Origin of the sequence: uncultured Chitinophaga sp. (assembly GCF_937898475.1) — a bacterium.
Taxonomy (GTDB): domain Bacteria; phylum Bacteroidota; class Bacteroidia; order Chitinophagales; family Chitinophagaceae; genus Chitinophaga.
This window is the reverse complement of record NZ_CALEJS010000011.1, coordinates 288,358-403,700: the sequence shown is the minus strand read 5'-3', so window position 1 is coordinate 403,700 and position 115,343 is coordinate 288,358. Positions and strand designations below refer to the sequence as shown.

Annotated in this window: 94 protein-coding genes, 1 tRNA gene and 2 riboswitches (2 of these 97 only partly in view); of the genes, 61 read left to right on the top strand and 34 right to left on the bottom strand. The window is 50.0% G+C overall.

Going from position 1 to position 115,343, the window contains the following annotated elements; translation table 11 throughout:
- The 7 genes from nagB to Q0577_RS03265 all read right to left on the bottom strand — a co-directional run.
- Positions 1 to 1,342: the 5' portion of a glucosamine-6-phosphate deaminase gene (gene nagB / locus Q0577_RS03295; protein ID WP_298732770.1), read on the bottom strand. 584 nt of this gene lie to the left of the window's left edge; the window shows 1,342 of its 1,926 coding nt (coding positions 1-1,342); its start codon is at positions 1,340 to 1,342; its stop codon lies beyond the left edge, outside the window.
- A 136-nt stretch (positions 1,343 to 1,478) separates the two neighbouring features.
- Positions 1,479 to 3,800 carry a family 20 glycosylhydrolase gene (locus tag Q0577_RS03290; protein WP_298732768.1) on the bottom strand — a complete coding sequence of 774 codons (2,322 nt, stop codon included), beginning with the start codon at positions 3,798 to 3,800 and terminating at the stop codon, positions 1,479 to 1,481.
- Between the two features lie 74 nt (positions 3,801 to 3,874).
- The gene (locus Q0577_RS03285) at positions 3,875 to 4,630 is read right to left on the bottom strand and encodes an endonuclease/exonuclease/phosphatase family protein (protein ID WP_298732766.1); all 756 of its coding nucleotides are present in this window, start codon (positions 4,628 to 4,630) and stop codon (positions 3,875 to 3,877) included.
- 134 nt (positions 4,631 to 4,764) lie between these two features.
- The gene (locus Q0577_RS03280) at positions 4,765 to 5,526 is read right to left on the bottom strand and encodes a copper homeostasis protein CutC (protein WP_298732764.1); all 762 of its coding nucleotides are present in this window, start codon (positions 5,524 to 5,526) and stop codon (positions 4,765 to 4,767) included.
- A gap of 90 nt (positions 5,527 to 5,616) precedes the next feature.
- On the bottom strand, positions 5,617 to 6,666 hold the full coding sequence (locus Q0577_RS03275) for a N(4)-(beta-N-acetylglucosaminyl)-L-asparaginase (RefSeq protein ID WP_298732762.1): 1,050 nt from the start codon (positions 6,664 to 6,666) through the stop codon (positions 5,617 to 5,619).
- Between the two features lie 84 nt (positions 6,667 to 6,750).
- Positions 6,751 to 7,716 (bottom strand): ROK family protein, encoded by a 966-nt coding sequence (locus tag Q0577_RS03270; RefSeq protein WP_298732760.1) that lies wholly within the window; start codon positions 7,714 to 7,716, stop codon positions 6,751 to 6,753.
- Entirely contained in the window at positions 7,688 to 9,112 is a 1,425-nt protein-coding gene (locus Q0577_RS03265) for an MFS transporter (RefSeq protein ID WP_298732758.1), read from the bottom strand. The genes Q0577_RS03270 and Q0577_RS03265 overlap by 29 nt, the downstream gene beginning before the upstream one ends.
- Positions 9,113 to 9,382: 270 nt before the next feature.
- On the opposite strand from Q0577_RS03265, the gene Q0577_RS03260 reads away from it, so the two are divergent.
- A complete protein-coding gene (locus tag Q0577_RS03260; protein ID WP_298732756.1) occupies positions 9,383 to 10,711 on the top strand; it encodes a sugar MFS transporter in 1,329 nt (442 codons plus the stop codon).
- 422 nt (positions 10,712 to 11,133) lie between these two features.
- Positions 11,134 to 12,279, top strand: a complete 1,146-nt coding sequence (galK, locus tag Q0577_RS03255) for a galactokinase (protein WP_298732754.1) — start codon at positions 11,134 to 11,136, stop codon at positions 12,277 to 12,279.
- Positions 12,280 to 12,339: 60 nt separating this feature from the next.
- Here galK and Q0577_RS03250 read toward each other — a convergent pair whose 3' ends face one another.
- Positions 12,340 to 13,725: a Gfo/Idh/MocA family oxidoreductase gene (locus tag Q0577_RS03250; RefSeq protein ID WP_298732753.1), complete on the bottom strand. Its 1,386-nt coding sequence runs from the start codon at positions 13,723 to 13,725 to the stop codon at positions 12,340 to 12,342.
- Positions 13,726 to 13,878: 153 nt separating this feature from the next.
- On the opposite strand from Q0577_RS03250, the gene Q0577_RS03245 reads away from it, so the two are divergent.
- From Q0577_RS03245 to argH, 10 genes are all read left to right on the top strand, one after another.
- Positions 13,879 to 15,954, top strand: a complete 2,076-nt coding sequence (locus tag Q0577_RS03245; protein WP_298732751.1) for an alpha-L-fucosidase — start codon at positions 13,879 to 13,881, stop codon at positions 15,952 to 15,954.
- A 421-nt stretch (positions 15,955 to 16,375) separates the two neighbouring features.
- Positions 16,376 to 17,179 (top strand): GNAT family N-acetyltransferase, encoded by an 804-nt coding sequence (locus tag Q0577_RS03240; RefSeq protein ID WP_298732749.1) that lies wholly within the window; start codon positions 16,376 to 16,378, stop codon positions 17,177 to 17,179.
- A gap of 27 nt (positions 17,180 to 17,206) precedes the next feature.
- On the top strand, positions 17,207 to 18,409 hold the full coding sequence (locus Q0577_RS03235) for an argininosuccinate synthase domain-containing protein (RefSeq protein WP_298732747.1): 1,203 nt from the start codon (positions 17,207 to 17,209) through the stop codon (positions 18,407 to 18,409).
- A 25-nt stretch (positions 18,410 to 18,434) separates the two neighbouring features.
- Positions 18,435 to 19,412, top strand: coding sequence for an N-acetyl-gamma-glutamyl-phosphate reductase (gene argC / locus Q0577_RS03230; RefSeq protein ID WP_298732745.1), 978 nt, complete (start codon positions 18,435 to 18,437; stop codon positions 19,410 to 19,412).
- A gap of 22 nt (positions 19,413 to 19,434) precedes the next feature.
- On the top strand, positions 19,435 to 20,562 hold the full coding sequence (locus tag Q0577_RS03225) for an aminotransferase class III-fold pyridoxal phosphate-dependent enzyme (protein WP_298732743.1): 1,128 nt from the start codon (positions 19,435 to 19,437) through the stop codon (positions 20,560 to 20,562).
- 41 nt (positions 20,563 to 20,603) lie between these two features.
- Complete coding sequence (locus Q0577_RS03220) at positions 20,604 to 21,557, top strand: acetylornithine carbamoyltransferase (protein WP_298732741.1); 954 nt, start codon at positions 20,604 to 20,606, stop codon at positions 21,555 to 21,557.
- Positions 21,558 to 21,562: 5 nt separating this feature from the next.
- Positions 21,563 to 22,345, top strand: a complete 783-nt coding sequence (gene argB, locus Q0577_RS03215) for an acetylglutamate kinase (protein WP_298732739.1) — start codon at positions 21,563 to 21,565, stop codon at positions 22,343 to 22,345.
- A gap of 2 nt (positions 22,346 to 22,347) precedes the next feature.
- Entirely contained in the window at positions 22,348 to 23,412 is a 1,065-nt protein-coding gene (locus Q0577_RS03210; RefSeq protein WP_298732737.1) for a M20 family metallo-hydrolase, read from the top strand.
- 1 nt (position 23,413) lies between these two features.
- Positions 23,414 to 23,995, top strand: coding sequence for a GNAT family protein (locus Q0577_RS03205; RefSeq protein ID WP_298732735.1), 582 nt, complete (start codon positions 23,414 to 23,416; stop codon positions 23,993 to 23,995).
- A gap of 21 nt (positions 23,996 to 24,016) precedes the next feature.
- The gene (gene argH, locus Q0577_RS03200) at positions 24,017 to 25,348 is read left to right on the top strand and encodes an argininosuccinate lyase (RefSeq protein WP_298732733.1); all 1,332 of its coding nucleotides are present in this window, start codon (positions 24,017 to 24,019) and stop codon (positions 25,346 to 25,348) included.
- 102 nt (positions 25,349 to 25,450) lie between these two features.
- Here the strand turns inward: argH and Q0577_RS03195 are convergent, their stop codons facing one another.
- A complete protein-coding gene (locus Q0577_RS03195) occupies positions 25,451 to 27,829 on the bottom strand; it encodes a TonB-dependent receptor (protein ID WP_298732731.1) in 2,379 nt (792 codons plus the stop codon).
- Positions 27,825 to 27,919: riboswitch (TPP riboswitch) on the bottom strand. Its footprint overlaps the gene before it by 5 nt.
- 141 nt (positions 27,920 to 28,060) lie before the next feature.
- Between Q0577_RS03195 and Q0577_RS03190 the strand changes: the two genes are divergently transcribed.
- The 5 genes from Q0577_RS03190 (at position 28,061) to Q0577_RS03170 (ending at position 31,281) form a co-directional block, all read left to right on the top strand.
- Complete coding sequence (locus Q0577_RS03190; RefSeq protein ID WP_298732729.1) at positions 28,061 to 28,459, top strand: single-stranded DNA-binding protein; 399 nt, start codon at positions 28,061 to 28,063, stop codon at positions 28,457 to 28,459.
- 172 nt (positions 28,460 to 28,631) lie between these two features.
- Positions 28,632 to 28,703, top strand: a tRNA-Met gene (locus Q0577_RS03185).
- A 64-nt stretch (positions 28,704 to 28,767) separates the two neighbouring features.
- Positions 28,768 to 29,634 (top strand): GTPase Era, encoded by an 867-nt coding sequence (gene era, locus Q0577_RS03180; protein WP_298732727.1) that lies wholly within the window; start codon positions 28,768 to 28,770, stop codon positions 29,632 to 29,634.
- 21 nt (positions 29,635 to 29,655) lie between these two features.
- The gene (gene der, locus Q0577_RS03175) at positions 29,656 to 30,972 is read left to right on the top strand and encodes a ribosome biogenesis GTPase Der (RefSeq protein ID WP_298732725.1); all 1,317 of its coding nucleotides are present in this window, start codon (positions 29,656 to 29,658) and stop codon (positions 30,970 to 30,972) included.
- A gap of 111 nt (positions 30,973 to 31,083) precedes the next feature.
- The gene (locus Q0577_RS03170) at positions 31,084 to 31,281 is read left to right on the top strand and encodes a hypothetical protein (protein ID WP_298732723.1); all 198 of its coding nucleotides are present in this window, start codon (positions 31,084 to 31,086) and stop codon (positions 31,279 to 31,281) included.
- A gap of 167 nt (positions 31,282 to 31,448) precedes the next feature.
- Here Q0577_RS03170 and Q0577_RS03165 read toward each other — a convergent pair whose 3' ends face one another.
- The gene (locus Q0577_RS03165) at positions 31,449 to 33,047 is read right to left on the bottom strand and encodes a S41 family peptidase (RefSeq protein WP_298732721.1); all 1,599 of its coding nucleotides are present in this window, start codon (positions 33,045 to 33,047) and stop codon (positions 31,449 to 31,451) included.
- Between the two features lie 164 nt (positions 33,048 to 33,211).
- Here Q0577_RS03165 and Q0577_RS03160 point away from each other — a divergent pair, with 164 nt between their 5' ends.
- The 8 genes from Q0577_RS03160 to Q0577_RS03125 all read left to right on the top strand — a co-directional run bounded on the left by Q0577_RS03160 (position 33,212) and on the right by Q0577_RS03125 (position 42,915).
- On the top strand, positions 33,212 to 34,069 hold the full coding sequence (locus tag Q0577_RS03160; RefSeq protein WP_298732719.1) for an N-acetylglucosamine kinase: 858 nt from the start codon (positions 33,212 to 33,214) through the stop codon (positions 34,067 to 34,069).
- Positions 34,070 to 34,089: 20 nt separating this feature from the next.
- Positions 34,090 to 34,911 (top strand): N-acetylmuramic acid 6-phosphate etherase, encoded by an 822-nt coding sequence (gene murQ / locus Q0577_RS03155; protein ID WP_298732717.1) that lies wholly within the window; start codon positions 34,090 to 34,092, stop codon positions 34,909 to 34,911.
- 16 nt (positions 34,912 to 34,927) lie between these two features.
- Positions 34,928 to 35,491 carry a hypothetical protein gene (locus Q0577_RS03150; protein ID WP_298732715.1) on the top strand — a complete coding sequence of 188 codons (564 nt, stop codon included), beginning with the start codon at positions 34,928 to 34,930 and terminating at the stop codon, positions 35,489 to 35,491.
- Between the two features lie 121 nt (positions 35,492 to 35,612).
- Positions 35,613 to 36,299 (top strand): succinate dehydrogenase cytochrome b subunit, encoded by a 687-nt coding sequence (locus Q0577_RS03145; protein WP_298732713.1) that lies wholly within the window; start codon positions 35,613 to 35,615, stop codon positions 36,297 to 36,299.
- Between the two features lie 20 nt (positions 36,300 to 36,319).
- Positions 36,320 to 38,293: a fumarate reductase/succinate dehydrogenase flavoprotein subunit gene (locus Q0577_RS03140; RefSeq protein ID WP_298732711.1), complete on the top strand. Its 1,974-nt coding sequence runs from the start codon at positions 36,320 to 36,322 to the stop codon at positions 38,291 to 38,293.
- A 96-nt stretch (positions 38,294 to 38,389) separates the two neighbouring features.
- Complete coding sequence (locus Q0577_RS03135) at positions 38,390 to 39,154, top strand: succinate dehydrogenase/fumarate reductase iron-sulfur subunit (RefSeq protein WP_298732708.1); 765 nt, start codon at positions 38,390 to 38,392, stop codon at positions 39,152 to 39,154.
- Between the two features lie 194 nt (positions 39,155 to 39,348).
- Entirely contained in the window at positions 39,349 to 40,728 is a 1,380-nt protein-coding gene (locus Q0577_RS03130; RefSeq protein WP_298732706.1) for a Gfo/Idh/MocA family oxidoreductase, read from the top strand.
- 129 nt (positions 40,729 to 40,857) lie between these two features.
- The gene (locus tag Q0577_RS03125; protein WP_298732705.1) at positions 40,858 to 42,915 is read left to right on the top strand and encodes a S9 family peptidase; all 2,058 of its coding nucleotides are present in this window, start codon (positions 40,858 to 40,860) and stop codon (positions 42,913 to 42,915) included.
- Between the two features lie 95 nt (positions 42,916 to 43,010).
- On the opposite strand, the gene murI is transcribed toward Q0577_RS03125, so the two are convergent.
- The 3 genes from murI to Q0577_RS03110 are packed head-to-tail and all read right to left on the bottom strand — an operon-like array spanning position 43,011 to position 45,245.
- Positions 43,011 to 43,832: a glutamate racemase gene (gene murI / locus Q0577_RS03120; RefSeq protein WP_298732703.1), complete on the bottom strand. Its 822-nt coding sequence runs from the start codon at positions 43,830 to 43,832 to the stop codon at positions 43,011 to 43,013.
- A 9-nt stretch (positions 43,833 to 43,841) separates the two neighbouring features.
- Complete coding sequence (locus Q0577_RS03115; RefSeq protein ID WP_298732701.1) at positions 43,842 to 44,492, bottom strand: carbonic anhydrase; 651 nt, start codon at positions 44,490 to 44,492, stop codon at positions 43,842 to 43,844.
- A 33-nt stretch (positions 44,493 to 44,525) separates the two neighbouring features.
- The gene (locus Q0577_RS03110; protein WP_298732699.1) at positions 44,526 to 45,245 is read right to left on the bottom strand and encodes an EcsC family protein; all 720 of its coding nucleotides are present in this window, start codon (positions 45,243 to 45,245) and stop codon (positions 44,526 to 44,528) included.
- A gap of 90 nt (positions 45,246 to 45,335) precedes the next feature.
- On the opposite strand from Q0577_RS03110, the gene Q0577_RS03105 reads away from it, so the two are divergent.
- The gene (locus Q0577_RS03105; RefSeq protein WP_298732697.1) at positions 45,336 to 46,982 is read left to right on the top strand and encodes an ATP-binding cassette domain-containing protein; all 1,647 of its coding nucleotides are present in this window, start codon (positions 45,336 to 45,338) and stop codon (positions 46,980 to 46,982) included.
- Positions 46,983 to 47,047: 65 nt separating this feature from the next.
- On the opposite strand, the gene Q0577_RS03100 is transcribed toward Q0577_RS03105, so the two are convergent.
- Positions 47,048 to 47,449, bottom strand: a complete 402-nt coding sequence (locus Q0577_RS03100) for a response regulator (RefSeq protein ID WP_298732695.1) — start codon at positions 47,447 to 47,449, stop codon at positions 47,048 to 47,050.
- 293 nt (positions 47,450 to 47,742) lie between these two features.
- Positions 47,743 to 48,705 carry a hypothetical protein gene (locus tag Q0577_RS03095; RefSeq protein WP_298732693.1) on the bottom strand — a complete coding sequence of 321 codons (963 nt, stop codon included), beginning with the start codon at positions 48,703 to 48,705 and terminating at the stop codon, positions 47,743 to 47,745.
- Between the two features lie 103 nt (positions 48,706 to 48,808).
- On the opposite strand from Q0577_RS03095, the gene Q0577_RS03090 reads away from it, so the two are divergent.
- Together Q0577_RS03090 and holA are read left to right on the top strand one after the other, a co-directional pair.
- Positions 48,809 to 49,534, top strand: a complete 726-nt coding sequence (locus Q0577_RS03090; RefSeq protein ID WP_366883772.1) for a ribonuclease H-like domain-containing protein — start codon at positions 48,809 to 48,811, stop codon at positions 49,532 to 49,534.
- Positions 49,535 to 49,549: 15 nt separating this feature from the next.
- Complete coding sequence (holA, locus tag Q0577_RS03085) at positions 49,550 to 50,545, top strand: DNA polymerase III subunit delta (RefSeq protein WP_298732689.1); 996 nt, start codon at positions 49,550 to 49,552, stop codon at positions 50,543 to 50,545.
- Here holA and Q0577_RS03080 read toward each other — a convergent pair.
- Positions 50,542 to 51,462: a bifunctional riboflavin kinase/FAD synthetase gene (locus Q0577_RS03080; RefSeq protein WP_298732687.1), complete on the bottom strand. Its 921-nt coding sequence runs from the start codon at positions 51,460 to 51,462 to the stop codon at positions 50,542 to 50,544. The genes holA and Q0577_RS03080 overlap by 4 nt on opposite strands.
- A 102-nt stretch (positions 51,463 to 51,564) precedes the next feature.
- On the opposite strand from Q0577_RS03080, the gene Q0577_RS03075 reads away from it, so the two are divergent.
- Positions 51,565 to 52,743 (top strand): AIR synthase related protein, encoded by a 1,179-nt coding sequence (locus Q0577_RS03075; RefSeq protein ID WP_298732685.1) that lies wholly within the window; start codon positions 51,565 to 51,567, stop codon positions 52,741 to 52,743.
- 144 nt (positions 52,744 to 52,887) lie between these two features.
- Here the strand turns inward: Q0577_RS03075 and Q0577_RS03070 are convergent, their stop codons facing one another.
- Both Q0577_RS03070 and Q0577_RS03065 read right to left on the bottom strand, forming a co-directional pair.
- A complete protein-coding gene (locus Q0577_RS03070; RefSeq protein WP_298732683.1) occupies positions 52,888 to 54,336 on the bottom strand; it encodes a M56 family metallopeptidase in 1,449 nt (482 codons plus the stop codon).
- A 3-nt stretch (positions 54,337 to 54,339) separates the two neighbouring features.
- Entirely contained in the window at positions 54,340 to 54,720 is a 381-nt protein-coding gene (locus Q0577_RS03065) for a BlaI/MecI/CopY family transcriptional regulator (protein WP_298732681.1), read from the bottom strand.
- Between the two features lie 174 nt (positions 54,721 to 54,894).
- Here Q0577_RS03065 and Q0577_RS03060 point away from each other — a divergent pair, with 174 nt between their 5' ends.
- The 7 genes from Q0577_RS03060 (at position 54,895) to Q0577_RS03030 (ending at position 62,231) form a co-directional block, all read left to right on the top strand.
- Positions 54,895 to 55,587 carry an ATP-binding cassette domain-containing protein gene (locus Q0577_RS03060; protein ID WP_298732679.1) on the top strand — a complete coding sequence of 231 codons (693 nt, stop codon included), beginning with the start codon at positions 54,895 to 54,897 and terminating at the stop codon, positions 55,585 to 55,587.
- Positions 55,588 to 55,780: 193 nt separating this feature from the next.
- A complete protein-coding gene (gene rpsO / locus Q0577_RS03055; protein ID WP_298732677.1) occupies positions 55,781 to 56,053 on the top strand; it encodes a 30S ribosomal protein S15 in 273 nt (90 codons plus the stop codon).
- Between the two features lie 86 nt (positions 56,054 to 56,139).
- Entirely contained in the window at positions 56,140 to 58,428 is a 2,289-nt protein-coding gene (locus Q0577_RS03050) for a polyribonucleotide nucleotidyltransferase (RefSeq protein WP_298732675.1), read from the top strand.
- A gap of 215 nt (positions 58,429 to 58,643) precedes the next feature.
- Positions 58,644 to 59,456: an NIPSNAP family protein gene (locus Q0577_RS03045; protein WP_298732673.1), complete on the top strand. Its 813-nt coding sequence runs from the start codon at positions 58,644 to 58,646 to the stop codon at positions 59,454 to 59,456.
- 12 nt (positions 59,457 to 59,468) lie between these two features.
- Entirely contained in the window at positions 59,469 to 60,287 is an 819-nt protein-coding gene (gene prmA / locus Q0577_RS03040; RefSeq protein WP_298732671.1) for a 50S ribosomal protein L11 methyltransferase, read from the top strand.
- A gap of 125 nt (positions 60,288 to 60,412) precedes the next feature.
- Complete coding sequence (plsY, locus tag Q0577_RS03035) at positions 60,413 to 61,063, top strand: glycerol-3-phosphate 1-O-acyltransferase PlsY (protein ID WP_298732669.1); 651 nt, start codon at positions 60,413 to 60,415, stop codon at positions 61,061 to 61,063.
- Between the two features lie 367 nt (positions 61,064 to 61,430).
- Positions 61,431 to 62,231 carry a M48 family metallopeptidase gene (locus Q0577_RS03030; protein WP_298732667.1) on the top strand — a complete coding sequence of 267 codons (801 nt, stop codon included), beginning with the start codon at positions 61,431 to 61,433 and terminating at the stop codon, positions 62,229 to 62,231.
- Positions 62,232 to 62,363: 132 nt separating this feature from the next.
- On the opposite strand, the gene Q0577_RS03025 is transcribed toward Q0577_RS03030, so the two are convergent.
- Both Q0577_RS03025 and Q0577_RS03020 read right to left on the bottom strand, forming a co-directional pair.
- Positions 62,364 to 63,314, bottom strand: coding sequence for a hydrogen peroxide-inducible genes activator (locus Q0577_RS03025; RefSeq protein WP_298732666.1), 951 nt, complete (start codon positions 63,312 to 63,314; stop codon positions 62,364 to 62,366).
- Positions 63,315 to 63,435: 121 nt separating this feature from the next.
- Complete coding sequence (locus Q0577_RS03020) at positions 63,436 to 64,656, bottom strand: hypothetical protein (protein ID WP_298732664.1); 1,221 nt, start codon at positions 64,654 to 64,656, stop codon at positions 63,436 to 63,438.
- Positions 64,657 to 64,850: 194 nt separating this feature from the next.
- Here Q0577_RS03020 and Q0577_RS03015 point away from each other — a divergent pair, with 194 nt between their 5' ends.
- Genes Q0577_RS03015 through Q0577_RS03000 form a run of 4 tightly spaced genes read left to right on the top strand, consistent with a single transcriptional unit; the run spans position 64,851 to position 67,877 of the window.
- Complete coding sequence (locus Q0577_RS03015; protein ID WP_298732662.1) at positions 64,851 to 65,588, top strand: glycosyltransferase family 2 protein; 738 nt, start codon at positions 64,851 to 64,853, stop codon at positions 65,586 to 65,588.
- Between the two features lie 27 nt (positions 65,589 to 65,615).
- Positions 65,616 to 66,413, top strand: coding sequence for a class I SAM-dependent methyltransferase (locus Q0577_RS03010; protein ID WP_298732660.1), 798 nt, complete (start codon positions 65,616 to 65,618; stop codon positions 66,411 to 66,413).
- 48 nt (positions 66,414 to 66,461) lie between these two features.
- The gene (locus tag Q0577_RS03005) at positions 66,462 to 67,250 is read left to right on the top strand and encodes a prolyl oligopeptidase family serine peptidase (RefSeq protein ID WP_298732658.1); all 789 of its coding nucleotides are present in this window, start codon (positions 66,462 to 66,464) and stop codon (positions 67,248 to 67,250) included.
- A 57-nt stretch (positions 67,251 to 67,307) separates the two neighbouring features.
- A complete protein-coding gene (locus Q0577_RS03000; protein WP_298732656.1) occupies positions 67,308 to 67,877 on the top strand; it encodes a FecR domain-containing protein in 570 nt (189 codons plus the stop codon).
- Positions 67,878 to 67,956: 79 nt separating this feature from the next.
- Here the strand turns inward: Q0577_RS03000 and hemL are convergent, their stop codons facing one another.
- From hemL to hemA, 7 genes are read right to left on the bottom strand one after another with little or no spacing between them, the layout of a single operon-like run.
- Complete coding sequence (gene hemL / locus Q0577_RS02995; RefSeq protein ID WP_298732654.1) at positions 67,957 to 69,249, bottom strand: glutamate-1-semialdehyde 2,1-aminomutase; 1,293 nt, start codon at positions 69,247 to 69,249, stop codon at positions 67,957 to 67,959.
- 26 nt (positions 69,250 to 69,275) lie between these two features.
- Positions 69,276 to 70,244, bottom strand: a complete 969-nt coding sequence (hemB, locus tag Q0577_RS02990; RefSeq protein WP_298732652.1) for a porphobilinogen synthase — start codon at positions 70,242 to 70,244, stop codon at positions 69,276 to 69,278.
- A 40-nt stretch (positions 70,245 to 70,284) separates the two neighbouring features.
- Positions 70,285 to 71,196 carry an oxygen-dependent coproporphyrinogen oxidase gene (gene hemF, locus Q0577_RS02985; RefSeq protein WP_298732650.1) on the bottom strand — a complete coding sequence of 304 codons (912 nt, stop codon included), beginning with the start codon at positions 71,194 to 71,196 and terminating at the stop codon, positions 70,285 to 70,287.
- Positions 71,197 to 71,201: 5 nt separating this feature from the next.
- Positions 71,202 to 72,227: a uroporphyrinogen decarboxylase gene (hemE, locus tag Q0577_RS02980; protein ID WP_298732649.1), complete on the bottom strand. Its 1,026-nt coding sequence runs from the start codon at positions 72,225 to 72,227 to the stop codon at positions 71,202 to 71,204.
- A complete protein-coding gene (locus Q0577_RS02975) occupies positions 72,224 to 72,964 on the bottom strand; it encodes a uroporphyrinogen-III synthase (RefSeq protein ID WP_298732647.1) in 741 nt (246 codons plus the stop codon). The genes hemE and Q0577_RS02975 overlap by 4 nt, the downstream gene beginning before the upstream one ends.
- Complete coding sequence (gene hemC / locus Q0577_RS02970) at positions 72,954 to 73,868, bottom strand: hydroxymethylbilane synthase (protein WP_298732645.1); 915 nt, start codon at positions 73,866 to 73,868, stop codon at positions 72,954 to 72,956. Before hemC ends, Q0577_RS02975 begins: the two co-directional genes overlap by 11 nt.
- Positions 73,869 to 73,871: 3 nt before the next feature.
- Positions 73,872 to 75,125, bottom strand: coding sequence for a glutamyl-tRNA reductase (gene hemA, locus Q0577_RS02965; protein WP_298732643.1), 1,254 nt, complete (start codon positions 75,123 to 75,125; stop codon positions 73,872 to 73,874).
- Positions 75,126 to 75,349: 224 nt separating this feature from the next.
- Here hemA and hemH point away from each other — a divergent pair, with 224 nt between their 5' ends.
- From hemH to Q0577_RS02930, 7 genes are all read left to right on the top strand, one after another.
- A complete protein-coding gene (gene hemH, locus Q0577_RS02960) occupies positions 75,350 to 76,387 on the top strand; it encodes a ferrochelatase (RefSeq protein ID WP_298732641.1) in 1,038 nt (345 codons plus the stop codon).
- Positions 76,388 to 76,396: 9 nt separating this feature from the next.
- Complete coding sequence (hemG, locus tag Q0577_RS02955) at positions 76,397 to 77,743, top strand: protoporphyrinogen oxidase (RefSeq protein ID WP_298732639.1); 1,347 nt, start codon at positions 76,397 to 76,399, stop codon at positions 77,741 to 77,743.
- A 53-nt stretch (positions 77,744 to 77,796) separates the two neighbouring features.
- Positions 77,797 to 78,939, top strand: coding sequence for a Re/Si-specific NAD(P)(+) transhydrogenase subunit alpha (locus Q0577_RS02950; RefSeq protein ID WP_298732637.1), 1,143 nt, complete (start codon positions 77,797 to 77,799; stop codon positions 78,937 to 78,939).
- A 9-nt stretch (positions 78,940 to 78,948) separates the two neighbouring features.
- A complete protein-coding gene (locus tag Q0577_RS02945) occupies positions 78,949 to 79,290 on the top strand; it encodes an NAD(P) transhydrogenase subunit alpha (protein ID WP_298732634.1) in 342 nt (113 codons plus the stop codon).
- 82 nt (positions 79,291 to 79,372) lie between these two features.
- On the top strand, positions 79,373 to 80,872 hold the full coding sequence (locus tag Q0577_RS02940) for an NAD(P)(+) transhydrogenase (Re/Si-specific) subunit beta (RefSeq protein ID WP_298732633.1): 1,500 nt from the start codon (positions 79,373 to 79,375) through the stop codon (positions 80,870 to 80,872).
- A gap of 24 nt (positions 80,873 to 80,896) precedes the next feature.
- Positions 80,897 to 82,291 (top strand): RNA methyltransferase, encoded by a 1,395-nt coding sequence (locus Q0577_RS02935; protein ID WP_298732631.1) that lies wholly within the window; start codon positions 80,897 to 80,899, stop codon positions 82,289 to 82,291.
- A gap of 89 nt (positions 82,292 to 82,380) precedes the next feature.
- Positions 82,381 to 83,382: a LysM peptidoglycan-binding domain-containing protein gene (locus Q0577_RS02930; protein ID WP_298732629.1), complete on the top strand. Its 1,002-nt coding sequence runs from the start codon at positions 82,381 to 82,383 to the stop codon at positions 83,380 to 83,382.
- 91 nt (positions 83,383 to 83,473) lie between these two features.
- Here Q0577_RS02930 and Q0577_RS02925 read toward each other — a convergent pair whose 3' ends face one another.
- A complete protein-coding gene (locus Q0577_RS02925) occupies positions 83,474 to 84,544 on the bottom strand; it encodes a LacI family DNA-binding transcriptional regulator (RefSeq protein ID WP_298732627.1) in 1,071 nt (356 codons plus the stop codon).
- A 286-nt stretch (positions 84,545 to 84,830) separates the two neighbouring features.
- Between Q0577_RS02925 and Q0577_RS02920 the strand changes: the two genes are divergently transcribed.
- The 5 genes from Q0577_RS02920 to Q0577_RS02900 are packed head-to-tail and all read left to right on the top strand — an operon-like array spanning position 84,831 to position 98,002.
- Complete coding sequence (locus tag Q0577_RS02920; RefSeq protein ID WP_298732625.1) at positions 84,831 to 86,570, top strand: sodium:solute symporter family protein; 1,740 nt, start codon at positions 84,831 to 84,833, stop codon at positions 86,568 to 86,570.
- A gap of 51 nt (positions 86,571 to 86,621) precedes the next feature.
- Complete coding sequence (locus Q0577_RS02915; RefSeq protein ID WP_298732623.1) at positions 86,622 to 88,907, top strand: FAD-dependent oxidoreductase; 2,286 nt, start codon at positions 86,622 to 86,624, stop codon at positions 88,905 to 88,907.
- A 37-nt stretch (positions 88,908 to 88,944) separates the two neighbouring features.
- Positions 88,945 to 91,971, top strand: a complete 3,027-nt coding sequence (locus tag Q0577_RS02910; RefSeq protein ID WP_298732621.1) for a TonB-dependent receptor — start codon at positions 88,945 to 88,947, stop codon at positions 91,969 to 91,971.
- Positions 91,972 to 92,001: 30 nt separating this feature from the next.
- Entirely contained in the window at positions 92,002 to 93,495 is a 1,494-nt protein-coding gene (locus tag Q0577_RS02905; protein WP_298732619.1) for a RagB/SusD family nutrient uptake outer membrane protein, read from the top strand.
- 7 nt (positions 93,496 to 93,502) lie between these two features.
- A complete protein-coding gene (locus tag Q0577_RS02900) occupies positions 93,503 to 98,002 on the top strand; it encodes a beta-L-arabinofuranosidase domain-containing protein (protein WP_298732618.1) in 4,500 nt (1,499 codons plus the stop codon).
- Between the two features lie 69 nt (positions 98,003 to 98,071).
- Here Q0577_RS02900 and fmt read toward each other — a convergent pair whose 3' ends face one another.
- Both fmt and Q0577_RS02890 read right to left on the bottom strand, forming a co-directional pair.
- Positions 98,072 to 98,986: a methionyl-tRNA formyltransferase gene (fmt, locus tag Q0577_RS02895; RefSeq protein ID WP_298732617.1), complete on the bottom strand. Its 915-nt coding sequence runs from the start codon at positions 98,984 to 98,986 to the stop codon at positions 98,072 to 98,074.
- Between the two features lie 130 nt (positions 98,987 to 99,116).
- Positions 99,117 to 100,265, bottom strand: a complete 1,149-nt coding sequence (locus Q0577_RS02890) for a DUF1343 domain-containing protein (RefSeq protein WP_298732616.1) — start codon at positions 100,263 to 100,265, stop codon at positions 99,117 to 99,119.
- 122 nt (positions 100,266 to 100,387) lie between these two features.
- Between Q0577_RS02890 and Q0577_RS02885 the strand changes: the two genes are divergently transcribed.
- Complete coding sequence (locus tag Q0577_RS02885; RefSeq protein ID WP_298732614.1) at positions 100,388 to 100,816, top strand: peptidylprolyl isomerase; 429 nt, start codon at positions 100,388 to 100,390, stop codon at positions 100,814 to 100,816.
- 139 nt (positions 100,817 to 100,955) lie between these two features.
- Here Q0577_RS02885 and Q0577_RS02880 read toward each other — a convergent pair whose 3' ends face one another.
- The 3 genes from Q0577_RS02880 to metE form a co-directional block, all read right to left on the bottom strand.
- On the bottom strand, positions 100,956 to 101,381 hold the full coding sequence (locus Q0577_RS02880) for an acyl-CoA thioesterase (RefSeq protein ID WP_298732612.1): 426 nt from the start codon (positions 101,379 to 101,381) through the stop codon (positions 100,956 to 100,958).
- A gap of 5 nt (positions 101,382 to 101,386) precedes the next feature.
- On the bottom strand, positions 101,387 to 101,629 hold the full coding sequence (locus Q0577_RS02875) for a cysteine-rich CWC family protein (protein WP_298732610.1): 243 nt from the start codon (positions 101,627 to 101,629) through the stop codon (positions 101,387 to 101,389).
- A gap of 70 nt (positions 101,630 to 101,699) precedes the next feature.
- Positions 101,700 to 104,009 (bottom strand): 5-methyltetrahydropteroyltriglutamate--homocysteine S-methyltransferase, encoded by a 2,310-nt coding sequence (metE, locus tag Q0577_RS02870; protein WP_298732609.1) that lies wholly within the window; start codon positions 104,007 to 104,009, stop codon positions 101,700 to 101,702.
- Positions 104,010 to 104,092: 83 nt separating this feature from the next.
- Positions 104,093 to 104,310: riboswitch (cobalamin riboswitch) on the bottom strand.
- A 208-nt stretch (positions 104,311 to 104,518) separates the two neighbouring features.
- Here metE and pepT point away from each other — a divergent pair.
- The 3 genes from pepT (at position 104,519) to Q0577_RS02855 (ending at position 107,054) form a co-directional block, all read left to right on the top strand.
- Entirely contained in the window at positions 104,519 to 105,769 is a 1,251-nt protein-coding gene (gene pepT / locus Q0577_RS02865; protein WP_298732606.1) for a peptidase T, read from the top strand.
- 149 nt (positions 105,770 to 105,918) lie between these two features.
- A complete protein-coding gene (locus tag Q0577_RS02860) occupies positions 105,919 to 106,638 on the top strand; it encodes a MotA/TolQ/ExbB proton channel family protein (protein ID WP_298732605.1) in 720 nt (239 codons plus the stop codon).
- 8 nt (positions 106,639 to 106,646) lie between these two features.
- Positions 106,647 to 107,054 (top strand): biopolymer transporter ExbD, encoded by a 408-nt coding sequence (locus tag Q0577_RS02855; RefSeq protein WP_298732603.1) that lies wholly within the window; start codon positions 106,647 to 106,649, stop codon positions 107,052 to 107,054.
- Between the two features lie 20 nt (positions 107,055 to 107,074).
- Here Q0577_RS02855 and prmC read toward each other — a convergent pair whose 3' ends face one another.
- Positions 107,075 to 107,935, bottom strand: coding sequence for a peptide chain release factor N(5)-glutamine methyltransferase (gene prmC / locus Q0577_RS02850; RefSeq protein ID WP_298732602.1), 861 nt, complete (start codon positions 107,933 to 107,935; stop codon positions 107,075 to 107,077).
- A 49-nt stretch (positions 107,936 to 107,984) separates the two neighbouring features.
- Between prmC and ribD the strand changes: the two genes are divergently transcribed.
- The 5 genes from ribD to Q0577_RS02825 form a co-directional block, all read left to right on the top strand.
- Positions 107,985 to 109,034 (top strand): bifunctional diaminohydroxyphosphoribosylaminopyrimidine deaminase/5-amino-6-(5-phosphoribosylamino)uracil reductase RibD, encoded by a 1,050-nt coding sequence (ribD, locus tag Q0577_RS02845; RefSeq protein ID WP_298732600.1) that lies wholly within the window; start codon positions 107,985 to 107,987, stop codon positions 109,032 to 109,034.
- Positions 109,034 to 109,642 carry a YigZ family protein gene (locus Q0577_RS02840; RefSeq protein WP_298732598.1) on the top strand — a complete coding sequence of 203 codons (609 nt, stop codon included), beginning with the start codon at positions 109,034 to 109,036 and terminating at the stop codon, positions 109,640 to 109,642. The genes ribD and Q0577_RS02840 overlap by 1 nt, the downstream gene beginning before the upstream one ends.
- A gap of 383 nt (positions 109,643 to 110,025) precedes the next feature.
- Complete coding sequence (locus tag Q0577_RS02835) at positions 110,026 to 113,157, top strand: TonB-dependent receptor (protein ID WP_298732596.1); 3,132 nt, start codon at positions 110,026 to 110,028, stop codon at positions 113,155 to 113,157.
- A gap of 16 nt (positions 113,158 to 113,173) precedes the next feature.
- Positions 113,174 to 114,673 (top strand): RagB/SusD family nutrient uptake outer membrane protein, encoded by a 1,500-nt coding sequence (locus tag Q0577_RS02830; protein WP_298732594.1) that lies wholly within the window; start codon positions 113,174 to 113,176, stop codon positions 114,671 to 114,673.
- A 47-nt stretch (positions 114,674 to 114,720) separates the two neighbouring features.
- A protein-coding gene (locus Q0577_RS02825) for a glycoside hydrolase family 78 protein (RefSeq protein WP_298732592.1) crosses the window boundary here: on the top strand, positions 114,721 to 115,343 show its 5' end (the start). It continues 2,143 nt past the right edge of the window; only the first 623 of its 2,766 coding nucleotides appear in the window; it begins with the start codon at positions 114,721 to 114,723; its stop codon lies beyond the right edge, outside the window.

Here is a 115,343-nt window from a genome sequence, read left to right as displayed (position 1 = left end):
TATCTTTCTGGCTGGGCTTTTTGATCTTCAGGAAAGCCTTGGCTTCGTCGAGTATCTGTGAGCTCTTGCTTCTGTCTATATCGAACATGCCTTCAAAGCCTACAGCAAAGTCAATAAAGCGCAGTACGAATTCGTCTGTAACGGCGATGTTGCCGGAGGTCTGGTAGGCCACGTGTACATCATGTCCCTGCTCATGGAGGCGGATAAAGGTACCGCCCATGGAGATGATGTCATCATCCGGGTGAGGGGAGAAGATCAGTACCCGTTTGCTGGCGGGCTCAGAACGTTCCGGGTGTTTGGGCAGGGGAGCGCCGGGTTTGCCGCCGGGCCATCCTGTAATGGTGTCGCGTATGCCGTTGAACTCTTCGATGTTCAGTTCATAGGCAGAACCGTATTGAACGATCAGGTCGTTTAAGCCATTCTCATTGTAGTCTTTGTCTGTCAGCATCAGGATGGGCTTGTTCAGCTTCATGGCGAGGCTGGTAACCGCCTTGCGCCTGAGCTGCGGCGTCCATTCGCAATCGCCGGTGAGCCAGGGCTCTTTAAAGCGGGTAAGTTCTGCGGCTGCCTGCTCGTCTATCACGAACTTGGTGTTGGGATGCTGTTGCAGCAGGCTGGCGGGCACCTGGTCGGTGTTGTGGCCTTCTACTGCCCTGCGCACGATCTTGGCTTTGTGAGAGCCCCATGCCATCAGCACCACGCGCCGTGCCTTCATGATGGTGCCAATACCCGCTGTAATCGCCAGCCTGGGTACCTGGCTCATGTTCGGGAACTCATAGCCGTTGGCCAGGCGGGTACTGTTGTCCAGCGTGATCAGCCGGGTATGAGAGTTTACACTGGAGCCCGGCTCGTTAAAACCGATATGGCCGTTGTTGCCAATGCCGAGTATCTGCAGGTCGATACCGCCTGCCGCTTCTATTTTGCGTTCATATTCCTCACAATAGGCCTTGATCCTTTCTTTGGGGATCGTACCATCGGGCACAAAGTAATTGCCTTCCGGAATGTCTACGTGATTAAACAGCTGCTCTTTCATGAACCGGTTGTAGCTCTGTAAGGCATCCGGTTCAATGGGATAATACTCATCGAGGTTGAAGGTCACCACGTTTTTAAAGCTGAGACCTTCTTCGCGGTGCATGCGCACCAGCTCGGCATATAAGTATTTGGGGGTAGAGCCGGTCGCCAGTCCTAATACGCAGGTTTCTTTGGCGGCCTGTTTTGATTTGATGAGTGCTGCTATTTCCTGCGCAACCGCGCGGGATCCGTCCTTAGCCGTGGGATATATATCCACAGCTATCTGTTCAAAACTGTCAATCAGTTCGATCTCCTGATGATTAAGCGTCATGGTAAATGTTTTGGATTGAAGGCATTTAAGAGCGAGCCCGAAAATTAAACAAAAATGCGCTAATATGCTAATGTGCTGTTATGCCGATACTAAGAATTGTGATTTTTTTAGATAATCTTTATCTATATATGTCACATTAGTTAATAATTATTTCATCAACAAACAGCCAGGCCGGGCTTCCTGCGCCCTGGGCGCCTGCAGGGATCTTTCCTGCATTGATTGCCATCACCTTCACATACCTGCCTCTTACCTGTTGCAATGGCTTGCGCACCTGGTTAATGCCGTCTTTGTTAAAGGTGGTCTGTTTATACACTTCTTTAAAATGCTGGCCGTCGTCAGACACCAGGAAGCTTACCTGTTTGGGAGGGTAGATGCCCGGGCCCTTGAAATTCAGGGTGTTCAGCCCTACGCTGTGTATGTCCTGTACGCTGTCCAGGTCTACGGTAGCCTCCAGGTTGTTGCCGCTGTAACCAAACCACTGGTTGTCATTGTATTCCTTTACACCTGCAATGCCGTTCACCAGTGCAAAGGGACTGCCCGGGTTGTAGCTGGCATTGGGTGGCTGGGCCAGCGTTACTTTATGGCCGATAGCCTTATGATAGATAAACGGTTGCGTATACTCATTGCCGTAAGGTTTGCCATCCAGGAACAATCCTGCGCGGATGGTACCGGTGGCGGTAACCGGGATAGGTCCTGTGTAGGGAATGGATTGCGGGGTGGGAGCGCTGCTGTCGGTAGTGTAAAAGATTTTGCCGCCATTCAGCTTGCTGTCCAGTTTTACCGTTACACCGTCTTTGCCGTTGCTTTCTACCGTGCCGCGGATCTCCAGCACATGTTTGGCATAGTTCACTTTCTTTTGATCCAGGCGGTGGAAGTGTACTTTTAACCTTTCTACAAAATCATCGTAGTTCTTTTTGTTTGCCGGGCTCCATAACACTTCTGCCAGGGCGGTAGCGCGGGGATATACCATGTATTCGGCGTGAGAGGGGCTCAGTATATACTCTGTCCACAGGTTGCCCTGTGCCCCTTTAATATAGGTAGCTTCCTCTTTGCTCAGCTCTTCGGGTACCGGCTCATAGCTGTATACCTCGCTTACCGGAGTATAGCCGCCGATAGCTACCGGCTCGTTTTTACCCTGTGACTGGTAGTGGTCAAGATAGCAGTAATTGCCCGGCGTCATGATCACGTCATGCTTTTGTTTAGCTGCAGTGATACCGCCTTCCGTACCGCGCCAGCTCATCACAGTAGCATCGGGCGCCAGTCCGCCTTCCAGGATCTCGTCCCAGCCAATGATACGGCGGCCCTTGCTGTTGAGGTATTTTTCAATACGCTGTACGAAATAGCTTTGTAATGCATGTTCATCTTTCAGGCCTTCCTGTTTGATACGCCGCTGGCATTTCGGGCATTTTTCCCAGCGGGTTTTAGGTGATTCATCACCGCCTACGTGAATGTATTTGCTGGGGAAGAGCGGTAATACTTCGTCCAGCACATCCTGCAGGAAGAGAAAAACGCTGTCATTGCCTGCGCAGAAAATATCATCGAACACACCCCATTTGGTGCCTACTTCATAGGGTCCGCCGGTGCAGCCCAGCTGTGGATAAGCAGCAAGTGCGGCGAGTGCGTGGCCGGGCATTTCTATTTCAGGGATGACGGTCACGTGGCGTTCAGTAGCGTACTTAACCACGTCTTTTACTTCCTCCTGCGTATAATAGCCGCCATATGGTTTGCCATCAAATTTCTGGTCGTTATAATGGCCTACCATAGACTCTTTACGTTTGGAGGCTACTTCCTGCAGGCGGGGATATTTCCTGATCTCAATACGCCATCCCTGGTCATCTGTAAGATGCCAGTGAAAGGTATTGAGCTTGTGCATGGCCAGCAGGTCAATATATTTTTTGATGAAGTCAACAGGGAAGAAATGCCTGCATACGTCCAGGTGCAGTCCCCTGTAACTGAAACGGGGATAGTCTGTAATGGCTACGGCAGGGATGTAAAGGCTGCCGGCCTTTTCAACGGGCAGCAGCTGTATCAGTGTTTGTATGCCGTAGAAAGTACCTGCGGCATCGTTGCCTGCAATATCGATACGGTCTTTGCCAACGGTCAGCGTGTAGCCTTCTTTGGCGGCGCTGGCGGTGGTGTCTGTATTGGTGTGCAGGAGGATGGCGTTGTGTTCTCCTTTATCGGTAATGGTCAGTTCATAACCGGTGAGATCTTTCAGCCAGGCGTTGAACAAGCCTGCGGTCTGCTGTTCCTCCGGGGTGGTGGCCACCAGCACGGTTTGTTTGTCCAGCAGAAAAGAATCGGGTGCTTCCCGGATGCTTACCGGTATAGGAATGATACTTACTTTTCCTTTGGGAGCATGTTGTTGTTGAGCGCTGTTGCAGGCCGCCAGGCCTGCCATTGCAAATACCACCAGTGCCTGTAGTACGGCACGGGTACGGTTCATTGTACTGTTCATAATATTGTATATTTCAGCCAGTTGATGTAGTAGTTACAAAAGACGGCTTCTAAGATACAATATTCGGCAAAACGTTATTCTTTAATTTTGAGCTCGCATACCACCGGGCGGTGGTCTGATGCGATGGTTTCCTCTATTACCCGGGCAGAAATGCTTTCATGTTGCTGCCGCGGAAGGATCATAATATAATCCAGTTTTACAGCAGGTGTATCTGCGGGATAGGTGGGGCCCAGGGCCTGTGTAAGATCGGTGAACAGTTGTTTCAGTATACCGGTTTCCTTGGCTGAGGGAGGCGCGTTCAGGTCGCCGGCCAGTATTACGGTTTCTTTGACAGGCGTAAAATGCTGTACCAGTGCATTGGCCTGGCTGATGCGGTCTGCCGGATCAGCGTCCGCATCCAGGTGCGTGCTTACAAACCGCAGCAGGCTGTCGCCCGGCAGGCGGATAGTGGCAATACCTGCCACCCGCGGTTCCCTGCCTGCACTACCGGGTAAGCTTATACGTTCGCCGGATGCAATGGGCAGGCGTGATAATATGGCGGTGCCATAGGCGCCGCCATCGTAGTCCATGGCTTTGGCAAAATAGGTATACATACCTGTAAGGGACGCCAGCTCCTGCAGCTGATCTGCTTTTTGCGCACGCGCGGTTGCACTGTCTACTTCCTGTAAAGCTACAAGATCAGGATTGGTGGCGAGAATTACATTGGCAATACTCTGCAGGTTAATTTCCCCTCTTACATTCTCACCGTGGTGAATGTTGTAGGTCAGCACTTTAAGGTGTTGAGCAGACACGAATTGCGGCCCGCTGATACTTAAAAGTGCTGATAGCATAAGGACTCTTTTCATAGTATAAGATAGTTGCAGGGATCCTAATATACAAAAAAGTCGTTAGTTGTTACTGGTTATCCGTTAGTAATTAACGCGGAGATAATACATGGTTTTGCTTGAACCCTGAAAACGAAGGACTAACGACTGATCGCTTTCTCTGCTGCTTCCCTGATCTTTTTTACTTCTGCCGCCTGCGAAACTGAAATGCCATATTCCGGTACACCTGGTATGCCGCCCATACTTACATGCGGATTACGGAATTGCATACCGCTTTCTATATAGGCCCTGGCGGTGGTATGATATTCTGTGGCCCCTGTTTCCTGTACCAGGCTGGCGATATTATTGGATCTTACCCCTGACCCCACCATGATGGCAATACGCCCGGCTGCTTTTTCCACCAGTGTTTTCAGTAGCGGAATACCTTCTGCGGCAGTGTTACGCTGCCCGGATGTGAGTATGCGTTCGCAGCCGGTTGCAATAACATCCTCCAGCGCCTGCAGCGGATCTTCCGTCATGTCAAAGGCCCGGTGAAAGGTAACGCCCATGGGCCAGGCCAGTTCTACCAGTATTTTGCAGCGTTCCTTGTCTACTTTGCCATCCGGTGTAAGCATACCTATTACCACGCCATCGCAGCCCAGCTGTTTGCAGAGGGCGATGTCGCGTTTCATCACTTCAAATTCCAGTTCATCGTACAGGAAATCACCGCCGCGCGGCCGGATGATAGGGTAGAGGGCCAGCTGCACTTTCTCCCTTGCCAGGGCGATGGTGGCGTAGCTGGGGGTGGTGCCGCCTTCCAGCAGGTTATCACAGAGCTCTATCCGTTGCGCTCCTCCTTCCTGTGCGGCAAGGCAGGAGGCTACGGAGCCCGCACATATTTCTAAAGTGATCTTTCCACTCATGTCTGACGTTTTCAGTTACTGGCTTTTTGCTGTTGGCTGTCACCTTACATACCGTGTTAATGCTAACAGCCAAAAGCCAGCAGCTAACAGCTAAAAATAATGTTTCCCGTCATACAGCTTATTACTGCTGTCGCTTGTGCACACTGCATAGCTAAAGCCTTGCTGCAAACAGTACGCGCCGTATTCGCCTTTTTTGTTGAGCGCCAGGAATCCAACCTGGATCTCTTTCGCTTTCTGCGGGTTCTTTTTCACAATACGGGTAACCGCCTCTTTACAGGCGGCTTCGGGCGAATAGCCCTGACGCATCAGCTCTACTACCAGGTGACTGCCTACAATGCGGATCACTTCTTCACCAACACCGGTAGAGGTAGCGGCGCCTACCTCATTGTCTACATATAAGCCGGCGCCGATGATGGGAGAGTCGCCCACGCGGCCGCGCAGCTTGAAGGCCATACCGCTGGTGGTACAGGCGCCGGAGAGGTTACCCCGGGCGTCCAGCGCTACCATACCAATGGTATCATGGTTGTATACGTTACCGGGTAAACGCAGCGGGTTGAATGCGGTCGTAGTATCGTTACTGTTATAGGTCTTGTTCTCAATATTGATCTGCGGTTTGTACTCCGATTTCTTCAGCCATTCTTTCCAGGCTTTTTCAGATTCGGGCGTAAGCAGGTTTTCCTTTTTGAAACCATTGGCCAGTGCAAACTGTAGTGCGCCTTCGCCTACCAGCATGACGTGCGGGGTTTTTTCCATGACTGCCCGTGCAACGGAAATGGGGTGTACCACATGTTCCAGCGCAGCAACGGAGCCGCAGTTACCCAGTTCGTCCATTATGCAGGCGTCCAGCGTAACATGGCCGTCGCGGTCAGGGAAGCCGCCCAGTCCTACCGTTTGTATGGCCGGATCGCCTTCAGGGATCTTTACCCCTGCCTCTACGGCATCCAGCGCCCGTCCGCCCTTTTTGAGCACTTCCCAGGCAGCTTTGTTGGCTGGCAGGCCAAAGTCCCATGTAGAGATCACAACAGGTTTACCTTTTACGGCTTTTCCCGCCGTTTGAGCCGCTATCGGCTTCATCCCGTCTAAAGAGAAAGCAGCGGCGCCGAGGGCCGCTGCTTTTAAAAAATGTCTACGATCTTGCATAAGCAGTTATATGAACCGAAAGTGATGATTGTTGCCCGGGAGTGAAAATACAGTGAATTTTTATTCCCGGTATTCAACTTTCGTTTAATCTTTCATTTCCCAGGCCAGTGCGCTGGCGCCCAGGATGGCGGCATCGCTTTCTTTCAGTTCAGAGAATACCAGCTTCACTTTGTTCTGGAAGATGGGCAGGAGGTTCATTTCCATGTGCTCGCGTACCGGCTTCATGATAAGATCGCCTGCTTTGGTAAGGCCGCCGAAGAGGATAATGGCTTCGGGGCTGCTGAACATTACGAAGTTGGCAAGGGCTTCGCCCAGGATCTTACCGGTGAACTCGTATACTTCCCTGGCCAGCGGATCGCCTGCCATAGCTGCTTCGAATACCAGTTTAGAGTTGATTTCTTCTTTCGGATAATCGCGGAGGATGCTCTTGGTATCCGGGCGTTCAGCCAGGAATTCCAGGGCGGTGTTGGTAACGCCGGTAGCGGAAGCATAGGCTTCCAGTGAACCATGCGCACCGGTACCCGGGTGCAGCCTGCCGCCGGGGATCACGATACAGTGACCCAGTTCGCCTGCAAAGCCATCGTGACCATAGATCAGCTGACCGTTGGCAACAATACCGCTGCCTACACCGGTTCCCAGGGTGATCACGATAAAGTCTTTCATGCCTTTGGCTGCGCCGTAGATCAGTTCTCCCAGCGCTGCAGCATTGGCATCGTTGGTCAGCACAGTAGGCAGGCCGAATCTTTCGCCCAGCAGGTTAGCCAGCGGAATAACACCTTTCCAGCGAAGGTTTGGTGCATATTCTACGTTGCCTGTATAGAAGTTACCGTTGGGTGCACCTACGCCGATGCCCTTGATCTTATCTATACCGCCTGCCTGGTCTATCAGTTTGGAGAGGTGCCCGTGCAACTCTTCTATGAAGTCTTTTACTTCTGCATGTTGATTGCTCAGCATACGTCCATCGCATAAAATATTTCCCCTGCGATCTACGATGCCGAATTTTGTATTGGTACCGCCAATATCAATGCCCACTACTAATTGCTGACTCATAATCGATTCCCTGAGATTTTAATATGTTTTTAACTCGAAATGCAAAGAATGCCAGATAGGCGAAACAGAATACCGGTAACCAGTAAGACTGGTGAATACCGATGGAGGTGCTGGCGATTGTTCCCTGTAATAAAGGAAGCAGTGCGCCGCCCAGGATCATCATCACCAGGAAGGCAGAAGCCTGGCTGGTATATTTTCCGAGACCGGCGGTAGCCAGGGTGAAGATACAAGGCCACATCACAGAGCAGAATAAACCGCCGCTGATAAAGGAGAACAGGGCTACTTTACCGGTGGTGAACAGGCCGAGCAACATTGCCATCATACCGCATATAGCGAAGATGCCCAGCTGCCTGGCAGGTTGATCTTTACTCAGGAAGAAAGCGATGATCAATGCGATGATGCAGACACCATAAATATACAGGTCGGTTACATCGCTGCCTCTCAGGTAGTTGATCAGCAGGTATACGCCAAAGGCCAGGTAAGGCACGATAACGGTAAGGATGCGTTTCAGCTGCGCTGAGGGATTTAATGCACTGGTACCTGCTGTCCACCGTCCCATCATCATGCTGGCCCAGAAAAGGGATACATAGTGAGAGATCTGTGAAGAGTCCAGGTTCTCTGTTTGCTTCAGGTATTCGCCGATATTGCTGGCGATGGTCACTTCAACGCCTACATACACAAAGATGGCGAGCATGCCCAGCTGCACCTGCGGAAATTTCAGTGCGCCAAGGCCGCCTTCAATTTTCTCATCATTGGTAATGGCAGGCAGTTTGGAAAACTTGAAGAAGAGGGCCACCAGTATGAACAGCACACCTACTACCAGGTAAGGTACTTTCACAGAGTTGATGGTGGCATTGGCTGCTGCATCCGGCGAAACAGCGCCGAAGATGGCGAAGCTCACCAGTACCGGACCCAATGTAGTACCGAAGTTGTTAATACCACCTGCGAGGTTCAGGCGCTTGGCGCCGTCTGCAGGATCACCCAGTGCGATAGCAAAGGGGTTGGCGGCAATCTGCTGTAATGAAAAGCCGAGGCCTACTACAAACAAGCCGGTGAGCAGCAGGAAGTAGGAATGCAGTTCAGCCGCAGGATAAAAGATCAATGTGCCTATACCCGAAAATATAAGCCCGTAAATAATCCCGTTCTTATAGCCGATCTTATTCAACGGATCTGTTTTCAGCGCTTTGCCTACTATAAAATAAATAATGGACCCGACGAAGTAAGCGACATAGAAAGCAAATCCCACTAATTGTGATTGCCATTGCGCCAAGTGGAACTTTTCCTTAAAGAGAGGGATAAGGATGTCATTGGAGGCGGCTACGAATCCCCAGAAGAAGAAAACTGTGATTAACACAAAGAACTGTGGGTTGGTGCCGCGCTTTGTTTGTTCAGCCATAAACGTGTTGTTACTGTAGTTGTTTGCCCGATAAATGTATAAATAATTTTTTTAGATTTTCTAAAATAAAAATAAATTGTTGCAATTTTATATTATGCAAAAACGTTTTAGCTCGATGATTATAGAAAATTATCTAAAATTGATAGCGATTGCTTAATCTGGTAAAATAGACATTACCGGATTAGAAAATACAAGAATAGTTATTTAAGTTCGTGCTAATCTGAGACCAAGATCTATATATATTATTTTTTTAATCTTTAAGAAGTCGCTATGTCATCTAACACCGCTGCGGCGCTAACAGGGGGGAAAAAAGCAGCCAGTTATGCGCAGTCCATTACTATCATCGGTATTTTGTTTTTTGTATTTGGTTTCGTGACCTGGTTAAATGGCACACTGATCCCTTTCCTGCGTATTGCCTGTGAACTGAATGTTTCCCAGGCTCTGCTGGTGACCTTCGCCTTTTACATGGCCTATTTTTTCCTGTCTATCCCGTCTTCCTTTATCCTTAACAAAACAGGCTTCAAGAACGGGATGGCGCTGGGATTGCTGGTAATGGCGGCAGGATCGCTGATCTTTATACCGGCCGCCAACACGCGTAACTTTATCCTTTTCCTTACCGGATTATTTGTACAGGGAGCAGGACTTGCACTGCTGCAAACTGCATCTAACCCGTACATCAGTGTGATCGGTCCTATCGAGAGTGCGGCCAAGCGTATCAGCATCATGGGCATCTGTAACAAGGTAGCCGGCGCTATTAGTCCGCTGGTACTCAGCACCATCGTACTGAAGAATGCCGAGTCATTGGAAAAACAGATCGCTACCGCTACAGATCCTGCGCAGAAAGCATTATTGCTGGATAGCCTTGCATCCCGTGTGGTGGGTCCTTATATTGTAATTGCCATTGTGCTGGTGCTCCTGGCATTTATGATCAGGCGTTCCACCCTGCCGGAAATTGACACAGATGGTGCAGAAGTGAAAACAGAAGGGGTGGCCAGCCGCACCAGTGTGTTCCAGTATCCTTACCTGCTGCTGGGTGTATTGTGCATCTTCCTGTATGTAGGTGTGGAAGTAATGGCCGGTGACGTGATCGGTACCTATGGTACGGAGCTGGGTATGAGCCTGGACAAGACCAAATACTTTACTTCATTTACCTTAGCTGCCATGCTGGTGGGCTATGTAATTGGTATCCTTACCATACCGAAGATTATGTCGCAGGATATGGCCCTTCGCCTTTCCGCCATACTGGGCATCATCTTCACATTGGGCGCTTTCCTGACAGACGGAAACATGGCAGTAACCTTCATTGCCCTGCTGGGATTGGCCAATGCCCTGATGTGGCCTGCCATCTTCCCCCTGGCAATTGACAAGCTGGGTAAATTTACTAAAATAGGTTCCGCCTTACTGGTAATGGGTATTGCCGGTGGAGCGGTGGTGCCGCAGATCTATAGTGGCCTCTTTAACAAAGACGGTTTACTGGGTTTCCTGCACTCCGGCAGCATTGATTTCCGGGAAGCTTTCCTGTATTGTATGCTGCCCTGTTACCTGTACATACTGTACTTCGCTTTAGCGGGGCATAAAGTAGGTAAGGCAAAAGCATAGGCATCACACCGGACAAATAATAGCAAAGGCCGTCTGCCAGCTGGCAGGCGGCTTTTTGTTTGACCAGGTCATACTACCAGCTGTATGCCTGCCATATACCCTCCACCTACCCTCCATACCCCCACCGCGCAGCTCCGGGAGGCCTCCGGGACCGATACAATTTTACCCGGCATCAAGTCCACCTCAGGTCCATCTTACATCCAGCTCACCTTCAGTTCTACAAGGGGTTTACTGGCCGTTTACGCGCCGAACGACCCTAGGGTTAATTTAGTATCAGTTTAGTGAGTGCTTAGGGTGAGTTTAGTGAGTGCTTAGTCAGTGCTTAGTGGGTGCTTAGTCAGTGCCTGGAAAGTGCTTCCTTTCCTCCCCGGGTTTGATCTTTCACCTGCACGCTTTATTTTTAACCCCTTTAAATCGTCTACATGATAGCACAAGCAAAGGAGCAGTTCGTAAAATTGTTCGGAAAAACACCGCTGATAGTCAGCTCCCCCGGCAGGATCAACCTGATCGGTGAGCACACGGATTACAATAATGGCTTTGTACTACCCGCCGCTATCGACAAGCAGATCATATATGCCATCGCCCTGAACGGCAGCAATTATTGTAATGCGTACGCCGCTTTCAACGGCGAAAAGACGGGCTTCAGCCTGGATGCCGTACATCCCACCCCCGGATGGATCAATTACCTCATGGGCGTGGTACACCAGCTGCAGCAGCGCGGCTATGAAGTGCGCGGCTTTGACTGTGTTATTGCAGGCAACGTACCTGTTGGCGCAGGACTCTCTTCCTCCGCAGCTGTAGAAGGCGGACTGGTAGCTGCGCTGGATCACCTCATGGGGTATGGACTGTCCCGCATGGATATGGCCCTCATCGGCCAGAAGGCGGAACATACTTTTCCCGGTGTACAATGCGGCATCATGGACCAGTTTGCGAACCTGCACGGTAAAAAAGACCAGGTAATGCTGCTGGATTGCCGCGACCTTTCCTACACCTATTATCCTTTCAGTTTCCCCGACCAGAAAATAGTGCTGTGCAATTCTATGGTGCACCACTCCCTGGCCTCTTCAGCATATAATGAACGCCGCCGCCAGTGTGAAGAAGGCGTAAAAGTTTTGCAGGCAAGCTATCCGCAGGTACAATCCCTCCGCGATGCCGACATGCAGCTGCTCGACGCCGTTAAAGACCGCCTGGATGAGCTGGTATATAAACGCTGTGCCTATGTCATTGCCGAAATTGCCCGTGTACAGCAGGCCTGTATCTATCTGCAGCAAGGCAATTTGACAGCTTTTGGTCAGCTGATGTACGAAACGCATGATGGCCTGAGCCGCCTGTATGAAGTGAGCTGTCCCGAACTGGATTTCCTGGTGTCATTAGCCCGCCAGCGTCCTGAAGTAGCGGGTGCCCGAGTAATGGGCGGCGGTTTTGGCGGTTGTACCATTAACCTGGTTAAAGCAGATAAAGTAGCAGCATATACTGCGTTTATACAGGAACGTTATCAGCAGCAATTCGGGATAGTGCCGGAGGTGTATGTTACGACGATAGAGAACGGAGTGGAAGTAGGGGAGTAGGTGATGTTGCAGGCGGGGCTGAACCCCGCCTGCTTCTCAATGATTTAGTACGCAGCCCTCCTAATACTCCCCATTCAGCGCAAACACCGGTTGCCTGTTAATCCATTTCCCCCTCGTAAAATCAGGTATATACTGTACGTTCCCGCCTTCTGCAATAGACTGCTCACTCAGTGGCGTGATGGCATACCACGTAGCCAGGTCATACACATCCAGTGCATACGGCGTACCGCGCTTGATGCTTTCAACAAAAGAATTGATCACAAACCAGTCCATCCCTCCATGTCCTGCGCCGGATGCATCGTTGGCATAACGTTTCCACAGCGGGTGATCATAGCGGTTCATGTAACTATCCGCCTGATCCGGCTGACCCGCCTTCTCCCACTGATCATAGGGACTTTTGCCTTCCACGTAGATGGAATCCATATCATCCATCCACAACCCGTTCGTGCCCTGTACACGGAAGTTCAGCGAGTAGGGGCGGGGCGAATTCGTATCATGCGACAACATAATCGTCTCCCCGTTATTCGTTTTGATCAGCGTGGTCACAATATCTCCCAGCTTGAACTCCACTTTGGCGTTGGGATGATCCTTCCCGCCTTTGTCTGCAATATACTTATGCAGGCCCCTTGATTTGGTGGCCACAGAAGTCAGTGATATTAAGCGGTTGCCGCGGTTGATGTTGATCATGTTCGCCACGGGACCTAATCCATGTGTAGGGTAAAGATCGCCGTTGCGATGTACCGAATGATTGGTTCTCCACTTCGCTTCCGACATCGCTTTCTCTCCAAACTCCACACCGCCGCCATACAGCTGCTGGCCGTTGTTGAACTTCACGCCGCGCAGGTCGTGCTGGTAGCCGCCCTGCAGGTGTATCAGTTCGCCAAACAATCCCTGGCGTACCATATTGAGTACCGCCATCACATCGCGGCGGTAACATACATTCTCCATACCAAATACCGGTATGCCGGTTTCCTCGCTGGTGTTCACCAGCTCCCAGCATTCCTGGATGTCGCTGGCGCCGCATACTTCCACTGCCGGCGTTTTTCCTGCTCTCATGGCAGCTACAGCCTGTATGGTATGCCATTCCCAGGGAGTGGCAATGATCACGGCATCTATATCATCACGTTTGAGCATGTTGCGGAAATCCTCATCGCCATTGGTATATTCTGCTACTTTCTTTTTTCCGCCATAGGCTTTCGCGATCATATCTCTTGACTTGGGAACAGCCCATTTGGTATCCGGATCGCAGATAGCGATCACTTCTACGTCCCGGCGGCGCAAACAGAGATTGAGGTGCCCTTGTCCACGGGCGCCTACGCCTATCAGGCCTACCCTTACTTTTTCCTTTTTTTGTTGCGCAAATAACCTGGCTGGAATATTCAGCAGGGAAAGACCTGCTCCGGCTACAGCAGTGTGCTTAATGAATGTTCTGCGATGCGTTTTCATACAGAAAGTGGTTTGTTATCTTTTTGTGGAATTAGGTACGATTGCAAGTAACGGAACGCTAAATTTAGTCAATACTATTATCTTCTCAAATGTTGATTCGATTTTACCTGCAGGGTTACATTACCTTTATCCTGCCTTATTTTTAAGCTTAGTATGAGAAAGACAGCACTACTGATCACAGGTCTGATGGCTGGTTTGCTGACGGCTAAAGCACAACCCGGTATCAAACCCTATGGCGCACTGCCTTCAAAGGCCCAGCAAAACTGGCAGGAGATGGAGTATTATATGTTCATTCATTTTGGTCCCAATACTTTTACGGACCGTGAATGGGGGCATGGCGATGAAGATCCGCAGATATTCAATCCCACGCAGCTGGATGCCCGCCAATGGGCGCGTACCGCTAAACTGGCTGGTATGAAGGCTATTATCATCACTGCCAAACACCATGATGGTTTTTGTCTCTGGCCCAGTAAATACAGTACCCATACCGTGCGTGAAAGTAAATGGAAGGATGGCAAAGGCGACGTACTGAGAGAGCTTTCCGCCGCCTGTAAAGAGTATGGCCTGAAATTCGGTGTATATCTTTCTCCATGGGACCGTAACCATCCGGCCTACGGCACGCCTGAATACAACCAGGTATTCAGCAATACGCTCAACGAGGTATTATCCGGCTATGGTCCCGTGTTTGAACAATGGTTTGACGGCGCCAACGGCGAAGGCCCCAACGGCAGAAAGCAGGTGTACGACTGGCCACTGTTCCATAGCGTAGTGTACCGCAATCAACCCAATGCCATTATATTCAGCGATGTGGGGCCCGGCTGCCGCTGGGTAGGTAACGAAAACGGTTTTGCCGGCGCTACCAACTGGAGCACCCTGAACGTGAAAGGCTTTGAGCCCGGTAAAAATGCACCTGCTACCACTATACTGAACCGTGGCGATGAAGACGGAGAGCAATGGGTGCCCGCTGAAAGTGATGTGTCTATCCGCCCGGGATGGTTTTACAGCGCAGCAACAGATGATAAGGTGAAAAGCCTGGCGCAGCTGCTGGAGATCTATTACGCTTCTGTAGGCCGCAACAGTAACCTGCTGCTGAACGTACCGGTAGACCGCCGCGGCCTCATACACGCCAACGATTCCACCCGCCTGATGGAATTCCGCCGCCTGCTGAACGAAACCTTTAAAACCAACCTGGCCCGTAACGCCAAAGTAACTGTTACCAATATACGTAAGAATAATACTGCTGTCAGCGCAAAGCACCTGGCAGACGGTAATGCAAAAACATACTGGGCTACGCCCGATGATGTGCTGCAGGCGGGTATCACGCTCAGCTTTCCAAAGGCCGTTACCTTCAACCGCCTGGTACTGCAGGAATACATTCCGCTGGGCCAGCGCGTAAAAGCCTTTACGGTAGAAGTTTGGGAGAACGGCGCCTTCAGGGAAGTTGCCAGCGAAACCACGGTAGGGTACAAACGCATACTTCGCCTGCCCAACATCACCACTACCCGGGTACGGATCAATATCAAAGACGCCAAGGCTTGTCCGGTGATCAGCGAGGTACAACTGTACAAAGCTTCCGACCTGCTGGCTACCCCGGAGATCAGCCGTAACAGGGAAGGCCTGGTAAGCATCCGGTGCGCTTCCCCCGATCCTGAACTGCATTACACCCTGGATGGCAGTGAGCCCACCATCGCTTCTCCCAAATACACCGCGCCTTTTGCCTTGCCCAGGGGTGGCGTGATTAAGGTAAAGGCGTTCATTAACAAGGGTAAGACCGCCGGACCGGTGGTTACCTCCGATCTGGACATTGCCCCTGCCAAATGGAAAGTGATCTATGCAGATGATAAACAGGAGCAGGCAGACAGGGCAATAGACGAAAACCCGGGCAGCAGCTGGCTCAGCGGCGCGCAGTCCAAATACCCGCACGAACTGCAGGTAGACCTGGGTGAAAGCCTGCAGCTGCACGGCTTTACCTATACGCCCCGCCAGGCGGATCATGGTCCCGGCGGCGTATTCTCCAAGTATGCCTTTTATGTAAGTACAGACGGGAAAAACTGGGGAGAACCCGTTTCCTCCGGCAGCTTCGATAATATTAAGAACAACCCGGTAAAACAGACCATCCGTTTCCAGGCGCCGGTGAACGGCCGCTACATCCGGCTGGTGGCACTGGAGCCCGCAGATGAGTCAGACAGCAGCGCCGGGGTGGCAGAACTGGGCATACTGACGAAGTAAAATAGCTATCATATTAATAATAAACGGATTACATCAATTGTAAACAACGGATGTGATCCGTTTATTTTTTGTGTTAAAGAATTTATAACTGAAAAAAATTTGCCGATTTATATTGAATAAGTTATAATTTTGCGTTTGAATTTAAATAAAGACAGTTTTTTAACAATTTAATGCTGAACTGAAGTTGGAAAACTTTACGACCCATACCAACATCTCTGCATATCATCCTTCCCTGATGGAAGGCATGTACTCTATTGGGTTTAATGTCTTTAGATATCTCTCCCGACGACCTCGCATTTGATAGCGTCCGTCTTACATCCAGGCACGCTGTCGCAATGATTCCCCCATCATTGATTTTACCTATTCCTGCAACAGGAAGTTCATTTTAATATTATTGATTCACTTTTTTCAATTACGCAAGTTGGAAAATCAACATATCATCGTTAGGGTAGCCACTCCCGGCGATGCGCATTATGCCAAAACCATCACAGACGAGATGGAGTCCTCCGCCAAGGCACGTGGAACCGGTATAGCGAAACGGAGCCCGGAATACGTGCAGCTCAAAATGGAGGAAGGTAAGGCGGTGATCGCCACTACCGACAGTGGAGAGTGGGTGGGCTTTTGCTACATCGAAGCCTGGGGCCACGGAAAATTCGTAGCCAACTCCGGTTTGATCGTAAACCCTGCCTTCAGGGGACATGGCGTGGCCAAATCCATCAAACAGCGCATTTTTGAACTGTCCAGGGAGAAATACCCGGAGTCCAAGATCTTCGGCCTTACCACCGGCCTGGCCGTTATGAAGATCAACTCCGAGCTGGGCTATGAACCGGTTACCTATTCAGAACTTACTGACGATGAGGAGTTCTGGAAAGGCTGCCGCAGCTGCATAAACTTCGATATCCTTACTGCAAAGAACCGTAAGAACTGCCTTTGTACGGCCATGCTGTATGATCCGGAGCAGAAACAGAAAGATGAGGAAGAAAGGATTGCCAGGGAAAAAGCGGAGGCAGCGGCGACAGCAGACGGCCAGGAAGCCCTGAAGCCCCAGGTAATGGTAGCCGCCAATGGCAACATACAGCAGCAGAAAAGGCAAAGGGCTTTCAAAGACAATTTCAAGCTGTTTGAAAGATGGCTGCGGTATAAAAGGTATGTGCTCCTGAAAGGCGGCAACGCCGGCGCTGCAGGCAACAACCGTAAGAAATTCTTTTTATTCAACCTGTTCTAACATTTAAACGTTCCAAAAACCGTCATAATGAGCAAAAAAGTAGTACTGGGATTTAGCGGAGGACTCGATACTTCCTACTGTGTAAAATATCTTACTGAAGAGAAAGGCTATGAAGTACATTCTGTGATCGTAAACACCGGCGGTTTTACCGATGCGGAATTACAGGAGATAGAAAAACGTGCCTACAGCCTGGGAGTAAAGAGCCACAAAACAGTGAACGCTATCCGCTCTTATTATGACAAGGTGATCAAATACCTGGTATTCGGCAATGTGCTGAAGAATAATACCTACCCGCTGAGCGTATCCGCAGAGCGTATGAGCCAGGCGCTGGCTATCGCAGAATATGTGAAGGAAACAGGCGCTACCGCCGTTGCGCACGGCAGCACCGGCGCTGGAAATGACCAGGTGCGCTTTGATATGATCTTCCATATCATGATCCCCGGTGTGGAGATCATCACCCCCATACGGGATATGAAACTGAGCAGGGAAGAAGAGATCGCCTACCTCCAGTCTAAAGGCGTGTCAATGAACTTCGAGAAGGCCATGTACTCCATCAACAAGGGTATCTGGGGCACTTCTGTAGGCGGTAAGGAAACCCTGAGCTCCAATGGTATGCTGCCCGAATCTGCTTTCCCTACGCAGCTGACCAAACAGGATCCCGAGCAGGTTACACTGACATTCGAAAAAGGAGAGCTGGTGGGCGTGAATGATAAAACATTTGCACACCCCACAGAAGCCATTCAATATTTACAGACGATCGCAGGTCCTTTTGCCATTGGCCGCGATATTCACGTGGGAGACACCATCATCGGTATCAAGGGCCGTGTAGGTTTTGAAGCCGCCGCCCCCGTGGTGATCCTCAAAGCGCATCATGCCCTTGAAAAGCATGTGCTCACCAAATGGCAGCTGAGCTGGAAAGACCAGCTGGCGCAGTTCTATGGTAACTGGCTGCACGAAGGTCAGATCCTCGATCCCGTGATGCGCGACATCGAGGCCTACCTGCAAAGCTCCCAGCAGCAGGTAAGCGGCCAGGTATTTGTAACGCTGATGCCCTACCGTTTCCAGGTAACCGGCATTGAATCTCCTTACGACCTGATGAGCAGCAAGTTTGGCAAATACGGCGAAATGAACAGCGGCTGGAGCGGGGAAGACGTAAGGGGTTTCAGCAAAATATTCGGCAACCAGACTATGATCTGGCACCAGGTTAATAATGATAACGCTAAAAGCTAAACGCTTTCAGCATAAAACATAAGCTATGGCACAAAGTATTAAAGCAGGCATTATAGGCGGCGCCGGTTATACCGGCGGAGAGCTGATCAGGATATTACTCAATCATCCGAACGTAGAGATTGCATTCGTGCACAGCCGCAGTAATGCCGGGAATCCTTTGTATGCCGTACATGCCGATCTTCTGGGCGAAACGGAACTGACCTTCACCGGTGAACTGAGCAACGACATCGATGTGCTGATCCTCTGCCTCGGTCATGGCGAAGCAAAGAAGTTCCTCGAAGCCAATACCATTGCACCCGCTGTAAAGATCATTGATCTCAGCCAGGACTTCCGTCTCGGCGAAAGCCTGCCCGGCCGCGAGTTTGTGTACGGCCTGCCTGAAATGCAGCGGGATAAGATCAGAACGGCGCAGCATATCGCCAACCCCGGCTGTTTTGCCACCGGTATACAACTGGGTCTGCTGCCCCTGGCGCAAGCGGGACTGCTGCAGGAAGTACATACCACCGGCATTACCGGTTCTACCGGCGCGGGGCAAAGCCTGCAATCTACCACGCACTTTACCTGGCGTGCCAACAATATCTCCACTTACAAAGTGCTTACCCATCAGCATCTGAAAGAGATACGACGAAACTTACAGCTGTTGCAGCCTTCCTTTACGGGGAACGTGAATTTCGTTCCGGTCCGGGGCGATTATCCAAGGGGCATCTGGGTTACTTCCTACCTCGATAGCGACCTTACCCTGGAACAGGCCGTACAGCTGTATAAAACATACTATGCTGCCCATCCGTTTACGCAGGTAAGCCAGGAACAGATAGACCTGAAACAGGTGGTGAACACCAACAAATGCTTCGTGCAGCTGGAAAAGGTTGGCAACAAACTGGTGATACACTCCATCGAGGACAACCTGCTGAAAGGTGCATCCGGACAGGCAGTACAGAATTTGAACATCATGTTCGGACTGGATGAAACCGCCGGGCTGAAGCTGAAATCCATAGTGTTTTAGTACTTAAATCTCTTTCATTATCATGAAACTATTTGACGTATATCCCATCAACGATATTACGATAGAAAAAGCTGCAGGTTCCAATGTATGGGACGATAAAGGCACGCAATACCTGGATCTCTACGGCGGTCATGCCGTCATTTCCATCGGGCATACACACCCCCATTACGTACAACGTTTAACAGAACAACTACATAAAGTCGGTTTTTATTCCAATTCTATCAAGATCCCGTTACAGCAGCAGCTGGCGGAAAAGCTGGGTAAAGTATCAGGCAAGGGAGACTATCAGCTCTTCCTCTGCAACTCCGGCGCAGAAGCCAATGAGAATGCATTAAAGCTGGCTTCATTTCACAACGGCAAAAAGAAAGTGATCGCTTTCAGGAAATCCTTCCACGGCCGCACCTCCCTGGCAGTAGCTGCTACAGATAACCCGAAGATCGTAGCGCCGGTGAATGAAACAGACAACGTAGTGTTCCTCCCCTGGGAAGATCAGCAGGCACTGGAAGCAGCTTTCCGGCAGCACGCCGTTTCATCTGTGATCATAGAAGGCATCCAGGGCGTAGGCGGTATCAACGTAGCCAGCGAATCCTTCCTGCGCAGGATCAGGAGCCTTTGCGATACGCATAATGCCGTATTTATAGCCGATTCAGTACAGTGCGGCTACGGGCGCAGCGGCAAATTTTTTTCCCACGATCATGCAGGTGTAAATGCAGACATCTACACCATGGCAAAGGGCATGGGCAACGGTTTTCCCATAGGCGGCATTATCATTGCCCCGCATATACAGGCTTCTTATGGCCTGCTGGGAACTACCTTTGGCGGCAATCACCTGGCCTGTGCAGCGGCGCTGGCAGTGCTTGAAGTGATTGAGCAGGAACAGCTGATTCAGAATGCACAGCAGGTAGGCAATTACCTGATGACGCAACTGGCCACACTGCCCCACATCAAAGAGGTAAGAGGACGCGGTTTGATGATCGGCATCGAACTGCCCGAAGCACTGAACCACATCAGGAAGGAATTGTTATTCAAACATAAGATCTTCACCGGCGAAGCCAAACCGAACGTGATCCGTTTGCTGCCTTCGCTGGCCCTCACACAGTTGCAGGCAGATCAGTTCCTGGCTGCCTTCAGGGAAGAGCTGACAAAGTAATAACAAACAACCAATGTCTAACAATCACAATCAATAAACGGATGAAGCAGTTTATTTCCGTAGACGATGTTCCAGGTGTCCCGCGTTTGGTGGAGACCGCACTGGGCTACAAAAAAGACCCGTTCAAAGACAGGGTATTAGGGGCCGGTAAAACATTGGGAATGATCTTCCTGAATCCCAGCCTGCGAACACGGTTAAGTACACAGGTAGCCGCAAAGAACCTGGGTATGGAAGTAGTGGTATTTAACATCGACAAGGAAGGCTGGGCGCTCGAAATGACCGATGGCACGGTAATGAGTGGTAACACCACCGAGCACGTAAAGGAAGCCGCCGCCGTAATGGGTCAGTATTTTGACATCATGGCCATACGCACCTTTCCAGGCCTGAAGCATAAAGAGGAAGACTATACGGAAAAATATATCAAACAGTTCATTAAATACGCCGGTGTTCCCATTGTGAGCCTGGAGAGCGCTACGCTGCACCCGCTGCAAAGCCTCACCGATGTGATCACCATCCGTGAGCACTGGCAGGAGAAACGCAAACCGAAGGTGGTAATGACGTGGGCGCCGCACGTAAAAGCGCTGCCACAGGCCGTGCCCAACTCCTTTGCGCAGTGGATCAATGCCTGGGGCGAAGCAGACTTTGTGATCACACATCCCAAAGGTTACGAGCTGGATCACGCATTCAGCGGCAATGCACCCATTGAATATGACCAGGATAAAGCGCTGGAAGATGCGGACTTTGTGTATGTAAAGAACTGGTCTTCTTACAACGACTACGGTAAGATCACCTGTACAGACAGCAGCTGGATGATCAGCAATGAGAAACTGGCAAAGGCGCCCAACGCAAAGGTAATGCATTGCCTGCCCGTAAGAAGGAATGTGGTGATAGCAGATGAAGTGCTGGACGGGCCGCAGTCTATTGTGATACCACAGGCGGGTAACCGTGTATGGGCTGCACAGGCGGTGTTGAGTGAGATCTTAAAAAATAGCTGATCAATATGCTGTTCGTTATAAAAGTAGGCGGCAATGTGCTGGATAATCCTGCGCTGCTGCAATCATTCCTGTCAGACTTTGCACAGATCTCCGGTCCGAAGATCCTGATACACGGCGGCGGCAAGATCGCCACCCGTATAGGAGACCAGCTGGGCATCGAGTCGAAGTATGTGAACGGCCGCCGCATTACAGATGCTGCCACGATAGACGTTGTGACCATGGTATACGGCGGATTGGTGAACAAACAGCTGGTGGCCAGACTGCAGGCCCTGGGCTGTAACGCCATCGGTATGACCGGCGCTGATGCCAACGTGATACCCGCTGTAAAACGCCCTGTAAAGGAAATAGATTATGGCTTTGCAGGAGATATTGACACCGCGAAATTGAATGTGGGGCCGCTTAAAGCTATGCTGGACGCTGGCCTTACACCGGTGTTCGCACCGCTTACGCACGATACGCAGGGCAGCATGCTGAATACCAATGCAGATACCATTGCCTCTTCACTGGCCATTGCACTGTCTGCCCACTATGCCGTAAGGCTGATCTACTGCTTCGAAAAGAAAGGCGTGCTCCGCGATCCGAAGGATGATGATGCAGTGATCAACCTGATCAACCGGGAGATCCATGCGGAGCTGCTGCAACAGCAGGTACTCACAGAAGGTATCCTGCCCAAGCTCGAGAATGCATTTGCAGCCATTGAAAGCGGCGTGAAGGAAGTGTTGATAGGCCATGCAGCAGATGTGACGAGCAATACTACCGGTAATGTTGCCGGTACACTAATATGCTAACTATGTGGAACCAACAGTTATACCAGGATGCCCTTACACTATTACAGCAGCTGATCGCAACGCCTTCCCTCAGCAGGGAAGAACAAGGCACTGCCCGGCTGATAGGCAGCCTGCTGGCTGAAAAGGGAGTGCCTTACCAACAACACCTCAATAATGTCTGGGCACAGAACAAACATTTTGACCCGGCCAAACCCACCATCCTCCTGAACTCCCATCATGATACAGTAAAACCCAATCCGCAATATACCCGCGATCCGTTTAGTCCGGATATTGCAGATGATAAATTATACGGCCTTGGCAGCAATGACGCAGGTGGCTGCCTGGTAAGCCTGATCGCTGCCTTCCTGCATTTTTATGACCGTCCCGGTATGCCATTCAACCTCGTTATCGCGGCTACGGCAGAAGAAGAGATCAGCGGTGTGAATGGTATTGAGAGCATCCTGGACAAGCTGCCGCCTGTTGAATTAGCCATTGTGGGAGAGCCTACACAAACGCAGCTGGCCATTGCAGAGAAAGGATTGATGGTACTGGATTGCGTAAGCCATGGCAAAGCGGGCCATGCTGCCCGCAATGAGGGAGAGAACGCCATCTACAAAGCGCTGCAGGATATTGAGTGGTTCCGCAGCTACCAGTTCCCGGAGGTATCCGAAACACTGGGGCCTGTTAAGATGAGCGTAACGGTGATCAATACCTCCAACAAGGCGCACAATGTAGTACCGGCAGACTGTTCTTTTGTAGTGGATGTACGTGTAACGGATAAGTATACACTGGAAGAAGTGCTGAGCATCATTCAACAGCATGTTTCCTGCGATGTAAAACCGCGTTCCATGCGTATGCGCCCCTCCGGTATCCCGCTGGATCATCCTATCGTGCAGGCAGGTATCCGGATGGGTAAAACCTGGTATGGATCGCCTACCACATCAGACCAGGCGCTGATACCTGCCACTTCCATCAAGATCGGTCCGGGCGATTCAGCACGTTCCCATACGGCAGATGAATACATTTACCTGGATGAGATCAGGCGGGGGATTGACACGTATATTAACTTACTACAGGAAATACTATAAGATGGATCTTTACCCCGTTCTTGAAAACAAACGCGTATTGTTACGGCCGCTGCAGCCGGACGATGTGGAAGCGTTACTACCGGTAGCCATCCAGCCGGCATTATGGACCGTGGGTACGGTAGACCTTATGGAACGTACGGCACTGGAAAAATATATACAGCAGGCCATAGAAGAACGAGAGCGCGGGGAAGGCATTCCCTTTGTGATCATCGACAAGCAGGAGAAGAGGGTAGCCGGCAGTACGCGCTTTACGGCCGTAGTGCGGGCACACAAACGTGCAGAGATAGGATACACCTGGATAGATACGGCGTTGCAGGGCACGGGCCTTAACAAAGCCATGAAGTACGCCATGCTGCAGCATGCTTTTGAAACAGAAAGCCTGAACAGGGTAGAGCTGAAAACAGACGAGCTGAATAGGCAGTCCAGGAATGCGATCCTGAGCATTGGCGCTAAGCAGGAAGGTATTTTCCGCCATCACATGATCGTGACCGGAGGCCGTTTGCGTAACAGTGTTTACTTTAGTATACTGAAAGAAGAATGGCCGGAGATCAGGGAAAGGATCTTTGCTAAATATGATTTTTAGATGTTCCAATAAATAATTGCTATGAAACTGTGGCAAAAAGACAGATCAGCCCTGGATGCAGTTGAGAAATTCACTGTAGGCAGAGACCGTGAAATGGATGCTTACCTTGCGCCTTTTGATGTGCTGGGCTCACTGGCGCATATTACCATGCTGGAAACCATCGGGCTGTTAACAGCAGAAGAGCTGGCAGTACTGCAGCAGGAACTGAAGCGTATCTATAAAGAGATCCAGGCGGGCAATTTTGCCCTCGAAGACGGTGTGGAGGATATTCACTCACAGGTGGAGCTGCTGCTCACCCGCCGCCTGGGAGAAGTTGGGAAGAAGATCCACAGTGGCCGTTCCCGTAACGACCAGGTGCTGGTAGATCTGAAACTCTTTTTGCGTCATGAACTGCAAACACTGGTGCATGATGTAAAGGGATTGTTTGACCTGCTGCAGCAGAAAAGCGTGCAATACAAAGATCACCTGTTACCCGGATATACGCACCTGCAGATCGCCATGCCATCCTCTTTCGGGCTCTGGCTGGGCGCCTATGCAGAAAGCCTGGTAGATGATCTCACCATATTGCAGGGCGCATATGCCGTAGTGAATAAGAACCCATTGGGCTCTGCAGCAGGGTATGGCTCTTCTTTTCCTTTGGATCGTGAGCTGACCACCAGGCTGCTGGGCTTTGAAGCCCTCAACTATAACGTGGTATATGCGCAGATGGGCCGTGGTAAAACAGAGAAGATAGTGGCTTTTGCCCTGGCTGGGTTGGGGGCTACGCTTGCCAAACTGGCGATGGACGCCTGCCTGTATATGAACCAGAACTTTGGCTTTATCAGCTTCCCCGATGAGCTGACCACAGGATCCAGCATCATGCCGCACAAAAAGAATCCCGATGTATGGGAGCTGATCCGCTCTTATGGCAATAAGCTGCAGGCCCTGCCCAATGAGATCGCGATGATGACCACCAACCTGCCCTCCGGCTACCACCGGGATCTGCAGCTGTTGAAAGAAAATCTCTTCCCCGCATTCCAGGTGCTGCGTAACTGTATCCAGATGGCCAGCCTGATGCTGGAGAACATGAAAGTGAAAGAGAACATCCTGGATGATGAGAAGTACCGCTACCTGTTCAGCGTGGAAGTAGTGAACAAACTGGTGCTGGAAGGCGTACCGTTCCGTGAGGCGTACCGCCAGGTAGGTATGGACATAGAGAAAGGCGCCTTTGTCCCCGATAAAACCGTACAACATACCCACGCTGGTAGTATCGGTAACCTGTGCACTGAACAGGTAAACCAGCTGATGGAAAACGTATTGAAAGGATTCTCTTTTAAGAAAGTAGAAGACGCTATTGGTAAGCTTCTTCAGTAATAAAAATTAATAATTAATAGTGAACAATTAATAATTATGGTACCTGTCTCAAAACCTGGTATCAGCACCATAATTATTAATTGTTCATTATTAACTACTACATTAAAATCCCACCGTCAGTCCCACCATATAGGTAGTGCCCGCCATAGGATAATAGTAATTATCAGAAACCACATTCCCACCTTCTATCCACGTATAGGTGGCGCCGTTAGGTTCGTATTTTTTGTTAAAAACATTATTTACCATCACCAGCAGGCCCAGTTTCCTGAACAGGTTTTGCGGTACAGTATAAGACAGGCGAACATCGCTGGTGTAATAGGCGCGCAGGCTGCGTTCTTTGCTGCCGGTGTTATCCAGGTACTGACGGCTTACATATTTACCCAGCACGTCTACCTGCAGATTCTTAACCGGTTGTATGGTAAGGGTGTAGCCTGCTACCATGTTGGGTGAAAAGGCGATATCCCTGTTGCCATAGGAAACGGTATCCTGTTTACCTGCATCATAGTTGTCTATAAAGGCCGTGTAGTCTTTCACCTTGTTCTGGCTGAAGGCCGCGTTCACGGCCAGGGAGAGTACATTGTTCAAACGTGCGCTGCCCTGCAGCTCTACGCCCGCGCGGTAACTTTTCGGGATATTGGTACGTGTGTAGGCGCCTACATCATTCAGCTTACCGGTTTGTACCAGCTGGTTTTTATAATCCATGTAATACACGTTTGCCTGCAGGCTGATGCGGTTGTTGCGGAGCACGTATCCTGCTTCAATATTCCGCAGCGTTTCATGTTTGGGTGTTTGTTCAAGTCCTGCTTCAAAATCGTCACGGTTAGGCTCTTTGTTGCCGATAGCAAAGGAAGCGTACACCTGGCTGCGTTCATCCAGGTAGTAGTAGATGCCTGCTTTCGGGTTAAAGAAATTGTAGGTATTGTGCTGGATCAGTGTGGGATTGTCTCTGAAACCGTCAATGTTGTAGCGAACATTACGGTATTGCAGATCTGCAAACAGGTGCAGGGCGTTTGTCAGCGTCAGCTCTCCTTTCCAGTATACATTGAGATCGGTTTTGAAAGCGTCCAGGTCATAATATTTGCGGTCTTTCTCAATATCGTATTGTGCCCAGATGATCTTGCCGTAGTGATCGCCGTCATAACGGTTCCAGCCGCCGCCCAGGCTCCAGTTGAGCTTTTTGTGCGTGCTGTTGACAGAGAAGATGGCGCCATAGAAATGGTTGTCCAGCCACAGCTGGCGGACAAGATCGGTGGTATCCACCGGCCTTCCGTTGATGATGGGTGAAGTTAGGCCATATTTTGTAAATGGCTGTTCCGCTTTATACTGTTCGTAGTAGCCGCGTCCACGGGTATAATGAACGGCTACGTTGAAGTTAAGGCCGGAATTGATCTCCTGGTTAAGGAACAGCTGGTAATGGTCCTGCTGATAATTATCGGTTTCATTGTCATAGGGCGTGCCGGGCTTTTCTGTACCGGCGGAGTTGAAGGTCCTGTCTGTTTTCAGCAGGGCTTCCGGTACGCCGTTCCAGGCCTGGTAGGTCTTTTCCTTACCGGAGAACACGTTCAGGCGGATGGCGGTTTTCTTCGAGATATAGGCGGCCGATGTATAGAACGATTTCAGGTCTGAGCTGGCGCGATCTATGTAGCCGTCTGACGATATTTTAGAGAGGCGGGCATCCAGTGTAAAGTGATCTTTGATCAAACCGGTACCTGCTTTTACGGTGTGTTTCCAGCTGTTGAAAGAGCCGTAGCTGTTATTGACCTCACCATAGGCCTTGTCGCGGAATTCATTTGTGCTGAGGTTCAGTGTAGCGCCAAAAGCGCCTGCGCCATTGGTAGAGGTGCCAACGCCGCGTTGCAGCTGGATGCTGTTCACAGAGGAGGCGAAGTCTGGCATATTTACAAAGAAGGTACCCTGAGATTCGGCGTCGTTGACCGGGATGCCGTTCACGGTTACGTTGATGCGGGTAATATCTGAGCCGCGCACGCGAAGTCCCGTGTACCCGATGCCGTTGCCTGCATCAGAATTGGTGACTACGCCCGGAAGCTGGTTCAGCAGGAGGGGAAGGTCTTGTCCCAGGTTCTGCTTTTTAATGTCCTCTGCGTTCAGTGTAGCACTGGTAAAGGGTGCATTCTTACCAGCGCGCAGGCTGGTGATCTCTACCGGCTGTACAAACAGCCCGGTTTCTTCCAGCTGGATGTTAAGCTCAGCCGGTGCGGCGCCGGTGGCAATAGAAGTGGTAAAAGTGCGAAAGCCCAGGTAGCTGGCCTGTAAGTGATAGTCGCCTCTGGAAGGCAGGGCAAGCTGGTAGTGGCCTTTGGCGTCTGTTTGTGTTGCATTGGTGGTATTGCCCCTGATAACAACGGAAACGCCCGCCAGTGGCTGGCCATTGGTTTTGTCCGTCACCACACCGGTAATGGATTGCTGAGCAAACAGCGCGTTACTGCAGCAAAGCAGCAACAAAAGCATTAAATGTTTCATCTGTTTAGTTTTTTCCTAACCAGCATTACCTGGTCACAGGTTCAACGGGTGTGATCTCAGCCTGACAGTAAGGCACCCCGAGGTGATAAAATGATACCGCAAAGTTAGGCCCGTACTGATTAAAAAAAGAAAATATTTTTTTGGGAAATATAATTTTGTGCTACCTTCCGATTGCACTTCTCTCTGTTTCATAATATTTTATTCGTTAACCAACCATTTAAATTGTACCTGATGATCAAACTTCAGCTCATCGGCTATTTGGGCAAAGATGCCATCCAAAGGGAAGTGAATGACAAAACAGTGCTCCACTTCCGTGTTGCCCACACAGAACGTTTCAGGAACCAGCAAGGCGTACAACAGGAAAAGACCACCTGGGTAGATTGTGCGCTGTGGGAAAGAGAAAACCTGGCGCCCTACCTTGCGCAGGGCACACAGGTGTATGCAGAAGGCTTTCCCACAGTGGACGTATTTACCAACCGGGCGGGCGAGACTGTTGGCGAGCTGCGGCTGCGGGTGACGAACATCCAGCTGCTGAGCCCGGGCCGTCGTGATGACGAGCGCCAGCGACAGGCTGCTGCGGCAGGTGATGATGAGGCGCTGGATCAGCCCTCAGAAGAATTGCCGTTTTAGATGGCTTTGCCTGCAACAGAAAAAAGGCCGGATGTACTGTACATCCGGCCTTTTTTCTGCTGATGAAGCTGCCATTTCTGGTTTCATTTTTGCATTATTTGAAAACAAATTGAAAATCATTTCAAAAAATATTTGGTAGTGTAAAAGTCACAACATACCTTTGCACCCACATTGCGAGGTAGAGCAGAGGTAGCTCGTCGGGCTCATAACCCGAAGGTCAGAGGTTCGAATCCTCTCCTCGCTACAGAGAACAAAAAAGAGCCGAAGTAATTCGGCTTTTTTTATTTACGTAAGTTTGAGTGATCATTATGCATAAAGCGGGATTTGTAAACATCTTCGGCAAGCCTAACGCAGGTAAAAGCACCCTGTTGAACGCCCTGGTGGGCGAAAAGCTGGCTATTATCTCCCCGAAGGTACAAACCACCCGACACCGCATTACCGGCATCGTTACGGATCCCGGCTACCAGATCGTCTTTTCAGACACACCAGGTATCATCGACCCTAAATACCGCCTGCACGAAAAAATGATGGGCGCGGTAAAATCAGCCCTGGAAGATGCAGACGTAGCCCTGCTGATCATGGACGTTAAAGACAATGTGGAAGAAAATCTCCAGTTGTTCGACTCCCTGAAGCTGAAAGTGCATACCATCCTGGTGCTGAACAAATCGGACCTCCTCAGAAAAGAAGAGCTGGCAGCGTTGAAAACCCGCTGCGAGGCCTGGGGGAAGGCGCCCGTGGTAACCATTTCTGCCATGCAGAAAGTGGGGATCAAAGAACTGCTGCAGCGTATAACAGACCTGCTGCCGGAAAGCGAGCCTTTCTACCCCGAGGATACCTTAACGGATAAGTCTACCCGCTTTTTTGTAGCCGAGATGATCCGTGAAAAGATCTTTCAGCTGTTTGAAGAAGAAATTCCTTACCATACAACCGTAGTTGTTTCCCAGTTCCAGGAAAAACAAACCCTGGTGAAGATCTCTGCAGAAATTGTTGTGACGCGCGAAACACAAAAGGCCATTATCCTGGGAGAAAAAGGAAAGTCTATCCGCCAGCTGGGTACGCTGGCCCGGCAGGATATTGAAAAGTTCCTGGGGCAGAAAGTATTTTTGGAGCTGTTTGTCAAGGTAAGGAACAAGTGGCGTGATAACGATACGTATTTGAGAGAATACGGGTATTAAGCATTTTAATTTTAACAAGGTATGTCAGGATTTACAGTTGCCATCGTCGGCCGTCCCAATGTGGGCAAATCCACATTGTTCAACCGTTTGCTGGAACAACGCAAAGCCATCGTGGATGATGTGAGCGGGGTTACCCGCGACCGGCAGTATGGTATTGCAGAATGGAATGGAAAGACCTTTAACGTAATAGACACCGGCGGTTTCGTAGCCAACAGTGAAGACGTGTTTGAGCGCGAGATCCGTAAACAGGTGAAGATCGCCATGGAAGAAGCCAATGTGCTGCTGTTCATGTGCGATGTTACCACCGGTATAACAGACCTCGACGCTGATGTGGCAGACCTGCTGCGACGTTCGGCAAAACCGGTGTTCCTGGTGGTCAATAAAGTTGATAACAGCGAACGCCTGCTGGAGGCCACAGAGTTTTACAGCCTGGGCTTTGAACGGATCTTCTTCCTTTCCTCCATTACAGGCAGCGGCACCGGCGAATTGCTCGACGATGTGGCCGCACTCATCACAGAAGACCTGCAGCAGGCAGCGCCTAAAGACGGTGATCTTCCCAAGATCGCCATCATCGGCCAGCCCAACGTAGGTAAATCCTCCCTGCTGAATGCATTGGTAGGAGAGGAGCGGAACATCGTATCAGACATCGCCGGTACTACCCGCGATACCATTCATACCCACTACAAATTATTCCAGAAAGAATTTGTGCTGATAGATACCGCTGGTATACGCCGTAAAGCCAAGGTGCACGAAGACCTGGAGTTTTACTCCGTGATTCGGGCCATTAAGGCAATGGATGAAGCGGATATCTGCCTGCTGCTGCTGGACGCTGAGAAAGGTATTACGTCACAGGACCTGAGCATCTTCAGCCTGGCAGTGCGCAAAGGAAAAGGTGTGGTGATCCTGGTAAATAAATGGGACCTGATCGAAAAAGAAACCAATACCGCCCGCGATTACGAGAAGGAACTGAAACAAAGACTGGCGCCTTTTACAGACGTGCCCATCATCTTTACATCCATTCCGGAAAAACAACGCATTTTCAAAGCAATTGAGGAAGCCCTGCGGGTGTATGAGAACCGCCAGCGTAAGATTCCGACTTCCAAACTCAATGATGTGATGCTGAAGGCCATAGAGTCTTACCATCCACCGGTGGTAAGAGGTACTCCTATCCGCATTAAATACGTAACCCAGCTGCCTACCCATACCCCGGCTTTTGCATTTTTTTGCAACCTGCCTGATGATGTGAAACAGCCCTATAAAAATTATCTGGAGAACCAGCTGCGTGCAAATTTTGATTTCCAGGGAGTTCCGGTTAAATTATTTTTCAGGAAGAAGTAATAATTGATATGAAAAGAGGTAAATAGTAACGTATTACAAAAAGATATATTTTATATTCAAAATAATTTATATAAATTTGCACGATCTTAAAACTAATCACTTATCTAGAGTATGAAAAAATTATTCGTGTTCGCCATCGCTGCAGGCCTGTTTTTCGTAGCCTGCAACAGCGGAGCTTCTGAAGCTACTACTGATTCTACTGCTACTATGGCTGTAGACACACTGGCAGCTCCTACCGTTGACACTACAACTGTAGCTGATTCTACTGTAGTTGATTCAACTGCTGCTGATAGCGCTGCGCATCACTAATCGTAAGATAAGTTATCCTTAAATAGCTTTCTTGCAAGAAGTTAATGAAAAGGCCGTTTGCCAGTTGGCAGACGGCCTTTTTTATTGTTAGTCATTAATCATTAGTTGTTAGTATTGAACCTGACGATCTGATCGCATAGCTACTAACAACTAATAACTAACCATTTTTATTTCAGCTCTTCCACTGCTCTCTTCACCAGCGGATCAAATGAGTTGGACACCTCATAGTATCCTTCCGTACGCCACAACTGCCTTGCTAATACCGCTTTGATACGGTTCCTTATCTCCACTTCATCTTTCGCAGTCAGCCGGTCAATACGCTGGATACTGTCCTTCCGTGCAAATTCCCTGAATGCGTTGTACAGATCACTGCTTACCTGGAATTGTTTATTGAAGGTACCGGCGTCTTTATACCGTTTCAATTCATCCTGGTGCTCGTTAAAGTAATTGTACGCAAAATCGCTGAAAGTATTACGTGTGTACAGCTCCGTTAATGCGGGAGAAAAACGGGTGGTATCAAAGGGAATGAAAATATCAGGCGTAATACCGCCTCCGCCGTATACGATCCTGCCCTTGTCCGTTCTGTAAGGTACCGTGTCGGTAGGTTTGATACTGTCCCTGTTCAGGAACTCGCCATGGTTAAAACGGTTCACAATATCTTCGTCATACGCATCCCGTCCGTTACTGTAGTCCTTCTGGATACTTCTGCCGGACGGAATATAGTAGCGGGCTACAGTTAAACGTAGGGCGCCGCCGTTGCTCAGGTCAAACTGCTCCTGTACCAGGCCTTTACCGAAGGTGCGGCGGCCAATGATCACGCCACGGTCCCAGTCCTGTACCGCGCCGGCGAGTATTTCACTGGCGGAGGCAGAGCCCTCATCCGTCAGGATGGCCAGACCGCCCTTTTCAAACAGTCCTGGTTTCTCACACTTATAATCGGTACGAGGGTAGCTTTTACCCTGGGTGTAGAGGATCAGCTTATTGCCGTCCAGCAATTCGTCTGCAATACGGGTAGCAGCATCCAGGAAGCCGCCCGGGTTCTGTCGCAGGTCTATCACCAGCTTTTCTATACCCTGGCGTTGCAGTTTACGCAGCGCTTCCATAAATTCCTGGTAGGTGGTGGCAGAGAACTTGCTGATCTTGATGTAGCCGGTTTTAGGGGCAATGATGTAGCTGGCGTCAACGCTGTACAAAGGTATTATGCCCCGCTTGATCTGGATGTCTACTAATTGTTTTTTGCGCAGCATGGTCACTTTCACTTCTGAATTTTTGGGTCCGCGCAGCAGTTTCCGGATCTTGTCCGGTGTAATATCGCCGCCGGCCACCAGGCTGTCGTTCACCTTAATGATCTTGTCGCCCGTAAGCACGCCGGCCGCTTCCGAGGGACCGCCCGCCAGTACGGACACCACGTTGACAGTGTCTGCGATAATATTGAATTCCACACCAATACCTTCAAAGTTCCCTTCCAGGTCTTCATTCACTTCTCTGAGGCTGGTGGGCGGAATATAAATGGAGTGCGGATCCAGGTGGCTTAACAGGCCTTCTATGGCCTCCTGCTGCAGGTTGCCCACCTTCAGGGTGTCCACATATTTCACTCTGATAAGGTCCATGGTCTCCTGCAAGGCGCTGCGGCTGCCACGGTTAAAAAGCACAGTGGCTACGCTGTTCTGCGCACCAGGCATCTTATGCCCGAGGTACATTCCCAATGCCAGTACAGCCGCAAATAAGAGAGGTAAAAAAACATTCAGCTTTCTGTTCTTCGACATATGTTTCCTTTATTAGGCTTATGCTGAATACTAAACGCCCAACGCATTCGGCGTTAAGCGTTGAGCATTCAGCATTTATTTGTATATGTAGTTCCGATTTGTTTAAATTGTGACAAAAATAGCATATTTATATTGCGCTTCATTAATTTCATAAATCAACGGACATGCCTGTAAAGGTTAAGCTGATAGCAGATAGTGGTTCTACCAAGGCAGATTGGAGCTTGTTGACGGCGGTGGATCATTTCCGTTATCAAACGCAGGGTATCAGTCCCTACTTTCTAACGGCCTCCCAGGTACGCGAAATACTGGAAAAAGAGCTGCGCCCTAACCTGCCGCCCGATATTGAAGTAGAGGAGATCTACTACTATGGTACGGGCTGTTCGCAACCGAAGAGCATTCAGATTATGAAGGAGGCATTGCAGGCCGTATTTCCCGCTGCAGTGATCGCCGTTTCGCATGATCTGATGGCGGCGGCGCACGCACTTTGCCAACACAGCCCCGGTATTGCCAGTATCCTGGGAACCGGCTCCAATAGCTGTTATTATGACGGCACCACCATCGTACACAATAACCCGGGTCTCGGTTTTATACTGGGAGACGAAGGCAGTGGGGCCTATATGGGCCGCAAACTGCTACAGTATTATTGCTACAATTCCTTTGACGAAGAACTGAAAGCCCGTTTCGACGCCAAATACAATACCAGTAAAGACGAGATACTGGAAAACGTGTACCGCAAGCCCATGGCCAACCGCTATCTGGCCGGTTTCAGCGTTTTCCTGAGTGAGAACCGAGGGCACTATATCGTGGAGAATATACTGGAAGACGGCCTGAACGACTTTTTCTTTAATCATATCTATAAGTACCGCGAAAGCTGGACCCATCCCCTGCATTTTACCGGCAGCATCGCCTGGCATTTCAGGGATGTGCTGCAGGCCCTTTGCGAACTGTATGAGCTGCAACTGGGATCCGTACTCCGCAACCCCATGGATGGGCTCATCAAATTTCATGAGGCGATAAAATAGATCTAAGTAAAATTGAAATAATGTCTTTTGTAAAAGTAACTGAACAAACCTCTCACTACCGTCATCTCGAACAAATGAGCATAACGGAGTTATTGACCAATATCAACAGGGAAGACCAGACCGTGCCCCAGGCGGTTGCAAAGGTGGTCCCGCAGATAGAGAAGCTGGTTGCGGTCATTGCAGATAAAATGCTGGCTGGCGGGCGTTTGTTCTACCTGGGCGCAGGCACCAGCGGCAGACTGGGTATTGTGGATGCTTCAGAATGTCCGCCTACTTTTGGCGTGCCGCATGGCCTGGTAATAGGCATCATCGCCGGGGGCGACAGCGCTATCCGCAAGGCGGTGGAGTTTGCAGAAGATGATCGTGAGCAGGGATGGAAAGACCTGCTCGAATTTAACATCACCGAAAAAGATGTGGTAGTGGGTATTGCCGCCAGCGGCACCACCCCTTATGTTATAGGCGCACTCCTGAAGTGCCGGGAGGAAGGGATCATTACCGGCAGCATCTGCTGTAACCCGGATGCCCCCCTGTCTGCCGCAGCAGACTATCCCGTGGAGGTAGTGGTAGGACCGGAGTTCATTACCGGCAGCACCCGTATGAAAAGCGGTACAGCACAGAAACTGGTATTGAATATGATCTCTACCGCTGTGATGATTCAGCTGGGCAGGGTAGAAGATAACAAAATGGTAAATATGCAGCTCAGCAATGATAAGCTGGTAGACCGCGGCGTGAAAATGCTGATGGAAAAGCTGCAGCTGAAGGATTATGACACCGCCAGAGAATGGCTGCTGAAGGCAGGCAGCGTCAGAAAGGCGGTGGAGGAATATGGTAAGATGCCTTAACTTTGCCGGGAAACCCATGCACGATATAGAACCATATTATAACTGGCGGCATTTGTATACTGCAGAGGAGGACGAGCTTTCGCCGTTCTATGGCCGGGAATACAGTGAATTTGAATTCACCAATACGGTATACAACTACTATGTGCATCCCCAATGGGATGAATTCGGGTCGCGTACGCTGTACATGAAGATCCTGTTTGCAGACTATCACTTCAACTTTGCCATCATAGAGCTGCTGGGAGAATGGAATGACGCGATAGAGAATGATGTAATGACCCTTAAACGGGAGGTGATTGATATCATGATCTCCCAGGGCATCAAAAAGTTCATCCTTATTACCGAGAATGTCATGAACTTTCACTCTTCAGACGATTGCTACTACGAAGAATGGTGGGAGGATATCCGCGACGATGGCGGCTGGATACTCAGCCTCAATATGCCGCAGCAGACCCGCCAGGAATTCATGAAAGCTCATCTGGATAACTACGTTCACCTGCTTGAAAACGACAAATGGCGCACCTATCAACCGCAACATTTGTATAATATGATTGACAATGTGATGATGAGGCGCCTGGAGTAGGCGGCCTTCTGAAAACTGAGAAATATCATTTGGATTTAATTTTTCCTGCGTTAAATTTGCCCGACGTTTCGAAATATTTTCATTTTTATCATATAACTTATAAGGAAGCTCAGAATTTTATATGAAGTGGTCACAATTCTTTAACACCTCCATTGGCAAGAAATTATTAGTAGGCGCTACCGGTTTTTTCCTTTGCAGTTTTGTGCTGGTGCACCTGGCAGGTAACATCCAGCTCCTGTATAAGGACGGTGGTAAGGCCTTCAATACCTATGCCGCATTCATGGGGCACAACAGCCTGATCCAGTTCATAGCCTGGGGCCTTAAAATAGTGATCGTATTACACGCACTTATTGCCTTGCAGCTTACTTTCAGTAACCGCAGGGCACGCCCGGTGAAGTATGCGATCAGCGCCGGTAACCAAACCTCCTCCTGGTACAGCCGCCAGATGGCTGTAATGGGCAGTATCCTCCTGGTCTTCATCGTTATCCACCTGGCTGACTTCTGGGCAAAGTTCCACTATGCAGAGCTGCCTACCATCAGCTATGAAGCAAACGGAGAGCCTATCAAGGATCTGTACAGCATTGTATGGCAGGTTTTTGAGAACCCGGTGTGGGTGATCATCTATGTGATAGGAATGATCGGCCTGTCTTTCCACCTGATCCACGGCTTTAAAAGCGCTTTCCAGACCTTTGGTCTGAACCATGTGAAATACAATGGTTTGATCAGCTTTGTTGGGGTATGGCTGTTTGGAATACTGATTCCCATCGGTTTTGCCATTATTCCCGTGTATATATTATTCAATCATTAATTCAGTAAAGCACGATATATATGTTGGATGCAAAAATTCCTGCAGGCCCTTTAGATAAGAAATGGGAGAATTATAAAGGTCATTGTAAACTGGTGAACCCTGCAAACAAGCGTTCACTGGAAGTGATCATAGTGGGTACCGGCCTGGCAGGCGCTTCAGCAGCGGCTTCCCTGGGTGAACTGGGTTATAAGGTTAAAGCTTTCTGCTTTCAGGACAGCCCCCGCCGTGCGCACAGTATTGCAGCACAGGGTGGTATCAACGCTGCCAAAAACTACCAGAACGATGGCGACTCTGTATATCGCCTGTTTTATGATACCGTAAAGGGCGGTGACTACCGCGCCCGTGAGGCCAACGTACACCGCCTGGCTGAAGTGAGCGGTAATATCATTGACCAGTGCGTGGCGCAGGGTGTTCCCTTTGCCCGCGAATATGGCGGCCTGCTGAGCAACCGCTCTTTCGGTGGTACTCAGGTACAGCGTACATTCTATGCAGCCGGCCAGACGGGCCAGCAGCTGTTGCTGGGCGCTTACTCTGCACTGGAACGCCAGGTAGCCCTGGGTAACGTTACCCTCTACAACCGCCATGAAATGCTGGAGATCGTAAAGATCGACGGCAAAGCCCGCGGCATCATCGCCCGCGACCTGATCACCGGTAAACTGGAACGTCACTTTGGTCACGCAGTGCTGCTGGCCAGCGGTGGTTACGGCAACGTATTCTTCCTGTCTACCAACGCAATGGGCTCTAACGTAACAGCAGCCTGGAAAGCTACCAGGAAAGGCGCTTTCTTTGGCAATCCCTGCTATACACAGATCCACCCTACCTGTATCCCCGTTTCCGGCGATCATCAGTCCAAACTGACGCTGATGTCTGAATCGCTGCGTAACGACGGCCGCATATGGGTGCCCAAGAAAAAAGACGATAACCGCAAGCCTGCCGATATACCTGAAGATGAAAGGGATTATTACCTGGAAAGAAGGTACCCTGCATTTGGTAACCTGGTACCGCGCGATGTGGCTTCCAGGGCCGCTAAGGAAAGATGCGACGCCGGCTACGGTGTGGGCAGCTCCAAACAGGCAGTATACCTGGATTACGCGGCAGCAATTGAGCGCTACGGCAAGATCGAAGCTGGTAAGCGCGGCGTACATTCACCCTCTCCTGAGCTGGTAAGACAGCTGGGCGTGGAAGTGGTAGCCGAGAAATACGGTAACCTCTTCGAAATGTATGAGAAGATCACCGGTGAAAATCCTTACGAAGTACCCATGCGTATTTACCCCGCTGTTCACTATACCATGGGCGGCCTTTGGGTAGACTATGAGCTGATGACCACCGTTCCCGGTCTGTATGCACTGGGCGAAGCCAATTTCTCTGATCACGGCGCTAACCGCCTGGGCGCTTCTGCATTGATGCAGGGTCTGGCAGACGGCTACTTTGTGATCCCTTATACAATCGGTAACTATCTCGCAGACGAGATCCGTACCAAAGCGATCCCCACAGACCATCCGGCTTTTGTGGAAGCAGAACAGCAGGTGAAAGCCAATATCGATCGCCTGATGAGCATCAAAGGCACCAAATCAGTAGATTCTTTCCATAGAAGACTGGGCAAGATCATGTGGGATAAATGCGGTATGGCCCGTAACGAAAAAGGCCTGAAGGAAGCTATCGAAGAGATCAAAGCGCTCCGCGCCGAATTCTGGAAGGATGTGCGTATACCGGGTACGGCAGACGAGTTCAATCCTGAACTGGAGAAAGCCGGCCGTGTAGCCGACTTCCTGGAGCTGGGCGAACTGATGTGCATTGACGCCCTGAACCGCCGGGAATCCTGCGGTGGCCACTTCCGCGAAGAATCTCAAACGGAAGAGGGGGAAGCACTGCGCGACGATGCCAACTTTGCGTACGTAGCCGCCTGGGAATATAAAGGAGACAGTTCCTACGAACTGCACAAAGAACCATTGATATTCGAAGAGGCCAAGCCTACTCAACGCTCATATAAATAGCTGCTGACTGTCAGCGCTTAGCTTTTAGACAGCTAAATGCCAACAGCTCTTCAGTAAAATTCAGGACACTTTTTTTACTATAATACAGCCATAACAATGGAACATTATACAATGAACCTCACATTAAAAGTGTGGAGGCAAAAAAATAAGAATGATCAGGGCAGGTTTGAGACTTACCAGGTACAGGATATTTCTTCCGAAATGTCTTTCCTGGAAATGTTTGATGTGCTGAATGAACGCCTGATCAATGAGGGAAAAGAACCGATAGCATTCGATCATGACTGCCGTGAAGGTATTTGCGGTATGTGTTCCATGCATATTAACGGCCGTGCGCACGGTCCCTGGGCCGGTACCACTACCTGCCAGCTGCACATGCGCGCCTTCAAAGATGGCGACACCATTACCGTAGAACCCTGGAGAGCATCTGCTTTCCCGGTGCTGAAAGATCTTACGGTAGACAGGGGCGCTTTTGACCGTATCATTGAAGCCGGCGGTTACATTTCTGTAAACACTGGTAATGCAGTAGACGCCAACGCAATACCCATTCCGAAAGATAAAGCAGATGCTGCTTTTGCTGCTGCTGCCTGTATCGGTTGCGGCGCCTGCGTAGCAGCCTGTAAGAACTCTTCAGCAATGCTCTTTGTATCTGCCAAGGTATCCCAGCTGGCGCTCCTGCCACAGGGTGACCCTGAAAGAAGCACCAGGGCGCTGAACATGGTGGCCCAGATGGATAAAGAAGGTTTCGGCAGCTGTACCAATACGGGCGCCTGCGAAGCGGAATGTCCCAAAGAGATCTCGCTCACCAATATTGCCCGCCTGAACCGCGAGTTCATCAGGTCTGGCTTTACGTACGAGAAATAAAGTATTTCCAATAGATGGTTTAAGGGTTTGAGCGCTGGATATCCAGTACTCAAACCCTTTGATTTTTTAGCCCAACAACCGGATTCCACGGCTCACAGCAGCTCATTTTACCGCCTTTCAACAACAAATTGTCTATCTTCCGATTTCTTGTTATTATTATAAATCCATCTATCCACGTGTAAAAAAAACAGCTTATGTCAGGTAATTCCCGTAGGAAGTTCATTAAGCAGCTGGGCAGTACTGCCGCTATACTGGGGGCAGGTCCGCTGGCAGCGCTGGGTAAAGAGCAGGTTCATTTGTTACAGCCGGAAACCCGTATTTCTGCTAACGACAAGATACGCATCGCCTGCGTAGGGATGGGTATCATGGGCTTTGGCGATGTAGATACCGCCCTGAAAGTGCCCGGTGTGGAATTTGTAGCCGCTGCCGATCTGTATGAGGGGCATTTGCAGAAAGTAAAAGAAGTGTATGGCGCCAGCGTTTTCACCACCCGCGACTACCGTGAGCTGCTGGAACGCAAGGATATAGATGCCGTTATTGTGGCTACGCCCGATCACTGGCATGATACCATCTCTATACAGGCAATGGAAAAGGGAAAGGCCGTGTATTGCGAAAAACCGATGGTACAGCAGATAGAAGAAGGCCACCAGGTAATTGCTACACAACAAAAAACGAAGGCTGTGTTCCAGGTGGGCAGTCAGCGGGTAAGCAGCATTGCCCTTGCCGAAGCACGTAAGAAATACCTGGCCGGCGAAATCGGCCAGCTCAATGTGGTGGAGGCCCGATACGACCGGCATGATGCACTGGGCGCCTGGCAGTATTCCATTCCCCCGGATGCCAGTCCTAAAAACATTGACTTTGACACCTTCCTGAAGGATACCGCCAAAGTTCCCTTTGACCCGGTGCGCTTTTTCCGCTGGCGCAACTACCAGGCCTACGGTACCGGCATACCAGGAGACCTGTTTGTGCACCTTATCTCAGGCCTGCACTTTATCACCGGCGCACTGGGCCCCAGCCGTATTTTTGCCAGCGGTAACCTGGTGCAGTGGAAAGACGGCCGCGATGTGCCCGATGTGGTAGTGGCTATCTTTGATTACCCTGAAACCAAAGACCATCCTGCCTTCCAGGCAACACTGCGCGTAAACTTTGCCGATGGCAGCGGCGGTGGTGAACAAACCCGTTTCATTGGTACAGAAGGTGTACTGGATATGGGCTGGAATGATTTCCGTATCAAAAAGCACAAACTGCCCGCAGCTCCCGGATACGGGGGATGGGATACCTACAATACCTTTACAAAGGAGCAGCAGGCCGCATTCGAGAAACAGTACAACGCCAGATATCCTCCCAACACCCGCAAGGCAGACACCTCTGAAAGCAAATTTGCAGCACCCGCAGGTTATGACGACCGCCTCGATCACTTCGTGAATTTCTTTGAAGCCATGCGTTCCGGTAAAACGGTGGTGGAGGATGCTACCTTCGGACTACGTGCTGCCGGGCCCGCGCTGCTTACCAATGAGAGCTATTTCAAAAAACAGGTGATCAACTGGGACGCAGAAAAAATGCAGGTCATTTAATCAAGGATTAATAATTAACAATTAATAATTGCAATACAAATGTCTAACGCAGCACAGCTCCTCCGGTTTTTAATTATTAATTGTTCATTACTGGTTATAGCGGGGGGCTGCCAGGAGAAAAAGAAAACTATGTCTGAACAGATCAGCATTGCGCCGCCGCAAGCGCCTAAAATACCCAAGGAACTCACTATTCACGGAGATACCCGCACGGATAATTATTTCTGGATGAACAACCGGGAAGATCCTAAAGTGATTGCCTACCTGCAGGCGGAGAACGCCTACCTGGACACGATCATGCAACCGCAGCGGAAACTACGTGAAAGCCTGTATGAAGAAATGCGCGGCCGTATCATGGAAGCAGATGCCACTGCGCCCTATCTGAAAAATGGCTACTACTATTTTACCCGTTATGAAACCGGTAAAGAATATCCTATTTATTGCCGCAAAAAGGGAAGCCCTGAAGCTGAGGAAGAAGTGATCCTGAACGTAAATGAGCTGGCCAAAGGGCATGCCTATTATCATGTTACAGGCCTTAGCATAAGCCCTGACAATAACCTGCTTGCTTTTGGTGTAGACACACTGAGCCGCCGCAAATATACCATCCATGTAAAGGAGCTGGCCTCAGGTAAGATATTGGCCGATGCCATCCCCGAAACCACGGGTGGCGTGGCATGGGCCAGTGATAACAAAACATTCTTTTATACCCGCAAGCACCCCGAAACCCTTCGGGCCGAACGCATCCTGCGTCATCAGCTGGGAGCGGAAGCCGCTGCAGATTACCAGGTATACCTGGAAGATGATGAGACCTTTGATGTGGATGTAAGCCGCAGTAAATCCGGTAAATACATCCTGATCGCATCATCCAGCACCCTTTCTTCAGAGTACAGGATACTGGAAGCGGATAAACCAACAGGTGCTTTCCACGTTTTTCAACCAAGGCAGAAAGATGTGTTGTATGATATCGAACATCTCGATGATCGCTTTTATATCCGCACCAACTGGCAGGCCACCAACTTCAGGCTGATGGAAAGCCCGCTGAACAAAACCGGTATGGCCAGCTGGAAAGAGGTAATGCCCCACCGTACAGATGTGTTGCTGGAGAACTTCGAAGTGTTCAAAGACTACCTTGTACTGGGAGAACGTAAAGCCGGTCTTTCACAATTGCATATCATGAACCTGCGCAACGGGCAGGACCATTACCTGCACTTTGACGAACCTGCCTATGTAGCTGGTATCAGCATTAATCCTGAGCTGGATACCAAAGAACTGCGCTATACCTACACCTCCCTGACCACTCCCAACTCTGTGTATGACTATAACATGGAGACGCGTAAAAGCGAACTAAAGAAAAGGCAGGAAGTATTAGGTGGCTATGATCCCGCCAAGTACGTAACAGAGCGTGTATACGCTACTGCAAAAGACGGCGTGAAAGTACCCGTCTCTTTGGTATACAAAAAGGGATTTGAAAGAAATGGTAAAAGTCCGCTGTTGCTGTACGGTTACGGCTCTTACGGCTTCAGTATGGAACCTGCCTTTGGCAGTAACCGCTTAAGCCTGCTGGACCGTGGTTTTGTATATGCAATTGCACATATCAGGGGAGGAGAGGAGATGGGCCGCCAGTGGTACGAAGATGGAAAGATGTTCAAAAAAATGAACACCTTTACTGATTTCATTGCCTGTGCAGAATACCTGGTGTCCCAACAATACACATCCCCTGCTCATCTATATGCCCAGGGCGGCAGCGCCGGCGGATTGCTGATGGGCGCCGTAGTGAACCTGCGGCCCGACCTGTGGCACGGCGTAATTGCAGGCGTACCGTTTGTAGATGTGGTCACCACCATGCTCGACGAAAGCATACCTCTGACCACCGGCGAATTCGATGAATGGGGTAATCCCAAGAATAAGGATTCGTACGAGTATATGAAGAGCTATTCTCCCTACGATAATGTTACCAGCAAAGCATATCCCAATATGCTGGTCACCACAGGCCTGCATGATTCCCAGGTACAATACTGGGAACCTGCCAAATGGGTAGCCAAGCTGCGCGAGCTTAAAACCGATCACAACCTGCTGCTGCTCCAAACCGATATGGAAGCCGGTCATGGCGGCGCTTCCGGCCGTTTTAAATCCTTACATAAAACAGCGCTGGAATATGCTTTCCTGTTAAAACTCGAGGAGCATAAATAAATTCCAGATACCAAAATCCAGATTCCAAAACGCAAACCTTTCACGGCCTGCTTGTAAACGAGGCGTCCGGAAATTTAAATTTTGGTATTTGGGTTTTACAGTGCCAGGTGCTGTGATTGTACTGTTTTCCCAAAGAAGGTGGCTGCCATACGGTCAAATATCCGGGAATCATCAGTGGTAAAGAACCGGTGGTCCTGGTTTTTGCTCAGGCGTACCTCCATTTCAGGATGGCGGCGCAGGTAGTCTTTCAGGCTGTGTGCCACTATCTTACCCTGGGATAGTACGGTAATGCCCCCCGGCAGGTATTCCCTGATCCTGCCCATCAGTAACGGGTAATGCGTGCAACCTAGAACCAGGGTATCGATATTGGGCGCTTCGCTCAGTATATGATCCAGGTGTTTCTTCACAAAATAATCCGCGCCAGGGCCTTCATGCTCATTATTCTCTACCAGGGGCACCCACATGGGGCAAGCTTCCTGGTATACTTTCACATGCGGAAAGAATTTATTGATCTCGATAGGATAGGAGTCTGAAGCCACCGTACCGTTGGTAGCCAGTATGCCCACCTCGCCGGTCTGCGTTAAGGTGCCCACCAGTTCTGTAGTAGGCCTGATAACCCCCAGTACGCGGCGGTCTGGCGCTATGCGGGGAAGGTCTTTCTGCTGGATGGTACGCAGCGCTTTGGCAGACGCCGTATTGCAGGCCAGTATCACCAGTGGGCAGCCCATCCGGAAGAGATGCTGCACACAATCCAGCGTATAGGCATGTATGGTTTCAAAGCCGCGGTTACCGTATGGTGTGCGGGCATTGTCTCCCAGGTAGCAATAGTCATACTCCGGCAGCTCTGCTATTATTTCTTTCAATACGGTTAACCCGCCATAGCCGGAATCAAAAACGCCGATAGGTCCCTGTGTCATTGGTAATATTTAAAACTGCATTCCCTTTCCTGTGAGGTCGTATATCCGCTGTATCTCGTGCAGCAGGCCTTCAAAGTCGATCTTCAGGTCTACCAGCAGACCGTTGTGCAGGTCATACACCCAGCCGTGTACGGTAGGGTATCCCTTGGCCAGGTAGGATTGTTGTACCACCGCGGTTTTGATCACATTCAGGCATTGTTCCTGCACGTTCAGCTCTACCAGGCGGTTGGTACGCTGGGTATTGTCCTGGATGTTGTCCAGCTCTTCCTGGTGAAGGCGGTATACATCGCGGATGTTACGCAGCCAGGGGTTCAGCAGGCCCAGATCCTGCGCCGTCATGGCGGCTTTTACGCCTCCGCAGTTATAATGTCCGCAAACAATGATATGTTTTACCCCCAGTTGCCTTACCGCATAATTGATCACTGACATCACGTTCAGGTCAATACTGTTCACCAGGTTGGCAATATTGCGATGTACAAATAGTTCACCGGCGTCCAGGCCCATAATCTCGTTGGCAGGTACCCGGCTGTCGCTGCAGCCTATGTACAGGTAGTCCGGTTGCTGATCTTTGGCCAGGCGCTCAAAAAATTGTGCGTCGCCGGCCAGTTTGGAAGCCACCCATTTTTTGTTGTTCTCGAATATCTGCTCGTAGGAGGTCATATAGTGATGATTAGGATTGAGTGGTAAAGATAGTTAAACCTTCAGTATACGCATGCGGTAAGCGTTCATGGCACTGCTGCCCAGCTTGTCTGTAAGGCGGTGGTTCACTACGGCCCCTACAACGGCACCGATGCCGGGCATCAGCTGCAGCATTTTCGCAATATCAATGTAGTCGCGGTATTCCTGCTGAAATTTCCGCCAGTCAAAGGCATTGATATCTTCCGGCATCTCCTGGCTGTAGGTTTCCCATCTGGCCATCAGCGGGTAGGTTTTATTGCGCAGGTGCTGACTGGAAAACGTAAGCTGGAAGATATACAGCATGTATACACGCTCTTGGTAGGTATTGGCGTCAAAACCATACAGGGCGGCTATATCAAAAAGCATCTTCATTTTAAGGGTCAGGAAGAGGGGAAAATCAGCCAGTCCCAGTAAGATGCCCCCCGCGCCTGTAATAGCGCCTTCGGTGGCGGTAGCTGTTTTATAGAAGGCGATGCGTTCCCGTACCCGCTCTTCCGTTAGTATCAGCTCGTTCACAGGCTGTGGCTCTTTTACGGTAAAGCCCGCTCCGTACAGTACAGCCCGCGTCATCTGCTTGATGGCCACGGTAAAAGCCTGGTGCACTTTTTCCGGGATAATGCGGTTGATACGGTCCTGTACCCGTTTGGCCAGCCGGCCCGGCAGTGAGGGATCCCGCTGCATATTGCGTTGCCAGCGTTTTACTTCTTTAAGTATCAGCTTTTCATACGTTTCCATATCAGGTTTTTTAACATATCCCGTACCAATTTAACAAAGATCAAACTGAAACTATTTCGTAACTTTGCGCCTTAAATTTCATTAGCCAGCATGATTAGTGTTAGAAATATATCGCTTTCCTACGGCAAACGGGTATTGTTTGATGAAGTAAACCTCAATTTCACCAAAGGTAACTGTTACGGGGTGATCGGAGCCAACGGCGCCGGTAAATCTACCTTTCTGAAGATATTGTCCGGCGAGATAGAGCCGAATAAAGGTAGTGTGGAGATCACTCCCGGAGAACGCATGAGTGTTCTGAAGCAGAACCACTTTGAGTTTGATGAGACAACAGTACTGAATACAGTGCTGATGGGCAATAAACGCCTGTGGGAAATAGCTAAAGAAAGAGACGCCATTTACGCCAAGGCTGATTTCACCGAAGAGGATGGTATCAGGGCTGGCGAACTGGAAGGAGAGTATGGCGAAATGGGCGGTTATACGGCAGAAAGCGATGCCGGCGCCCTGCTGGGCGACCTGGGTGTGAAGGAAGAGCTGCATAACGTGCTGATGAAAGAACTGGCAGGCAGCCTGAAAGTGCGTGTGCTCCTGGCACAGGCGCTGTTTGGTAACCCTGACATCCTGCTGCTGGATGAGCCCACCAACGACCTGGACGTAGAAACTATCGGCTGGCTGGAAAACTTCCTGGCAGACTATGAGAACATCGTGATCGTAGTATCCCACGACCGTCACTTCCTGGATGCCGTTTGTACCCACGTGGCAGATGTAGACCGCAGCAAGATCCAGATCTTCACCGGTAACTACTCTTTCTGGTACGAATCTTCCCAGTTGATCGCAAGACAACAGTCTGATAAGAACAAGAAACTGGAAGAAAAGCGGAAAGACCTGATGGACTTTATCGCCCGCTTCAGCGCCAACGCTTCCAAGAGCAAGCAGGCTACTTCCCGTAAGAAAGCCCTGGAAAAGCTGGTGATAGAAGAGATCCAGCCTTCCAACCGTAAATATCCAGGTATCATCTTCAAGCAGCTGCGCGAAGTGGGCAACCAGATACTGAACATCGAGAAACTTGAGAAAGCAGTAGACGGCCGTACCCTTTTCAGCAATGTAAGCTTTACCGTAAATAAGGGTGATAAGATCGCCTTCCTTTCCAAGGATCACCTGGCATTAACTACTTTCTTTGAGATCATTAATGGCGAACAGACTGCAGACGGCGGTAAGTTTGAATGGGGCACCACCGTTACCAAAGCCTATCTGCCTAACGACAACGCCAAGTATTTCGAGGATACTTCCCTGAACCTGATGGACTGGCTGCGGCAGTTTGTGCCTCCGCACGTTACTGATGTGGATGAGCCCTTCCTGCGTGGCTTCCTGGGTAAAATGCTGTTCAGCGGTGACGATATCATGAAAAAGACCAGTGTACTGAGCGGCGGAGAAAAAGTGCGTTGTATGATCAGCCGCATGATGCTGCAGGATCCCAACGTAGTAGTGCTGGACGAGCCTACCAACCACCTCGACCTGGAATCTATACAATCATTCAACGAAAGCATGAACAACTTTAAAGGTATAGTGCTCTTTACCACGCACGACCATACCTTCATGCAATCTGTGGCTAACCGTATCATTGAGATCACGCCCAAAGGTGTTATTGACAGGCTCACAACCTTCGATGAATACCTGGATGATGCAAGGGTAAGAGCCCTCCGTGAGGAAATGTATGGTGAATTAGCGGTTAGCCGCTAGCCACTGGCTGTTTAGCTATTAGTTACTGGCTTTCAGCCACCAGCTAATAGCTAACAGCTAAAAGCTCATCCCAGGTACTTCTCTATTATCTTCAGCTTATTGTTATCCAGGGGTTTTGTAATATAGGCCGCCAGCTCCGGTGTTGCCTCCACCTTCTGAATATCCCGTATATCCATTGAAGAAGAACACATTATAATGGGAATGTTAAGGCCAAAACGGGCCTGCATGCTACGGTAACCCTCTATAAACCCCCAGCCGTCCATACTATGCATATTCATATCCAGTATGATCAGGGAAGGATAGGCGTTTGCTGGCCGGTGCAGCTGATCCAGGGCGTCTTCTGCGGATAGAAAAGAAGCGATGCTCAGCTGTTGCCTGTACTTGTCCTGCTGTCCTAGCAGCCGTTTAATGATAAAATGAAATATCTCATCATCATCAACTACATACAATAATTTAGTTGTTCCCATTCATTAGGTTTTATGGCGATCAGGGCGTTATTAGCAGAACAGTTGCGCAGTATGTAGGTAAAACAGCGTGTGGTAAATAGGATTTACTTTATTCACATCACTATGCAGAAAGGGTTTATTCCGAGGAGCAAATAACGTTAAATTATATATATTTTCATGTATCAGGATTTACCAATAACCAATCGTTAACAATTGGAGCCCCGCCCTAAAAAGGTAACGCTCCAAAGGTTGAACCCTGGAGCGTTACCGGTAGTATTATTGAATAAACGGAGAACTATTATCTCTTCATATTTTTAGAACAAGCCGCCTTTTCTCAGGTTTACCTTACCCTGACCGATGCGGAAGCCGTTGTGATAGATCTCAACGCTGTAATCGCCCGGTTTGAAATCAGAATTCTGTTTCCAGTCCATGCTTACGGTTTGTTTTTCACCCTTTACATAGGCAACCGTTTTCTTGGCAGTGTACAGTTTCTCTGTACCATCTTCCAGTGAGAAACGCCCGGAACCCAGTGCTTCTACTGCCAGCGGTGAACCGTCAGGGGCAGTGATGGCCACATAGATCTCTTTATCGCCGGTGGGTGCAATCCTGTTTTCATCCAGGTCAAAGATCACACGCATCATGTCTGCGCGTTTAGCCTTGGACGTTTCTACTTCCTTACCGTTCTTTTTTACCTGGATGGGCTGCAGTTTAATGTTGCTGGCGTGCAGTACAGAACCCAGGCTTACCTCTTTATTCAGGCTGTCTTTCACCACGCCTACAGAATCCCTTTCCCTGCGGGCTACATCCCTTTCACCTGCCAGCACCAGTTTTTCACCTTCCAGGCGTTCAATGGTTTCCTGGTATCCGGCAATATTTGTTTTCAGTTGTTCTATCAGCCTGCGGGCCTCAGCCAGTTCGGACTGGGTAGCATTTTTGTTGGCCAGTATGCTCTGGATGCGGGCTTTCACATCAGCCAGTTCTTTATCTTTGGTCTTCACCAGGCTGTCCATACGGCTGTTCTGTGAGATCAGGTCATCCAGACGTGCGTTGGCGGCGTTATATTCCTGTTGCAATGCATCGCGTGAAGAAGAAATGGAATCTATCTGAGTGCCTTGTTGTACGATGGTCTCGTTAGTCTTATTTTTGTCGTACAACATGTATATCCAGGTACCTGCTAATGCTGCAATCAGAATACCGTATATTAGTCCGTTACGGCTACGCGGTTTTTCAGAACCGGAAGATCCCGGGGCAGGCGTGTTGAATGTGTTCTCAGTCATAGAATGTTTGTTTTATGTTTAATTGTTATATGGTTAAAAAACGTTATACAAAAATAACTTTTTTAATGCTGTAATTCACAAACTTTTAAATAGGATTTTTTCAGTGCTACCTAACGTTGCTTTAGATCAATTACTGTTGCTAGATATAGAAACAACCCCTGGTGTGGCGGCTTTTGAGTACCTGCCACAGCAGCTCCAAAGTCTATGGCAGGAAAAAATAACAAAAACTGCGCCAGATTCAGTAAATGCGGCAGAAGACTATGCCAGTAAGGCAGGTATATATGCGGAATTTGGTAAAGTGATCTGTATTTCGGTCGGGTTTTTTGCCTTGGAAAATAACAGGTACCACCTACGGCTCAAATCATTTTATGATGATGATGAGGCGGTTGTATTAAGCAGTTTTTTAGAATTAGTGAATAAATTTCATAACAAATTCCCCCGCTTTCAGTTTGCTGGTCATAATATCAGGGAGTTCGATATCCCATATATCTGTAGGCGTTCTATCATCCAACAGCTATCTTTGCCCCAGCCTTTACAACTGCATGGCTTTAAACCCTGGGAACTGCCCATGCTGGATACCCTCCACCTCTGGCGTTTTGGAGATTATAAGAACTATACCTCGCTGAAACTGCTGACAGCCATACTGGGCATACCTACGCCCAAAGATGATATAGATGGCAGCATGGTGGCTAAGGTATACTGGCAGGACAAAGACCTGCCCCGCATTGCTACCTACTGCCAGAAAGATGTTGCGGCCGTAGCCCAGCTGATACTGCGTTTTAAAGGCGTACCCCTCCTGAAGGAGGATGAGGTAGTGATTGTTAAATAGTTTTTATTGGTCAATATGGAATATCAGGATATCATAAAAGATTGGAAACAGAAAAAGTTCCGCCCCCTGTACTGGCTGGAAGGAGAAGAAGATTTTTTTATAGACCAGATAAGTAACTATGCCGAGCATCACCTGCTCAGCGAAGAGGAAAGAGGTTTTAACCTGACCATCCTGTACGGAAAAGATACCGACTGGAGCACCGTGATCAATGCCTGCCGCCGTTATCCCATGTTTGCGGAAAGACAGGTGGTCATACTCAAAGAGGCCCAGGCCATGAGAGACCTGCTGAAGCTGGAGCCCTATATTGACAACCCGCTGGCCTCCACCATATTTGTTGTGGCTCATAAGCAGGGTAAAATAGACGGGCGCAGCAAGCTGGCCAAGCTGATAAAGGAAAAGGGCGTGCTGCTCAGCACCAAGAAATTATACGACAACCAGTTGCCGGGATGGGTGGAAGTATACGTAAGTGAACTGGGCCGGGCCATCTCCCAGAAAGCCTGCATCCTGCTGGTAGATCATATCGGCAATGACCTCTCCCGCATCTCCAACGAAATAGATAAACTGCTGGTAAACCTGCCGGATGGTAAAAAGATCGACGAAGGGGATATTGAGAAATACGTAGGTATCAGTAAAGAGTACAACGTATTTGAACTCCAGAACGCTGTTGGTCAGAAAGACTTTACAAAGGTGATGCGCATCATCCGTTATTTTGCCGCCAACCCCAAGGCAGGTCCGGTGCAGATGGTGATCCCTGCCCTGTATAACTTCTTCAGTAAAGTGAATCTGGTTTTCGGTGTAAAGGGAGGAGAGAAGGAAATTGCCGCCACCCTCAGCGTACATCCCTTTTTTGTAAAAGACTATATGGCGGCCGCCCGTCAGTATGGAGCAGAAGGTACTGAAAAGGCTATCCTGCTGCTACATAACTATAACCTGCGCAGCATCGGTATCAACGATAGCGGAGTAGAAGACGGAGAACTGATGAAGGAGCTGATGTATAAGATGATGAGTTAAGCAGACAGTATCGCCCGCGCTTTTTCACTGTCCTGGTTCATCTGGGCTATCAGGGCCTCCACACTGTCAAACTTCCGGCTGTGACGGATAAAGTCAATGAACGTTACCTGCAGCTGCTCGCCATAAATTTCCCTGTTAAAATCAAACAGATGCACTTCCAGCCGGAGGTCCGCGCCATTAAAGGTGGGCCGGGTGCCAATGCTCATTACCGCATGCAGCGTAGTATTTACTTTTACGGCATAGATGCCTTCGGAGGGTATCAGCTTACGTTCATCGGGTAACTGCAGGTTAGCGGTAGGATAACCCAGTTGTCTGCCCATTTTATCTCCGTGTATCACCGTTCCTTCCATGAAATAAGGATAACCCAGCAGCTCATTGGCCAGGGGAATATTACCTTCCAGCAGGCTGTTCCTGATTTTGGTAGAACTTACTGCCAGGTCGTGCACCACCTGCTGCGGTATTTCTATCAGCTCAAAACCATACTGGTGCTGTTCTGCTTCCAGCAGTTCCAGTCCGCCTTCGCGGTTGTGCCCAAAGCGGTGATCGTAGCCAATGATAATAGTGTGCGGTTTGAAACGGGCTATCAGGAAATCTTCCAGGTAGGCCCGGGCGGAGAGCGCTGAAAAGGCCCTGGTAAAGGGTACTACTACCAGGTGGTCAATTCCCTCACGTGACAGCAGTGCGATCTTCTCATCCAGGGTAGTCAGCAGGCGTACCTTTTTATCGCCCGGGGCAAGTACCTCACGGGGGTGCGGGTCAAACGTGACGATCACGGTTTCTCCGTTCACGGCCCGGGCAGCCTGCTGCAGCTGCTGCAGGATATACCGGTGACCGGTATGCACGCCGTCAAATGTACCAATGGTAATAACTGCATTACGAAAATCCGGCAATTGTGATAGTTCCCTGTGAACCTGCATAAAACTGAATAACGGGTCTAAAATGCCGTGCAAATCTAACCCAGATTTTTTGTATTTGTACGATTGCCATGAGAACTGGGCAGAATCTATTACTTTTGCGGCATGAATCAGGATCTCTACGCCAAACGGGGTGTTTCTGCCGATAAAGAAGATGTGCACAACGCCATTAAGCATATTGATAAAGGCCTTTTTCCCAAAGCATTCTGTAAAATAGTACCCGATATACTGGGTGGTGACGAAGCCTGGTGTAATATTATGCATGCCGATGGCGCCGGCACCAAATCTTCCCTGGCCTATGCCTACTGGAAACAGACCGGCGACCTGGGCGTATGGAAAGGCATCGCACAGGATGCCATCATCATGAACATAGACGACCTGCTCTGTGTAGGCGCTACAGAAAATATATTACTTTCCTCTACCATCGGCCGTAATAAACAGCTTATCCCCGGCGAGGTGATCGCCGCTATCATCAACGGCACAGAAGAAATCCTGGCAGAGCTGCGCAGCTATGGCATCAGCATTTACTCCACCGGTGGCGAAACTGCCGATGTGGGCGACCTGGTACGTACTATTATAGTGGATTCTACCGTTACCTGCCGTATGAAACGCGCGGAGGTGATCTCCAACCACCGGATACAGGCGGGCAACGTGGTGGTAGGACTGGCCTCCTTTGGACAGGCATCCTATGAGAAAGAATATAACGGTGGTATGGGCAGCAATGGCCTTACCTCTGCCCGTCACGATGTGTTCAATAAATCGGTGGCTCAGGCCTATCCCGAAACCTTTGATCCCGGTATTCCGCAGGAGCTGGTGTTCAGCGGTAAAAAAGCCCTGACCGATAAGGTGGAGATACCCGGCTTCGGACAGATAGACGCCGCTAAACTGGTACTGTCACCTACACGTACATACGCGCCCGTTATAAAGCAGATCCTCTCAAAATACCGTTCGCAGATAGACGGGATCGTACATTGCAGCGGCGGCGCTCAGACCAAGGTGCTGCATTTTATAGAAAACCTGCATGTGATCAAGGATAACCTGTTTGCCGCACCCCCGCTGTTCCGCCTCATCCAGGAACAATCTGGTACCGCCTGGCAGGAAATGTATAAAGTGTTCAATATGGGGCACCGCATAGAAATATATGTGCCTGAAAGTATTGCGCAGGATATAATAGCGATCTCTGAAAGCTTTAATATAGACGCCCAGGTGATAGGCAGGGTAGAAGCGGCGCCGGCTAAAAAGGTGACCGTGAAGAGTGAGTATGGCGTCTTTGTGTATGAGTAGGCAGATAGCTGGAAACGCTGACCAAAAAAAGAACGGTACTATGCTTTTTAAACAGTCTTCTTCCAGGCTTCACACAGGCTTTGCTATGCTCCGCCTGTTGCTGTTAAATTAGTATCATCTTTTTTCGGTCAGCAAGGCTGTTTATCAGCAGTCTTTAGCTTGCTTAAAAAGCAGGAAGGGGGCCAGCAATGAAAGTTTGTTATTGTCTTCCAGCGTATATCTTATCGGCAGGTTGAACATTACCGCTACTTTATTGCCGTTTTGCTTGCCAGGTATCCACTTGGGCATAGAGTTCACCACCCGCAGTGATTCTTCTTCCAGTCCGCCGCCTTTATACTGGCCTACTATCTTCGCATCCTTTATGGTGCCATAGGCATCTACCACGAATTGCACAAAAATAGTCCCGGTAATTTTCTTTTCTACGGCAGTTTTCGGGTAACGGATGTTTTTACTGAGATATACCGCCAGCGCCTCTTCTCCGCCCGGGAAAACAGGAGGCTGGTCTACAAAGGTGAATACCTCGCTTTTAACGCTGCTTATTTTCTGGTTCAGTTTCCTGAAATCGTATTTAGTCCCCTCCAGGTTTACCCGGTACTTTTTACCATCCGCCGTTCCCAGTATGGCGATGTTGTCGGTCATGCTGATAGATTTAATATCCTCGCCGTTCATGGCTTCCAGCTGCTCAACCGTAATATTGGTAGCGTCTGGTTTGGGCGCCGCCTCCGGTTGCTGTTTGCAGCTGATGAAAATAATCAATCCTGTTATGATAGGTAATGCAATGAGTTTTTTCATGATAGTGAAGTTTGATTTTTGACGAAGGAGCATATTGATCCTGCGTTGAATGGGATGACGAAAGAAATGGTTGGTAAAGGACAGCTGCCCGCTTTGCAGGCTTACCTGCAGGATCACCTGCGCATAGTCAGCCACCTTTCCGCCTGCCGCCTGTTTGTCGGCAATGAATTCATGCACCACTGCCAGTTCCCTTTTAAAGAGATGGAAAAAGGGGTTTATCCAGCAGATGGCGCACACCAGCTCCATCAAAAGCTTATCAATACTGTGCTGCTCCGTTACATGCGCCAGTTCATGCTGCAGTATCTGCTGCCCGTCTGCACTATCCGGGCTCATATCCCGCGTCCAGAATATGTACCTGAAAAAGGAGAAAGGCGCCTTTACCTGGTCGCTTTGTATAAAGCGGCAGGGAGGCAATTGCTGTACCGTGTTGTTCCTGATCAGCCGGCTGATTTTCCAGCAGCCATAGGCGGTGCGCGCCAGCAGCAAAAGCGTTACCACCGCATAGCCGTACCACGCCAGCTGCAGGTAGTTCACCGCAGGGGCGGTCGATGGCGCCTTCAGGATAAACTCCCGCAGGGTAATGATACGGGTGGTGTAGGCGCTGATCACCGGGGCTTCCCGGCCTGAAAAAGGCATGGGCAGCTGCAGCAGCGGCAGTACAAGCGACAGCAGGGTGGCCAGCAGCAGGTAATAACGGTTCCACTGGTGAAAGCGGTTATTACGTAATGCTACATGGTAGTAGGCATACAGGATGCCGGAGCACAGCAGCATTTTCAGCAGATAAAATATCACAGGTGACATCGCTTACTTGTTTTGAGCGTCCTTGATTTGTTTGAGCAGTTTTTCCAGGTCGTTTACGCTCAGGTCCTTTTCCTGTACGAAGAAGGAGATGAGGTTGCTGTAAGAGCCTTCAAAATAGCCTTTTACCAGTTGCTTTACCGTTTTACGGCTGTACTCTTCCTTGCTGATCAGCGCATAATACTGGTGGGATTTGCCGAAAGCCTTGAAGTCAGCAAAGCCTTTTTCCACCAGTATCTTGATCAGGGTAGAGATGGTATTGTAATGTGGCTTGGGCTCGGGTAGCTCATCTATCACTTCTTTTACAAAAGAAGGCCCCCTTTGCCATAGTACCTGCATGATCTGTTCTTCTGCCTTTGTAAGTGTTTTTGATGGTGATGTTGACATGTTGCTTCAGTTAAAAGTTACCCCGGCCGGGGAAATGGAGGATCGATCTTCCTATTCAAATGTATAACTAATTAGTTAGTTTGACAACTATTTTTTTAGTTTTTATATAAAAAGATGGCTTAACCCCGATATTCATTTATTTTTGCTGGCATTATTATAAACGTAGGACTTACAATGGAGGAACAACCCATCTTACAACTATCCAATGCCAGTATATACCAGGGAAATTCGTTGATTTTGTCGGATGTGAATATCACAGTGAACAAAGGAGAGTTTGTTTATCTGATCGGTAAAACCGGTACCGGTAAGTCCAGCCTCTTGAAAACCCTGTATGGCGATCTGTCCCTGAGGGATGGCGCCGGCCAGGTAGTAGGCTTTGACCTGAAGAAAATGGACTGGAAAAAAGTGCCTTACCTGCGCCGTAACCTGGGTGTGGTGTTCCAGGACTTTCAACTGCTTACAGACCGTAATGTACATAACAACCTGAAGTTTGTTCTCAAGGCCACCGGCTGGCAGGATAACAAGCTGATGGAAGATAAGATCGCAGACGTGCTGGATAAGGTAGGCCTCGGCACCAAGGGTTTTAAGATGCCCTATGAGCTGAGCGGCGGGGAGCAGCAAAGGGTGGATATTGCCCGGGCCCTGCTCAATTCGCCTAAGCTGATACTGGCAGACGAACCCACCGGTAACCTCGACCCAGAGACCTCTGATGGCATTATGCAGCTGCTGTTCCGTATCTGCCGGGAGGATGGGGCCGCCATCGTAATGGCTACCCATGACTATATTGTGCTGCAAAAATTCCCGTCCCGGGTACTCCGTACCGAAAACGGGCAGGTGATCGATAATGCGGCCATCAATTTTGCATGAAGTAGTTAATAATGAATAACTAATAATTAAGGATTGCGGGAGATGTGTCTTGAAATGGATGCTGTCACAACTATTTATTATACATTATTAATCTTAATTAAAAGGGGAAATTGTTAAATCCAAATATTCAATTTACCTTTGCACCGGAAAAATAGCGACGAAAAAACTTTATCATTTTATTATTTTAACTAAGATGTCTTACTTAACTGTTGAAAAGAAAGCCAATATTTTCAAGGAATTTGGCGGAAGTGAGAAAAACACAGGTTCTGTTGAAGCCCAGATAGCTCTGCTTACAGAGCGGATCTCCAGCATTTCCAATCACCTGAAACAAAACAAAAAAGATTTCTCTTCAAATCGTGGTTTGATGAAAATGGTAGGGCAAAGGAAGCGCCTGCTCGCCTACCTGTCTAAAACTAACCTCTCCGGCTACAGAGCGCTGATTGAGAAGTTAGGTCTCAGAAAATAACGATATTTATGTTATAGCGCTATTCCCAACTTCGAAAGGTTGGGAATAGTTTTTTTTAGGTATTACCTTTTAATCCTCACTTTTTTATGAATCTAGCGCCTATTTCAGTAAAATTCGATATAGGAAACGGCCGTATCGTTACGATCGAGACCGGCAAACTGGCCCGGCAGGCCGATGGCGCCGTTACCGTACGTTTGGGTGACTGTATCTTACTCGCTACCGTTGTAGCAAATAAAGAACCTAAACCGGGACAAAGCTTTTTCCCCCTTACTGTTGACTACCAGGAAAAATTTGCTTCTGCAGGCCGGATCCCCGGCTCTTTCTTTAAACGCGAAGGCAAATTATCTGATTACGAAGTACTCATTTCCCGTTTGATAGACCGCGCCCTGCGCCCCCTGTTCCCTGATGATTATTTCTGCGAAGTACAGGTATTGGTAACCCTCATTTCTTCTGATAAGGAAGTAATGCCCGATGCTCTTGCATGCCTGGCCGCTTCTGCAGCCCTGGCAGTATCTGATGTGCCTATCCAGGAGATCATCTCTGAAGTAAGAGTGGCCCGCGTAGACGGTGCTATGGTGATTAACCCCGGCCGTACCGAGCTGGAGAAAGCCGATATGGACTTCATCGTTGGCGCCACTGACAAGAACATCATGATGGTGGAAGGCGAGAGCAAGGAATGTAGCGAAGAAGACCTGATCAAAGCGATCGAAGTGGCGCACGAAGCCATCAAGATCCAGGTGAAAGCTCAGGAAGAACTGCGCCAGTTAGCCGGTGCAACAGCCAAGCGCGAATACACCAAGCCGCATACCAACGAAGAGCTGAAAGAAAAAATAATTGCGTTTGCAAAAGACCGTATATACCAGGTAGCCAAATCTGCTTCCAGCAAGCATGACCGTGGCGAAGCCTTCCATAAAATAGAAGAAGAGCTGACTGAATCCCTGGGCGAACTTCCCGAAGAAGATCAGCCGCTGGTAGGAAAGTACTTCCACGATCTTGAGAAAGAAGTGGTACGTAACATGATCCTGGACGAATCTATACGCCTGGATGGCCGTAGCCTTGACCAGGTACGTCCGCTGGCAATGGAGGTAGACCTGCTGCCTTCTCCGCATGGCGCTGCCTTGTTTACCCGTGGCGAAACACAGTCGCTCACCACCGTTACCCTGGGTACACCGGAAGATGAGCTGCTGCTGGAAAATGCTGCCACCTCGAAATATTCAAAGTTCATACTGCACTATAATTTCCCTCCCTTCTCTACCGGCGAGGTGAAGCCAATGCGTGGCCCCGGCCGCAGGGAAGTAGGCCATGGCAACCTGGCCATGCGCTCACTGAAACAGATGATGCCTGGCGACAGCTACGCATATACGGTGAGGGTGGTTTCTGATATCCTGGAATCTAACGGTTCCTCTTCCATGGCTACCGTATGTGCCGGTTCACTGGCCCTGCATGACGCAGGTGTACCTTTGCCCAAGCACGTTTCCGGTGTGGCAATGGGGCTGATCTCCCGTGCATCTGATGGTAAATGGGCGGTGCTGACAGACATCCTCGGTGATGAAGATCACCTGGGTGATATGGACTTTAAAGTAACCGGTACCCGTGATGGTATCTGCGGTATCCAGATGGATATTAAAGTAGACGGTCTGAGCATGGACGTTATGCGCCAGGCACTGGCACAGGCTTTACGCGGACGTTTACACATCCTCGAAGCCATGTATGCCTGCATACCGGCGCCGCGACCTGAACCGAAACCGCATGCGCCACGCATGGAAAAACTGATCATCGACCGCGAATTTATCGGTGCTGTGATAGGACCCGGCGGTAAAGTGATACAGGAGATCCAGCGCGAAACCGGTACTACCATCAACATCGAGGAAGTAGGCGAAACCGGCGAAGTAAGCATCTTCTCTGCACAGAAAGAAGGCCTGGAAAAAGCCCTCGCCTGGATAAAAGGCATTGTAGCCGTTCCGGAAGTAGGCGAAATATACGAGTCTACCGTAAAATCAGTAATGCCTTACGGTGCATTCGTAGAGTTCCTGCCTGGCAAACAAGGCCTGCTGCACATCTCCGAGATCTCCTGGAAACGCCTTGAAACAATGGAAGGTGTACTGACCGAAGGCGAAAAAGTAAAGGTGAAACTCACCGGTACCGATCCGAAAACCGGTAAGTTCAAACTTAGCCGCAGGGTACTGATGCCTAAACCGGAAGGTTATGTGGAAAGGCCCGAAAGACCTGACAGACCAGATCGTTCTGACAGGCCCGGTGGTGGTGGCGGACGTCCGCCCCGTGGTGGTGACAGGGATCGTGATCGTGGCGACCGCGACAGAGGCCCTCGTCCTCCCAGAACAGACGTGCCCTTCATTTCAGATGATGAACAGTAAATAACAGCTGTTGGCTATTAGCTGTTAGCTTATAGCTGAGGCAAAACATACCAGCAGCCGTCCATTAGGGCGGCTGTTTTTTTGTGCCCATCGCTAACCGCCAACAGCTAATAGCAAAAGCTGTTTTTCCCGCCGCTCATAACATTTATTTATGAAAGTTGATCTTTCCTGTTATATTGAGCATCCGTTTGCCACTCACACATTTTATAAATTTCATGTTAAAGCTGATACAAGAAAAACCGTTGAACGGAAGCCTGGCCTTATGTTTATTACTGGCCGTTGTAATGTTGAGCTCATTCACCGCTGTTGCCAAACCGCCGCAGCGGGAGTATTATGAGATCAGGGTATACCATGTAAAAGATGCTGCACAGGAAGGCGTTGTAGACCAATACCTGCAGCAGGCCTTTATACCTGCCCTTCACAAGGCAGGTATCAGTAAAGTAGGCGTGTTTAAACCAGTCGGCAATGATACCGCTGCTGACCGGCGCGTATATGTGCTGGTGCCCTACCGCTCCCTTGACCAGTTTGTACAGCTGCCCCGCCAGCTGGAAGCAGATAAGCAGTACGCCGCTGCAGGCGCGCCTTATATAGATGCCGCCTATAACGCCGTCCCTTATACGAGGATGGAGACAATACTGCTGCAGGCCTTTACTGGTCAGCCGCAAATGCAGCTGCCCGGTCTGAAAGGCCCTAAAGCCGACCGTATATATGAGCTGCGCAGCTATGAAGGCCCTACAGAAAAGTTGTATCGCAATAAAGTGCAGATGTTCAACAAGGGCGATGAAGTAGGCATATTCAAACGCCTGGGCTTTAACGCCGTATTCTATGCAGAAGTACTGAGCGGCAGCCGCATGCCCAACCTGATGTACATGACCACCTTTGAGAACAAAGCCTCCCGTGATGAGCACTGGAAAGCATTCAGCAGTGATCCCGCCTGGAAAGAACTGTCTGCCAAGCCGGAATACCAGCACAACGTTTCACGTTCAGAGATCATCTTCTTATACCCGGCAGCATACTCAGATATCTGATATCTTTGCGCCATGTCACACATTGCTATTACCATCCACTGTACATCAGCAGAGGCAGATGTGCTTATTGCGCAGCTGAGCGCTGCTGCCTATGAAGGATTTGAAGAAAAGACCGGTCAGCTGATCGCCTATATTCCCGTCGCAGATTTTGACCAGGCAGCTCTGGAGGCTATCCTGCAACCCGCCGGACTTACATATGCTAAAGAAGAGATACAGCAGGAAAACTGGAATGCGGTATGGGAAAGCAACTTTGAACCCGTGCTGGTAGGTGATTTTTGTGGTATACGGGCAGGTTTTCATCCGCCATTTGAGCAGCGGTTAACGCACGAGATCGTGATCACCCCCAAAATGTCTTTCGGCACCGGGCACCACGCTACCACTTTTTCCATGATCCGCTTAATGCAGCAGCTGGACCTTTCAGGCAAAAAAGTGTTCGACTTTGGCACCGGTACGGGCATTCTTGCCATACTGGCCCAAAAAATGGGTGCCGGCCATACAGACGCTATTGATATTGACGAATGGGCCGTAGAGAACAGTAAAGAAAATGCTGCGGAGAACCAGGCCGCGGATATTCGTATATGGCAGGCAGATAGCCTGAAAGACATTAGCGGGCCCTATGATGTGATACTGGCAAATATTAACCGCAACATTCTCCTGCAATACATGGCAGATATGCACAGGCTGCTGGTACCCGGCGGATATTTACTGCTGAGCGGAATAATGACCCAGGACGAAGCTGCTATCCTGGAATCCGCGTCCCTGCAGGGTCTGGTAAGACTGGAGCAGGTAGAGAAAGATAACTGGCTGGCGATGAAATTAATAGTCAATTAAGAAAAATAAATTTATTTACACGTATAATTGTCAATAAATTTTCCCTCTTTCGTGTTAAATAAAAGCTTAATATTTTATTAATTTTGGCGTAGATTTTTGTTATCTTAGCATTCCAACTTATTGTGATGATAGAATTTTTATTTCTTATTTGTGCCTATCTGATAGGTTCGATACCAACTGCAGTATGGGTGAGCAAAGGTGTTTTCGGCATGGACATCCGGGAATATGGCAGCGGCAATGCCGGTGCTACCAATACTTTCCGTGTGCTGGGACCTAAAGCCGGTACTTTCGTGATGGTGGTCGACATGCTAAAGGGCGTTGTCGCAGTAAGGCTTTCTTATCTGTTACCGTATTATCAGTCTTCAGAACATCTTACACAATTGGTGAACTTCCAGATCGGGTTAGGACTTGCCGCTGTAGTGGGCCATATCTTCCCTATATGGGCCGGTTTTAAGGGTGGTAAAGGGATCGCTACCCTTTTTGGCCTGGTGCTCGCTATTCAGCCTATTGTGGCCGTTTGCTGCGTAGGCGTTTTCCTGATGATCCTTTTTCTTACCAGGTATGTATCACTGAGTTCTATTATAGCCAGCATTGCATTTCCCATTCTCATCCTATACATCTTCAACGAACCGGAAGTGTTTTACCGCATATTCGCCATCGCGGTTGCATTAATGGTGGTGCTGACCCACCAGAAGAACATTGCGCGCCTGCTCACCGGAAACGAGAACAAAGTGCCGCTGTTTAAGAACAAAAGAGGCTTCCGCCGCAAAGACTAATTAGTAAATTCCAAGGTAAAATTCCAAATACCAGATTCCAAAGCTTAACGAGGTAAGGTGCCTGGCAATAGCTTAAATAACAGCTATTGCAGGTTGCGGTTAGTTCGCTGACCGTTCTTATTCCGGCTTTTGGAATCTGCTTTTCTGACATTTACACTTTGGCATTTGGATTTTGGTATTTGGAATTTGGATTTCAGTATTTGGTTTTTGGAATTTTGAACCCTGAATTAAAGGTTTGGCATTTCCCTTGCTCTAAGTATTTTTGTCGCTGAACCAACTTATATCAGCCGTCAGTTGTTATAACGTGTATATGCGGATCAAGTTTGGATGTTGGTACAGTTGGACAAAAAATTCAAATTATTCACCCATGAAAAAGACTGTTTTACTAGTAACTGCCGGCCTGGGGCTAATAGCGGCCTGTACGCGTGTGCCCATCACCGGCCGTAGTCAATTGAACCTGATCCCTGAAAGCCAGATGCAGTCCATGGCACTGCAGGAGTACAAAACCTTTTTAACAGAAAATAAGGCAGTTTCTCCTACTGTCAGCAAAGATGCTGAGATGGTAAAAAGGGTAGGTAACCGTATTGCGAACGCGGTTACCCGTTATATGACAGAGCATAAGTTGGGTAATGAAGTTGCCAATTACCAATGGGAATTCAACCTGGTGAATAATAAAGAGGTGAATGCCTGGTGTATGCCCGGAGGTAAGGTAGTGGTATATACCGGCCTGCTGCCGGTAACGCAGAATGAAACTGCCCTTTCCTGTGTAATGGGTCACGAAATTGCCCACGCTATTGCACGGCATGGAAATGAGCGTATGAGCCAGGGCCTGATTGCCCAGGGTATACAGGTAGCCGGTGCCGTGGCCCTGAACCGTAATCCCCAGGCACAGAATATCTTCCTGCAATCGTTTGGTGTAGGCGGTAACCTGGGCCTCTCTGCCTTCTCCCGCCAGAATGAGCTGGAAGCAGATCACCTGGGCTTGATCTTTATGGCTATGGCAGGTTACAACCCGCAGGAAGCTGTTCCTTTCTGGCAGCGTATGGCTAACACCGGTGGACAAAAGCCACCGGAATTGCTCAGCACCCACCCCAGCGATGCCCGCCGCGTAGCACAACTGCAACAGCTAATGCCTGAGGCTATGAAATATTACCAGCCGGTGAAGTAAGCAATTGGCTGCTAGCTGTTAGCTTTTAGCTATAAAACTACAAGCCGCAAGTAATGTTCAGTAAGGTCGAAGGCCATTACTAAACATTACTTGCGGCTTTTTTGCTTTTAGTTAACAGCTAAAAGCTATTCCTCATCCCTTTTCAGGCAAAATATCCACTACTCTTTTTTGCTTCTGTACTTTCATCTTATCCGGTACCTGTGTCAGTATCTCTTTCTTAAATGCGCCTATCAGTGCCTGTTTGATAAAGAAACGGTGTGTTACCAGGCTTATTTCGCGTACCGGCTCGGGCGACTTAAAATACCGCACCATATTCATCTGGCGGGCAGAGAGATCCTGCAGGGAGAGCTCCGGTAAGATAGTGTAACCGTCATTCAGGTCTACCATTCTTTTCAATGTTTCCACGCTGCCGGTGTTGTACTCCAGGTTCTTGTATTCTCCCATGGTGAACTTGTCCCTGCAGATGTTCAGCACCTGGTTGCGCATACAGTGCCCTTCATTCAGCAGCCATACTTCCCGTACATCCAGGTCATCCGGCTTGATAAACTTTTTACTGAAAAGCTCATTATTTTTCGCAGTGTACACAACAAACGATTCGTAAAAAAGCGGATGTTCCTCCAGGGTGGCATTATGCAGGGGAGTGGCCAGCAGGCCGCAATCCAGCAGCTCCTGTTTGAGTTGCTGGATGATCTGTTCAGTAGGGTATTCCCATATTTCCAGCTTTACTTTGGGATATTTTTTCATGAACCCCGTTAATATACGGGGCAGCAGGTAAGGCGCCAGCGTAGGTATAATGCCCACTTTCAGGTTACCCTGTATTTCCTTTTTATGGCCTGCAATAATCTCCTTAATGCGGGAACTTTCCTTCAGGATCACACGTGATTGCGCTATCACGGAAATACCTATTTCCGTAGGTACCACCGGCAATTTGCTCCGGTCAAAGATCTTGATCCCCAGCTCGTCTTCCAGTTTCTGTATCTGCATGCTCAGTGTAGGTTGTGTCACAAAGCACTTCTCTGCGGCTACTACAAAGCTTCTGTAGGTATCTACCGCTACAATGTATTCCAGTTGGACAGTGGTCATGGTCCCGAAATTTATAGGGCTAAGTTATCGATAAAATCTATTGAACGCATCAGGTGCATAATGCAAAAACGCTGAACGCCCGGTCAGAGCGTTCAGCGTTCAATACATTACTGTTTATTGCTTAGAATATCCTGTAGCGGTATTTTACCTTGTCGGTATTGTTATACAGTTCCTTGATGTTGATGGAGGCCTGTATATCTGTTACTGCTTCATTCTTCAGGTTCCTGAATTCGGTTTGCTTGTTGGTGATCATGTTCTGATCTGCAAGGCCGTTATCCTGTGCTATTTTCAGGGAATTATTCACCTTGTTGTAATAAGAATCCAGCAGGGTGAAGTATTCGTTGTACAGGTTCTCGAAACGTTTGGTTTGCAGTATCAGGTCTTCCAGCTGGTTATTCACCTCTTTCAGGTTGGGATTTTCCCTCAACAGCATTTCGTAGTCAATGCGTTTGCCTTTGGCGTATTTCACTTCCAGGTCGTTAAAGAACTGTACCACTTTCTCTTTCTTGAAATCAAAGAAGAAATCGTTCATGGTTTCTCCAATGGTCTTATTGCCCCGTTGCGGCAGCTGGAACTTAAGTGCGCTGGCAGTGAACATCAGGTGGTCATACAGGTTGTCCTGCAACAGGTTCAGCTGATCTTTGTTAAAGTTCAGTCCAAACTCAAATTTCTGGTTCGCATCGTTCAGCGCGGTGTAGTACACCACATATTTGTTCAGTTCCTTTTCAAAATCCTGCAGTGTTTTCTGGCTGATCTGCTTATTGTTCACGCTTACGCTGTGCAGGAAGTTCATTACGGAATTGGCAATGGCCAGCGGCGGCGTAAGTGAGGTAAAACTCTGGAAAATAGGGCTGTTGATGATAGACTTGGTAGATTCCACTATTTTGCCGTTACGCTCGCCCTTATCAACTTTACCCTTCAGCACTATTTTCTCCACCAGTTCAACAATGCGGTCGCTGAATGAAAAGCCCAGCTCTTTACTTTCCGGGTTGTTCAATGATGTTATGAACACATCCAGGTTATTGGTGGTAGTACGTGATTTAAGGTCAATGATCTTTTTATTCAGCAGATAATAAGTCTCACTGGCATTGATCAGGTTATTCTTGATCAGCTCATATTTAGTCAGATTATCAATCTCTTTCCCCTGCAACAAACCCTGTATGGCATTTGAATTCTGTTTATCGCTATCTGATATCTTCGCCAGCTCGTCCAGTATTCTTTTGATAGTGGTGTCGGCAGTCCGGATAGTTGGCGTTGTCCGGATCTCGGTGCGGGGCTCAGGGATCACTGTATCAACAGTGGTTTTTTCCTGTGCCCTGGAAGATAAAAAGCAGCTCAGCATTAGGAAAAATAAGGTTACATATCTAACATAATTTTTCATATAAAGTATGTTCATGCTGTGTTTGCGTTTTATTAACAAATCCTTAAGAAAATATAGTGCCAAAATTTTTCAGGGTACAAAGATAGTAGGAATTTATTTGATAGGTAGGATTGACATGATTCCTGTTATCTTTGCTGCCAAATTCGCCACTTTTCATGCTTTACAATAAGAAGATTGTAGTGGTGTTACCGGCCTACAATGCAGCGCTAACACTGGAAAAAACCTATCATGAGATCCCTTTTGATATAGTGGACGAAGTGGTGCTGGTGGATGACGCCAGCAGGGATGATACGGTAGACGTAGCTAAACAGCTGGGGATCCGACATATTATCCGTCATGACAAAAACAAGGGCTACGGCGGTAACCAGAAAAGTTGTTACAACAAAGCCCTGGAACTTGGAGCCGACATTGTGATCATGGTACACCCTGATTATCAATACACTCCAAAGCTTATACCGGCCATGTGCAGTATCATTGCCAATGATGTATACCCGGTGGTGCTGGGTTCCCGTATCCTTGGCAAAGGCGCCCTGAAAGGTGGAATGCCGGTATATAAGTATTTATTTAACCGTTTTTTAACGCTTTCCCAGAACCTCCTGATCAACCAGAAGCTCAGTGAATACCATACCGGTTACCGGGCTTTTTCAAAGGAGGTGCTGCTGGCAATTCGTTATATGGACAACAGCGATGATTTCATTTTCGATAATGAAATGCTTTCGCAGATCTTTATGAAAGGATTTGAAATAGGAGAGGTTACCTGTCCTACAAAATATTTTGAAGATGCCTCCAGCATCAATTTAAAAAGGAGTGCCATCTATGGAATGGGAGTATTGCGGGTTTCTTTCCAGCATCTGCTACATAGACTGGGACTGATTAAAGCGAAAATATATTAAATAGCCCTCCGGGCTTGTCCAACAACAATGGGTTTTCAACACCAGACACAGTTTGCTAAAAAATACCTGCGCTACTACTTTACTGCAGGCAACCGGCACGATGTACACTCGCCATTTGTGTATGCATTGATAGAAGAAGTACTGCGCGATAAAAAACAGCCCTCTGTTTTCAAGGAAGTAGAGGCCTTGCGCAGAGAATTGTTACAGACAAAGGAAATGATCCAGGTAACAGACCTGGGCGCAGGGTCCCTTACCGGGGCCGGAACTTCCCGCAGAGTTAGCGATATTGCCCGCCATGCTGCCAAACCGCCTAAATTCGGCCAGCTGTTCTATCGCCTGGTGCAATACCTCCAGCCGCAGTACCTGCTGGAGCTGGGTACCTCGCTGGGTCTGTCTTCCGCCTATATGGCCCTGGCCAAACCAGATGCAGAGCTGATCACCATTGAAGGCTGTCCCAATATCGCCGCCCGCGCACAGCGTAACTTTGAAGTGCTGGATATACACAACGTAAAACAGCTTACCGGCAATTTTGATGACGTACTGCCGGCGCTGCTGCAAAAAACGCCACGCCTGGACTGGGTATTTATAGACGGTAACCACCGGAAGGAACCTACCTTATCTTACTTTCAGCAGTGTCTTAGCCGCTCGCACAACGATTCCATCTTTATATTTGACGATATTCACTGGACGCCGGGTATGGAAGAAGCCTGGCAGTCTATACAGCAACACCCGGCAGTTACCATGACGATTGACCTGTTTTTTATCGGCCTGGTGTTCTTTAAACCGGAGTTCAAAATAAAGCAGCATTTTGTACTGAAATACTAAAGGCAGCCGTCGTTGGCACATTATTTTGTATATTCAGACAAACTTTACATGATGCGGTACCTGCTGTTACTTGCAATAACGTTAACGAATATATTGGCCGTGCAGGCACAGGATATGAGCGCCTATAGCCACGAATCCTTCACAAAGGAAGGAGACACACTGCGTTACCGGTTGTTGAAGCCGTTGAATAACGATATGCATAAAGCTTATCCTCTGATCATTTTTCTGCATGGTTCAGGGGAGCGAGGCACTGATAATGCCGCCCAGCTGCTGCATGGCGGCGCCCTGTTCCTGAACGATACGCTGCGCCGCGAATTCCCGGCTTATGTGTTGTTCCCGCAATGCCCGCCTGGTAAATCCTGGTCGCCTTTCCGGATGAAACGTGATACTTCCGGCAAAGTGACAGGGGCTGATTTTCTCACAGACGCTCCGCCCACTGCTCCCGGCGCATTGGTAAAGGCATTGCTGGACAGCCTGCTGGCTTCCGGTAAGATAGATGCCAAACGTGTATACATCGGCGGGTTATCGCTAGGTGGTATAGGTACGTATGACCTGCTGGCCCGCTATCCGCAGCTCTTTGCAGTAGCTTTTCCCATTTGCGGCGCAGGTAATGTGAAAACAGCCGCCAACTTTGCCAACAAGGTTCCTTTATGGATCTTTCACGGATCAGATGATAACGCGGTACCGGTAGATTTCTCCCGTGCCTACTATGCCGAGCTGAAAAAACTGGGGTCAGAGGTAAAGTACAGCGAGTATCCCGGGGTAGGGCATAACAGCTGGGACAATGCTTTTGCAGAGCCTGATCTGCTGCCGTGGCTGTTCCGCCATCATAAGTAAACAGCACTTTCCCTGATTTATGTATATTTACCTTTGCAAAAGGTAAGCTAAGCCTTTATGGATCATGATCAAACACTGGAATTGTATTCCGGTTCCTTCTTCCGCAACCTGCGCCGCAGGTTCTGGCGTGGACAGTGGATGTGGCCGGCGGCTATCATCCTGTTCCTCCTCTCATTTGCGTTATGGCAATGGTTTGGCCGGCATATGATACAGGTAAGGGCAGCTCGTAACGGCGTTGACAACACCACGAACATACACCTGCCTGACCAGACTTATATAGTGCTGCAGCCTGATGCTACCCTCCGCTATCATAAACAGTTTACCAGATCCACCCAGCGGGAAGTCTGGCTAAGTGGTGCAGGTGATTTCCAGGTGCCACCCAATAGCCCGTATCAACCAAAGCAGGAGCTTTTTACTGTACATACTACGGCTATGGATGCCATGACGGAAGGAAGCCGTTTTCGTGTAACGACAGAAGGCCCCGCCACCACGGTACTATTATACAGCGGAAAAATCACCGTACATTTTAAGAATAAGAACCTGCAGGATATTGTGCTGTCTGAAGGGGAAATGTTGAAGTACCCTGGCGCCGGAAAACCGGTTATACAGAAAACGCCTGCTGAATAAGGCCCCCGGTAAACTAAGTACAAAAAAAATGTCCCGGCACTCAGGGCCGGGACTTTCCACTCAGCACAGGATTGAATTGTTAACTATTTGTGACGGCCTTCATGGCGGCCTTGGTTGCCTGTACAGTAAGATCGAGGTCTTCTGTGCTCAGCGCATTGCTCAGGAACCAGCTTTCAAATGCAGAAGGCGGCAGGTATACGCCACGTTCCAGCATGGCATGGAAGAATCGTTTGAACAGCTCATTGGCAGCGCCTGATGCCGCGCTGAAATCGATGATCGGGTATTCCGCAAAGTGCACACTCAACATGGAGCCGATATGATTGATCTGGTGTACTACGCCGGCTGCGCCTAATGCTTCCTTTAAACCTGTTACCAGGTAGTCCTTTTTCTCTTCCAGTTGCTGATAGATCACGGGGTTGTCATGCAGTGTTTTCAGCATGGTATAACCGGCTATCATCGCAATCGGGTTACCACTCAGCGTACCTGCCTGATACACCTTTCCGGCCGGCGCTACATATTGCATGATCTCTTCAGAGCCCGCAAAAGCACCCACCGGCATACCTCCACCAATGATTTTGCCAAATGTAACGAGGTCTGCCTTGATGTTGAACAGCTCCTGTGCGCCACCACGTGCCAACCTGAAACCGGTCATCACCTCGTCAAAGATGAGCAGTATGCCATTGGCATCGCACAACTGGCGAAGACCTTCCAGGAAACCAGGCTGCGGCAGAATACAACCCATATTGCCTGCCACAGGTTCTACTATAATAGCCGCTATCTGCTCAGGATGTGCCGCTATCAGCTGCTCTACCGCAGGCAGGTTGTTATAGGGCGCGGTTAGTGTATCGCCTGCTACAGTGGCGGTAACTCCGGGAACAGATTGTATCTCCAATGTAGCTACACCGCTGCCTGCACTCACCAGGAAAGCGTCTGCATGGCCATGATAATTACCCTCAAACTTGATGAACTTGTTGCGCCCGGTATAGCCGCGTGCCAGCCGCAATGCAGACATACAGGCTTCTGTACCGGAGTTTACCATGCGCACCTGGTCTACGTTGGGCACCATGCTTACGATCAGCTCTGCTACCTTTATTTCCAGCTCCGTGGGCGCGCCAAAGGAGGTAGAGTAAGTAGCATACTCCTGTATGGCTTTCACTACCGGTTCGTAGGCATGCCCCAGTATCATGGGGCCCCAGGAATTGATATAGTCTATATACCGGTTCCCGTCTACATCATAGAGGTAAGCGCCGCGTGCGCTTTTCATGAACACGGGCGTGCCGCCTACGCTTTTGAAAGCGCGTACGGGAGAGTTCACTCCACCCGGAATGAACTGCTGCGCTTTCTCAAATAATAGTTTGCTTTGCGAATACATGGTGCAAAATTCGTATAAATAATGTTTTATCCTAACAGCTTTACAGCGTCTTTGGCAAAATAGGTAGCGATCAGGTCTGCACCCGCACGTTTAATGCTGGTGAGCGTTTCCAGTATCGCTTTTTCCTCGTTCAGCCATCCCATTTTCGCGGCTGCCTTTATCATTGAATATTCGCCGCTCACATGATAGGCACTAACAGGCAGGTTTACACGTTCCTTAATGCTACTGATAATATCCAGGTAGGCAAGCGCCGGTTTCACCATCACGATGTCTGCACCTTCTTCCACATCCATCAACGTTTCCTTGATCGCTTCTTTTGCATTAGCGTAATCCATCTGGTAGGTTTTCTTGTCGCCGAAGCCAGGCGCAGAATCCAGTGCATCACGGAAAGGACCATAAAAGCAGGAGGCGTATTTGGCGCTGTAAGACATGATGCCTACTTTGTCAAAATTGTTTGCTTCCAGTGTGTTGCGGATGGCCAGTATGCGGCCATCCATCATATCGCTGGGCGCTACAAAATCAGCGCCTGCAGCTGCATGGCTGAGGCTCATACGGGCCAGTACTTCCACGGTGGCGTCATTAACGATCTCCTGTCCGTTTACAATGCCGTCATGGCCGTAGGAAGAGTAGGGGTCCAGCGCAACGTCGGTCATCACGATCATTTCCGGCACCGCCTGTTTAATACTTTTGATGGCGCGTTGCATTAAACCGTCCGGGTTTACCGCTTCTGTGCCTTTATTGTCTTTCAGCTCATCTGTACATTTCACGAACAGCAATACGCTTTTAATGCCCATGCTCCACAATTCTTTCGCTTCCTTTACGGTATTATCCAGTGAGTACCGGAAATAACCTGGCATAGAGGAGATCTCTTCCTTCACCTGTTCACCTTCAGTAATGAACAGCGGCGCAATAAAATCGCTGGGCTTCAGTATGGTTTCTGCCACCATAGCGCGTATCGCCGGAGAGGTCCTCAATATTCTGTTACGTCTCAACATCTTGTTATTAATTTAAGTTCATTTAATAATCAGCTGCACATTACTGCACCCAATCTCTCGGTTTCAGGTATTCCAGCAGCATTGCTTCCGGAGTTCCCGGCGCAGGGTGGTAATCATATTCCCAGCGTGCGCGGGGCGGCAGGCTCATAAGAATGGACTCTATACGCCCGTTGGTTTTCAGTCCGAACAGGGTGCCGCGGTCGTGGATCAGGTTAAACTCCACGTAACGCCCCCGGCGGTACTCCTGCCAGTCCTTATGTGCAGCAGTATAGGGCATGTCTTTACGCTGCTTCACAATAGGCAGGTAAGCATCCAGGAATGCCTGGCCGTTTGCCTGTGAGAAGGCAAACAGTTGGTTGGCATCTCTGTTTGCATCTGGCCGCAGGTAATCATAGAAAATGCCGCCAATGCCTCTTGCCTCGTTATTGCGGTGTTTATTCACGAAATATTCATCGCAATGTTTTTTATAAAGGGGATAGAGCTCTTTACCGAAAGGATCGCAGGCGTTTTTAAAAGCCTGGTGGAAATGCCGGCCATCCTCCTCAAAGAGATAGTAGGGGGTAAGGTCTGCACCGCCGCCAAACCAGCTGTCCTTTAAGGCCCCATCCTTGTCATACAGTTCAAAGTAACGGAAGTTAGCGTGTACGGTAGGTACAAAAGGGTTCAGCGGATGAATCACCAGTGAAATACCGCAGGCCATGAACTGGCTGTCGTTCACTTTAAACTGCTGGGCCATGGCCTCTGGCAGGGCCCCATGTACAACAGAGGTATTGACACCGCCTTTTTCAAAAACCGCCCCTTCAGCTATCACGCGGGTTTTACCGCCGCCGCCGCCGGGTCGTTCCCAGCGGTCTTCGCGGAAGGCGGCCTTTCCGTCTATCGCTTCCAGCGCCCCGCAGATCTCATCCTGCAGGCCGTGTATGAATGATATGAATGATGCTTTAACGCTCATAAGACTTAGTAGCTTTTTACCGTATTCACAAACGCCTTTGCATGGTCTACCGGTATATTGGGCAGGATGCCATGGCCCAGGTTGGCGATATAGCGTTCTTTCCCAAAGCTCTGCAGCATGGTCTTCACCGCTTTTTCGATCTCGGGAACCGGCAGCAGCAGTTTGGCCGGATCAAAATTGCCCTGCAGCGTTACATTGTTACCAGCAAAGGCGCGAGCCCTGTGCGGTTGTATACACCAGTCAATGCCCAAACCATGCGCACCGGTAGCGGCCATTTCTTCCAAGGCAAACCAGGCGCCTTTGGCAAACACAATTACCGGACAAACATCTTTCAGCGCCGCTACAATCTGGCGAATATATTGTAAGGAAAAAGTTTCAAAATCTTCGGGGCTAAGCAGGCCTCCCCATGAATCAAACAGCTGCACACAGTCGGCGCCCGCTGCCACCTGTTCTTTCAGGTAAGCAATGGTAGTGTCTGTCAGCATTTGCAGCAGCTGGTGGGCAACAGCAGGTTGCTGAAAGCAGAATCCTTTTGCTTCATCAAATGTTTTAGAGCCTTTACCCTGCACCATGTAACACAGCAGTGTCCAGGGGGCACCGGCAAAACCGATCAGCGGCACACGGCCTGCCAGGGTTTGTTTGGTGAGGCGCAACGAATCAAATACGTAATGCAGTGTATCCTTCACATCGGGAACGCGCACCCGTTTCAGGTCTTCAGCGCTTTTAACGGGCGCCGGTAAAAAGGGGCCTGTTTTTTCTATCAGTTGCACTTCCAGTCCCATAGCCTGCGCCACCACCAGTATATCCGAGAATATGATGGCAGCGTCAACGCCAACCTGGTCTACCGGCATTACCGTGATCTCTGTTGCCAGCTCAGGGTTCTGGCAGCGTTCAAAGAAGGAGTATTGCTCCCGCAGTTTTATATAATCAGGCAGGTAGCGCCCTGCCTGACGCATCATCCATACAGGTGTACGTTCTGTTGATTCCCCGCGTAAAGCTCTCAGCAAAAGGTCATTCTTCAATGCGCTCATTCGTAGCAATTAATGTTGTTAAAGTAAAATATAGCTGTTTGCACCATACTTTCCGCACGCGGAGCGGTGCTGATAATAACTTTGTTGCCTGTGAGATCTGCTGCTGTACGGGCTGTGGTGGCCCCAATGGCAAAGCAGACTGTGGTGGCGGGCAGCCTGTTCACGGAGAAAAAGCTGGTTACCGCACTGGGACTGAAAAAGAATATGCCATCATATTGCTCGCCGGTAATAACGGGTGTGGGCACATTTTCATACAGTATGATCTCATACACCTGTACGCCGTTTGCGCTTAGTATAGATGGCAGTTCTTCCCGGCGTTGCCGTCCGCAGAAGAAATATACCTCCTTCACATTTCCTGCTGCCAAAATGGTATTGGCCAATGCGGTGGCGTTGGCGGCGGTTGCCTTCACCGGGCTGGCCGGCAGCGTTGCCTGAATGGCCTGTAAGGTACCGGCTTCCAGGCAGTATATCTGCCAGTGGTTGCCTGCTGCAATATCAGGGGCTGCCTGTGGAAGGTAATGCTGTTCCAGCGTTTTCACCGCATGGGCGCTGGTGAAAACGGCGTTAATATTCCGGGATAGTAATAGCTGAATGGTGGCCCATAGTTCTTTTGTTACCAGGGGCTGTATATCTGTGAATGCCTGTACGCTGATGTCCAAACCCTTTGCTGCTGCTTCCTGCAGGAGCTGCTCAGACAGCGGCCTGGTACATAATATGCGTGGGCGTTCATTTGGCATTTTTGATCTCCGCTACAATTTTAGCTCCGCCTCTGGCCAGCACCTCTTCGGCTGCTTTTCTGCCAATATATGCTGCCTGATCAGGCGGGGCCTGTTTGGCAGCTTCCAGGAACGTTTGTCCGTCCAGGCTGCTCAGCTCTCCAGAAAAGAACAGGGTATTATCGTTTATATACGCATACGCGCTGATAGGGGTGGTACAGCCACCCAGCAGGGTACGCAGAAAATCTCTTTCTATATGAGTGCAGAGTGCAGTAGCGGCATGATGAAGAGGGGCGCAGGCTTCGCGGCAGAAGGTATCATCTTCTCGGCATACGGCTACCACGGCGCCCTGTGCAGGGGCAGGCAGCATCCAGTCCAGTTCTACAGATCTCTCCGGGCGCAGGTCTATCCTTTCCAGTCCTGCTGCTGCAAAGATAGCGGCGTCCCAGGGTTCGGCGGCCAGCTTTTTCAGGCGGGTGTTCACATTACCCCGCAGGTTATGGATCTGGTGTTGCGGAAACCTGCGCAGCCACTGGGCTTTACGCCGCAGGCTGCTGGTGGCAATCTGGGCCACGGGCTGTTCCAGGAAAGCAGTGTCGTGTTTATATACCAGCAGGTCTCTTACCGGTCCTCTTTCCAGCACGGCGGCCTGTGTAATGTTTTTCGGTAATTGCGTGGGAACGTCTTTGAGAGAATGAACGGCAATATCGATACGGCCGTTCAGCAGGGCAGCATCCAGCGTCTTGGTAAAAATGCCCTGTACGCCTATTTCATACAGCGGAGTTACCAGGTCTATATCGCCTTCACTTTTTATCAGCACCAGCCTGGTCTCATAACCTTGCTGGGTAAGCAGATCTTTTACCAGATTAGCCTGCCATAAGGCCAGCTGGCTTTCCCTGGTGCCTATCCTGATTTCTTTTTGCATGAATTAATCCTGGTTAATGCCTGTCTCAAAAATGTCGTTGATCATGGCTATGTACAGATCACTTTTGTCGGTTTCCTTGCGTACTTTACCTGCCATCAGGTTGATCATTTTCTGTATAATGCGGGAAGACACTTCCTCCACATCCTCCAGGTCATAATAAGCGCCGTTCTTCTGCTGCTGTATCTCGCGGGAATGTATCTCCTGGAGTTTATCTTTCACCGCTTTCAGTACTACGGCATGTTTACGCATTTTGTACCAGTACAGGAATTCTGCCATGTGCTCTTCAATGAGGGAGAGGGCCTTGGGGACCTCTTTCATACGCATTTGCAGGGTCTCATCCTGTACTTTTGACAACTCATCCACGTTTATCAGCTCTACCTGGGGCAACGTGCACACGGCTGGTTCCACGTTAAAAGGTATAGAAAGATCGATGATCAGTTTAGGGCCGGCGTTTTCCAGATGAGAAGCCAGTACGGTAGGCTGCGGTGCATTGGAGGCCACCAGTATCACATCTGCTGCCTGCAGCGTGGGTACCAGTGCTTCGTAAGGTGCAGAATGCAAGCCATGCAGGCCTGCAAATTCTTCTGCTACCGCTGCAGTACGGTTAATGAGGGTGATATCTTTTACGCCCAGGTATTCCATCATATTCTTGCAGGTGTTACGTCCAATCTTGCCTACACCCACCAGCACGATCTTCTTATGTTGAATATCCGGTACTTTCTTTTCCAGGAGCCGTACCGCTGCAAAGGCAACAGATACGGTGCCTGCGCTCAGACCTGTTTCGTTCTTGATCAATTTGGATACCTGGAGCACACTGTTCACCAGCCTTTCCAGGAACCCGCCCAGGCAGCCGTTTGATTTGGCAAAGCGGGAAGCGGTTCTCAGCTGGCCAATGATCTCATAATCGCCTAGTATCTGCGAATCCAGCCCAGTACCAACCTGGTACAGGTGCTTCACAGCATCTTCGCCAGAGCGGATGTAAGCCAGTTGTGCAAAAAGATTGCAATCCCCGTTGGTGGCATGGCAGATCAGCTCCATAAGCTGTTGCGCACTGGGAGCAAAACCGTAGATCTCTGTTCTGTTACAGGTAGAAAGTACGAAAAGGTCATCCAGTTGCGCCGCTTTCGCCTGCTCCAGCAGGTGTTGATATTGCTCCTGATTCAGTGCAAATAACCCCCTGATAGCAGCATCCGTCTTTTTGTAGTTGATACCAATACTGTGAAAATTGGTAATATCTTTTGAATAGGTGACCTGCATTGTAGACTATAAGCTTCCGGCTGCAAAAATACTTGCATACCGGCAAACATAGGCCTTAGGCTGTCATTAGTATGTCATTTGTGGCGTTTATGACACAGGCAAGACAATGATCGCAGAAAAGATGATTTTTATCAGTTTTTCAATATTGTGATTCTAACAATTGTATGACATTTTATAAAAGATTGACAAAATAGAACCGTTACTTTTGCAACAATTTCTGAATAATGGAAGCTAGATCTGATGTAGGGGTAGTGTTGATGAACCTGGGATCGCCTGATTCTACAGCGGTTCCCGATGTACAGCGCTATCTGAATGAATTCCTGATGGACAAACGGGTGATAGATTATCCATATTTATTGCGATGGTTGCTGGTTACCCGCATCATCATACCTAAACGCGCACCCAAATCTGCCGAAGCATACCGTTCTATCTGGTGGGAAGAAGGATCTCCGCTGATCGTGCTTACCAAACAGCTGCAGAAAGCAGTGCAACATGATCTGCAGTTACCGGTAGAAATTGCCATGCGCTATGGCAACCCTTCTCCGGCAATGGCCTATGACAAGCTGCTGCTGCAGAACCCGCAGCTGAAAGAAGTGATACTGCTGCCCTTATACCCGCACTATGCCATGTCTTCCTATGAAACGGCGGCGGAATATGCAAAGCAGGTGCATCAGAAAAAAAACTATCCTTTCAAATTAACGGTCATACCGGCGTATTATGATGCGCCTGATTATATTGAAGCGGTGGCGGAAAGTATGCGCCCTTACCTGCAGCAGGACTATGATCACGTACTGTTCAGCTATCACGGTGTGCCGGTAAGGCACATACGAAAAGGTGATGTTACCGGTAAACACTGCCTGCAGATCAATGATTGCTGCCATGCAAAATCAGCTGCGCATGAGTTCTGCTACCGTCACCAGGTTCATATAACTTCAGAGCTGGTGGCCGCTAAACTGGGCCTGCCGGCTGATAAATGGAGCGTTTCCTTCCAGTCAAGGCTGGGCCGTGAAGAATGGTTAAAACCCTACACGGCAGAACAGTTCCAGGAGCTGCCTAAACAGGGTAAGAAGAAGCTGCTGGTAGCATGCCCCGCATTTGTATCTGACTGCCTGGAAACCCTGGAGGAAATTGCAGTAGAAGGAAAACATACCTTTATCAGCAACGGTGGAGATAGCTTTACGATGATACCCTGCCTGAATGTACACCCGCTCTGGGTACAGGCAGTAGTGAAATGGTGTAGGCAGCTGGCTGCTAAAGGCTAAAAATATCTCATGAACAATATCACCCTTATCGCCGGCGGAGGTATTGCCGGCTTAAGCCTTGCTTACGAACTGCAGAAACGGAATATTCCCTACGTGATATTGGAGGCTGGCCGGGAGCCCGGCGGTGTAGTGCACTCTTTTGTAAAAGATGGTTTTGAGCTGGATGCCGGTCCTAATTCAATAGGGGCTACACCTGCCACTATCGCGTTTATACGTGAGATAGGGCTGGAGCATGAAATGATGGAAGCAGCCGCCACCAGTAAGAACCGTTTCCTGGTGCGGGATCAGCGCCTGCACCCTATCTCTCCCAATCCGCTTAAAATATTAACTTCTCCCTATCTCAGCGGCGCCGCCAAATGGCGTTTGTTCACAGAACGCTTCCGGGCCGCACAGCCCACTGATACCGAAGAGTCGGTAGCCAGTTTTATCCAACGCCGCTTTAACCGCGAAATATGCGATTACCTGTTTGATCCTATCCTTTCAGGCATCTATGCAGGAGATCCCGCACGCCTGTCCATACAGGAAGTGCTGCCCTTTCTTCCCCGCTGGGAGAAGGAATACGGCAGTGTGACCAAAGGTCTTTTCAAAAATAAGGGAGCCATGGGCGGACGTAAGATCATTGCGTTTAAAGGTGGTAACAACAAGCTGGTAAAACATCTACTGTCGCTGTTAACAGAGCCGGTACGCCTGAACTGCCGCATTACGGCGGTAGAACGTACAGCTACCGGGTACAGCGTGCAGTATCAGGCAAAGGGGCAAACGGAAACCATGCAGGTGGCCCGCCTGGTGTTCACCACCCCCGCTTATGCTACCGCTAACGGTGTACAGGAACTGGATCCCGCGCTTGCCCAATTGCTGCGTGGCATTATCTATCCCCGCATGGGCGTACTGCACCTGGGCTGTGACCAGGATGCTGTACAAAACATGCCGGGTGGTTTTGGCTTCCTGGTGCCCAGGGCAGCAGGCTTACATTTCCTGGGCGCTATCTGCACTTCAGAGATCTTTCCTTCCAGGGCGCCGCAGGGTAAGGCATTGTTCACCATCTTCACCGGTGGTGTGCAGCAGGAACATTATTTCGATGAAATGAGCGATGAAGACCTGCAGCAAAAGATCCTCAGCGAACTGGGAACATTGCTGCAGCTGACCAAACCCCCGGTGATGCAGCATTTCAGCCGCTGGGAGAAAGCGATCCCCCAGCTGAATACCGGTCACCGCCAGGTGCGCGCAGCCGTGCAGGCCTTTGAAGAACGGTTTCCTGGCATTTTTATCAGTGGAAATTACATCAGCGGCGTTTCCATACCAGCAGTGCTGCAACATGCAGGCGGACTGGCAGAGAAGCTGGCAGTTGTTAGCTGACAGTTTGTTACTAACAACTTTTTTCCCTAAATTCCATTATAAAATTCCACCAGATGATTGCAGGTATTCTCAAAGAAAAAGCAGGCGAACAGCGGGTGTCTTTAGTACCGGAAGTCGTAAAACAGCTTATCCAGCAATCTGTCACCGTCTGGGTGGAACCCAATGCAGGCGCTGCCGCTTTTTACCCCGATACCGCCTATATGGAGGCGGGAGCGCTCATTAAGCCGGCAACAGAGATCCTTCAGCAGGCAGACCTGATCCTGAGCCTGCAGCTGCCTGATACCGATGTATGGAAAAGCATTCCCGATGGTAAAACACTTGCAGGTATTTACCAGCCCTTATATAACGCTGCCCTTATGGAAGAAGCAGCCACGCGCAGGCTTACCCTTTTCAGCCTGGACAGCATTCCCCGCAGCACCAGGGCCCAGAGTATGGATGTGCTCAGTTCACAGGCCAATATTGCCGGTTATAAGGCAGTATTGCTGGCGGCGTACACCTATGGCCGTTATTTTCCCATGTTCATGACAGCGGCAGGCAGTATTGCGCCCGCTAAAGTGCTGGTGCTGGGTGCAGGCGTAGCCGGTTTGCAGGCAATTGCCACTGCCCGGCGCCTGGGTGCGGTGGTAGAGGTGTTTGATACCCGCCCGGCGGTGAAAGAAGAAGTAATGAGCCTGGGCGCCCGTTTTGTGGAAGTGGAAGGCGCTGCAGACGCCAGTAAGGCCGGCGGTTATGCCGTAGAACAAACGGAGGAGTATAAACGTAAGCAGGAGGAGAAAATAGCAGACAGCATCGCTAAAGCGGATATTGTAATCACTACTGCGCAGATCCCGGGCAGGAAAGCGCCGGTGCTGGTCTCTGCCTCCATGCTGGACCGTATGCGCCCGGGCGCCGTGATCGTAGACCTTGCAGCCGCAACCGGCGGCAACACTGTGGTCACAAAAGATAACAGCACCGTAACGTACAAAGGGATTACCATCATCGGTAATTCCAACCTGGCGGCAACAATGCCTGCAGATGCCAGTAAACTGTATGCCCGCAACATGTATAATTTCCTGCAGCTGGTGATCCGCAACGGGCAGCTGGCGCCGGATTTCCAGGACGATATTGTGCAGGGCGGCTGCATCACACACAACGGCGTTATCGTAAACGAAAGAGTGAAAGCCCTCCTTACATCCTCAGCTATTATTAATTCTTAATATAAGACTATGATCCTTTCCTTTGTACAACAGCATATCGAGCTGATCTACATCGTGATCCTGTCTGTGTTCCTGGGCATTGAAGTCATATCCAGGGTGCCGTCTGTACTGCACACGCCCCTTATGAGCGGCGCCAATGCCATTCACGGTGTGGTGATCATCGGCGCTATCATTGTGATGGGAGAGGCGGACGCCGGCAATTACCCGGCCCTCATCCTGGGCTTCCTGGCCGTAATATTGGGCACACTGAATGTAGTAGGCGGCTTTGTCGTGACAGACAGGATGCTCGAAATGTTCAAATCAAGGACTAAAAATCCAAATAACAAATCCCAGATTCCAAATTCCAAATAGCGAATCATCATCGGCAACATCTCTATTCCCCATTTGGAATTTGGTTTTTGGAATTTGGATACTGGAATTTAAAACACCCGGCATGTTATCTATCATCTACCTGATTGGCTCTGTTACATTCATTATTGGCCTGAAAATGCTCAGCCACCCGGCTACGGCCCGTAAAGGCAATCTCATTGCCGCCGGCGGTATGACGCTGGCAATATTGGGCACTATTTTTCTGTATGAAAATAACGGGGAACACCTGCACAATTACGGGTGGATCTTTGCCGGTCTGCTGGCAGGCGGTACTATAGGCGTGCTGGCTGCCAAGAAGGTGAAGATGACCGCTATGCCTGAAATGGTAAGCCTCTTCAATGGTATGGGCGGCGCTTGTGCCGCCCTGATATCGGTGGTGGAATTCAACCATATGATCACCACACCTTCTGCAGGCATCGCTACCGCTGTACTTCCCCGTCTCAGCGAGTTACCCGGCATGGAACATGCCTCGCTGGGAGGCCGTTTGCTGATCATCCTGCTGGGACTGATCATCGGCTCTGTTTCTTTTGCCGGGAGCATGATCGCCTGGGGAAAACTGAACGGGCGCATAAAGGATTTTGCTTTCAAAGGGCAACATATTGTGAATCTGGCGATACTGGCTGTTTCCCTGCTGGCTGCGTTGTATCTGGTGGCTACAATAGACCGGCAGGTGGGTGTTGAGCTGACTATCGGCAGGAGCGGAGGCCTGGCCATACGTGTAGCCGGTATTGTGAAATTTCTTTTCTATCTCATCTTATTGCTTTCCATCATATACGGTATCCTGTTTGTTATGCCGATCGGCGGCGCCGATATGCCGGTGGTGATCTCCCTGCTGAACTCTTTTACCGGCGTGGCGGCAGCCTGCGGCGGATTCTTATACAACAACCAGGTAATGCTTACCGGCGGTATTCTCGTTGGCTCCGCAGGTACCATACTCACCATCCTGATGTGCAGGGCCATGAACCGCTCCCTGAAGAATGTGCTGATCGGCTCTTTCGGTGGCGCTAAAGCCGGTTCGGCCAAAGAGCAGGGCCAGTATAAATCAATTGCACTCGCTGATGCAGCTGTAGTACTGGCCTATGCACAGAAAGTAGTGATCGTACCGGGCTACGGACTGGCGGTGGCGCAGGCCCAGCACGCCTGTCATGAACTGGAGAAGCTGCTGGAAGATAAAGGCGTAACCGTGATATACGCCATTCATCCGGTAGCAGGCCGCATGCCGGGCCATATGAACGTATTGCTGGCAGAGGCAGATGTGCCCTACGAAAAGCTGCTGGAAATGGAACAGGCCAACGAAGCCCTCCCTACTACCGATGCCGTACTGGTATTGGGAGCCAACGATGTGGTGAACCCTGCCGCCAAAACAGACCCCGACAGCCCCATTTACGGCATGCCTATCCTGGAAGTGGAAAAAGCCAGGATGGTGATCGTCAATAAGCGCAGCATGAAACCAGGCTACGCAGGCATCGAAAATGATCTCTTCTTTCAGCCCAAAACATCCATGCTGTTTGGCGATGCCAAGCAGGTACTGCAACAATTGATTGCTGAGGTGAAGCAGGTGTAGTAACTTTGCCCCAAAGTTTTTTCATTGTCTTATCTACCACCGGCATTATTATCCAGCTTGCGGGGCCTTCCCGGTTTTGACGAAGCAGCGTTTGTACAGGTACATAACAGCGGAGAGCGTGTAACCTCCCTGCGTATTAACCCGGCCAAAATGCAGGATACCTTCCTGCAGAAAAAAGTACTGCAATCCTTAAGCACGGCCCCGCTTATACCCGTGCCATGGTCGCAATACGGCTTTTACCTGCCGCAGCGGCCTTCCTTCACGTTCGATCCTTTTTTCCACGGCGGCGCTTACTATGTGCAGGAAGCTTCTTCCATGTTCCTGGAGTTTGCCATGCGCCAGACCTGCAACCTGGAACAGCCGTTGAAGGTGCTGGATCTTTGCGCCGCCCCCGGCGGTAAAAGCACTTTACTGCAAACAATTATCAGCCCGGATAGTTTACTGGTGTCTAATGAAGTGATCCGTGCCAGGGCGGGATTGCTGGCAGATAATATCAGCCGCTGGGGCGCAGCAAATGTGGTGGTTACCAACAATGATCCCAGGGATATGTCACGGCTGACCGGCTTTTTCGATGTGATGGTGGTAGATGCACCCTGCTCCGGTTCAGGATTGTTCCGTCGTGATCCCGAAGCGGTGGGGGAATGGTCGCCCGAGAACGTAACCCTCTGCAGCCAGCGCCAGCAGCGTATCCTGGCAGATGCCTGGCCCGCATTGAAAGAGAATGGTATCCTCATTTATTCCACCTGTTCTTATTCTAAAGAAGAAGATGAAGCCATCCTGGACTGGCTCTCTGCCGAACTGGACGCCGATAGTGTCCCGCTTGCAGTGCCTGCCGCCTGGAATATTGTGACCACGGTATCGGACAAACGAAACGCAGCAGGTTACCGTTTCTATCCAGACAGGATCCAGGGTGAAGGCTTTTTCATCGCCTGCTTCCGTAAAAAGAACGGAGATGCCTGGCAGTCCAGGAAGCAGAAAGACACCCTGACCGCACTGCCCAGGAAAGAGCGTGACAAACTACTGCCCTGGATCAGCGATGCGGATCAGCTATTCTTCATGGAGCATCAGGGTGAAGTGATCCTGCTGCCCGAAGCCATCACTCCCGCGGTGGCGGTATTGCAACAACAATTATATTTGCGTAAAGCCGGTGTGAAGGCCGGGCAGCTGGCCGCCAAAGAACTGGTGCCTGATCACCAGCTGGCCATGAGCCCCCTGCTGGCGCCGCAGGTGCAAAAAGTAGCGCTCACAAAAGATCAGGCCTTGCAGTACCTCCGTAAGGAAGATCCCGCGCTGCAGCTCAGCGCAAAAGGCTGGGCGCTGATGGCGTACGAAAATATGCCACTTGGATGGGCTAAAATATTGCCAAACCGCATCAATAATTACTATCCTAAAGAACTCCGTATTTTGAAAGAGATCTGAGGTTATCGCACAAGGGATATTCCAAATTTTTCAATTTTAACGCATATATTCGTTGCCGGAAAATGCGTTAGCATATAAAATGAGTCAGTATGGTAAGATCAATTTTGATAATAGGGGCAATTATCTTGAGTGCGGCAGGTTTGCGGGCACAGGACATCCTGGAGATACAGGGTACAGCGCCCGATCTGTACGTAACACACACAGTGAAAAAGGGTGAAACTTTTTACAGCCTGTCACGCACTTACAGTGTTCCCCCCAAAGAAATTGCAGCACAGAATAATCTTTCTTTTGACGGTGGATTACAATTGGGGCAGAGCGTGAAAATTCCGCTTACCCAGAGCAATTTCCTCCAGGGCAGTGATGCCGGAGGTCTCCCGGTATATCACAAGGTATCAGAAAAAGAAACATTGTACCGCATCAGCGTAAACTACAATAAGGTGCCACTGGATAACATCCGTCACTGGAATAATTTCACCGGCGATGGTGTAAAGAAAGATGGTTTACTGATAGTGGGTTATCTGAAAGGATCCGCCAGTGGTGCTGCAGCGCCGCCGGTATCTCACCCTGCTCCTCCACCGCCGCCGGCTACAGAAACCACCACGGTAGTGAAGAAGGAAACACCTGCTCCGGCGCCCACATCAGTTACGCCCGCGCCCCCGGTAATCACGCCGGCACCGCCTGCGCAAACCGGTACCGAAACCGTGAAGGAAACACCGGCGCCTGTAGCAACTACTACCAATTTAAAGAAAGAACAGGCGCCTCCGCCTGCTTCTTCCAGCGCCAGTTTTGAATCGATCTATGAACAGCAGACAGCAGGTAAGAAAGTGACCACCGAAAAAGGACCCGGCTCCTGGTTCAAGAGCAATGCCGGTGCAGGTAAGTATTATGCCCTGCATAACACGGCCTCCCGTGGTACCATCATCAAAGTGACCAATCCGCTGAATGGCAGATCTATCTACGCCAAGGTGCTGGAAGCCATCCCGCAGATGAAACAGAACGCCGGTCTTATTATCAAGCTCAGTGATTCAGCCATTGAAGCCCTGGGCACTAATGAGACAAAGTTTTACTGTGAGCTGAGCTACGAAAACTGATAAACGCGCGAAACGCGAAACGTCAAACGCTTAACGTTGTATGCAACCTGCATAGCGCGTTAAGCGTTTTGCATTTTGCATTAGCCTGCCTTCAGCGTTTCGCATTCCGCGTTCCCCGTCTGGCCTGCTGGGCAGGAACAGTTGATTCACGGATGATCAGTTTTGTTTTGAGCCTTACAGCCGGCGCTTTTTTGATGGTGTAATCATTCTTCACAACAGCATTGATGTCCTGCAATAAGAGGCGGGCTGCTTCCCGCCCCAGGTCAAATGTAGGCTGCGCCACGGTGGTAAGGCCGGGAGATACCAGCTGTGCTGAAAGATCGTTACTGAAACCTACTACCGCTATATCCTTCGGGATAGACAATCCCTTTTGTTTGATCACTTCCATGGCGGCGATAGCTGTTGGATCGTTGATGGTGAACAGCGCATCCGGCGGCTCAGGAAGATCCAGGAAATGTTTGATATAGATCCGTACCTTCTCCAGTGTAAGGTCGTAGCTGATGATCAGCTGCGGGTCAATAGGGATCTTATGCTTCTTCAATGCATCCAGGTAGCCCTGCTGGCGAAGGCGGGTATTGATCAGTGAATCCGGCCCGGCCAGGTGTGCAATCCTCCTGCGTCCTATCTTTATCAGGTGTTCTACGGCATGAAAAGCTGCTTCATAATCATCTACCACCACATGGGGCACATTCAGTTCATCGCTGGTGCGGTTAAAGAACACCAGCGGAATTCCCCTGCGCTGTATCATCTGGAAATGATCAAAGTTGCGGGTCTCCTTGGTATGCGAAACAATTATGCCATCAACATGGTAAGACAACAGCAGCTTGGTGTTCAGCACCTCTGCGTTGTACGACTCATTGTTATGGCAGATAATGGAATTGTACCCCGCAGCATGCAATACTTCCTGCGCACCAATGATCACCGATGGGAAATAGGTAGACATGAACTCAGGCACCATGATCCCGATAATGTTGGTACTGTTCTGTGCAAGGCCCAGCGCCAGCGGATTACGCTGGTAATCCAGTTTCTGGGCCAGTTCCAGTACGGCCGCACGCGTTTCCGCATTCACATTCGGATGCCCCGTCAGCGCCCGTGATACCGTTGATTTGGAAATATTCAGCTGCCTGGCAATATCAATGATGGAGATATACTTCGATTTCATCCCGTGGAATTTTAACCCTTGCACACAAATGTAATGAATTGGGAACATTCCCAACAAAATGGGAACGTTCCCATCAAAAAAAGATGCCTGCTTATTTGTTTTATCGGTTTTGTTTAAACAAATTTGAGGGAGTAAAGAAAATTTAAAAGCGCTTCAAATGAATACTGTGGCGCTTTCCCTGATACAACCAGATCGCGTATATTAAATTCCACGGTATGCCCGCTTGCCGTTTTCCTATAACGGGTAACTATTGGGAAATTTCCCATAAACAGTTTCAATTGTTCGTATGACTACTGCCATCGATACGGGAGTTATTTTTATCTTCTCACTATTTGTGCTCTTTATCGGGATCCTGTTCGGCCGCACCGGCAGAAATATGAAATCCTTTTTTGTAGGGGGAGAAGCAGTGCCCTGGTTCATCGGCGGACTGTCACTGTTCATGAGCTTTTTTTCAGCCGGTACTTTTGTGGCCTGGGGTTCTATCGCCTATAAATACGGCTGGGTATCGGTTACCATTCAATGGACTATGTGCCTCGGCGGACTAGTTACAGCCCTGTTCCTGGCGCCAAGATGGAAGCGTACCGGCGCTTTAACGGCAGCCGCCTTTATCAGGGAACGTTTGGGTGTACCTGTGCAGCAGTTCTATATTTTTATTTTCATGCTGGTTTCGCTGGTGAACAAAGGCGCAGTGTTGTACCCCGTTGCCAAACTAGTAAGCGTTTCGCTGGGCTTTCCGCTGCAGGCCTGTACCCTGGTGCTGGGCGTGATGATGATCGCCTATACCGCGATAGGGGGATTGTGGGCCGTAATGGTAACGGATATCCTGCAATTTGTGATCCTGACGGCTGCCGTACTGATCGTGCTGCCGCTCTCCCTGCAGGCAGCAGGCGGCTGGCAATCCTTTACGGCAAAAGTGCCTGAAGAGTTCTTCCATGCCCTGAACGGAGAATACACCATCGGTTTCATACTTGCTTTTACGCTATATCACATTTGTTACATCGGCGGCAACTGGACCTTTGTACAGCGCTATACCAGCGTAGATTCGCCCGCTTCTGCAAAGAAAGTGGCATTCCTGTTTGCGGCGCTGTATATCATCAGTCCCGTTATATGGATGCTGCCGCCTATGATCTATAAAAGCATTAATCCTTCACTTCAGGGACTGGATGCAGAGAATGCCTACCTGCAGGTATGCAGGCTGGTACTGCCCTCCGGACTGATGGGCCTCATGCTTACCGGCATGTATTTTTCTACTTCCGCAACTGCCAACACTACTTTGAATGTAACAGCAGCGGTGTTCACCAACGATATCTATAAAGGCTGGTTAAAGCCCGGCGCTACACAGCAACAGCTGATCCGCATGGCGCGGCTTTCTTCTTTTATCCTGGGCATCGGTATGATTGGTATCGCGCTGCTGGTACCGGCTGTGGGAGGAATGATAGAAGTTGTACTGACCATTGCCGCTATTACCGGCGGCCCTTTGCTACTGCCGCCGTTGTGGGCCCTGTTCTTCAAACGTCTGAGTGGTAAGGCGGCATATATCATCACCGCTGCCTGTTTGCTGGTGAACCTTTGTTTTAAATTCATCACGCCCTGGCTGCTGGATCTCCGCTTAAGCCGCGCTGCAGAAATGGTGCTGGGTGTAGCGCTGCCACTTATCATGCTGGTGATATATGAGTTTGTCATTGCATTCCGCAAAACAGCGTCCGGAGATTACCTCCGGTACCAGGCATACCGCAGGCAACAGCAGCAAAGTGCTGCAGAAGATGTTGCAGAAGCAGCGGCCATTCATCGCCAGAACCTTTTTGGCCTGCGTGTCATCAGCTTTGCATTGGGCTTTACAGCCTTACTGCTGTATGTGCTGGGCATGATTGCCTCCACGGGCAATGCACTCGTGGCCGGTATCGCTACCGCCATATTACTGGCCGCCCTGATCCCGCTGCAGGCAGCCAGCCGTTTAAAGCGACGATTGATAGCGGAAACAACAGGCAATACTCCATCGCCGCCTGTGGTTACGCATGCGGATTGATACCGCTGCAGACTGTTACGTTTTATTTTTCAAAAATAAAGAGGATTATTTATGATAATCAGAGAGGAGCGTACTGCCCAGACGAGAAGCAACCGCCTGATTAGATTGCAGGCAGATCTTATCATTACCGGTGGAGGCATATCCGGCGTTTGTGCCGCCATTACAGCCGCCAGAAGTGGTATCCGGGTAGTGCTGGTGCAGGACCGGCCCGTTTTGGGAGGTAATGCTTCCAGCGAAGTGCGGCTGTGGATACTGGGCGCCACTTCCCACCTGGGCAACAACAATCGCTGGTCAAGAGAAGGGGGCGTGATCGATGAGATACTGATCGAAAACCTGTACCGCAATAAAGAGGGCAACCCACTGATACTGGACACCATCCTGCTGGAAAAAGTTACCAAAGAACAAAACATCACCCTGCTGCTGGACACAGTTGTATATGAAGTACACAAATCATCAGAGCGGCGTATAGATCACCTGCGTGCTTTCTGCAGCCAGAACTCCACGGAGTATGAGCTAAAGGCGCCTTTATTCTGCGATGCTTCCGGAGATGGTATTGTCAGCTTCCTGGCGGGCGCCGCCTTTAGAATGGGCGCAGAGAGCAGGGACGAATTCGGCGAGTCCCTGGCCCCTGACAGTAACTACGGTGAACTGCTGGGCCATTCCCTCTATTTCTATAGCAAAGAGGCGCCGCAACCGGTGAAATATATTGCACCGGATTATGCGCTGAAAGATATCAAACAGATCCCGCGCTATAAACAATTGAGCCCGGGCCTCAACGGCTGCCGCTTATGGTGGATAGAATACGGCGGTCGTGCAGATACCGTGCATGATACAGAACAGATCAAATGGGAGCTGTGGCGCATTGTATACGGTGTGTGGGACTATATCAAGAACTCCGGCAAATTTAAAGATGTAGACAACCTTACCCTGGAATGGGTGGGCGCTATTCCAGGCAAGCGCGAAAGCAGGCGCTTTGAAGGGCATTACATGCTAAGTCAGCAGGATGTTATCCAGCAACGCACCTTCGATGATGCAGTGGCATTTGGCGGCTGGGCGCTTGACCTGCATCCGGCAGATGGTGTCTACAGTGAGCTGCCCGGTTGTAATCAATGGCATACCAAAGGTGTTTACCAGATTCCTTACCGCTCTTATGTCAGCAGGGATATTGATAACCTTTTCTTCGCCGGCCGTATCATCAGCGTGAGTCACGTAGCCTTCGGATCATCCCGTGTAATGGCCACCTGCGGACATGGCGCACAGGCTGTAGGCGCAGCCGCAGCACTGTGTATCCACCATGGTTTACTGCCACAGCAGCTCATGGAAAAGCCCTGCCTCCGCCGCCTGCAGCAGCAACTGAACCGTATGGGGCAAAGTATCCCCGGTATCGCTATCAGCCGGGACGATAACGATCCGATGAACACCGTTGATATTACCGCATCCTCCACCTTCACCTTGTCAGAGATACCCTTCAACGGCCCCTGGCTGTCTTTGGAAGAAGGCGCAGGGCAACTGCTGCCGTTCACTAAGAACGAACGATACCAGTTCAGGGTTAAGGTAAAGGCCACCATCGCCACGGTTCTGCGCGCTGCTTTGAAAATAGGGGAGAAGCCCTTCAACTACACGCCTGAGATCACCTTACAAACCCTGGAAATACCATTGCAGTCCGGCGAACAATGGGTCAGCCTTTCCTTTACAACACCCATACCGGCTACGCAATACGGCTTCCTGATATTTGACGCCAATCCCGCGCTGGCGCTGCAGGGCAGCCAATGGCGCTACAGCGGTATCGTATCTGTTTTCAACGGCAAGAATAAAGCGGTATCCAACGATGGTAAACAGCTGGCGCCTGAAAACTCAGGGGTAGACAGCTTTGAGTTCTGGTGCCCGCGCAGAAGGCCCGAAGGACATAATATAGCCATGAGCGTGATACCTGCACTGGCGCCTTATGATGCCGCCCATCTTACAAACGGCTACACGCGCCCTTACCTCGGCGCTAATGCATGGGTGGCAGATCCATCAGATGCGCAGCCCTCCCTGCAGCTGCAGTGGGACGCGCCCAGAGACCTGCATACACTCACACTTCATTTTGATACAGATTTTGATCATCCCCTGGAGTCCTCTCTGATGGGACATCCGGAAGATGTAATACCTTTTTGCGTACGGCATTATCGTATTTATGATGACAGGGGAACATTAATTCACGAACAAAGGGACAATTATCAAACTATCAATCACATTGTATGGGACAAGCCCATCAGCACATCCGCACTGCGCATTGAAATAACGCATCCTGCCCCTTGTATACCGGCAGGACTGTTTGAGATCCAGTGCTCCTGAACAGGTGGCTGTCCTGTCTTTATTTAATACCACGGTTATGAAAAAATATCTATCAGATCTGTTCATGCAAGTATGGATACTGTTTGCCATACTATTTATCCCGCTGTCGCTTACTGCGCAGGAGACGGTAGTAAAGGGGAAGGTGGTGTCTTCAGAAAAAGGAGAACCACTGGCCGGCGTTACGGTACGGTTAAAAAATGCGAACGCCGGAACAGTTACCGATGCCAACGGCTCGTTCAGTCTTTCCCTGAAGCAGGCATCACCGGTACTGGTGTTTTCTTTCACCGGTTACCTGGTGCAGCATATCCCTGTGAACGGACAGCGCGAGATCAATGTTACGCTGGCGCCTGATCCCAGAGCATTGGGCGAAGTAGTAGTAGTAGGTTATGGTACACAACAGAAGAGCAACGTGGCAGGCGCTATTGCTTCTGTAAAAGCTGCAGAGCTGAAACAAACGCCGGTGGCCAACGTGGTACAGGGCTTGCAGGGCCGTGTGGCCGGTGTACAGGTTACGCAGAATTCCTCTGCTCCCGGCGGTAGCGTAAGTATGCGCATCCGCGGTACCAACTCTATCAATGGCAGCTCAGAACCCTTGTACGTGGTGGATGGGGTACAGCTGTCCAACTCCGGAGGTATCAATGATATCAGCAGCCTTTCCATTGTCAACCCAAATGATATAGCATCTGTAGAAGTATTGAAAGACGCCTCTTCCACCGCTATTTATGGAGCCCGCGGCGCCAATGGGGTCGTGCTGATCACCACCCGCCGCGGTAGATCCGGTAAAACACGCATCAGCTATGATGCTTACTACGGCGTGCAGCAGGTTACCAGAAAGATGAAGATGATGAACGCATCCGAATTCGCACAGTTGGAAAACGAGATCTATCGTACCAATGTTTATGAAGACCCCGCTTCCCTGGGCGAAGGTCTCGATTGGCAGGAGCTTATCTTCCGCGATGCACCTATTCAAAGCCACCAGGTCTCCGTATCAGGTGGTAGTGAAAAAACACAGTTTGCATTATCTGCCAACTATTTTGACCAGCAGGGTATAATGATCAGCTCCGGCTTTAAACGCTATTCTTTCCGCCTGAATTTTGATCACCGCGTAAATGATCTGGTAAAGATCGGCACCAGCTTATACACCAGTTATATTATCAATAAGACTGTGCCTACAGGTTCCACCAACATAGATGCAGGCGCTGTTACCGGAAGCATACTGGGCGCCGCGTTAGGAGCGCCGCCTACCATGCAGCCTTACAGGGAAGACGGCAGCATATTGCCCTTCGGCGATCAGTTCAACGGGCGCTACCGCGAAGTAGTGAACCCACTGGGATTAGCGCAGATACTGAACCGCGATAAGACCAGCAGAACATTTGCCAATATCTATGCTGAATTTACGCCCCTGAAAGGACTGAGCTACCGGGCCAATTTTAATCCCATCATTTCTTCCGGGCTGCTGGATTACTATTCTCCCCGTTCCATCATGAACACCGGAGATCTGGTATCCGGCGGCGGTACGGCCAGGAAGGTGAACTCCAATAATGTGGTTTTACTACATGAAAGCGTACTCACTTATCAGACTCATTTCAATCAGCACTCGCTGAAATTTACCGGCGTGTTTGCCACACAAAGCAATAACAGCAACAGTAATACGATCAATGCATCCAACTTTCCCAACGATGCTACTGCCAACGAAGCATTGCAGCTGGCAGTAGATAAAACTGTTTCCAGCACCCGTAGCAAAGACCGCCTGGACTCCTACATGGGAAGGATCAACTATGCTTTCAGGGATAAGTACCTCCTGGATCTTATAGCCCGTGCAGACGGCGCCAGTAAGTTCGGCGCCAATAACAAGTATGGTTTTTTCCCGGCGGCAGCGGTGGCATGGAGGATGTCAGAAGAACCATTTATTAAAAGGATCGCCGCCATCAGCAATCTGAAATTGCGTTTCAGCTATGGTGTAACAGGTAATGCGGGCGCTATCGGGCCTTACCAGTCGCTCGCCACTGTGGGCAGTACCAACAACTATTACTTCAATCACTCGCCCATGAACGGCATCAGCCCTACAGGTATCCCCAACCCGGATCTTAAGTGGGAACGCTCCCGTCAGGCCGATCTCGGTATTGACCTCAGCCTCTGGAATGATCGCCTCAATATTACCGCAGACGTGTACCATAAGAAGACCAATGACCTGTTGTTTGTAATGGCACTTCCTAATTCATCCGGCTACAGCTCCATCACCGGCAACTTTGCAGACCTGGAGAACAAAGGCATTGAAGCTGCTGTGGATGCGGTGATTCTGGACGGTCCGCTGAAGTGGAATGTTGCAGGCAATATCACGGTTAACCGCAATAAACTGCTTAACCTGAACAGCAGCACCAATGAATACGTGGTCAACAACTTCAGCGTTTTGAAAGTAGGAGAACCGCTGGGACTTTTCAAAACGTACATCTTCGATGGCATTTACCAGACGGGTGAAACCATTGAGCCGGGCGGCAGCCGCACCGGTGGTATCAGGGTGAAAGACCTTAATAAAGACGGGGCTATCACTGCTGATGATCAGCAGATCATCGGCAACGCCAATCCGTCTTTCATATACGGCTTCTCTACCAACCTGAGCTACAGGCGTTTTGATTTCAGCGCTTTCTTCTCCGGCTCCCTGGGCAATAAGGTGTATAACCTGATCAGGTATACTTTTGAGAATCCGCTGGGCTCGCGCAATGTATATAAGGCACTGGTGGATCGCTGGTCGCCCACCAATCCCAGTAATGAATATGTGAGCGGTTTCCAGGGTGGCCGCCTGCCGTTGACAGACCGTTTCATGGAAGACGGCTCTTACCTGCGCTGTAAGAACATCACACTGGGTTATACTTTCCCGGCCATGAAATGGATCTCTTCTATCCGCGTGTATGGCAGTGCCAACAATCTTTTCACGGTATCCAATTACAGCGGATTTGACCCGGAAGTGAACTCCTTTGGCAATTCTAATACGGTGCTGGGGGTAGACAATCTGGTGTATCCTATTGCCAGGTCCTTTTTGCTGGGCCTGCAGGTATCTTTTTAAGCATATATCAACTAACTAAAATATTGATCCATGCCAGTCAACATCATTAAAAAGTTTGCAGCTGCCATCTGCCTGCTGGCAACATCGCTGTTATCCTGCAAACTGGATGAAACACCTTATTCCAATATTTACACGGAGACTTTCTATAAAACACAGCAAGATGCAGAAGCCGCGCTGGCGGCTGTTTATACGGCCCTGGCAGATATGTACAACGGGCCTTCTCCGCTGCTCATAGCAGACCTCAGTGCAGACCAGGTATACCCGCGACCCGTGGTGGGCAGGGATACCTATACGCTTTTCAGTTATGACCAGGACTATACCGCTGTGAGAAGTTACAGCCGCACCATGGAATCGCCGGTCGATCTCTGGAATAACTGCTACAAAGGTATTGAAGCAGCTAACTGGGTATTGGAAAAAGTACCCGGTACCAAGATGGATGCAGAACGGAAGAAACAGATCATTGCCGAGGCGCAATACATGCGCGCATGGTTTCACTGGATGCTGTCAAAGAACTTCCGCGATGTCGTAGTACGTACCCACCCCAGCAAAGTATTGGAAGATGCTTATGAGCCCAAGACGGAGCGTAACGGTGTATACCAGCAGATCTATAAAGACCTGGACAGCGCCATAGCCGGCTTGCCTGACTATTCAGCTGCCTGGCCCAAAGGCCGCCCTTCAAAACAGGTAGCACAGGCCCTGTATGCTAAAGCCGCCTTGTATAATGAGAATTGGGACATCGCCCTGCAGAAGGCCAACGAGGTGCTGAACAGCGGGAAATACCAGCTGATGCCAGATGTGCTGGACGTATACAACGTTGCTAAGGAAGATGTGGCACGGCAGGAGAATATGTGGGCTTTTGAGGCAGAATCTTCGCTGCCCTCCCGCGCTTCGCAGATCATGGCCCTGTATGGCCCACCCAACAGTAATGGTCCCGCCTATGGTAAATCTTCATTCGGTTCCATGTTCGCTTACCAGTCTTTCTTTGATTCCTTCGATCCGGCAGACAAACGGCGGCAGCTGCTGGATACGTTTTACATGGATCGCCAGGGTAAAGTGGTGAACCAGGCTAATATTACGCCGGTTACAAAACAGGGCGTGCTGGTAAAGAAATACATGGATCCAAATTCCATTGTAGGCGCCCACGCGGTAAATATTCCATTGATACGGCTGGCAGATGTGTATCTTATAGCGGCAGAAGCTGCAGCGCGACAGGCAGGACCTGATGCACTGGCATATAACAACATCAACACCGTTCGTGCAAGGGCGGGCTTGCCTGCATTGTCGGGCCTCAGTAAAGAGGCTTTCATCAGCGCAGTGCTGCAAGAACGCAGCTGGGAATTGTTTGCAGAGGGAGACCGCTGGTATGATCTTACCCGTACCAACACTTTTATGCAGGTAATACCGCAGGCCGTGAATGATGTGTTCCCAACGCGCAACCCGCAGCCCAAACATCGCTATTTTCCCATACCGTTAAGCGAAATAAACGCTAATCAGAAACTGGAACAGAATCCTGACTGGAAATAAACAGATCATGTCCATAATGAAATATAAACAGCTATACGGCATTTTAAGCGCCTGCCTGTTATTAACGGCCAGCGGCTATGCACAGCAAAAGCTGACCCTGCGTAATGACCAGCTGGAGCTGGAATGGAAGAAAGGTCCTAATGGCTATCAGCTGGTGAAAGCGGGAGCTAACCAAACCGCATTACCACAACCTTCAGGCGAATATACCGTGCTGTATAGCGCCGGTAAACCTGATACGGCTGCTTTACGCAGGGAGGTAGATAGCCGTGCCGCCAGCTTCCCGGAGCCCATCTACAAATACCTCATTAAAAGGTGGAGCGAGAACCTGGCGCCGGTGCCTATGAACACCGCAGGCAAGGCTATCCATTTTTACCCGGCAGTAGCCAGGCAACGCAATGCATCCGGCATTGCATTCACCTATGCATCAGATACATTGCAGCTCAGCGCCAGCTGGCAGCTCGATCCTGCCTTTCCGCAGGATATCACTGTAACGCTTACACTGAAAGCAAAGAAAGCGGGTTACTACGCCATCGCCACTCCTTCGCTGGCAGTGCTGCCGGAAGCTGAACTGGACTGGGGCATGATCCCCGGCTATTTCCAGGGCAGAAAACTGGCAACAGACCTGGTAAACAGCTATGCCTACGGTCAGGGTATTCCCAACCGTCCGATCATTGTAAGAGAACGTACCGCAAGTACACTCTGTCCGCTGCTGCGCAGCCGTAAGGGACTTACCCTGGCGGTCATTCCTGATCCCGGAACAGGCCGTGATCCCTGGGAACAGGATCACAACACGCATGCCGACTGGCAGCTGGGTCTTTCACTGATGAACAGGAAAGGCGGCCTTATGCCTACTGCTTATCACCCGGTATTGGGTGAAAGGGATTCCTATATGAAGGAAGGGGAAGAGCGGACCTTCAGCTTCCGTTATTCCCTGCAGGCGGCAGACTGGTACACTGTATACAAACATGCCATCTATGATATATATCGTTTCAGGGATTTTCTTGCACTGAAACAAACGCATCAGTCACTCACAGACCGCGTGATGGAGATGCTGCACTACGTTAAGGCAGACAGCACTTCCCGCTGGCGTACCTTCTCCTATAAAGGGCTCGAAATGGGTGCGCAGGATTATTTGGGCGGCGTAGTAGGATCTGACAAAGACGCCATGAAGAATTCCGATTATGGCGCCATGTGGATGTTGGCCAGCATCACCGGCGATACTTTGCTGGAACATCGCCGCCTGCCCTACGTGCTTAATTTCAAGCTGGCGCAGCAACAGGAGGAACCAGGCTTCTTCCAGGGCGCTGTTACCGGGCAATACTACCTCTGGAAAGGGAAACGCTTTACTGAAGAATGGGGCCCCTATGTGGAGCCGATCGCGCTCACCTATTACGCGCTGATAGACATGGGCAATGTGCTGCTGTATGAGCCGGATAATCAATCCCTGCGCGAGCGTTTACGCATGGGCGCTGATAAGCTGATGGAGTGGCAGCATCCGGACGGTCACTGGGAAGTAGCTTATGACCACAAGAGTTCAAAACCCATGTTTGAAGACCTGGAAGATCTGCGTCCTACCTTTTACGGACTGGTAGTGGCTTACCGCATCTTAGGCGATAAAAAGTACCTGGAAGCAGCCCGTAAAGGCGCAGATTGGTTCATGGAGGAAGCCACTGCCAGGGGGTATTTCCTGGGCGTATGCGGTGATGCAAGGTTTGTAGCTGATTTTGCTACCGGTCAAAGCGTGCAGGCTTTGCTGGACCTGTATGATTTAACGGGAGAAGAGCAGTACCGCACCGCAGCCATTACCACTGCACGTATTTATACCGCCTCTGTTTATACGCATCCTATCCCTTCCCGCAGGCAGAAAACGGTGAAGGGTGAAAACAGGCAGGATTGGGAGATCAGCCAGGTAGGGCTCAGTTTTGAGCACGGCGGCAGCCTCGGTTCTGCCACTATGCACGGCCCTATTTTACTGGCCAGCCATGCAGGTATGTTTGTACGCCTTTTTAAACTCACACAGGACTCCCTGTTCCTGGATATGGCGCGGGCAGCTGCATGGGGCCGCGATGCTTTTGTGCACCAGTCTACCGGTGTGGCCTCTTACTACTGGAATGCCATGAACGCGGGCGCAGGGCCTTATCCGCACCACGCCTGGTGGCAGATAGGATGGATCACTGATTACCTGCTGTCTGAAGCTGATCTGCGCAGCAAGGGTAAAATCAGTTTTCCCCGTGGTTTCATCACGCCCAAAGTAGGCCCGCATCAATGTTATGGCTTTGCCTCCGGCAAGATCTTCGGGCGCATGGCAAAACTGTATATGCCCGATAGCATGCTGCAGGTAAGCGATCCGCAGGTAGACTATATCAGCATTGCGGATGATTTTACCAGACAGCTATACGTAGTCCTGCTGAACAATGACGATGAATCCCGCCAGGCAGTAGTGCGTCTCAATACCCGTAAAGTAATGCCCGGAGAACAGGTGCGTGTTACCAGGAGCATTATCAAAGATGAATCTGGAAAGCAGGAAGGATATGATCTGCCCTCCGGCAATACACAGTCTGTAAGCATACCGGCCTACGGACTAAGAGTACTGGCTATTGACTACGCGCGGGTAGATACGCAGTATGTTGCCCGTCAGCATTGGGTATGCGTGAATCAGTCGGGGTATAATATCAACGCACCTAAGCGGTTCACCGTGCCTACTGCGGGTGATGAACAGCTTCGTTTCTGGATCACGGAGAAAGACCACGCAAAGAAATTGTACGAAGGTGTGGTGGATCATGGTACGGGAGATTTTACAACGTTTCGCCCTGCCAGGGGAGGTACCTATGAGATCCATGTGGCCGACAGCAAACTGCCTGGGGCAACATCATTCCCTTTTGAAATAGGACCTTTCGCCATTGAGAAAGCGGCTTTACAACCCGCTGTTGCGTTCATGAATGATGCGCGCAGCATTGTAGGTACGCACCATTCTGCCTATGGAGGATCTCCCTGGCGCGACGGCACCTACTATTCTTACGAGATCCCCTCCCTGGTGCTCATGTATCTTTCCAATCCGCTGAAGTATGAAGAGATGCCGTCCACCATTGACTATGCCGCCATGAAACGTATGGTGCTGGATACAGGCTTTCACCTGGTAAACGCCCGCAATGATGAAACCGCGCTGGCTACCGCCCGCCGCTATTTCAAGGAAATACCGCCCCTAACGGGAACGAACATACCAGATCTGGTGTGGAATATTCACTGGGGACTGGGATATTACCTGCTGAATCCAAAGACAGCCGATCCCAGCGATGTGAAAATGCCACCGCAGCTGCATCCGCAAACCTTGTCACAGTTCGCCTACTTCCTGTATGCTTATCCTTACCTGCAGAAATGGTTTCCCCAAAGCCTGTACAAACAGGCGTTGAAGTTCACCTTGTCGCACTGGAAGGAAGCCGGCCTGCTGGACCTGCGTCGTGAGATCGGCAACTCCAAAGGCCGTTATGCTCCCGGCTTTTCCGTATTGCCTAACCTCCTGCTCTATGAAGTGTGCAAACGTGAAGGGATCGCTCAGCCGGATGCATATCTGCAGGCCGCAAAACAGCAGGCCCGCTGGATCATTGACTCCCTTAACCTGCAGGATCCGCTGGTTACAAAAGGGCAGCGCATGAGCGAACATGTACTGATGACAGGCCTTGCCTTCTACTGGCTGCACTATCGCGATAATGCACCGGAAGGCTTGCAGCAGAAGATCAATGAATGGGCGGACGTTGTCATCAAACGTTCCGATAACATGTGGGATTTCAGGCGCTACGATCTTGACAGCAACTGGACAGTGCCCGGTTATAACGAAGTTGGTAATGTAGCAGGTTTCCCCGCATCTGCTTTGCAGGCGGCAGCCGTGGTAACAGATACCGCAGTGAAACAGCGCCTGCTGCAGATCGCCTTTGCACATTTTGATAATCTGTACGGGCGTAACCCGCTGAATGCTCACGCAGCCCATCACCCGGAGAAAGGCTTTACCGGAGTGGAACGCGCTTTCCCGAAAGGATTTCCGGATGATATATGCGCCCGGTTGGAACTGGTGCGCGGCACCCTGAACTGTTTGCCGGGAACAGAAATGTATCCCTTCAACCCTTCGGGCAGCTACCGTCACCTCGAAGGATGGGTGAACCACAACACAGCCTGGAACGTAAGCCTGGCCATGCTGAACTGGTTTGATAACCAGCCGTTGCAGGCGAAGCTTCAGAAACGTTCCCTGCAGGTACGCTGGCAGGCGCCCGTGAATTACAATGCCACAGTAAAAGACAGTTTGCCGGTTAACGTGTATGTGAATGGTAAGCTGGCGGGAACGGTGGCATTAAGCGAAGAAAACAATAACAGCCTGGTGTTCAGCGGCAGCATACCCCTGAAAGATGATACGTTGTTAATCAACAGCAAGCCTGTGATGGTGAAGAAAGGAGACGCTATCACATTGGCATACGGTTATGGAATACTGAAGAAAGAAAAGGTAGTACGCTTTTAAAAGCGCACTCACTTTTTTTAAAACGTTGCAATGCCTTAAGAGCCCGCTTACTGTTAGCAGGCCCGATTCTCAGACCCGGTAGCCCCTCAGGAAGGCGGCTACTTCCATTTTCTTTTTGCCTTCCAGTTGTATTTCCTGCAATACCAGGTAGCCATCCGGCGCTGCAATTTTCAGGTAGGTCTTCTGATCCGTAACAGGCTGACCGGGCGGTACAGCCGGTGTTGTATATTCTTTTGTGGCCTTAAATATCTTCAGTTGTTTATCCTGTAAAGTAGTCCACGCAGTAGGATAGGGGCTGAGTCCCCTTACCAGGTTATAGATCTTCTCCAGCGGCTGTTCCCACTGTATGCGGCAGTCTTCTTTAAATATCTTGGGCGCATGTTTGATCCGGGTGGGGTCCAGCTCGGGCTGTGGTTTTTCTTCGGCAGTGCCTGCGGCCAGTGCATTCACTGTCTTCAACAATACCTGCGCACCTGTTTGCATGAGGTCATCATGCAGCTCACCGGCCGTTTCATCTTCACGTATGTTTACCTGCGCATTGTAGAGGATATTGCCGGTATCAATAGCATGCTGCAGCTTGAAGGTGGTGACTCCGCTTACTTTTTCACCATTGATAATAGCCCAGTTAATAGGGGCTGCACCGCGATAATCCGGCAGCAGCGATGCATGTACATTGATGGTGCCTAATGGTGGCATATTCCACACTACTTCCGGCAGCATACGGAAGGCCACCACTACCTGCAGGTCTGCTTTCAGCGCCCGCAGCTCTTCCAGGAAGTCCGGGTTTTTCAGCTTCTCAGGCTGCAGCACCGTGAGCCCTTTAGATACGGCATACTTTTTTACTGCACTTTCCTGCAGCTGTAATCCACGCCCCGCAGGCTTATCCGGAGCCGTGATCACCCCCACCACATCATAACCATTCTCTACAAGTATATCCAGTGAAGCAACCGCAAAATCAGGCGTTCCCATGAACACAATACGCATCAGCAATAAAAATTAAGCATTAATAATTAACAATTAATAATGAACACTACCTTCAAACCACCACCATCAGAACACAAATGTATTTATTAAGATACTTCTTTTACAAGCATTATTAATTCTTCATTATTAATTATTGAGCGGCCGGGTACAATAAATATTTTGCCCTGATTTTTTTAAAGCCGCTCAACGCCGGCTCCCAGCTTTGTCTTATTTCCTGTTCGCTTTTGCCATCCTTTATCTGCTGCATCAGCGTGCTGTTGCCCGCCAGTTTATTAAAGAAGGGCGTAAAGAATTTGTCTTTCTGCGGGTACAGCTGGTAGGCTTGTATGATCCATTTCAGCTGCAGCTGATAGCCGGTTTGCTGTAGTACGCTTTGGGCATCGCCTGAAAGGTCAAAACCATAACATGGCTGATTTTTCAGGGGCGGCTCTTTGGCGCCGGGCATGCTGCGGGGCGTGAAGGTATACAGGTCTTTTGGGAAAAGCGGGCTGCCAAATACCTGGAAAGGTTTATCTGTACCACGGCCCAGGCTCAGCAATGTACCTTCAAACAAACAGGTGGAAGGATACAGGTAGATAGAAGCCATATTGGGCAGGTTAGGCGAAGGCTTTACCGGCAGCTCGTAAAAAGTATGATGATTGTACCGGAGGCAGGGTATTACGGTTAATTTGCATTGCAGTCCGTTCTTCAGCCATTTTTCACCATTCAGCATCCGCGCATATTCGCCTACGGTCATGCCATGTACCAGCGGTATGGGCTGCATTCCTACAAAAGAACGGAAGGCCGTATCCAGTACGGGGCCGTCTACATAATGCCCGTTGGGATTAGGACGGTCCAGTACGATCAGTGGTATACTGTTCTCCGCGGCAGACTCCATCAGTTCCTGCAGGGAGGAGATGTAGGTATAAAAACGGGCGCCTACATCCTGTATATCATAGATCAGTATATCTACATCACGGAGGTCTGCAGCGTTTGCTTTACGGTGTTTACCATAAAGGGAAACAATAGGAAGGCCCGTGCGCTGATCTACGCTGTTATCAACTTTTTCGCCCGCATCGGCATCACCGCGGAAGCCATGTTCCGGGCTGAATATTTTCTGTATCCTGACCTGCAGTTTCAGCAGCGAATCTACCAGGTGCGTGTTGCCAATGGTGGCCGTCTGGTTCACCAGCAGTGCCACTCTTTTATTTTTAAGCAGGTGTAGGTATTCGGCGGTTCTGGCCGCTCCGGTGATCACAGGCGCCTGTGCGTAAACAAGTTGTAAAGCGAGCAAAAACATGCTCAGCAGTTGAATAAACCGATACATAGCTGTAAAAATACGGATTGCTGAGTTTGTGCGCCTTGATCTTTTTTCCTTACTTTGCAGTAGACATCTAATGTTAACAATTAACAATTTTTCTTATGCAAACAGTTAAAAACGGGGATACAGTACGTGTGCATTATCACGGCCGTTTGACGAACGGGAATACTTTCGACTCCTCTGAAGGCAGAGAGCCGCTTGAATTCCAGGTAGGTGCCGGTATGGTGATAAAGGGTTTTGATAATGGCGTGCTGGATATGCAGGTGGGTGATAAAAAGACGGTGCAGATCCCTGTGGATCAGGCATATGGCCCCAAGAATGAAGAGCTGATTATGGACTTTCCTAAAGCGAATATCCCGGCTGATCTGAACCCTGAAGTGGGTATGGATCTCCAGATGAGCAATGCCCAGGGCCAGGTGTTTCCTGTAAAGGTAGCAGCTGTTGGCACCGAGTTTATCACGCTGGACGCAAACCATCCGCTTGCCGGCGAGGAACTCGTATTTGATATCGAACTGGTTGAGATCAAGTAATTAATAATTAATTAATAGTTAATAATCCCAATACAAGCGTCCGGCGAGACAGCAATGTCAGGCAAGACCCAAGTATTGGGATTGTTAATTATTAATTCCTCCTATCTTTTCTTTCTGCCTTCCTCTCCGCAATTCTTAATTATTTATTACGCCCAATCTGGTTGTCCTCCTCGTCCGGTGGAAGCACAATCGCCGTGGGCCGCTTCTGGTCGTCAATTGCTACAAAAGCAAAGGTACCTTCAATGGCTTTTTCACGATGGTTGGAATACATCTGCTCCACATATACTGCAACCTTCACCTTTAAGCTGGTTGTTCCCACCTGTGTTACTTCTCCTATCAGCTCTATGATAGTACCATGGGGAATAGGCTTCTTAAAATCTATCCGGTCGCTGGATACCGTGACCACACGCATACGGCTGAAGCGCGTTGCGGTGATAAAGGCCACTTCATCCATCAGCTGCATGGCAGTACCGCCAAACATCGTATCGTAATGATTAACGGTATTGGGAAATACCGCTTTATAAATGCGGGTAACTGAGCGGGCAATCTGTTTTTCGTAACTCATAATGTTTATCGCTTTCCGAACAAAGAAAATAGCTGCTGCAGGCGCTGCTTGAATTTATCCTGCCTGTAAACGGATTTCATTTGCAGCAGGCAGTCTGCACAAAGACAACCGCTGTAGTGTTCACTGACATACTGACGTTCATCCTCCGAAAGGTTTACAGCCTGGCACTGGCATTGCAGCACGTTGCCTGCACGGCATTCAAAAACGGTATTGCAACGCGGACAGTGCACTGTTTCATGAGAAGGCATGTTAATAACGTTTAGCAGTTTGCAATGGGCATTTAGTCCTGGCAGTATCACGAAGTTAAGGAAAAGGGAGTCAGGATACGGTCGTATTCACTGCGGCGCGCAGCCGTTGGGCAGCGGCCACCATGTTGCGCAGCGCCTGTTCAGTTTCCGGCCACTTGCGGGTTTTAAGGCCGCAATCCGGGTTCACCCAGATATTGCGCGCAGGTAGCAACTGCACTGCTTTTTCAAGCAGGGCCGTCATTTCTTCAACAGCGGGCACCCGCGGTGAGTGAATATCATACACACCCGGGCCCGTTTCATTGGGATAACGGAAAGCGGCAAACGCTTCCAGCAGCTCCATCTGTGAGCGGGAGGTTTCAATGGTGATCACATCTGCATCCATGGCGGCAATACTGTCAATGATATCATTGAACTCGGCATAGCACATATGCGTATGTATCTGTGTTTCGTCTTTTACACAACTTACGGACACGCGGAAAGCCCTTACGGCCCAGTCCAGGTACGCCCGCCATTGCGCCTTGCGCAAAGGCAGTCCTTCACGTACCGCCGGCTCATCTACCTGTATCACTTTAATACCAGCCTTTTCCAGGTCTTTTACCTCATCGCGGATAGCGAGCGCTATCTGCAAAGCCGTAGCTGCACGCGGCTGATCATCCCGTACAAAAGACCACTGCAGGATGGTAACCGGACCGGTGAGCATGCCTTTCATGGGTTTGCGGGTAAGCGATTGTGCATAGCTGCTCCATTGTACGGTCATCGGCTGGCTGCGCTGTACATCGCCATAGATCACCGGTGGCTTTACACAGCGGGAACCATAGCTCTGTACCCAGCCGTTTTGCGTGAACACAAATCCTTCCAGCTGTTCGCCAAAGTATTCCACCATATCATTGCGCTCAAACTCGCCATGCACCAGTACATCCAATCCAAGACCCTCCTGCCATTTCACAGCCGCTGCAATGGCCTGGCGGATGGCAGTGTCATACTCATCTTTGCTGATGATGCCTTTCTTCAGGTCAGCCCGCAGCTTCCTGATCTCTTCTGTCTGGGGGAAAGAGCCGATAGTGGTGGTAGGGAAGAGGGGCAGCTGCAACAGGGCTTCCTGCGCCTGTTGCCGGATGGGGAATGGATGAAGGCGGCTGGCGTCGGTTTCGGTCAGTGCTTTTACCCTGGCCTTTACAGCGGGTTTATGCACGATAGCGGCAGTACTTTTTTCGTGCAGGCATGCATGGTTGGTCTCCAGCAGGGTGGTATTGCCTGCCACGATCTCCTTCAGTTCGATCAGCTCCTGCACTTTCTGCCGGGCAAAGGCCATCCAGCTTTTGATCTGCGGTGTAAGTACCTGCTCATCTGTTTCCAGGGTAAGGTCATAGGGTGCGTGCAGCAGTGAACAGGAAGTCGCCAATATCACCCGTTCTGCCCCGATAGCATCTACAGCCTTTTGTATCAGTTGCAATGAGGTGCCATAATTATTCTTCCAGATGTTGCGGCCATCTATCACGCCGAGCGACAGCTGCATGTGCTTCGGAAAGTTGGCCAGTACGGCATCCAGTTGTTCAGGCGCCCTTACCAGGTCAATATGCAGGGCTTGTACCGGAAGTTCCAGCGTTAAATGGATGTTTTCCTGCAGGCCGCCGAAATAGGTGGCCAGCAGCAGCTGCAGCTGGGGTACGGCGGCATGGATCTTCGTGTAGGCATATTGGTAAAGCCGCAGTTGTTCAGGGGTACGGTCCAGCACCAGGCAGGGCTCATCCAGCTGTACCCAGGTGGCGCCGGCCTGTTGCAGATTTTGCAGCAGTTGTATATATACGGGCAACAGCTGGTTCACCAGTTCGGCCAGGTGCAGGTTTTCTTCCTTGATCTTGCCCAGCAGCAGGAAGCTGATAGGCCCTAACAGCACGGGTTTGGTAGGAATGCCCAGCGTAAGGGCTTCCTTAAATTCTTCGGTGCATTTATCATGTAATACCCTGAACTGCTGGCTGCCGTCAAATTCAGGCACCAGGTAATGGTAATTGGTATCGAACCATTTGGTCATTTCCATGGCGGTAATATCCAGTCCGTTCTTCTGGTAACCGCGGGCCATGGCAAAATACAGTTCAGGACTGGCGGCGGTGGCCAGTTTTTCTTTCAGCGCCTGGAAACGTGCGGGAATAACGCCGGTCATCAGGCACATATCCAGTACCTGGTCATACAACGAGAAATCATTGGAAGGGATCAGGTCAATACCCGCCTGCTGCAGGGTTTCCCAGTGCTGGCGGCGCAACTGCCTGGCGGTAAGCTGTAATTTCTCCAGCGACATTTTGCCTGCCCAATAAGCTTCACAGGCTTTCTTCAGTTCACGGTGGCTACCAATACGCGGGTAACCAAGAACATTGGTTTGCATACTTGCAATGTTTTAAAAGTGAAAAATGTAGCGCGGGAAAGGGGAAAACTTTCAAACGTTTAATGTTCCTTTTCCGCGAAGGCATACATCAATTTGTTCACGGCAAGTCTCCTGGCTTGTAACAGTTAAGGCCGTCCTTCTCACCCCGGTATTACCGGGACAATGGACATCCGATGGGCCTTAACCTTTGCAAAGGTTACTTACAGTTGCGCGTCAGCCCGTGATTTGCACACGGTTCCTTTTTAATCCCTTGTGGCTGCCGGGCGGCAGCGGCAAGGAAACCGCAAACAGTCTTGATTGGTTTAAGAACCGTAACAAAGATAAGCAAGTTTCAATGTCTGCACGCTTTGATTGACGTATTTTTTCTATGCAAACCTAAAATGATAGAAGGAATAAATAGCCAGACTGAAATTATTTGGAATTTTATATCATAAATCTTTCATAAATAGGAATCATATTCTATTTTTATATCCACAGGTACGGCAAAAAAGAAAATCTTACGTTTGCAGATGTTTTCAAATTATCAATATACTGTCACTGAACGCTTTCTGCGTTACGCTCAGATCGATACACAATCTGATCCGCTGAGTGATACCTTTCCATCCACCGCCAGGCAGAAAAACCTGGGCCGCCTCCTGGTACAGGAATTGCAGGCCATAGGCGTCACAGATGCGGAGCTGGATGAACATGGATATGTATATGCCACCATCCCGGCCAATACAGATAAGCCGGTACCGGTGATCTGTCTCTGCGCACACATGGATACTTCGAGTGATTGCAGTGGCGCCAACGTGAAGCCCATCATTCACACTAAATATGATGGTAGTGATATCGTACTGCCGGATGATCCTTCGCAGGTGATACGTGCGGCAGATCATCCCTACCTGCAGGGAAAGATCGGGGACGATATCATCACCGCCAGCGGTACCACCCTCCTGGGCGCTGATAATAAAGCAGGAGTAGCAGCCATTATGGACGCTGCCCATTTCCTGATCAGGCATCCCGGTATCAGGCATGGCGCCATCCGCATCCTGTTCACACCCGATGAGGAAGTAGGCCGCGGTGTGGAAAAGCTGGATATGCAGAAACTGGGTGCACAATACGGCTATACGCTGGATGGGGGAGAACTGGGCTCGCTGGAAGATGAGACCTTCTCTGCAGATGCAGCCAGGATCACTATCCAGGGTGTAGGCATCCACCCGGGTACCGCCAAAGGCAAGCTGGTGAGCGCCATCAAGATAGCTGCGGAGATAGTGGCCGCCCTGCCTGCAGACCACCTCTCGCCCGAAACCACCGAAGGACGCGAAGGTTTCGTTCACCCGGTACGTATACAGGGAACCGTGGAAAGCGCGGAGATCGATTTTATTATCCGTGATTTTGTTACCGCGCAACTGGAAGCGCATGAGCAGCTGCTGCGCAATATCATGGAAACAGTGCTGCAACGCCACCCGCAGGCCAGCGCCACCATGGAGGTAACACCGCAGTACCGCAACATGAAAGAGATCCTGGATCAGCACCCACAGGTATGCGCCTATGCAGCGGAAGCCATCCGCCGCGCCGGCGTGGAACCGCTGAAAATGATCATCCGGGGCGGTACAGACGGCTCCCGCCTGTCTTTTATGGGCCTTCCCTGCCCCAATATTTTTACCGGCGAAATGGCCCTGCACAGCAAACATGAATATGTGAGCATACAGGACATGCAGAAGGCAGTGCAGACAATTGTGCACCTGGTACAGGTATGGGAGGAGAAAAGCCGCTAGCCGCTGGCTGTTAGCTTTTAGCGGGCGATAAAATAACTAATCACAAACGAGGAGTGGTTGTCACTATAATAAATATTAGTTCGTTTCCGTTTTTACAGTAACTTATTGTACCTTAATTTAATACTTTTGCAAGGTTTAAAAATTCAGACATGCTAATCGGACTTGTTACATTACTGCAGGATTCCTTGTTATTACCAAAGGCGGATACAGTGACTGCCGGTATAAATGCTGCTGGCGCTGCGGCTGATCAGCACATCAACCTGCTGGACCTGTTGATGAAAGGCGGTGTGTTAATGATTCCCCTCGGCATTCTTTCCGTGATCGCCGTGTTCGTGTTTGTAGAGCGCTATCTTACCATAGCAAAAGCAGCTAAGCTGCCGGATAATTTCATGCCGATGATACGCGACTATATTACCATCGGTAACATCGCCGCTGCCCGCTCCATCGCCAAGAATACCGACAATCCCGCCGCCCGCATGATCGATAAGGGCATTCAACGTATAGGCAAGCCGATCGAGAATATAGAAAAGTCTATGGAAAACGTAGGCAAGCTGGAAATATACAAGATGGAAAAGAATCTCACTATTCTTTCCATCATCGCAGGTATAGCGCCCATGTTCGGGTTCCTCGGCACCATCGCAGGTATGATCCAGACCTTCTTCAACATCTCCATTACTTCCGATATCACCCTCGGCACCATTGCCGGCGGTATCTATGTAAAAATGATCACCTCCGCCAGTGGTCTTATTATCGGCATCGTGGCCTATATCGGCTACAGCTTCCTGAATGCGCAGATAGATAAGGTGATCAATAGAATGGAAGGATCTTCCGCAGAGTTTATCGATATTTTACAGGAGCCTACTAAATAGAGCATCTCATGAATTTGCGCAACAGAAGAGGCAAACGCCAGGTAGAGCTGCATAACTCAGCATTGAATGACATTTTGTTCATTCTGCTGCTGTTCTTCCTTATCGTGTCCACCCTGGCCAATCCGAATGTAATAAAGCTGGCCCTGCCCAAAGCAAAGAGCAATACCAAGGCTAAACAAACCGTGGTGGTAAGCATCAATGATAAACGGGAATTCTTTGTCGGCACCAATAAAGTGCCCTTTGAAAATCTGAAAGAGAAACTGGTGCCTTCTATAAAAAGCGAAAATGTAGATCCTACCATTGTGATCAACGCCGAAAAATCAGTACCTGTAGAAGATATAGTGCGGGTGATGGAAGTGGCGCGCGAGATAGGGGCAAAAGTGGTATTGGCTACAGCTAATCCGCAGCGGAAATAGTAAGAGTGGAATTTTTTCCACTATGACTCCGCCCTCACCATCCTGTCTTTCCCGAATATATCCTGCTTCAGTATCACATTTTTAAACCCTGCTGTCTCCAGCAGTGCCACCACTTCTTTACCCAGCGCCTCATTGATCTCAAAGTATAATCTCCCTGCAGCACTTAATTTACGTGTAGCCAGTTCCGCTATTACCCGGTAAAACAACAAGGCATCATCATCCGGAACAAACAACGCCAGAGACGGTTCATAAGCCAACACCTGCTGCTGCATCACCGTATGCTCGCTGTGTTTGATATAAGGGGGATTGCTGACGATAATATCAAAAACAGGTAAAGCCCCTGTCGCCTTCTCATCCAGCACATTTACCTCCTCGAAACGTACCTCCAGCTGCTGCTGCGTGGCATTGGCCCTGGCAGTTGCTAAAGCGCCCGTACTTACATCAATGCCCCATACATCGGCTGCCGGCAATTCCTTCTTCAGCGCCAGCGGAATACAACCGCTGCCTGTACCAATATCCAGCAGCTGTATCGCTGCAGCTCCACCACCTGCACGTACATCCTGTACGATCCATTCCACCAGCTCCTCCGTTTCCGGGCGGGGTATCAGCACCTGCGGGTTCACCATCAGTTCCATACCATAGAACCAGGCGGTACCTGTTACATATTGTACCGGCTGCTGTTCCAGCAGGGCTTTCACAGCCTTTTCCAGCTGTGCCTGTTGCGGGGCTTCCAGCGCGCGGTCTTTATAAACAATACGGTCCAGCTTACTGAGCCCGGTAATATGTTCCATCACCAGGTGAGCGATGTTGGCGGCTTCCCGGGTGTCGTACAAAGAAGCAATGGCACGGGTAATATGGGTAAATGCGGATTGTATGTTCATGCAATGATCTGAAAATGATATTTTTGCAAAACTATATAACGTTCTTCGCATGAACAGTATCCAGGATGAACTTTTTATGCAACGCTGCCTGCAGCTGGCGCAGCTGGGTGCAGGGCAGGTGGCGCCCAACCCCATGGTAGGCGCCGTGCTGGTGCACCAGGGCCGCATCATCGGAGAGGGGTATCACCGCCGCTACGGACAGGCGCATGCAGAAGTGGATTGTGTGCAGCGCGTGGCGGCAGCAGATCGTTCGCTGATACCCCGGGCTACCATGTATGTGAGCCTCGAACCCTGTGCGCATTACGGGAAAACGCCTCCCTGTGCAGATATGATCGTGCAGCAGCAGATCCCCCGGGTGGTGATCGGCTGTACCGACAGCTTCTCTGAAGTAAGCGGTAAAGGCATTGAAAAGCTGCAGCAAGCCGGTGTGGAGGTGAGCGTAGGCATGCTGGAAAGAGCCTCCCGTGAGCTGAACCGGCGTTTCTTCACCTTCCATGAAAAGAAACGGCCTTATATTGTGCTCAAATGGGCACAGTGCCCCGCCGGTTTTATGGCTACGCTGAGCGGTGAGCCCGTACGCCTGTCAAACCAGTACAGCGACCGCCTGGTACACCGCTGGCGCAGCGAAGAGATGGCCATCCTGGTAGGTACCAATACCGCTCTTACAGATGATCCGCAGCTGACCACCCGCCACTGGCCCGGTAAAAGTCCACTGCGGCTGGTAATAGACCGCGAGCTGAAAACGCCCCGGCATTATCGCCTCTGGGACAACAGCGTACCCACCTGGTTCTTTACGGAAAAAGAGGAAACCTTTGACGGGCAGACAGCCACCCTGCAGCTTGATTTCAGGGCGCCCCTGCTGCCTCAGCTAATGGAACGCTTATACGAAAAGAACATTACCAGCGTAATGGTAGAAGGCGGCGCATATGTACTGCAACGTTTTATAGAAGCCGGCCTGTGGGACGAGGCCCGGGTGATCAGCGGCACCAGCGCCATCCTGCCGGAAGGACAGAAAGCACCGGTGCTGCCACGCGCATTATTAATAGACGAAACAACCCTGGAAGGGGACAGAATATCATATTACAGGAACATAACATAATGGAAGTCTACTTTACTATTGAAAAAACAGCTACAGCAGAATACAAGGACAGAGGAAGTAAATTCCTGGCGTATGCCTTTCCTGTTAAAACTACAGATGAAGTAAAAGAACGCCTGCAGGAGGTGAAGAAAGAACACCCCAAAGCCACTCACCACTGCCTGGCATACCGCCTGGGCACAGACGGCCTGCAATTCCGCGCCAGTGACGATGGAGAGCCCTCAGGCACGGCTGGCAAACCTATACTGGGACAAATAGACAGCAAACAGCTGACCGATGTGCTGGTGATAGTGGTTCGCTATTTTGGCGGCACCCTCCTCGGAGCGCCGGGCCTTATCAACGCTTATAAAACCGCTACGGCCCTGGTACTGCAGCTGATACCGGCCGTACAAAAGAACGTGGAAATAAAATATTCCCTCTCCTTCGACTATACCATCCTGAACGAAGTGATGACAGTAGTGAAACAACACAACTGTACTGTACTCTCACAGGAACTTCAGCTGTTCTGCAACATGCAGATCGGTATCCCTAAAGCAGGCAGTGAACTTTGCCTGCTGCGCCTGAAAGATATCTATGGCCTGGAGATCAGGGATCTGAAACCGGCTAAATAAATATTCATACACAAGATGATCATTCCACTCCGTATTGGCCGCCGCCAGGGTATTCCCGCGGCGGCTTTCTTTTTATAACCCATAAACAGATTAAGATAGTATAGGACAGTTGCCCTGGAATTTTATTCTAATTTAACCTCATCTTCCATTAACTGGACGTACTCAGAAGGAGCGCCATCTCCTGTATTATCTTAAACTAAAACTTATTCCTCGTTATGCAGAAAAGGTATCACCACTATCATTATCACGATGCATACAGCTAGCTTCTAAGCATAGCTGATATCAACTGATCGTATTGTCTGCGTTTTGCCTCCGTGCTTATACGGAAGGCACGGATACTGCTTTGCATTTATCCATTCCTCATAGCTAAATCCACTCCCGTTATGTACTACAGTATTTCCAAAAAACAATCATGGCGCTGGCCGCCCGTCTTATGTCAACTGCTGCTATTGTTCTGCTGCCTCTCCGCAACAGCACAGCAAAAGAACACGGTGAGCGGACAGGTGACCGATTCCTCCGGCAACCCGCTGCCGGGTGTAACCGTGCAGATAGCCGGTAAATCTCAGGGCACACAAACCAATGCCGGCGGGCAATTCAGCATCGCTGCCATCCAGGGCGATGTACTTTCTTTTCACTTTATCGGCTTTGATGAAAAGCGTGTAACAGTAGGTAGCCAGCCTGTCATCAATGTACAGCTGAGCGCTGCTACTGCCGGGTTGAATGAAGTGGTGGTGATCGGTTACGGTACGCAGCAGAAGAAAGATCTTACCGGCGCTGTGGCCAGTGTAAACGGCAAACAGCTGCAGGATCTGCCGGTAGCAGGTATGGATCAGAAACTCAGCGGACAGATTCCCGGCGTACAGGTAGCCAGCGTAACCGGTACACCCGGTGGCGGCGCTGCCGTCAGGATCAGGGGGTCCGGCTCCATCGGCGCAGGTAGTGATCCTTTGTATGTGGTGGATGGCTTCCCCTTGCCATCCGGTTTTGGACAGCAGGCCAGCCCGCTGAACATCATCAATCCTGATGATATTGAGTCCATCACTGTACTGAAAGATGCTTCTTCTACTGCCATCTACGGCTCCCGCGGTTCTAACGGCGTAGTGGTGGTGACCACTAAACATGGTAAGAGCGGTACACCTAAAGTAAACCTCAATACCAACACCGGCTTCCAGGAAGTACCGCAGAAAGGCCGTCCGCAAATGCTGAACGCACACGAGTTTGCTCAGTTCAGGAAAGATATTATCATAGACGATTTTGCATCGCGCGGACAAACGCCTACTGATGCAGATATACCCGAAGAATTCCGTAACCCGGAACAATACGGCGAAGGCACCAACTGGTATAACACCGTGCTGAGAAAAGCCTTGCAGCATAATACCACACTGAGTGTAAGCGGTGGTTCTGAAAATACGAAGTATAATTTCTCTGCAGGCTATTACACCCAGGAGGGCGTATTGCGTTATACCGGCTATGATCGTTACAGCGTACGTGCCAACGTAGAAAGCCGTATTGGCCGCAAAGTGAAGATTGGGCTCATCGTTGCGCCCACCTACAGCACACAGCAGGTGAATGATTTTGAGAACGGCTTTACAGACGTGCTGACGCGCAGCCTCTGGCTTAGCCCGCTGGTACCCGTGCATGATAACAACGGTCAGCGCACACCTTATATCAGCTCTCCCGGTATGTTCAGCGCCGCTAATCCGCTGAACTCACTGGAGTTCGGCGTTACCAATGTAAAGAGCTTCAGCGGCCTGGGTGGCCTTTATGGAGAGTACGAGATCGTTAACGGCCTGAAGGCGAAGGCCAGCTTCAACGTGAACTACGGTAACGGCTCTACTTTTGTTTTCAACCCTTCCTTCCTGGGAGGAGTGAACAACCCGCCGCCCAGCATTCCCAGCTCATCACAGTCCAAATCCAGCGCTATGAACTGGCTGTCTGAAGTACTGCTGTCTTACGATAAGACATTCGGCAAAGACCATGCGCTGAACGTGGTGCTGGGTTACACCGCGCAAAAGGAAAGAATGGATTACCTGCAGATCGATGCCTCCAATTACCCGGATGATAAGATCCAACCCATCGGCGCTGCCGCTACCATTCCTTCCTACTCGCAGGACGTACAGAAATGGGCAGTGCTGTCTTACCTCGGCAGGATCAACTACGCCCTGAAAGATAAATACCTGTTCACAGTCACCGTACGTTCAGATGGCTCTTCCCGTTTCGGGTATAACAACCGCTACGGTACATTCCCCTCCGGCGCTGTTGCCTGGCGCGCTTCAGAAGAGCCGTTCATGCAGGGCATTACCTGGATGAGCGATCTGAAACTGCGCGCCAGCTATGGTTTATCAGGTAACTATAACATCGGCAACTACACCTATATGTCCAACATCGCGGCGTATAATTACGCCTTCGGCGGACAGATAGCCAACGGTAGAAGCGCTTCTTCCCTGAGCAACTACGACCTCACCTGGGAAGAATCCTCCCAGCTTGACCTGGGTGCGGATCTGGGCCTGTTCAACAACCGCATCAACCTGACGGTAGATTATTACAGGCGCATTACCAAAGGCATGTTGTATAATTCAGAGATACCATTGTCTTCCGGTTATACCAACGTGATCATCAACTCCGGTAAGATCAAAAACCAGGGTCTCGAAATAGGCATCAGCAGCGATAACCTGGACGGCGCCTTTAAATGGACCACCAACGCCAACATTGCGTTTAACCGCAACAAGGTGCTTGCGCTGAATGCCAAGAACGATCCCATCTACAGCGGCCGCAGTGGCGAAGGCTCATTCCAGCATATCACGGAAGTAGGCAAACCGGTAGGCCTCTTCTATGGGTACGTGGTAGAGGGCATTTATAAAGACCAGGATGACCTGAACAGGTCTCCCAAACATGTTACTTCTGTAGTAGGCTCCATCAAATACAAGGATGTTGATGGCAATGGTATCATAGAACCGGTGAACGACTTTGCCATTATCGGTGATCCGAACCCTGATTTTATCTGGGGCCTCACCAACAATTTCAGCTATAAGAATTTTGACCTGGGCCTGGTGCTGGTAGGCGCACAGGGCGGACAGATCATGAAAACCGGCAACCAGTACCTGCTGAACATAGACGGTATCTTTAATGTAGACCGTAAAGTGCTGAACCGCTGGCGCTCTCCGGAGCAGCCGGGCGATGGTATCACACCCACCACCAACGGCGCCAGGGTGATCTATCGCGATGTGAACTCCACCTGGATAGAAAGCGCTTCGTTTATGCGTATCCAGAACATTACGCTGGGCTATAATTTCAAAAGAAAATGGCTGGAACATACGAAGTTCATCAGCGGTGCCAGGATCTATGCAGGCGTGCAGAGCCTGCACACCTTTACACGATACAGCGGCGCTAACCCTGAAGTGAGCCGCAAAACAGTGTCGGGCAATGCCACCAGCACCGCCCTTACACCCGGGGAAGACTTTACGAACTATCCCGTTGCGCGTACGTTCACGCTGGGCCTTAACCTGTCTTTTTAAATGCTAAAACTCCGTTATGAAACGAATCACCATCCATCAATATATCATCGTCCTGGCAGCAACGGCCCTGCTGGGTGTGAGCTGCGGAAAAGACTTCCTGGATCTGAACCCGGAAGCCACCATCAACGGCAACGTTTTCTACAAAAGTGAAGACGAGATCAAACAGGCCGTAAATGCCGCTTATAACGTACTGCAGGACCTGGGCCGTGAAAGCTACTGGATCTTTGGCGAGATGAGATCAGACAACACGGCTTTCCAGTATAACAATGCCGACAGGGGAAGGGAGCAGTGGGAGTTTGTGGATGAATTCCTGGTAGGCGCTACCGCAGAATGTATCAGTAATTTCTGGCGCATCAGCTACATCGGTATCTCCCGCTGTAACGATGTGCTGGCGCATATCGGTGAAGTCAGCATGTCTGATGACGCACGTAACCAGTACACCGGCGAAGTGCAGTTCCTTCGCGCTTTTCACTACTTCAACCTGGTACGCCAGTTTGGTGGAGTGCCGCTGCGGCTGAATGCCGTGCAATCGCCGGACTCCTCTCTTTCAAAGGGACGCGCCAGTGTGGAACAGGTGTACGCCAGGATTATTTCCGACCTCACGGCAGCCGCAGCAACGCTGCCTGCCAGCTATTCCGGCGCTGATGTGGGCCGTGCCACCAAAGGCGCCGCCAGCACGCTGCTGGGTAAGGTATACCTGACACAGAAAAAATATACGGAAGCTCTCACCGAGCTGCGTAAGGTAACCACCATGGGCTATCAGCTGCTGCCCGATTATGCGGATGTATTTGATCCCGGGAAGAAGAACGGACCGGAATCTATTTTCGAGATCCAGTACCTGGGTTCTCAAACAGGATTGTTCAGTACCTTCATGTACACCTTTGCGCCCTATACATCAGGCAGCGCGGTTACAGGAGATACCAAGACTGGTATCAACGGCAGCGGTTCCGGCTGGAACATCCCCACGCAGGACATGATCGCTGCATATGAAACCGGGGATAAACGTAAAGCCGTTTCCATGGCAGATGGCTACACCAGCAATGGCGTGTTTGTGAATATTCCCTGGGTAAAGAAATATAACCACGGCTTTACAGAAGTAGGGCGTACCAATGATAACTTCCCCGTACTGCGTTATGCAGATGTATTGCTGATGATAGCAGAATGCCTGAATGAACAGGGCTTTGTAGCCAATGGTGAAGCTTTTGACCTGCTGAACCAGGTAAGAACACGTGCAGGTCTGCCCGGTAAAACAGCGGCCACCGTAAGCAGCCAGGCGGCTTTCAGAGAAGCAATATTCCACGAAAGGCAGGTGGAACTGGCATTTGAGAATCATCGCTGGTACGACTTGCTGCGTACAGATAATATTATTACATTGATGAACGCCCATGGTGTGAAAGAAAAACAGCAGCATGCTTACATCCCGGCTAATGCTTACCAGCTAACGCAGAACCGGCTGCTGCTGCCCATACCGCAAACAGATATAAATCTTGACGGCCTGGAACAAAACCCGCAGTAAGGCCGGTGAGTATAATTATTCAAACAATGCAATTTAAATACAACAGCATGATAAAACGGATCCTTCTTTTTCTATTGCCGGTAGTGTTGCTCTGGTCCTGTAAACAGGCCGGCGGCGATCTCACACTGGCGAACCTGCGTTGCGAATTCCGCGATGATCCTTTAGGTATTGACGTTAACACTCCCCGGTTAAGCTGGGAGATCGAAAGCAGCGCCAGGGGCGTGGAACAGGCGGCCTACCAGGTAATGGTGGCTTCTTCGGAAGACGCACTGAATAACGACAACGCAGATCTCTGGAACTCCGGTAAAGTGAATGCCGGCGAGTCCATTAATGTAACGTACGCAGGCAAACCGCTCACCAGCGGAACCCGTTGCTACTGGAAAGTGAAAGTGTGGACGGCAGACGGTAAAGCATCTGACTGGAGCCAGCCCGCCAGCTGGAGTATGGGACTGCTGCAGCCGGGCGACTGGCAGGCGAAATGGATCGGACTGGATTCTGCCTTCGCATGGGAAAGACCAAAAGATACTTTTACGCGCATCGCTGCACGCTATCTCCGCAAGGAATTCAATGTAGAAAAGAAGGTGAAGCGCGCTACCGCTTACATCAGCGGTCTTGGCCTCTATGAACTGTACATTAACGGTAAAAAGATAGGCGACCAGGTACTGGCGCC

Coding starts and splice junctions, on each gene's coding strand:
- Q0577_RS02840 (WP_298732598.1), top strand. CDS start 109,034: ATGGAAGTCTACTTTACTATTGAAAAAACAGCTACAGCAGAATACAAG.
- metE (WP_298732609.1), bottom strand. CDS start 104,009: ATGCAAACCAATGTTCTTGGTTACCCGCGTATTGGTAGCCACCGTGAA.
- Q0577_RS03010 (WP_298732660.1), top strand. CDS start 65,616: ATGGGTTTTCAACACCAGACACAGTTTGCTAAAAAATACCTGCGCTAC.
- Q0577_RS03210 (WP_298732737.1), top strand. CDS start 22,348: ATGTGGAACCAACAGTTATACCAGGATGCCCTTACACTATTACAGCAG.
- Q0577_RS03060 (WP_298732679.1), top strand. CDS start 54,895: ATGGAGGAACAACCCATCTTACAACTATCCAATGCCAGTATATACCAG.
- Q0577_RS03145 (WP_298732713.1), top strand. CDS start 35,613: ATGAAGTGGTCACAATTCTTTAACACCTCCATTGGCAAGAAATTATTA.
- Q0577_RS03130 (WP_298732706.1), top strand. CDS start 39,349: ATGTCAGGTAATTCCCGTAGGAAGTTCATTAAGCAGCTGGGCAGTACT.
- Q0577_RS03225 (WP_298732743.1), top strand. CDS start 19,435: ATGAAACTATTTGACGTATATCCCATCAACGATATTACGATAGAAAAA.
- Q0577_RS03245 (WP_298732751.1), top strand. CDS start 13,879: ATGAGAAAGACAGCACTACTGATCACAGGTCTGATGGCTGGTTTGCTG.
- Q0577_RS03140 (WP_298732711.1), top strand. CDS start 36,320: ATGTTGGATGCAAAAATTCCTGCAGGCCCTTTAGATAAGAAATGGGAG.
- Q0577_RS03095 (WP_298732693.1), bottom strand. CDS start 48,705: ATGACTGAGAACACATTCAACACGCCTGCCCCGGGATCTTCCGGTTCT.
- Q0577_RS02920 (WP_298732625.1), top strand. CDS start 84,831: ATGACTACTGCCATCGATACGGGAGTTATTTTTATCTTCTCACTATTT.
- Q0577_RS03235 (WP_298732747.1), top strand. CDS start 17,207: ATGAGCAAAAAAGTAGTACTGGGATTTAGCGGAGGACTCGATACTTCC.
- Q0577_RS02925 (WP_298732627.1), bottom strand. CDS start 84,544: ATGAAATCGAAGTATATCTCCATCATTGATATTGCCAGGCAGCTGAAT.
- Q0577_RS03050 (WP_298732675.1), top strand. CDS start 56,140: ATGAATCTAGCGCCTATTTCAGTAAAATTCGATATAGGAAACGGCCGT.
- Q0577_RS03075 (WP_298732685.1), top strand. CDS start 51,565: ATGAATCAGGATCTCTACGCCAAACGGGGTGTTTCTGCCGATAAAGAA.
- Q0577_RS03220 (WP_298732741.1), top strand. CDS start 20,604: ATGAAGCAGTTTATTTCCGTAGACGATGTTCCAGGTGTCCCGCGTTTG.
- Q0577_RS02945 (WP_298732634.1), top strand. CDS start 78,949: ATGATCCTTTCCTTTGTACAACAGCATATCGAGCTGATCTACATCGTG.
- Q0577_RS02890 (WP_298732616.1), bottom strand. CDS start 100,265: ATGTTTTTGCTCGCTTTACAACTTGTTTACGCACAGGCGCCTGTGATC.
- murQ (WP_298732717.1), top strand. CDS start 34,090: ATGTCTTTTGTAAAAGTAACTGAACAAACCTCTCACTACCGTCATCTC.
- Q0577_RS02880 (WP_298732612.1), bottom strand. CDS start 101,381: ATGAGTTACGAAAAACAGATTGCCCGCTCAGTTACCCGCATTTATAAA.
- hemC (WP_298732645.1), bottom strand. CDS start 73,868: ATGCAAAAAGAAATCAGGATAGGCACCAGGGAAAGCCAGCTGGCCTTA.
- plsY (WP_298732669.1), top strand. CDS start 60,413: ATGATAGAATTTTTATTTCTTATTTGTGCCTATCTGATAGGTTCGATA.
- Q0577_RS02855 (WP_298732603.1), top strand. CDS start 106,647: ATGAATTTGCGCAACAGAAGAGGCAAACGCCAGGTAGAGCTGCATAAC.
- Q0577_RS03205 (WP_298732735.1), top strand. CDS start 23,414: ATGGATCTTTACCCCGTTCTTGAAAACAAACGCGTATTGTTACGGCCG.
- Q0577_RS02875 (WP_298732610.1), bottom strand. CDS start 101,629: ATGCCTTCTCATGAAACAGTGCACTGTCCGCGTTGCAATACCGTTTTT.
- Q0577_RS03065 (WP_298732681.1), bottom strand. CDS start 54,720: ATGTCAACATCACCATCAAAAACACTTACAAAGGCAGAAGAACAGATC.
- Q0577_RS03165 (WP_298732721.1), bottom strand. CDS start 33,047: ATGTCGAAGAACAGAAAGCTGAATGTTTTTTTACCTCTCTTATTTGCG.
- Q0577_RS03100 (WP_298732695.1), bottom strand. CDS start 47,449: ATGGGAACAACTAAATTATTGTATGTAGTTGATGATGATGAGATATTT.
- Q0577_RS03170 (WP_298732723.1), top strand. CDS start 31,084: ATGAAAAAATTATTCGTGTTCGCCATCGCTGCAGGCCTGTTTTTCGTA.
- Q0577_RS02900 (WP_298732618.1), top strand. CDS start 93,503: ATGTCCATAATGAAATATAAACAGCTATACGGCATTTTAAGCGCCTGC.
- Q0577_RS02950 (WP_298732637.1), top strand. CDS start 77,797: ATGATTGCAGGTATTCTCAAAGAAAAAGCAGGCGAACAGCGGGTGTCT.
- Q0577_RS03020 (WP_298732664.1), bottom strand. CDS start 64,656: ATGCTGAGCTGCTTTTTATCTTCCAGGGCACAGGAAAAAACCACTGTT.
- Q0577_RS02905 (WP_298732619.1), top strand. CDS start 92,002: ATGCCAGTCAACATCATTAAAAAGTTTGCAGCTGCCATCTGCCTGCTG.
- hemL (WP_298732654.1), bottom strand. CDS start 69,249: ATGTATTCGCAAAGCAAACTATTATTTGAGAAAGCGCAGCAGTTCATT.
- ribD (WP_298732600.1), top strand. CDS start 107,985: ATGAACAGTATCCAGGATGAACTTTTTATGCAACGCTGCCTGCAGCTG.
- Q0577_RS02830 (WP_298732594.1), top strand. CDS start 113,174: ATGAAACGAATCACCATCCATCAATATATCATCGTCCTGGCAGCAACG.
- Q0577_RS02910 (WP_298732621.1), top strand. CDS start 88,945: ATGAAAAAATATCTATCAGATCTGTTCATGCAAGTATGGATACTGTTT.
- Q0577_RS03160 (WP_298732719.1), top strand. CDS start 33,212: ATGCCTGTAAAGGTTAAGCTGATAGCAGATAGTGGTTCTACCAAGGCA.
- Q0577_RS03260 (WP_298732756.1), top strand. CDS start 9,383: ATGTCATCTAACACCGCTGCGGCGCTAACAGGGGGGAAAAAAGCAGCC.
- Q0577_RS03195 (WP_298732731.1), bottom strand. CDS start 27,829: ATGAAACATTTAATGCTTTTGTTGCTGCTTTGCTGCAGTAACGCGCTG.
- Q0577_RS02885 (WP_298732614.1), top strand. CDS start 100,388: ATGCAAACAGTTAAAAACGGGGATACAGTACGTGTGCATTATCACGGC.
- hemF (WP_298732650.1), bottom strand. CDS start 71,196: ATGAGCGTTAAAGCATCATTCATATCATTCATACACGGCCTGCAGGAT.
- Q0577_RS02915 (WP_298732623.1), top strand. CDS start 86,622: ATGATAATCAGAGAGGAGCGTACTGCCCAGACGAGAAGCAACCGCCTG.
- hemH (WP_298732641.1), top strand. CDS start 75,350: ATGGAAGCTAGATCTGATGTAGGGGTAGTGTTGATGAACCTGGGATCG.
- murI (WP_298732703.1), bottom strand. CDS start 43,832: ATGACACAGGGACCTATCGGCGTTTTTGATTCCGGCTATGGCGGGTTA.
- Q0577_RS03025 (WP_298732666.1), bottom strand. CDS start 63,314: ATGACCACTGTCCAACTGGAATACATTGTAGCGGTAGATACCTACAGA.
- hemG (WP_298732639.1), top strand. CDS start 76,397: ATGAACAATATCACCCTTATCGCCGGCGGAGGTATTGCCGGCTTAAGC.
- Q0577_RS03270 (WP_298732760.1), bottom strand. CDS start 7,716: ATGAGTCAGCAATTAGTAGTGGGCATTGATATTGGCGGTACCAATACA.
- Q0577_RS02835 (WP_298732596.1), top strand. CDS start 110,026: ATGTACTACAGTATTTCCAAAAAACAATCATGGCGCTGGCCGCCCGTC.
- Q0577_RS03115 (WP_298732701.1), bottom strand. CDS start 44,492: ATGACCTCCTACGAGCAGATATTCGAGAACAACAAAAAATGGGTGGCT.
- Q0577_RS03005 (WP_298732658.1), top strand. CDS start 66,462: ATGATGCGGTACCTGCTGTTACTTGCAATAACGTTAACGAATATATTG.
- rpsO (WP_298732677.1), top strand. CDS start 55,781: ATGTCTTACTTAACTGTTGAAAAGAAAGCCAATATTTTCAAGGAATTT.
- argH (WP_298732733.1), top strand. CDS start 24,017: ATGAAACTGTGGCAAAAAGACAGATCAGCCCTGGATGCAGTTGAGAAA.
- prmC (WP_298732602.1), bottom strand. CDS start 107,935: ATGAACATACAATCCGCATTTACCCATATTACCCGTGCCATTGCTTCT.
- Q0577_RS03105 (WP_298732697.1), top strand. CDS start 45,336: ATGATTAGTGTTAGAAATATATCGCTTTCCTACGGCAAACGGGTATTG.
- Q0577_RS03275 (WP_298732762.1), bottom strand. CDS start 6,666: ATGCAAGATCGTAGACATTTTTTAAAAGCAGCGGCCCTCGGCGCCGCT.
- Q0577_RS02940 (WP_298732633.1), top strand. CDS start 79,373: ATGTTATCTATCATCTACCTGATTGGCTCTGTTACATTCATTATTGGC.
- Q0577_RS02930 (WP_298732629.1), top strand. CDS start 82,381: ATGGTAAGATCAATTTTGATAATAGGGGCAATTATCTTGAGTGCGGCA.
- Q0577_RS03190 (WP_298732729.1), top strand. CDS start 28,061: ATGATCAAACTTCAGCTCATCGGCTATTTGGGCAAAGATGCCATCCAA.
- Q0577_RS03285 (WP_298732766.1), bottom strand. CDS start 4,630: ATGCTATCAGCACTTTTAAGTATCAGCGGGCCGCAATTCGTGTCTGCT.
- Q0577_RS02860 (WP_298732605.1), top strand. CDS start 105,919: ATGCTAATCGGACTTGTTACATTACTGCAGGATTCCTTGTTATTACCA.
- Q0577_RS03150 (WP_298732715.1), top strand. CDS start 34,928: ATGCACGATATAGAACCATATTATAACTGGCGGCATTTGTATACTGCA.
- Q0577_RS03250 (WP_298732753.1), bottom strand. CDS start 13,725: ATGAAAACGCATCGCAGAACATTCATTAAGCACACTGCTGTAGCCGGA.
- hemB (WP_298732652.1), bottom strand. CDS start 70,244: ATGTTGAGACGTAACAGAATATTGAGGACCTCTCCGGCGATACGCGCT.
- pepT (WP_298732606.1), top strand. CDS start 104,519: ATGTTTTCAAATTATCAATATACTGTCACTGAACGCTTTCTGCGTTAC.
- argC (WP_298732745.1), top strand. CDS start 18,435: ATGGCACAAAGTATTAAAGCAGGCATTATAGGCGGCGCCGGTTATACC.
- holA (WP_298732689.1), top strand. CDS start 49,550: ATGGAATATCAGGATATCATAAAAGATTGGAAACAGAAAAAGTTCCGC.
- Q0577_RS03110 (WP_298732699.1), bottom strand. CDS start 45,245: ATGGAAACGTATGAAAAGCTGATACTTAAAGAAGTAAAACGCTGGCAA.
- Q0577_RS03265 (WP_298732758.1), bottom strand. CDS start 9,112: ATGGCTGAACAAACAAAGCGCGGCACCAACCCACAGTTCTTTGTGTTA.
- fmt (WP_298732617.1), bottom strand. CDS start 98,986: ATGCGTATTGTGTTCATGGGAACGCCTGATTTTGCGGTTGCTTCACTG.
- argB (WP_298732739.1), top strand. CDS start 21,563: ATGCTGTTCGTTATAAAAGTAGGCGGCAATGTGCTGGATAATCCTGCG.
- Q0577_RS03015 (WP_298732662.1), top strand. CDS start 64,851: ATGCTTTACAATAAGAAGATTGTAGTGGTGTTACCGGCCTACAATGCA.
- prmA (WP_298732671.1), top strand. CDS start 59,469: ATGTCACACATTGCTATTACCATCCACTGTACATCAGCAGAGGCAGAT.
- Q0577_RS03045 (WP_298732673.1), top strand. CDS start 58,644: ATGTTAAAGCTGATACAAGAAAAACCGTTGAACGGAAGCCTGGCCTTA.
- era (WP_298732727.1), top strand. CDS start 28,768: ATGCATAAAGCGGGATTTGTAAACATCTTCGGCAAGCCTAACGCAGGT.
- galK (WP_298732754.1), top strand. CDS start 11,134: ATGATAGCACAAGCAAAGGAGCAGTTCGTAAAATTGTTCGGAAAAACA.
- Q0577_RS03135 (WP_298732708.1), top strand. CDS start 38,390: ATGGAACATTATACAATGAACCTCACATTAAAAGTGTGGAGGCAAAAA.
- hemA (WP_298732643.1), bottom strand. CDS start 75,125: ATGCAGGTCACCTATTCAAAAGATATTACCAATTTTCACAGTATTGGT.
- hemE (WP_298732649.1), bottom strand. CDS start 72,227: ATGAGCGCATTGAAGAATGACCTTTTGCTGAGAGCTTTACGCGGGGAA.
- Q0577_RS03030 (WP_298732667.1), top strand. CDS start 61,431: ATGAAAAAGACTGTTTTACTAGTAACTGCCGGCCTGGGGCTAATAGCG.
- Q0577_RS02975 (WP_298732647.1), bottom strand. CDS start 72,964: ATGCCAAATGAACGCCCACGCATATTATGTACCAGGCCGCTGTCTGAG.
- Q0577_RS03070 (WP_298732683.1), bottom strand. CDS start 54,336: ATGTCACCTGTGATATTTTATCTGCTGAAAATGCTGCTGTGCTCCGGC.
- Q0577_RS03125 (WP_298732705.1), top strand. CDS start 40,858: ATGTCTGAACAGATCAGCATTGCGCCGCCGCAAGCGCCTAAAATACCC.
- Q0577_RS03290 (WP_298732768.1), bottom strand. CDS start 3,800: ATGAACAGTACAATGAACCGTACCCGTGCCGTACTACAGGCACTGGTG.
- Q0577_RS03080 (WP_298732687.1), bottom strand. CDS start 51,462: ATGCAGGTTCACAGGGAACTATCACAATTGCCGGATTTTCGTAATGCA.
- Q0577_RS03280 (WP_298732764.1), bottom strand. CDS start 5,526: ATGAGTGGAAAGATCACTTTAGAAATATGTGCGGGCTCCGTAGCCTCC.
- Q0577_RS03000 (WP_298732656.1), top strand. CDS start 67,308: ATGGATCATGATCAAACACTGGAATTGTATTCCGGTTCCTTCTTCCGC.
- der (WP_298732725.1), top strand. CDS start 29,656: ATGTCAGGATTTACAGTTGCCATCGTCGGCCGTCCCAATGTGGGCAAA.